Below are 113627 nucleotides of genomic sequence, written 5' to 3' on the forward strand. Positions count from 1 at the left end.
GGCGGCCCTGCAGAGCGGCCTGGTTCAGCCACCGACTCCCGCCGAGGGAGCGGCGCGCGGCGGGACGGCCGGGGCGACGGCCGGGACGACGGCGGGGGAGCCGGCCGACGGGACCCAGAGCAGGACGAACGGGGAGACGAACGGGGAGACGGCCGGGGAGACGCAGGGGGAGACGCGATGACCACCGTCGGCTGGCTCCCGGCCCCGGTCGAGGAACTCTTCGGCCCCCAGGCCACGGCCGAGGAGTCGTACGAGGTCCTCACCGTCGACGTCCCAGCGGCCCAGTGGCTGACCGCGCTGACGACGGCCCGCTCCACCCTGACCTGCACCTACTTCGACTGGCTGAGCGCGGTCGACGAACCGGGCGTCGGCTTCCGCGTCTCGGCCCACGTGGTCGCCCTGTCCCCGGTGCGCCGCCTCCTCGTCCGTACGACGGTCCCGCACGACTCCCCGAGCCTGCCCTCCGCCGTCGGCGTCTACGCCGGCGCGGCCTGGCACGAACGCGAGACCCACGAGATGTTCGGCGTGACCTTCGAGGGCCACCCGTCGCTGCATCACCTCCTCCTCCCGGAGACCTTCGAGGGCCACCCCCTGCGCAAGGACTTCGTCCTGGCCTCCCGCGTGGCCAAGGCCTGGCCCGGCGCAAAGGAACCCGGCGAATCCGACCACGGCGGCCCGAAGCGCCGCCAGATGCTCCCCCCAGGCGTCCCCGACCCGAACGAATGGGGCCCCCTGAAGGGCCAACTCCCCCCGGCCCCGACCCGCCCCGCCCGCACCCCCCGCGCCGGCGCGGCGGGCGCGTCCACCGGAGCAGCGGCGGACCGCCCACCCCGCCGCACCCGCACCGCGGCGGAGGGCTCGGCGAGCCAGACGGCGGCGACGCCCCCGCCCGCCGAGCCGCAGGAGCCCCGCCCTGCGCCCCGCCGCACCCGCACCGCGGCGCAGGGTTCGGCCAGCCAGACCGCCCCGGCACCCGCCGAGTCGGCCGCACCGACGGAAACCCCGACGGCCCCGGTCACACCGGCGCGTCGGGCGCGAAGCGCGAGCGAGGGCTCGGCGACTCAGCGCTCGGCAGCGGCGACCGAACAAACCGACGCCGCAACGGCTGCCCCGAGCGAGGCCCGGACCAGTACGCCGGAGGGTGCGCTGGGGGCTCCGGGTGCGCCGGATGCTGGGAGCGCCGCGCCGGGTGCCCCGGATACCGCAGGCGCCCCCGGTGCTCCGGCGGCCGGTCGTCGTACGCGCAGCGCCTCCGGAGGCTCCGCCTCCCAGCGTGCGCAAGCACCGGCGACCCGTCCCTCCACCGCACCCCGCAGCACCGACGCCCCCTGGCACCACGCCCGCCCCGCCTTCGACGAGCCCGACCCCGAGCCCAGAAGCCGAGCCGAGCGACCCCAGCAGGCCGACCAGCCCGGGGACCACCAGGAACCCGAAGCGCCCGAGCCAGCACCCGGATCTACCCCCGGAACCACGGCTCCGGACGCCCCGCAGGCTCCCGCCACCCCTGAAGAGTCCGCCACCCCCGAAGAGTCCGCCACGCCCGAAGAGCCCGGCACGGCAGAAGAGTCCGCCACCCCCGAAAAGCCCGACACCCCCGAGAACCCCCCAGGAGGCCAGCGGTGAATGACGCTCTCGACGTCGCCCTGCGACTCCTGATCGTCTTCGGTGTCTTCCTCACCTTCCCTCTGATCATCGGTCAGACCGAGCACAAGGTGATGGCCCACATGCAGGGCCGCCTCGGCCCGATGTACGCCGGCGGCTTCCACGGCTGGGCCCAGCTGATCGCCGACGGCGTGAAGTTCGCGCAGAAGGAGGACGTCGTCCCCGCGGGCGCGGACCGCCGTATCTTCCAGCTCGCCCCCGCCGTGGCCCTCCTCCCGTATCTGCTCGTCCTCCTCGCCATCCCTATCGGCCCCAGCGAGGGCGCCGTCGGCCAGCTCCTGGACGCGGGCGTCTTCTTCGTCCTCGCGGTGATGGGCGTCGGCGTGCTCGGCTCCCTCATGGCCGGCTGGGCCTCCGCCAACAAGTTCTCCCTCCTCGGCGGCCTCCGCACCGCCGCCCAGCTCCTCGCCTACGAACTCCCGATGCTCCTCGCCGCCGCCTCCGTGGCGATGGCCGCCGGCACGGTCTCCCTGCCCGGCATCCTGGACGCCTTCGAGTGGTGGTGGCTGCCCTGGCAGATCACCGGCGCGGTCGTCTTCTTCGTCGCCGGCCTCGCCGAACTCCAGCGCCCTCCCTTCGACATGCCCGTCGCCGACTCGGAGATCATCTTCGGCGCCTACACCGAGTACACCGGCCTCCGCTTCGCCCTCTTCCTCCTCGCCGAATACGCCGGAATCGTCGTCCTGTGCGGCCTGACCACCGTCCTCTTCCTGGGCGGCTGGCACGGCCCCTGGGGCGCCGACGGCCTCGGCTGGGTGTGGACCCTGCTGAAGGCGGCCGTCCTCGCCTTCATCGTCATCTGGCTGCGCGTGACCTATCCCCGCCTGCGCGAGGACCAGCTCCAGAAACTCTCCTGGACCCTCCTCGTCCCCCTCTCTCTCGCTCAGATCGCCCTCACCGGCATCGTCAAGGTGGTGATCCAGTAGCCATGGCCGAGCCGCTCCCGCCCACCCGGCCGCGCATCCCCGGCGCCGGCCTCGCCAAGGGCCTGGCCGTCACCCTCCGCACGATGACGCGCAAGCACGTCACCGAGCAGTACCCGGACGCCCAGCCCGACCTCCCGCCCCGCACCCGCGGAGTGATCGGCCTGTTCGAGGAGAACTGCACGGTGTGCATGCTCTGCGCCCGTGAGTGCCCCGACTGGTGCATCTACATCGACTCCCACAAGGAGACGATCCCGGCGGCGACCCCCGGCGGCCGCGAACGCAGCCGTAATGTCCTCGACCGCTTCGCCATCGACTTCTCCCTGTGCATGTACTGCGGTATCTGCATCGAGGTCTGTCCTTTCGACGCGCTGTTCTGGTCCCCGGAGTTCGAGTACGCCGAGACCGACATCCACGACCTCACCCACGAGCGCGACAAGCTGCGCGAGTGGATGTGGACCGTCCCGGCCCCGCCGGCCCTCGACCCCTCCGCCGAGGAGCCGAAGGAGATCGCCGCCGCCCGCAAGACGGCGGAGAAGCTGGCCGCCGCCCAGGCCGAGCCCACCGGCCCCGAGGGAGGAGAGTCGTGACCCTCGCCCAAGCGCCGCACGGCTTCCTCTCCCCGACCGGTGTCGAGATCGCCTTCCTCCTCGTCGGCCTGGTCACCTTCGGCGCCGCCCTCGTCACCGTCACCACCCGGCAGCTGGTGCACGCGGCCCTCTGGCTCGTGGTGACCCTCGGTGGCCTCGCCGTCGAATACCTGCTGCTGACGGCCGAGTTCATCGCCTGGGTGCAGGTCCTCATCTATGTGGGCTCCGTCGTCGTCCTCCTTCTCTTCGGTCTGATGCTCACCAGGGCCCCCATCGGCCGCTCCCCGGACGCCGACTCCGGCAACCGCTGGGCCGCCCTCACGGTCGCCGTCGCCGCCGCGGCCGCCCTGGTCTGGGTGGTCGTCGACGCCTTCCGCACCACCTGGATCGACCTGGACGGCCCGGCCGCCGGCTCCACGAAGGTCACCGGCGCGAGCCTCTTCCAGAACTGGGTCCTCCCCTTCGAGGCCCTCTCCGTCCTCCTCCTCGCGGCCCTGGTCGGGGCGATCGTCCTGTCCCGCAAAGCGAAGGCGGTTTCGAGCTCTCCCCCCATGAACGCCCAGGGTGTCGCCGAGAGTTCCCAACTCGTCACAGAGAGTTCCGGTCAGGGTTCCGAGCAGCGTTCCGGTCACGGCTCCGAGCAGGAAGGCGCCCGCTGATGCACCTCGCCTATCCCGCCGTCCTCGCCGCCCTCCTCTTCTGCACCGGCCTCTACGGTGTCCTCGCCCGACGCAACGCGATCCTGGTCCTGATGTCGGTCGAGCTGATGCTCAACGCCGTCAACCTCAACCTGGTCGCCTTCGACGTCTGGCTCAGCAGGACCGCCGAGGAGACCCTGCACTCCGGGCAGGCCCTGACCCTGTTCACCATCGCCATCGCCGCCGCCGAGATCGGCATCGGCCTGGCGATCGTGCTCGCCGTGTACCGCAACCGCGGCACCTCGGACATCGACAAGCTCCGCGACACCGCCGAGGGCCACGAGACCGACACCCCCGCGACCGAGACGGACGCCGAGAAGGCTGAGGCCACCGCGTGACCACGACCACCCTCGCCGTCCTCGTCCCCCTCCTGCCGTTCCTCGGCGCGGTCGCCGGCCTGCTCCTGGGCCGCACCGTGCCCGGCCTCACCCGCCCCCTCGCCGTCCTGCCGACGCTCGCCGCCCTCGTCCTGGCCGTCGTCGTCGCCGTGCGCCAAGGCGGGGACGCGGCCGTCGGCGCGGCCACCGAACTCACCCCGACCGGCTCGATCCCGATCGAACTGGCCCTGTACATCGACGGATTCGCCGCCCTCGTCGCCGTCCTCGTCGGCCTGGTCGCCACCTGCGTGCAGATCTACTCGACGGGCTATCTGCGCGACGACCCGCGATACCCCTCCTATGCCGCCCTCGTCTCCCTGTTCACCTCCGCGATGCTCCTCGTCGTCTACTCCGGCGACCTGATCGTGCTGCTGGTCGGCTGGGAAGTCATGGGCATCTGCTCCTACTTCCTGGTCGGCCACTACTGGGAGACCCCGGAGGCGCGCGCCGCCTCCATCAAGGCCTTCCTGGTCACCAAGCTCGGCGACGTCCCCTTCCTCATCGGCCTGTTCGCCCTCGCCACCGACGCCGGGTCCTTCCGGATCACCAAGGTGCTCGACACGGTCGCCCACGGCGGACTCGACCACCCGACCCTGATCGCCCTGCTGCTCCTCGCGGGCGTGGCCGGCAAGTCGGCGCAGTTCCCGCTGCACACCTGGCTCCCCGACGCGATGGCCGGCCCCACGCCCGTCTCCGCGCTGATCCACGCCGCGACGATGGTCGCCGCCGGTGTCTACTTCATCGCCCGGCTCCTCCCGGTCTTCGCGTCCTCCGCCGCGGCGCTGGTCGTCCTCGCCGTGATGGCCGCGGTCACGATGACCGGCTCCGGCCTGGCCGCCCTCGCCCAGGACGACATCAAGCGCGTTCTCGCCTACTCGACGATCGGCCAGCTCGGCTACATGACCGGCGCCCTCGCGGTCGGCGACCGCGGCGCCGCCGTCTTCCACCTCCTGTCCCACGGCGCCTTCAAGGCCCTGCTGTTCCTCGCCGCTGGCGCGATCATCCACGCCGCCGGCACCAATTCGCTGGCCGCCATGTCCCGCATGAGCCATCTGCGCGACCGGGTCCCCGACGCCTACTGGACGATGACCGTGGCGCTCCTCGCGCTCGCCGCGATCCCGCCCTTCAGCGGCTTCTTCTCCAAGGAGTCCGTCCTCGGCGCCGCCGAGCACGTCGCCTCCGGCCACACCGAGCACGCCCCCGCCGCCACGGGCTGGATCGTCCTGGTCGCGGGACTCGTCACCGCCCTGCTCACCGCCGCCTACGCGACGCGCCTGTGGCTGCTGGCCTTCCGGGGTCGTGGCGCCGAGGCGCCGGACCACGGCCGCCAGCCGCTGACCATGACCGCCGTGCTGTGGGTGCTCGCCGTGCCGTCCCTCGCGCTCGGTGGGCTCACCTACCGCACGCTGCCCGACTGGTTCGACGACGGCGACCTCGCCCCGACCCTCACCACGTCCGTCCTCGGAACGGGCCTCGCGCTGGTCGGCGGCCTGCTCACCTACGCCGCCTGGCGCCGCCTCACCGCCGTCGCCGCCCGCTTCCCGATGGGCGCGGTCGCCGCGCACCCCGAGGGCGACGCCGCCCTGGTCGAGGCCGAGGCCATCGCCAGTCACGAACCCGTGTACGGCAGCCTCGCCCACGCCCCCGACCCGGCCGACCCCGGACGCCTGCTCCTCGGCCCCCTGCACCGGCACGCGGCCGTCGGCTTCCACCTGGACGCCGTGTACTCGGCGCTGTTCGTCCGCCCGGTCCGGGCCGGCGCCTCGCTCGTGCAGTTCCTCGACCGGGAGGTCGTCGAGACGTACGTACGCGGTGCGGGCGCCCTACCCCGCTGGCTCGGAGCGGCCGTACGCCGCGCCCAGACCGGCAATGTGCAGACCTATGTGAGCGCGCTGCTCGCCGGCACCGTCGTCCTCGCGGTCGCCGCCGTCCTCGTCGCCACGGGAGCGTGAGCAGGCGTGATCGATATCAACGAGTCCGTGATGCAGTTCCTTCTGGCGTTCGTCGTCGTCGGCCCGCTCCTCGGCGCCGCCGCGGCTCTGCTGCCCGCCCCGCCCGGGCTGAAGGGGAAGTCGCCCGAGCAGGCCGTGCTCCGCCACGGCGTGACCGTGACCGGCGTGATCCTCGCCGCCGCGATCGTCCTCGCGCTCGGCTTCGACCACGACCATCCGTCGAGGATGCAGGCGAGCACCGACATCAGCTGGATCCCCGCACTCGACGTGCGCATCCACCTCGGCATCGACGGCATCTCCCTCCCCCTCCTCGTTCTGACCGCGCTCCTGACCTTCCTCAGCGCGCTGTACAGCTACTTCAAGCCGCCCGCCGGCCCGACCCCGAAGGCGTTCGTCGCCCTGCTGCTCGTCCTGGAGTCCGGCACCCTCGCCACCTTCGCCGTCCTCGACCTGCTGCTGTTCTTCCTCGCCTTCGAGACGGTCCTGATCCCGATGTACTTCCTCATCGCCCGCTGGGGCGGTGAGGGCCGGGCCCAGGCCGCCTGGAAGTTCATCCTCTACACGCTGCTCGGCTCCGTGGTCATGCTGCTCGGCCTGCTCCTCATCGGCTTGCGGGCGGGCACGTTCGACATGGTGGCACTCGCCACTGACAACGGCCGGTCGCTGACCACATCCGTGCAGGTCGTCGCCGTTCTGGCGATCGGGATCGGGCTCGCGGTGAAGACGCCGATGTGGCCCCTGCACAGCTGGCTGCCCGACGCCCACACCGCCGCCCCGACGGTCGGCTCCGTCCTGCTGGCCGGTGTCCTGCTGAAGATGGGTACGTACGGGTTCGTCCGGATTCTCCTGCCGATCGCCCCCGACGGGTTCCACACCTTCGCGCCCTACCTCGCCGCCTTCGCCGTCGTCGGGATCATCTACGGATCCCTCGCCTGCCTGGCCCTCGCCAAACAGGGCGCCAAGGGCGACCTCAAGCGACTCATCGCCTACTCGTCCGTCGGCCACATGGGCTTCGTCCTCCTCGGCATCGCGACCACCACCCCGACCGGCGTCAACGGCGCCCTGTTCGCCAACGTCGCCCACGGCCTCATCACCGGCCTGCTCTTCTTCCTGGTCGGCGCCCTGAAGGACCGCACCGGCAGCACCGACCTCGACACCCTCGCCGAGGAGACCGGCGCCGCGCTGTACGGCAAGGCCCCGCGCCTCGGCGGCCTGCTCGCCTTCGCCGCCGTCGCCTCCCTCGGTCTGCCCGGCCTCGCCGGGTTCTGGGGCGAGATGCTGGCCCTGTTCGGCGCGTTCGACCCCGCCGACGACCTCAGCCGCCCCGCGTTCCTCACCTTCACCGCGATCGCCGCGTTCGGCACGCTGCTGACGGCCGCGTACCTGCTCACCGTGGTCCGCCGGGTCTGCATGGGCGCCCTCCCACCGGACGCCCCCCGGCTCACCGACGTACAGACGTACGAATTCGCGGCCTGGTCCCCGCTCGTCGCCCTCACCGTCGTCGGCGGACTGTGGCCGAAGGCCCTCCTCGGGCTCACCGACCCGGCCGTGCAGCAGCTCCTCGCAGGAGGCACCCGATGAGCTCCCTGGCCCAGCCGCTGGCCCAGAACCTGGTCCAGTCCGTGGATTGGCTCGCCGTCGCCCCGCCCACCCTCGCGGCGGTCGTCGGCCTCGCCGTCCTCGTCGCCGACCTGTTCGTGCCCGACGCGAGGAAGGCCGCGCTCGGCTGGTTCTCCGTCGCCGGACTCGCCGCCTCGACCGCCCTTCTGCTGCCCCTCCTCGACGGCGACCGCGCCACCTTCTGCCTCACCGGCGACCCGCACGCGTGCAGCTACACCGCCGACCGCTTCACCCTGGCCATCCAGTTCCTGGTCCTCGGCGGAGCCCTGCTCGCCGCCCTGCTGTCCGTGACGACCCTCAAGGATGCCCGCAAGGAACTCCCCGAAGGGGAGTACTGGTTCCTGCTGCTGTCCTCCGCGGCAGGCGCCGCCCTGCTGCCCGCCTCCCGCGACCTCGCCACCCTCGTCGTCGCCCTGGAGGTCGCCTCCCTGCCCGCCTTCGCGCTCGTCGGCATCCGGCACGGAGACAAGAAGTCCTCCGAAGCGGCCCTGAAGTTCTTCCTGTCGTCCGTCACCGCGACCGCCGTCAGCCTGATGGGCATCAGCTTCGTCTACGCCACCACCGGCACCCTCTACCTCACCCAGGTCGCCGACCGCATCCGGCACGTCGACGGACAGCTCCACACCCTCGCCCAGACGGGCGTCGTCCTCACCCTCGTCGGCTTCGCCTTCAAGACGGCCGCCGTCCCCTTCCACTTCTGGGTCCCCGACACCTACGTCGGAGCCCCCCTCCCGATCGCCGCCTACCTGTCGGTGGTCGGCAAGGCGGTCGGCTTCTCCGGCCTCATCCTCGTCACCGTCGTCGCCTTCCCGTCGTACGCCGACGTCTGGGGCCCCGCCCTCGCCGCCCTGGCCGCCCTCACCATGACCGCCGGCAACGTCGGCGCCCTGCGCCAGCAGGCCACGCGCGCGTACAGCGCCGTACGCCTGCTCGCCTGGTCGTCCGTCGGCCAGGCCGGCTACCTCCTCGTCCCGATCGCCGCGGCCGCCTACTCCGACGACGCCGAGCGCGCCATCGGCTCCACCGTCGCGTACGCGCTCATGTACGCGGCCGTGAACCTCGGCGCCTTCGCGGTCGCCGCCCTGGTCGGCCGTACGACCGAGGCGAACCGCGTCACGGACTACCGCGGCCTGTACGCCACCCGCCCCCTGGCCGCCCTCCTGCTCGCCTTCTTCCTGCTCTGCCTCGCCGGACTGCCGCCGGGCATCATCGGCCTCTTCGCTAAGGTCACCGTCTTCTCCGCGGCCGTCGACGCGGGCCTCGGCTGGCTCGCCGTCGTCATGGCCGTCAACGTGGTGATCGCGCTGTTCTACTACCTCCAGTGGACGGCCCTGCTGTTCCGCGCCCCCGAGGGCGAACCCGCCAGGCACCGCGCCCCCGCACCCCTCACCGCCGCCATCACCCTGACGGCCGTCATCGGCATCGCCCTGTCCGGCGCGCCTCAACTCGTCCTGCACTTCGCCGACACGGCACTCTTCTGAGCCCTGCCCGCTCCTGAGGCCCGGGGGGCGTCACCCGGACGGCCCCCGCACGCCGCCGTACGCACAAGGGAACTAGTGGCTCCCGCCTGGCGTTGGCCATGACGGGAGGGTCCACTGGAGAAGACACCGGCTGGACCGGAGATCAGCAAGCAAAGGGTTCCCCTGCCGCACGACTTGGAGGGCGTACCGTGCACCGCCGGCACAATGGGCTCAGGACCGCAGTGCTCCTCGGAGGACTGTCCGCCCTCATCATCGTCATCGGCAGCTTCTTCGGCCGCACGGGTCTGATCGTCGCCGTCCTCGTCGCCCTCGGCACCAACGCGTACGCGTACTGGAACAGCGACAAGCTCGCCCTGCGCGCGATGCGCGCCCGCCCGGTCAGTGAGTTCGAGGCCCCGGGCCTGTACCGCATGGTCCGCGAACTCTCCACCCAGGCCCGCCAGCCCATGCCCCGCCTGTACATCTCCCCGACGGAGGCGCCCAACGCCTTCGCGACCGGCCGCAACCCGCGCAATGCCGCCGTGTGCTGCACGGAAGGCATCCTGCGCCTCCTCGACGAGCGTGAACTGCGCGGCGTCATCGGCCACGAGCTCAGCCACGTCTACAACCGCGACATCCTCATCTCCTCGGTCGCCGGCGCCCTCGCCTCCGTGATCATGTTCCTGGTCAACTTCGCCTGGCTGATCCCCGTCGGCCGCTCCGACGACGATGACGGCCCCGGCCTGCTCGGCCTGCTCCTGATCATGATCCTCGGCCCCCTCGCGGCCAGCGTCATCCAGCTCGCCATCAGCCGCTCCCGGGAGTACGAGGCCGACGCCTCCGGCGCCCGGCTCACCGGCGACCCCCTGGCCCTGGCGAGCGCCCTGCGCAAGCTCGAAACGGGCACCAAGCAGCTGCCGCTGCCTCCCGAGCCGCGCATCGAGACCGCGAGCCACATGATGATCGCGAACCCGTTCCGCCCGGGCCAGGGGCTCTCCAAGATGTTCTCGACCCACCCGCCCATGGCGGAGCGCATCTCCCGCCTGGAGAAGATGGCAGGTCACCGATGAAGACCATCCTGAACGTCATATGGCTCATCCTCAGCGGCTTCTGGCTGTTCCTGGGGTACGTCCTCGCGGGCCTGCTCCTGTGCATCACGATCATCGGGATCCCGTTCGGCATAGCCGCCTTCAGGATCGGCATCTACGCGCTCTGGCCCTTCGGCTACACGACGGTCGAGCGGCTGGACGCCGGTGCCCCCTCCTGCGTCGGCAATGTGCTGTGGCTGATCCTGGCCGGTTGGTGGCTGGCCCTCGGCCACATCGTCACGGGTATCGCCCTGTGCCTGACACTGATCGGCATCCCGTTCGGCATCGCCAACTTCAAGATGCTCCCGATCTCGCTCTTCCCGCTGGGCAGGGAGATCGTGCGCACCGACCAGCCGTTCGCGACACGCTGATCACTCGTACGGGCCGCGAGATTCTCCACCACTGGCCGGTCGTCCACAGGCCGGCCCGTATGTCAGTGGCCGCCCGCATCATGAACGCATGACCGAGACCGAGGAGTTGCTGGCACGGGTGGCGGACAAGGCCCGCACCACCCGTCCCTGGGGCTGGACTTCCCTCCCCGCGCCCATCGACGCGGACATCCTGCACGGCGCCGAGACCGCGCTGGGCTTCCCCCTGCCGCCGCTGCTCGCCGACCTGTACCTGCGGATAGCGGACGGCGGATTCGGCCCGGAGTACGGCCTGTTGCCCCTGCTCGACAGCCCACCGGCCGGCGAGCCCGCCGCCGTCTCCCAGTACCTCGCCTATCGCGAGGCAGGCCGCGAGGACCCCGACTGGCCCTGGCCCGAGGGCGTCCTGCCGATATCCCACTGGGGCTGCGCGATGTACGCGTGCGTGGACTGCTTCTCACCGCAGGCCACCGTGCTGCTCTTCGAGCCCAACCCGGGGGACGCCGACCACGCCTGGTTCGTCGACACCCCCAGCCTCGCGGAGTGGCTGCGCGCCTGGGTCGACGGCACGGGCTGGTACGACGTCATGGACGAGCAGTTGGAGATGACCCCCTGGGCGGAGTTGCGGGCCCGCACGGGCGGAACGGCGACGACCGGCTGACCGGCCGAGGGCGGAACCGCTCGCCCCGTCGTGACGTCGTCCTCATCACCATCGCACCGGCCCGGCCCGTCCGGAGAGCAAGATCACAGGCCCGGGACAGTGCGGGCACAGCGCGGAAGGGCAGGTTCAGGACATGAGCATCATCAGCTGGATCATTCTGGGACTCCTGGCCGGAGTCATCGCCAAGGTCCTGCTGCCCGGCCGCGACCCGGGCGGCTTCGTCGGGACGACCCTCATCGGCATCGCGGGCGCGTTCATCGGCGGCTGGATATCGGCGCGCTGGCTGGACCACCCGATCAGCAAGCACTTCTACGACGGCGCCACCTGGGCGGCGGCCATCGGCGGCTCGCTCGTACTGCTGATCGTGTACCGGATCCTGTTCGGCAACTCGCGCGACTGAGGCCCGGCGGGCACACGCGGACGCGCGAGAGGGGCGGACACCCTGGGCGCCCACCCCTCCCGGCCATCACCGGCCGTCCCTGACGGAACCGCCAAGCCCGGAACCGGTCCTACCGGTAGTTCACGAACTGCAGCGCGAAGTCGAAGTCCTGGCCCTTCAGGAGGGCGATGACGGCCTGGAGGTCGTCGCGGCTCTTGGAGCTGACGCGCAGCTCGTCGCCCTGGACCTGGGCCTTCACGCCCTTGGGGCCCTCGTCGCGGATGAGCTTCGCGACCTTCTTCGCGTTCTCCTGGGAGATGCCCTCCTTGATCTCCGCGAAGAGCTTGTACTCCTTGCCGGAGAGCTGGGGCTCGCCCGCGTCCAGGGCCTTCAGCGAGATACCGCGCTTGATGAGCTTCGACTGGAAGACGTCGAGGACAGCGTTCACCCGGTCCTCGGAGTTCGCCTCCATGAGGATCTTCTCCCCGGACCACGAGATCGAGGCGCCCACGCCCTTGAAGTCGTAGCGCTGCGAGATCTCCTTGGCGGCCTGGTTGAGGGCGTTGTCGACCTCCTGCCGCTCGACCTTCGAGACGATGTCGAAACTGGAGTCGGCCATGTCCTGTGGCTCCTTGTATCAGGGTGCGTATCGGGTGCGTGTCGGCGTCCGCGGGGGCTGCCGCCGGTCCCGCGAGGGGCCCGGGCCGCATCCGCACAAGCCTAGCCACCTCGCCACCGCCGAGCGGTGATCAATCGAGTGGCGAAGCACCCCTCCGCATCGGGTATCGTTTACGTCGTCGCCACGGAGCACCGCCGAAAAGCGGTTCGAATGGCGTCAATCCCAGGCGGTGTGCCCGAGTGGCCAATGGGAGCGGACTGTAAATCCGTCGGCTTAGCCTACCCAGGTTCGAATCCTGGCGCCGCCACAGGGAAAGAGACCCCTTCGTACTGCGGGAGCGCAGCGCGGAGGGGTCTTTTCGTGTAAGTGTGACAAGCCGTGCGCGCGGGGGGCGCGGGCCGTGCTGAGTGATCCGGATCACTGCTTGGCCGTGCGCTTCACCTCCGCCTCGATCTCGCCCCGCGCCTTGCCCTCCTCCTTCGCGTACTCGGTCACGGCGGCCTGGACGTCCCGGGCGAGGTCGCGCCAGGCCCGCCAGGCCGTCTCGTAGGTGTCCGTCTGGGTCTGCGACCACGGGGAGGCCGTGGGCGCGCCGTAGGTGTCCCGCAGCTCCAGGACCCTCGCATGGGCCTCGTCGGCCGCGCGCTGCTTCTCCACGAGTTCGTCGAAGGTATGTGCCACGTGTATGGATGCTAGGGAGATACCGGTACATCCGCGCGGCGAGCGGGGCGCGTGCCGCCGGGCGGTACCCGCGTGGCCCACCGGGCACACTGAACACATGTCCAGCCGCCGTAGAAACTGCCCCGTGTGCCGTCGCGAGATCGCCGTCGTCGCCGGACGCTACGCCCGGCACGACCCGCCCGGCGCCCGCGAGAGCGGGGACCTCACCTCGTGCCCCGGCTCCCGCCGCACCGCCCAACTGGGCGCCGCCCAGCCCTCCTTGGACGGCTACGTCCTGCCCGACTTCCCTGGTCAGCTCCCGCTGTTCTGAATCCGGCCCCACACCGCCCCACGCTCCGTCAGGTTCAGTTCCCCGCCACGGACTTCACCGCGACCGACACCGGCGTCGAGCCGCCGATCAGCTCCAGGGTCAGGCCCGCTGTCGCGGACGTGTCCAGGAGTTCGGCCAGGACGGCGGCCACGTCGTCGCGGGGGATCGCGCCACGCCCCGTGTGCGCCTCCAGACGGACCAGGCCCTTGCCGGCGTCGTCCGTCAGTGAACCGGGCCGCAGAATCGTCCAGTCGAGTGCGTCCAGGCCCTGCACGTAGGCGTCGGCCTCGCCCTTCGCGCGCAGATAGACGTCGAAGATCTCATTGCCCTCGTGCCTCGGGTCCGCGCCCATCGACGAGACGACCACGAAACGCCGTACACGCGCGCGTACCGCCGCGTCCGCGAACAGCACCGCCGCGCCCTTGTCGACCGTGTCCTTGCGGGTCGCGCCGCTGCCCGGGCCCGCTCCGGCCGCGAACACCGCCGCGTCCGCGCCCTGCAGATGCGCCGCGACCTCCTCGACCGACGCCGACTCCAGGTCCAGCAGCACCGGTTCGGCACCCGCCGCACGCAGGTCGTCGCCCTGCTCGGCCTTGCGGATGATCCCCGCGACCTCGTCCCCGCGCGCGGCGAGCAGCCGCTCCAGCCGCAGCGCGATCTGACCATGACCACCAGCGATGACAATGCGCATGTCTTCGACCGTACGCCCGAACACCCCCACCCGCCGCACAACCCCGAACCGGCCCCGCCGGCCCAGCGGCAACCGCCCCTACGAAACTTCCCCCCGCCCCTGCCGCGGAAGCCCCAACTCCGCTGTCGCCGCCGAATTGCAGTACTCCCGGACCGCGCTCGTGCGGGCCACCACGCGGCCGCGGTGGATCACGATCCTGCTGTAGGCCAGCGACAGCGCGCCCGCCAGCCGGTCGCCCCGCACCGCCAGGAGGTCGGCCGGGAAACCCGCCTCCACGCGGACCTCGGGCAGGCCCAGGACCGCGCGCGCGGAGGCGCTCACCGCGTCGTAGGCGTCCTCGGGGCGCAGGCCGTGGCGGGAGGACAGGAGGTAGGCCGCCTCCAGGGGGTCGCCCCGGCCGACGGGGTTGGACACGTCCCGCAGGGCGCCGCTGCCGGCCGCCACGCGCACGCCGGCCGCGCGCAGGAGCCGCACGGGTGCCGTACCGCGGCCCTCCACGCCCCCGCAGCCGCCCTGCGGCAGGCAGACCACCGTCACGCCGGCCGCGGCGAGCTGGTCGGCGGTGCGGGCGGCGGCGTCGCCGGAGAGGCGGTCCAGGCCGCCGCAGGGGCTGAGGGCGACGCCCGGACGCAGGCCGCCCGCCATCGCCGCGAGCCGGGCCAGGCGGGCCGGGTCGGCGGCGTCGGTGTGCAGGTCGACGGGGCAGCCGTGCTCGGAGGCGACCTCCAGGACGGCCTCGACGTAGCCGGTTGGGTCGGGGTCCAGGTCCGGGCAGCCGCCCACCACCGCGGCGCCCATCTTCAGCGCGTCCCGCAGCATCGCGAGCCCGTCCGCCCCGGCCGCGCCGGTCAGCAGCCGGGGCACCGCCACCGTCGACAGCTCGGCCAGCCCGCGCAGCGAGCGGCGTGCCTGGAGGACGGCGGCCAGCGCGCCCAGCCCCTGGACGTCGCCCACGCGCACGTGTGCCCGCAACGCGGTCGCGCCGTGCCCGAGTTGCAGCAGGGCCGCCTCGGTGGCGCGGCGCTGGACGTCCTGGGGCGCGTACGACACGGGACCGTCGGCGTCGGCGGACAGGGCGGTGTCGGCGTGGGCGTGGGGCTCGGCCGGGGCGGGCAGCAGGAGGTAGCCGCTGAGGTCCACGCGCGTGCCGGACCCGCGGGCCGGACCGGCCGCCAGACTGCCGCTGGTGCCGACCGCCTCGATGCGCCCGCCGCCCAGCCGTACGTCCACCGTGCGGCCGTCGGTGAGCCGGGCCCCGGACAGCAGCAGGGCCGCGGGCTCCGGCTGTCCGGAGGGGCCGGGGGAGGACGGCGAGCGGGGCGGCTGCGGCTGGCTGTCGGGCATCGCGCTCCAGAGAGTCGGCAGGGGCACTCGGCGGGCTCGGGACAAGATCACGCAGAGTGAGTCGAGCCTAGGGCGGCGGTACGGCCCTGTCGGGGAGGAGCGCAATAGTCGTACCGGTGTGGTCCGCCGGGCCGGAGGGGTTCACGGGGGCGTCGGGACGGCCGGGAATCGGGCCCCCGCGGGGGGCTCGGAACGGATTTGGGTGAACGGCCGCGGACCGTGTAATGTCTTCATCGCTCGCCCCAATAGCTCAGTCGGCAGAGCGTCTCCATGGTAAGGAGAAGGTCTACGGTTCGATTCCGTATTGGGGCTCTGGTGTGAGAGGTTCCCGTCGCGAGGCGGGAACGGATCACATCAAAGCGGTGTAGCTCAGTCGGTAGAGCAAGCGGCTCATAATCGCTGTGTCACCGGTTCAAGTCCGGTCACCGCTACACACAGTAGCCGATTGTGGGGTCGGTCCTTCGATCGGCTACTCTTTCTTGCGTTAAATCAATCTATCCGTTCGTCAAGGAGCACTCACGTGGCTGCCACCGACGTCCGCCCGAAGATCACGCTGGCCTGCGTGGAGTGCAAGGAGCGGAACTACATCACCAAGAAGAACCGGCGTAACAACCCGGACCGACTTGAGATGAAGAAGCACTGCCCGCGTTGCAACGCGCACACCGCGCACCGCGAAACGCGATAAATCAGGCTCGTACGCGAGGCCGCTCCCGAGTGATCGGGGGCGGCCTCGCGTCGTATCGGCGAGCAGTACCGGTCAGTAGAGCAACCAGGAGGTTCCGAGCCCATGGCGCTCGACCAGTCCTTCGTGGGGCGGACCTACCCGCCCACCGATCCCTATGAGGTCGGCCGGGAGAAGATCCGCGAGTTCGCGGAGGCCGTGGGGGACACCAACCCGGCGTACACGGACCCGGAGGCCGCCAAGGCGCTCGGACACCCCGACGTCATCGCCCCGCCGACCTTCGTGTTCTCCATCACCTTCAAGGCCGCCGGACAGGTCGTCCAGGACCCGCAGCTCGGGCTGGACTACAGCCGGGTGGTGCACGGCGACCAGAAGTTCTCCTACGTCCGTCCCGTGCGCGCCGGTGACCGGCTGACCGTGACCTCGACCATCGAGGCGGTCAAGTCCATGGCCGGCAACGACATCCTGGACATCCGCGGCGAGGTCCACGACGAGGCGGGCGAGCATGTCGTGACCGCCTGGACGAAGCTGGTCGCCCGCGCGGCCGAGGAGGGCTGACATGACGGCGAAGATCGCCTACGACGACGTCGAGGTCGGCACCGAGCTGCCCGCGCAGACCTTTCCCGTGACGCGCGCCACGCTCGTGCAGTACGCGGGCGCCTCCGGGGACTTCAACCCGATCCACTGGAACGAGAAGTTCGCCAAGGAGGTCGGACTGCCGGACGTCATCGCGCACGGCATGTTCACGATGGCCGAGGCGATCCGGATCGTGACCGACTGGGCCGGCGACCCGGGCGCGGTCGTCGAGTACGGCGTCCGCTTCACCAAGCCGGTCGTCGTGCCGAACGACGACCAGGGCGCCGTCATCGAGGTCAGCGGCAAGGTCGCGGCCAAGCTCGACGACAACACGGTACGGGTGGACCTCACGGCGATGAGCGGCGGTCAGAAGGTCCTCGGGATGTCCCGAGCGGTCGTCCGCCTGGCGTGAGCCCACGCGCGCGTGACACGAGGTAAGGGGCGCTCTCCCATAGGGGGCGCCCCTTACGTTGTGCTCGCCCCGGCAGTGTCGGCCAGGGGGCGTGAGCCCTTGACTTAGTTAGTGATTGAGTACTAACTTTGTCGCATGGCCAGGATGAGTGCGGACGAGCGGCGTGAGAGCGTCATTCGGGCGGCGACGAGTGAGTTCGCCCGGGGCGGGTATCACGGCACCTCCACCGAGGCGATCGCCAAGCGGGTGGGTGTGTCGCAGCCGTATCTCTTCCGGCTCTTCCCGGGCAAGAAGGCGATCTTCCTGGCGGCGTCCCAGCGCTGCGTGGAGGAGACCATCCGCACCTTCGAGGAGGCCGCCGAGGGGCTGGAGGGCGAAGCCGCCCTGCACGCCATGGCGAACGCGTACACGAAGGTCATCGCGGAGCGGCCCGAGCGGCTGATGATGCAGATGCAGATGTACGTCGCGGTGCACGCCGCGGAGGCCGAGGGGGATCACGAGTTCGGTGAGGCGGTGCGGGCCGGGTGGATGCGGCTGTGGGACACCGTGCATGTGCCGCTCGGCGCCGACATCGACGAGACGACCACCTTCATGGCGTACGGCATGCTCATCAACTGCCTGGTGGCCATGGGGTTTCCGCCCGAACACCGGGTGTGGGAAGGGCTCTACCCGTCGGCGCGGGTCGACGGGCGGCTGGAGAAATAGGGATCGGGTGCGCGGAAGGTTCGGCGCATTCGTATGGGCTTGAAAGTTAGTCATCAATAACTAACCAGCGATCTCTCTGGGGGAGAGATGTCACAGCAGACGGAACAGACCGCACAGACGGCACAGGCCGCACAGACGGCGCAGGACTCGCCGAGCACCCGTCGCGGTGGCGCCGGCTGGGCCCTCGTCATCACCAGCGTCGCCGGATTCATGGCGGCCCTCGACAACCTCGTCGTCACCACCGCCCTGCCCTCCATCCGCGAGGACCTCGGCGGGGCGCTGGACGACCTGGAATGGACCGTGAGCGCCTACACGCTCACCTTCGCCGTGCTGCTGATGTTCGGCGCCGCGCTCGGTGACCGCTTCGGGCGCCGCCGGCTCTTCATCGGCGGCACCGCCCTCTTCACCGCCGCCTCCGCCGCCGCGGCCATGGCCCCGGGCATCGGCTCGCTCATCGCCGCCCGCGCGGTCCAGGGCGTCGGCGCGGCCGTCATGATGCCGCTGACGCTCACCCTGCTCACCGCCGCCGTACCGGCCGCCAAGCGCGGGATGGCGTACGGCATCTGGGGCGCCGTCAACGGGCTCGCCGTCGCCTCCGGGCCGCTCATCGGGGGCAGCCTCACCGAACACATCTCCTGGCACTGGATCTTCTGGCTGAACGTTCCGCTGGGCCTCGCCCTGCTGCCGCTCGCGAGGCTGCGGCTCGCCGAGTCCCACGGCGAGGGGGCCGCGCTCGACCTCACCGGCACGGTCCTCGTCAGCGGTGGTCTCTTCGGCGTCGTCTACGGACTGGTGCGCGGGCCCGTCGACGGATGGACCAGCACCCTGGTGCTGACCGGCCTGTTCGCCGGTACCGCGCTCCTCGTCGCCTTCGTGCGCCACGGAATCCAGGCCGAGAACCCCATGCTGCCCATGCGGCTGTTCCGCTCCCGCGCCTTCTCCGGGATCAACGCCGCGAGCCTGCTGATGTTCCTCGGGATGTTCGGGTCGATCTTCCTGCTCAGCCAGTACATGCAGGGCGTGCTCGGCTACTCGCCGACCGAGGCGGGCCTGCGGATGCTGCCCTGGACCGGGATGCCGATGCTCGTCGCGCCCATCGCCGGGATCCTCTCCGACCGGATCGGCGGGCGGCCGGTCGTCGCCACCGGGCTGTTCTTCCAGGCCGCCGGCCTCGGCTACCTGGCCTCCGTGATCACCGCCGACGCCTCCTACGCCGTCCAGCTGCCCGGGCTGATCGTCAACGGCATCGGCATGGCCCTGTTCTTCGCCCCGGCCTCCAACCTGGTCATGTCCAGCGTGCGGCCGCAGGAGCAGGGCATCGCCTCCGGCGCCAACAACGCGCTCCGCGAGGTGGGCGGCGCCCTGGGCATCGCGATCATGGCCTCGATCTTCTCGGCGCAGGGCGGCTACGAGAGCGGCCAGGCGTTCGTGGACGGCCTGCGGCCCGCACTGGTGACCGGCGCCGGGGTCGTCGCCCTGGCGGGCCTCGCGACGCTGGTGATACCGCGGCGCGGGCGGCCCGAACGGATCGGGGAGGCGGTGCCCGGGGCGGCGACCGCCGACGCCGACGCCGACGCGGGCAGCGAGGCCAAGGATGCGGACGGTTCGGACTCCGTGCTGGAAGGCGCCGGACGCTGACCGCGGCACGCGTGCGTACGGCCCCGCCGGTGACAGCGGGGCCGTACGCGTGTGCGTGCAGGGGAGGCTGTACGCACGCGTGTGCCGGGGATGGCGGCACGCACGCGCGTGCCCGGCCGGGATGGCCGCACGCACGCGCGTGCCGGGGGATAGTCGTGACGCGTCTCCCCGGCAGAGCCCCCACGCGTGTGCCACGCGGAACCCTCCACGCGTGTGCCGGGGATGGCGGCACGCACGCGCGTGCCCGGCCGGGATGGCCGCACGCATGCGCGTGCCGGGGGGTAGCCGTCACGCGTCTCCCAGGCAGAGCCCCCCACGCGTGTGCCACGCGGAACCCCCCACGCGTGTGCCACGCGGAACCCCCCACGCGTGTGCCCCGGAGGGCCCCGCATGCGTATGCCAGAGGTGTCAGTGGTGTCTCGTAGTCTTGGGCGCGTGCAGGAACTCCATGACGCGCCCCTCGCCCCGCTGACCACCTTCCGGCTGGGCGGTCCCGCGACCCGGCTGATCACCGCGGCCACCGATGCCGAGGTGATCGACGTCGTCCGCGAGGCCGACGCCACCGGTACACCGCTGCTGATCATCGGCGGCGGGTCGAACCTGGTCATCGGAGACAAGGGCTTCGACGGCACGGCCCTGCGCATCGCCACCACCGGATGCGAGCTGCGCGGCACCACGCTGGAGCTGGCCGCCGGCGAGGTGTGGAGCGACGCCGTCGCCCGCACCGTGGAGGCCGGGCTGGCCGGCATCGAGTGCCTGGCGGGCATCCCGGGCTCGGCCGGCGCGACGCCGATCCAGAACGTGGGGGCGTACGGCCAGGAGGTCTCCGCCACGATCACCGAGGTGATCGCCTACGACCGGCGGGCGCACGAGACGGTCACCCTGACCAACGAGGAGTGCGGGTTCTCGTACCGCCACAGCCGCTTCAAGGCCGAGCCCGAGCGGTATGTCGTGCTGCGAGTCCGCTTCGAGCTGGAGGACGCGGACGGGCTGTCGGCGCCGATCAAGTACGCCGAGACCGCGCGGGCGCTCGGCGTCGAGCAGGGGGAGCGGGTGCCGGTCGGGCACGCGCGCGAGACCGTGCTGGGGTTGCGGGCCGGGAAGGGCATGGTGCTCGACCCCGAGGACCACGACACCTGGTCAGCCGGGTCCTTCTTCACCAACCCGATCCTCACCGACGCCGACTTCGCGGTGTTCCACGCGCGCGTGCGGGAGCGGCTGGGCGACGGCGTCGAGCCGCCCGCCTACCCGGCGGGGGAGGGGCACACCAAGACCTCCGCGGCCTGGCTGATCGACAAGGCCGGCTTCACCAAGGGCTACGGCACGGGTCCCGCCCGCATCTCCACCAAGCACACCCTCGCCCTCACCAACCGCGGCGAGGCCACCACGGAGGACCTGCTGGCCCTGGCCCGCGAGGTCGTCACCGGCGTGCGCGAGACCTTCGGCATCACCCTGGTCAACGAGCCGGTGACGGTCGGCGTGCAGCTCTAGGGACGCTGCCCCTCGTGGTCGGGCTCACGCGGTCCCGTTCCTGATCCAGTCGTCCACCCCCGCCAGCAGCTTCTCCCGTACGTCCACCGGGGCCGCCGACGCGCGGATCGACTGGCGGGCCAGTTCCGCCAGCTCCTCGTCGGTGAAGGCGTGGTGGCGGCGGGCGATGTCGTACTGGGCCGCCAGGCGGGAGCCGAAGAGAAGCGGGTCGTCGGCGCCGAGGGCCATGGGGACGCCCGCGTCGAACAGGGTGCGCAGGGGGACGTCCTCCGGCTTCTCGTAGACGCCCAGCGCCACGTTCGAGGCGGGGCACACCTCGCAGGTCACGCCCCGGTCCGCGAGCCGCTTCAGCAGGCGCGGGTCCTCCGCCGCGCGGACGCCGTGGCCCACCCGGTCGGCGTGCAGGTCGTCCAGGCAGTCGCGCACCGAGGACGGGCCGGTCAGCTCGCCGCCGTGCGGGGCCGACAGCAGGCCGCCCTCGCGGGCGATGTGGAAGGCGCGGTCGAAGTCCCGGGCCATGCCGCGGCGTTCGTCGTTGGAGAGGCCGAAGCCGATCACGCCGTGGTCCGCGTACCGCACCGCCAGCCGGGCCAGTGTGCGGGCCTCCAGCGGGTGTTTCATACGGTTCGCGGCGACCAGCACCCGCATGCCCAGGCCCGTGTCCCGGGACGCCGTCTCCACGGCGTCCAGGATGATCTCCAGCGCCGGGATGAGGCCGCCCAGGCGCGGCGCGTACGACGTCGGGTCGACCTGGATCTCCAGCCAGCCCGAGCCGTCGTTCAGGTCCTCCTGCGCCGCCTCCCGCACCAGGCGCTGGATGTCCTCGGGTTCCCTGAGGCACGAGCGGGCCGCGTCGTACAGCCGCTGGAAGCGGAACCAGCCCCGTTCGTCCGTAGCCCGCAGCCTCGGAGGCTCGCCGCTGGTCAGCGCCTCGGTCAGGGCCTCGGGCAGCCGTACGCCGTATTTGTCGGCCAGTTCCAGGACGGTGGTGGGCCGCATCGACCCGGTGAAGTGCAGGTGGAGATGGGCCTTCGGCAGCTCAGCGACATCACGTACGTGCTCCATTCGCCGATCCTGCCGCACGTGCCCGCCGTCCCGGAAGCGGATTCCCCTTTAGTGGTCTTGCTCGCACGCATGATCCCGCTCGCACACAAAGAAACGGCATCCCGCTCGTACAAAGAAGCGGGGCTCCACCTACTCACGTGAGTAGGTAGAGCCCCGCCACGCGTGCGTGGACGTCAGTCCCGCGCCTCGGCCAGCAGCTTCTGGATCCGCGAGACACCCTCGATCAGGTCCTCGTCCCCGAGGGCGTACGACAGCCGCAGATAGCCCGGGGTGCCGAACGCCTCGCCCGGGACGACCGCGACCTCGGCCTCCTCCAGGATGAGCGCGGCCAGCTCGACCGAGTCCTGCGGGCGCTTGCCGCGGATCTCCTTGCCGATCAGCGCCTTGACCGACGGGTAGGCGTAGAACGCGCCCTCGGGCTCCGGGCAGACGACGCCGTCGATCTCGTTGAGCATGCGCACGATCGTCTTGCGTCGGCGGTCGAACGCCTCACGCATCGTCGCCACGGCCTCCAGGTCGCCGGAGACGGCGGCCAGGGCGGCCACCTGGGCCACGTTGGAGACGTTCGACGTGGCGTGCGACTGGAGGTTCGTCGCGGCCTTGACGACGTCCTTCGGGCCGATGACCCAGCCCACGCGCCAGCCGGTCATCGCGTACGTCTTCGCGACACCGTTGACGACGACGCACTTGTCGCGCAGCTCGGGCAGCAGCGCGGGCAGGGAGACGGCGGCGGCGTCGCCGTACACCAGGTGCTCGTAGATCTCGTCGGTGAGGACCCACAGGCCGTGCTCGACGGCCCAGCGGCCGATCGCCTCGGTCTCGGCCTCGGAGTACACCGCGCCGGTCGGGTTCGAGGGGGAGACGAAGAGGACGACCTTGGTCTTCTCGGTGCGGGCGGCCTCCAGCTGCTCGACGGAGACGCGGTATCCGGTCGTCTCGTCGGCGACGACCTCGACCGGGACACCGCCGGCCAGGCGGATCGACTCCGGGTACGTCGTCCAGTACGGGGCCGGGACGATGACCTCGTCACCCGGGTCGAGGATCGCGGCGAACGCCTCGTAGATGGCCTGCTTGCCGCCGTTGGTGACCAGGATCTGGGAGACGTCGGGCTCCCAGCCGGAGTCGCGCAGCGTCTTCGCGGCGATGGCGGCCTTCAGCTCGGGCAGACCGCCGGCCGGGGTGTAGCGGTGGTACTTCGGGTTCCTGCACGCCTCTACGGCGGCCTCGACGATGTAGTCGGGAGTCGGGAAGTCCGGCTCACCGGCGCCGAAGCCGATCACCGGACGCCCGGCGGCCTTGAGGGCCTTGGCCTTGGCGTCCACGGCGAGGGTGGCGGACTCGGAGATCGCGCCGACTCGGGCGGAGACCCGGCGCTCGGTGGGAGGGGTTGCAGCGCTCATGGCACCCATCGTTTCAGACCGGAAACGTGCCCGGCACGCGGGTTTCACGGACTGAACAACGGCTGAACAAGCGTCCGGATCCGGCTGCCGCGCGGGCGATCTTCCGCCTTCAAAGGCGCTGAGGGCGCTTTCCGTTCGACGCGCAGCCTCGGACCACGTACACTCTCACGTCGTTGGCCTTCACCAGCCGTGCCGCCTTTGATGCACACCGAGCATCCGGGCGGATGCGGTAGGTTGGGGGACACACAAAGGGTCGTAGCTCAATTGGTAGAGCACCGGTCTCCAAAACCGGCGGTTGGGGGTTCAAGTCCCTCCGGCCCTGCTACACACACCTTCGCCAGGATGTGTGCGCATGTACGTACAGAAATGCACTGCCGTGCGGCTCAGACCGGGCGCGGCACGGCCACGACCCGGGATCAGGTGAGGACTAATGGCGGACGCCGTAGGCTCCATCGACACGCCTGACGCCCAGGATGAAGTGCCGGAGAGCAAGAAGAAGGCCCGCAAGGGCGGCAAGCGCGCCAAGAAGGGCCCGCTGAAGCGCCTCGCTCTCTTCTACCGTCAGATCGTCGCGGAACTCCGCAAGGTCGTCTGGCCCACGCGTAACCAGCTGACGACGTACACGACGGTGGTCATCGTCTTCGTCGTGATCATGATCGGTCTGGTAACCGTGATTGACTATGGACTCAGCCACGCCGCCAAGTACGTCTTCGGCTGAGTCGAAAGCGAAGGGCGCCGAGGTATCCGGCGCCCGTTTCGCGTGTTCCACCCCTATGTATCCAGGAAGAAGCAGCCACCGTGTCTGACCAGAACCTGAACGACGCCATCGAGCCCGACGAGACTGTCGAAGACGAGCTCGACATCGTCGAGGGCGCGGACGAGGACCTGGACGAGGTCGAGGCTGCCGATGCCGAGGCGGGCGAGCCCGCCGAGGACGACGCGCTGCACGTCGAGGACGAAGCCGACGAGGACGACGAGTCCGTGGCCGTCGCCGAGGAAGCCGACGCGGCTGACGAGGCCGACGAAGCCGGCGAGGACGAGGAAGACGTCGAGCCCGCCGCTCCCGTCGACCCCGTCGCGGCCCTGCGCGAGGAGCTGCGCACCCTGCCCGGCGAGTGGTACGTCATCCACACCTACGCCGGTTACGAGAACCGCGTGAAGACCAACCTGGAGCAGCGCGCCGTCTCGCTGAACGTCGAGGACTACATCTTCCAGGCCGAGGTGCCGCAGGAAGAGGTCGTCCAGATCAAGAACGGCGACCGCAAGACGATCAAGCAGAACAAGCTCCCGGGCTACGTCCTGGTCCGGATGGACCTGACGAACGAGTCCTGGGGTGTCGTCCGCAACACGCCCGGCGTGACCGGCTTCGTGGGCAACGCCTACGACCCGTACCCGCTGACGCTGGACGAGATCGTCAAGATGCTCGCCCCGGAGGCCGAGGAGAAGGCCGCCCGCGAGGCCGCCGAGGCCGAGGGCAAGCCGGCTCCGCAGCGCAAGGTCGAGGTCCAGGTGCTGGACTTCGAGGTCGGCGACTCGGTCACCGTCACCGACGGCCCGTTCGCCACGCTCCAGGCCACGATCAACGAGATCAACGCCGACTCCAAGAAGGTCAAGGGTCTGGTGGAGATCTTCGGGCGTGAGACCCCGGTCGAGCTGAGCTTCGACCAGATCCAGAAGAACTAGTCCCTTCTGGACGTACCGCTTCCGAACAGGTCGGACCGGCTGCTGAAGCCTGTCTGACCTGCTCGGTTTTTGGCCGCGCATCCATACCCGTTATCGTTGTGCGGTATGCCTGCGTCCGGGTGATTCCCGGATGTGGGCAGGACCCGAATCGAAAGGACCCGGAGAGCTATGCCTCCCAAGAAGAAGAAGGTCACGGGGCTCATCAAGCTCCAGATCCAGGCCGGTGCCGCCAACCCGGCTCCGCCGGTCGGCCCCGCGCTGGGTCAGCACGGCGTGAACATCATGGAGTTCTGCAAGGCGTACAACGCCGCGACCGAGTCGCAGCGTGGCTGGGTGATCCCGGTGGAGATCACGGTCTACGAGGACCGCTCCTTCACCTTCGTCACCAAGACGCCGCCGGCCGCGAAGATGATCCTCAAGGCCGCGGGCATCGAGAAGGGCTCCGGCGAGCCGCACAAGACCAAGGTCGCCAAGATCACCGAGGCGCAGGTCCGCGAGATCGCCACGACCAAGCTCCCCGACCTCAACGCCAACGACCTGGACGCCGCCGCGAAGATCATCGCCGGTACCGCGCGTTCCATGGGCGTCGTCGTCGAGGGCTGAGCCCAACCTCCCCCAGCAGAAGAAGTGGCAGGGCCTGCTCGGCCCGTACCACGACTCCTAAGACACCACAGGAGCAGTAGTGAGCAAGCGCAGCAAGTCTCTCCGCGCTGCGGACGCCAAGATCGACCGGGACAAGCTCTACGCCCCGCTCGAGGCCGTCCGTCTCGCCAAGGAGACCTCCACGACCAAGTTCGACGGCACCGTCGAGGTCGCCTTCCGTCTGGGCGTCGACCCGCGTAAGGCCGACCAGATGGTCCGTGGCACCGTGAACCTGCCGCACGGCACCGGCAAGACTGCCCGGGTCCTGGTCTTCGCGACCGGTGACCGTGCTGCGGCCGCGGAGGCCGCGGGCGCCGACATCGTCGGCTCCGACGAACTGATCGACGAGGTCGCGAAGGGCCGTCTGGACTTCGACGCCGTCGTCGCCACCCCGGACCTCATGGGCAAGGTCGGCCGCCTCGGCCGCGTCCTCGGCCCCCGTGGTCTGATGCCGAACCCGAAGACCGGCACCGTCACCCCCGACGTCGCCAAGGCCGTCACCGACATCAAGGGCGGCAAGATCGAGTTCCGCGTCGACAAGCACTCGAACCTGCACTTCATCATCGGCAAGGTGTCGTTCGACGACGCGAAGCTGGTGGAGAACTACGGCGCCGCGCTGGAGGAGATCCTCCGTCTGAAGCCGTCCGCCGCCAAGGGCCGCTACATCAAGAAGGCCGCCATCTCCACCACGATCGGCCCCGGCATCCAGATCGACCCCAACCGCACCCGCAACCTCCTCGTCGAGGAGGACCCGGCGGCGGTCTGAGACCCCGATCGGTAGACGGGCCGTCCCGCACCCCACGAGGTGCGGGACGGCCCGTTCCCCTTTTCCGGCCCTTCCCGCGTCGGGCCCTTCCGCCGCGCCGGGTGCTCGTTCCCGTTTCTCCGGGTGGGCCGTGGGTTAGCGTGCGTTCAGGGACGGAACGCCGGGGGTGGGACGGATGCGGGGCATACGGGTGCGCTGGACGGTCGTGGCGATCGTGCCGGCGCTGGCGCTGAGCGCCTGCCACTCCGCCCGCACCACCGTGCCCGGACCCACCCGCTCACCCGCCTCCACCGCGTCCGCCGCGTCCCTCGCCGCCCTGCGCGACGCCGAGCGGGCCACCGAGCGGGCCGCCACGGCGGCGGTGCGTTCCACGACCGTCATGGGCACCCAGCTCTCCCTGCGAGCCGAGGGCACCCTGCGCTGGCGCGAGCGGCTCACCGGGGCGCTGACCATCACGTACACCGGCGGGACGACCGCCGAGACGATGCGCGGGCTCGGCGTCACCTCGATGGAGGCGCGCTATCTGCCCGACGCCTACTACGCGCGCATGAGCGACGCCTTCGCGCGCCGCATCGGCGGCCGGCACTGGATCCGCTACGGCTACGACGACCTCGGCACCGTCGGCGGCGGCGACTTCGCCGACCAGGTGCGGGCCGCCACGCCCAGCCGGTCCGTACGGCTGCTGCTGGAGTCCGACGACGTGCGCGGCGTGGGCCGGGAGACGGTCGGTGGACGGCGTACGACGCACTACACGGGCACCGTCGATGTCGCGGAGGTCTCCGACGCGGAGCTGCGGCGGCAGCTGGAGCAGGCCGGGATGACCGGCGGGAGCGTCGACATCTGGGTCGACGACCGGGATCTGCTGGTGAAGAAGGTGGAGCGGGGCCGCACCGCGGCCGGGACCTACACCCAGACCGCGTACTACGACGACTACGGCACGCCCGTCACGGTCGCCGCGCCGCCCGCCGGGGACACCGCCGACGTCACCGAACTGGTGCCGAAGTCGTGACGGAAGCCGGAGGACGCCGCGACAGGCCCGTGGCTAAGCTCGATCGGTAAGCGGTGGGCAGGACTTCACGGGGGGTCGGATGCGGATCAGGGGGAACGGGATCGCCGGTGCGGCCGGGGCCGTGCTGCTGCTGGGCGGTGCCGTGGCGTGTTCGGGCGGCGGCGGGACGCAGGGCGTGGAGCGGTCCGCGACGCAGGTGCTGACGGCGGCCTTCGAGAAGACGACCGACGCCAAGTCGGCCAAGGTGAGCATGACCATGTCGGCGCCGGGCTCCATGGAGGAGGGCGGCGGCAACATGACGATGACCGGGGTCATGGGCTGGGACCCGGGCGTCATGGATATGACCATAAAGGGCTCCGCGTTCACCATGCTCCCGGACGGGCCGGGGTCGGTCCGGATGATCCTTCGCGACAACGTCATGTACATGGAAATGGGCGAGGCGGCCGCCGAGGAGACCGACGGCAAGCGCTGGATGAAGCTGGACTACAAGGCCGTCTCCGCGGCGACCGGCGACAAGGAGCTGGCCAAGGAGATGGGCGGCGGTCTGGGCGAACTCGACCAGGACCCGACGCAGCAGCTGGCCATGCTGCTCGACTCGCCCAACCTGAAGCACCTCGGCAGCGAGACGATCGGCGGGCAGAAGGCCGAGCACTACAAGGGCACGCTCACCGTCGCGGAGATGCTGGGCAGCGACAAGTCACTCGACCTCCTCGACGCCGACGAGCGCAAGGAACTCCTGGACGGCATGAAGAAGTCGGGCATCAAGGGCTACGACACCGAGGTCTGGGTCAACGAGGACGACCTGCCGGTCCGGATGGACGTCGGCATGAAGATCCCCGAGGGCACCGTGCGGACGAGCATGACCTTCTCGGACTACGGCGCGAAGATCGACGTAGCCGTGCCGCCGGCCTCCGAGACCTTCGACGTGCTGAAGATGATGCGAGAGAGCAGCAAGGACGACCTCTGATCCTGGCCGTCCCGGCCGTCCCGGCCGTCCCGGCCACGCTGGCCATTTCGGCGTCCCGGCCGCCCTGGCTGTCCCGGCGCTCCGGGCGTTCCGGCGTCGCGGTCCTTCGGGCGGTCACGGCGGTCCTGGCTGCCTTGGTCGTCCTGGTGGTTCTGGTCATCCCGGCCGCTCCCGGCGTCCTGGCCACCCTGGCCACCCCGGCCACGCCGGCCATTTTGGCGTCCCGGCCGCCCTGGCCGTCCCGGCGCCCCGGCCGTTCCGGCGTTCCGGCGTCGCGGCCCTTCGGGGCGGTCACGGCGGTTCTGGCTGCCTTGGTCGTCCTGGTGGTTCTGGTCATCCCGGCCGCTCCCGGCGTCCTGGCCACCCTGGCCACGCCGGCCATTCCGGCGTCCCGGCCGCCCTGGCCGTCCCGGCGCTCCGGCCGTCCCGGCGCTCCGGCCATTCCGGCGTTCCGGCGTCGCGGTCCTTCGGGCGGTCACGACGGTTCTGGCCGCCTTGGTCGTCCTGGTGGTTCTGGCCATCCCGGCCGCTCCCGGCGCCCCGGCCGTCCCGGCGCCCCGGGGCCCTGGCCGTCCCGGCGCCCCGGGGCCCTGGCCGTCTCGGCGGTCCTGGTCGCCCCGGCCGCTCCCAGTGGCTCAGGGCCCGTAACGGGTCGATTTGCCTGGTGGGGGATCGGTCCTTTACTCTCTTCCAGAAGCCAAAGACCGCTGGTCGTTGCCGTGCGCTCATCATGAGGGTGCGGCGGCCGAAGGATCCGCTGCACAGTGGACGACCCGCGCAGGTGACAGTGGAAGAACTCCCGGGGCACACGCCATCGTGTGTGCGGCCGGTCGAGTCCGCCCCGTGCGCCTGCGCCGGGGCGTTTCGTTTGTCCCAGCCCCTTCCGAGCGGTCGTCATCACCCGGAAGGAGGCCGACGCTCATGGCAAGGCCCGACAAGGCTGCCGCGGTAGCCGAGCTCGCGGAGCAGTTCCGCAGCTCGAACGCCGCCGTGCTGACCGAGTACCGGGGTCTCACCGTGGCGCAGCTCAAGACGCTGCGTCGTTCGCTCGGTGAGAACGCCCAGTACGCCGTGGTGAAGAACACGCTGACCAAGATTGCGGCCAACGAGGCCGGGATCGACACGCTCGACGACCTGTTCAACGGTCCGACGGCGGTCGCCTTCGTCACCGGTGACCCGGTGGAGTCGGCGAAGGGTCTTCGTGACTTCGCCAAGGACAACCCGAACCTCGTCATCAAGGGCGGTGTCCTTGACGGCAAGGCGCTGTCCGCCGACGAGATCAAGAAGCTTGCGGACCTCGAGTCCCGCGAGGTTCTGCTCGCCAAGCTGGCGGGCGCCCTGAAGGGCAAGCAGACGCAGGCTGCACAGCTCTTCCAGGCGCTTCCGTCGAAGCTCGTCCGCACCGTGGACGCGCTTCGCGCCAAGCAGGACGAGCAGGGCGGTGCCGAGTAACTCGGCTCGCATCATGACCGCCGCCTGAGGCAGCCCGCCTGAAGCGGTGGTCGTAGCGGGCCGAACGTACGCCCGCCATACATGTACATCCGGCACCAGCCGATTTAGTGGAAGGAAAGCCATCGTGGCTCTCACCCAGGACGAACTGCTCGCCGAGTTCGAGGGCATGACCCTCATCCAGCTCTCCGAGTTCGTGAAGGCGTTCGAGGAGAAGTTCGACGTCACCGCCGCCGCCGCGACCGTCGTCGCCGGCCCGGCCGGCCCGGCCGCCCCGGCCGAGCAGGCTGAGGAGAAGGACGAGTTCGACGTCATCCTCACGGGCGCCGGCGACAAGAAGATCCAGGTCATCAAGGTCGTGCGCGAGCTCACCTCCCTGGGCCTCAAGGAGGCCAAGGACCTGGTCGACGGCACCCCGAAGCCGGTCCTCGAGAAGGTCAACAAGGAGGCCGCTGACAAGGCCGCCGAGGCCCTCAAGGGCGCCGGTGCCTCCGTCGAGGTCAAGTAACACCTCGCTGCGCTGAAACAGGCCCCCCTGGGGCTGTAACGCGTGAGCTGTGAAGAGCGATCATCCATCCGGGTGGTCGCTCTTCGGCGTTCCCGGAGGCGCGGCCGCGATTGCCCCGGCCCCAGTTCGCTGGGGGTATGGTGATCTTCGTCGTGTCTCCGGATGCCCCTGGTCGGGGCCGGGGGGCCTTGACGAACCGCACGCAGCGCGCAATTCTCAGGACGCGTCGCCAGAACGGTCCGAATCCGAGGCATGGATCGGCGACGAAGAGGGCAGTATCAACGTGCGTTGAAGGCAGGCATGACGCAGACGTTGAGGGCGATGAGGGTCTCAGAAAGCGGAGACTGGACATCAGTGTGCCAAGTGGCTACACTGACCCTTTGCGCTGCCTGTTAGCTGTCCCCTGCCCGTCACCAGGGGTCTGCCCTCGCCACAGCATCGACGATCGGGACTCCCTGACCTGGCCGAACAGCCAAAATGGGAAGCCTGTCTCTGTGCGCCGGTGAGGGGCCGGGGAGCGCGTAGTGAGTCCGAGCCCTCGGAAGGACCCCCTCTTGGCCGCCTCGCGCACTGCCTCGACCGCGAATACGAACAACGGCGCCAGCACCGCCCCGCTGCGCATCTCCTTTGCAAAGATCAAGGAGCCTCTCGAGGTTCCCAACCTGCTCGCGCTGCAGACCGAGAGCTTCGACTGGCTGCTCGGCAACACCGCTTGGCAGAGTCGGGTCGAGGAGGCTCTGGAGTCCGGTCAGGACGTCCCCACCAAGTCCGGTCTGGAGGAGATCTTCGAGGAGATCTCCCCGATCGAGGACTTCTCCGGGTCGATGTCGCTGACCTTCCGCGACCACCGTTTCGAGCCGCCGAAGAACTCGATCGACGAGTGCAAGGAGCGCGACTTCACGTACGCCGCCCCGCTCTTCGTGACGGCTGAGTTCACCAACAACGAGACCGGCGAGATCAAGTCCCAGACCGTCTTCATGGGCGACTTCCCGCTCATGACGAACAAGGGCACCTTCGTCATCAACGGCACCGAGCGTGTCGTGGTGTCGCAGCTGGTCCGTTCGCCGGGTGTCTACTTCGACTCCACCATCGACAAGACGTCCGACAAGGACATCTTCTCCGCCAAGATCATCCCGTCCCGGGGTGCCTGGCTGGAGATGGAGATCGACAAGCGCGACATGGTCGGTGTCCGCATCGACCGCAAGCGCAAGCAGTCCGTCACCGTCCTGCTCAAGGCGCTCGGCTGGACCACCGAGCAGATCCTCGAGGAGTTCGGCGAGTACGAGTCCATGCGCGCCACCCTGGAGAAGGACCACACCCAGGGCCAGGACGACGCGCTGCTCGACATCTACCGCAAGCTGCGTCCGGGCGAGCCCCCCACGCGTGAGGCCGCGCAGACGCTGCTGGAGAACCTCTACTTCAACCCCAAGCGCTACGACCTCGCGAAGGTCGGCCGCTACAAGGTCAACAAGAAGCTGGGTGCGGACGCTCCGCTCGACGCGGGCATCCTGACCGTCGAGGACATCCTCTCGACGATCAAGTACCTGGTGAAGCTGCACGCGGGCGAGACCGAGACGGTCGGCGACAGCGGTCAGACCATCGTGGTCGAGACCGACGACATCGACCACTTCGGCAACCGCCGCCTGCGCAGCGTCGGCGAGCTCATCCAGAACCAGGTCCGTACGGGTCTGGCGCGTATGGAGCGTGTCGTCCGCGAGCGGATGACGACCCAGGACGTCGAGGCGATCACGCCGCAGACCCTGATCAACATCCGGCCGGTCGTCGCCTCCATCAAGGAGTTCTTCGGCACCAGCCAGCTGTCGCAGTTCATGGACCAGAACAACCCGCTGTCGGGTCTCACCCACAAGCGCCGTCTGTCGGCTCTTGGCCCGGGTGGTCTCTCCCGTGAGCGGGCCGGCTTCGAGGTCCGTGACGTGCACCCCTCGCACTACGGCCGTATGTGCCCGATCGAGACGCCCGAAGGCCCGAACATCGGTCTGATCGGCTCGCTCGCCTCCTACGGTCGCGTCAACGCGTTCGGTTTCGTCGAGACGCCGTACCGCAAGGTCGACGAGAACGGCTTCGTCACCGAAGAGGTCCACTACCTCACCGCCGACGAGGAGGACCGCTTCGTCATCGCGCAGGCCAACGCCACGCTGACGGACGACCTTCGCTTCGAGGAGGCCCGCGTCCTGGTCCGCCGCCGTGGCGGCGAGGTCGACTACGTCGCCCCCGAGGACGTGGACTACATGGACGTCTCGCCGCGCCAGATGGTGTCGGTCGCGACCGCCATGATCCCCTTCCTCGAGCACGACGACGCCAACCGTGCCCTCATGGGCGCGAACATGATGCGTCAGGCCGTTCCGCTGATTAAGTCGGAGGCCCCGCTCGTCGGTACCGGCATGGAGTACCGCTCCGCCGTCGACGCCGGCGACGTCGTCAAGGCCGAGAAGGCCGGTGTGGTCCAGGAGGTCTCCGCGGACTACATCACCACGGCCAACGACGACGGCACGTACATCACGTACCGCCTGCACAAGTTCGCCCGGTCCAACCAGGGCACCTCGGTCAACCAGAAGGTCGTCGTCAACGAGGGCGACCGGATCATCGAGGGCCAGGTCCTCGCCGACGGCCCGGCCACCGAGAACGGTGAGATGGCCCTCGGCAAGAACCTGCTCGTGGCGTTCATGCCGTGGGAGGGTCACAACTACGAGGACGCGATCATCCTGTCGCAGCGCCTCGTGCAGGACGACGTCCTCTCCTCGATCCACATCGAGGAGCACGAGGTCGACGCCCGTGACACCAAGCTCGGCCCCGAGGAGATCACGCGGGACATCCCGAACGTCTCCGAGGAGGTCCTCGCCGACCTCGACGAGCGCGGCATCATCCGTATCGGTGCCGAGGTCATCGCCGGTGACATCCTCGTCGGCAAGGTCACCCCGAAGGGTGAGACCGAGCTGACGCCCGAGGAGCGCCTGCTGCGCGCGATCTTCGGTGAGAAGGCCCGTGAGGTCCGTGACACCTCGCTGAAGGTGCCGCACGGCGAGACCGGCAAGGTCATCGGCGTGCGCGTCTTCGACCGCGAGGAGGGCGACGAGCTTCCCCCCGGTGTGAACCAGCTGGTGCGCGTGTACGTGGCGCAGAAGCGCAAGATCACCGATGGTGACAAGCTCGCCGGCCGTCACGGCAACAAGGGCGTCATCTCGAAGATCCTGCCGATCGAGGACATGCCGTTCCTGGAGGACGGCACCCCGGTCGACATCATCCTCAACCCGCTGGGTGTGCCGTCCCGAATGAACCCGGGACAGGTCCTGGAGATCCACCTCGGCTGGCTCGCCAGCCGCGGCTGGGACGTCTCCGGCCTCGCGGACGAGTGGGCGCAGCGCCTCCAGGCCATCGGTGCCGACCAGGTCGCCCCGGGCACCAACGTCGCCACCCCGGTCTTCGACGGTGCGCGCGAGGACGAGCTCGCGGGTCTGCTCCAGCACACCATCCCGAACCGCGACGGCGAGCGCATGGTGCTCCCGTCCGGCAAGGCGCGGCTGTTCGACGGCCGTAGCGGTGAGCCGTTCCCGGACCCGATCTCCGTCGGCTACATGTACATCCTGAAGCTGCACCACCTGGTCGACGACAAGCTGCACGCCCGCTCGACCGGCCCGTACTCGATGATCACCCAGCAGCCGCTGGGTGGTAAGGCGCAGTTCGGTGGCCAGCGCTTCGGTGAGATGGAGGTGTGGGCGCTGGAGGCGTACGGCGCCGCCTACGCCCTCCAGGAGCTGCTGACCATCAAGTCCGACGACGTCACGGGCCGCGTGAAGGTCTACGAGGCCATCGTCAAGGGCGAGAACATCCCGGAGCCCGGCATCCCCGAGTCCTTCAAGGTGCTCATCAAGGAGATGCAGTCGCTCTGCCTGAACGTGGAGGTGCTGTCCAGCGACGGTATGTCCATCGAGATGCGTGACACCGACGAGGACGTCTTCCGCGCTGCGGAGGAGCTCGGCATCGACCTGTCCCGGCGCGAGCCGAGCAGCGTCGAAGAGGTCTGACGGGAGTTCGGGGGCCTTCAGCCAGAAGGCCCCCGGCCCCGGGACCCCCGTTTCAGACCCCAAGACTTACAACCCTGAGAGGGATTGACGCATAGTGCTCGACGTCAACTTCTTCGACGAGCTCCGGATCGGTCTGGCCACCGCTGACGACATCCGTCAGTGGAGCCACGGCGAGGTCAAGAAGCCCGAGACCATCAACTACCGCACGCTCAAGCCCGAAAAGGACGGACTCTTCTGCGAGAAGATCTTCGGTCCGACCCGGGACTGGGAGTGCTACTGCGGCAAGTACAAGCGCGTCCGCTTCAAGGGCATCATCTGTGAGCGCTGCGGCGTCGAGGTCACGCGCGCCAAGGTGCGCCGTGAGCGGATGGGCCACATCGAGCTGGCCGCTCCCGTCACGCACATCTGGTACTTCAAGGGCGTTCCGTCGCGGCTGGGCTACCTGCTCGACCTCGCCCCGAAGGACCTGGAGAAGGTCATCTACTTCGCGGCGTACATGATCACGTACGTCGACGAGGAGCGCCGCACCCGCGACCTGCCCTCCCTGGAGGCGCACGTCTCCGTGGAGCGTCAGCAGATCGAGAACCGCCGGGACGCCGACCTGGAGGCCCGCGCCAAGAAGCTCGAGTCCGACCTGGCCGAGCTGGAGGCCGAGGGCGCCAAGGCCGATGTGCGCCGCAAGGTGCGCGAGGGTGCCGAGCGTGAGATGAAGCAGCTGCGCGACCGTGCGCAGCGCGAGATCGACCGCCTCGACGAGGTGTGGACCCGCTTCAAGAACCTCAAGGTCCAGGACCTGGAGGGCGACGAGCTCCTCTACCGCGAGCTGCGTGACCGCTTCGGCACGTACTTCGACGGTTCGATGGGTGCCGCGGCGCTGCAGAAGCGCCTGGAGTCCTTCGACCTCGACGAGGAGGCGGAGAAGCTCCGCGAGATCATCCGCACCGGCAAGGGCCAGAAGAAGACCCGTGCCCTCAAGCGGCTCAAGGTCGTCTCCGCGTTCCTGCAGACCAGCAACAGCCCCAAGGGCATGGTGCTGGACTGCGTCCCGGTCATCCCGCCGGACCTTCGCCCGATGGTGCAGCTGGACGGTGGCCGCTTCGCGACCTCCGACCTGAACGACCTGTACCGCCGTGTGATCAACCGCAACAACCGTCTGAAGCGGCTTCTCGACCTCGGGGCGCCCGAGATCATCGTGAACAACGAGAAGCGCATGCTTCAGGAGGCCGTCGACGCCCTGTTCGACAACGGCCGTCGTGGTCGCCCGGTGACCGGTCCCGGTAACCGCCCGCTGAAGTCCCTCAGCGACATGCTGAAGGGTAAGCAGGGTCGTTTCCGTCAGAACCTGCTCGGTAAGCGTGTGGACTACTCCGCGCGTTCCGTGATCGTCGTCGGTCCGCAGCTGAAGCTGCACCAGTGCGGTCTGCCGAAGGCGATGGCGCTGGAGCTCTTCAAGCCGTTCGTGATGAAGCGGCTCGTGGACCTCAACCACGCGCAGAACATCAAGAGCGCCAAGCGCATGGTGGAGCGCGGCCGCACCGTCGTGTACGACGTCCTCGAAGAGGTCATCGCCGAGCACCCGGTGCTGCTGAACCGTGCTCCCACCCTGCACCGCCTCGGCATCCAGGCCTTCGAGCCGCAGCTGGTCGAGGGCAAGGCCATCCAGATCCACCCGCTCGTCTGCACCGCGTTCAACGCGGACTTCGACGGTGACCAGATGGCCGTGCACCTGCCGCTGTCCGCGGAGGCGCAGGCCGAGGCCCGCATCCTGATGCTGTCCTCGAACAACATCCTCAAGCCGGCCGACGGCCGTCCGGTGACGATGCCGACCCAGGACATGGTCCTCGGTCTGTTCTTCCTCACCACCGACGGCGAGGGCCGGGGCGTCAAGGGCGAGGACCGCTCCTTCGCGTCCGTCGCCGAGGCGATCATGGCGTTCGACGCGGGCGAGCTCTCGCTCCAGGCGCCGGTCGACATCCGCTTCCCGGTGGGCACCATCCCGCCGCGCGGCTGGACCCCGCCGGCCGTCGAGGAGGGCGAGCCGGAGTACCAGACCGGTGACAGCTTCCGTCTGAAGACCACGCTCGGCCGTGCGCTCTTCAACGAGCTGCTGCCCGAGGACTACCCGTTCGTCGACTACGAGGTCGGCAAGAAGCAGCTCTCCGAGATCGTCAACGACCTCGCCGAGCGCTACCCGAAGGTCATCGTGGCGGCGACGCTCGACAACCTGAAGGCGTCCGGCTTCTACTGGGCCACCCGTTCCGGCGTGACCGTCGCCATCTCCGACGTCGTCGTTCCCGAGGCGAAGAAGGAGATCGTCAAGGGCTACGAGGCGCAGGACGAGAAGGTCCAGAAGCAGTACGAGCGCGGTCTGATCACCAAGGACGAGCGCACGCAGGAGCTCATCGCGATCTGGACCAAGGCGACCAACGAGGTCGCCGAGGCGATGAACGACAACTTCCCGAAGACCAACCCGATCTTCATGATGGTGAACTCGGGTGCACGAGGCAACATGATGCAGATGCGTCAGATCGCCGGTATGCGTGGTCTGGTGTCGAACGCGAAGAACGAGACGATCCCGCGTCCGATCAAGGCGTCGTTCCGTGAGGGTCTGTCCGTGCTGGAGTACTTCATCTCCACGCACGGTGCCCGTAAGGGTCTGGCGGACACCGCTCTGCGTACCGCCGACTCGGGTTACCTGACCCGTCGTCTGGTGGACGTCTCGCAGGACGTCATCATCCGCGAGGAGGACTGCGGCACCGAGCGCGGCCTCAAGCTGGCGATCGCCGAGCGGGGCGCCGACGGCGTCCTGCGCAAGGCGGACAACGCCGAGACCAGCGTGTACGCGCGCTGCCTCGCCGAGGACATCGTCGTCGACGGCAAGGTGCTCGCCCCGGCGGGCGTCGACCTCGGTGACGTCCTCATCGACCAGCTGGTCGCCGCCGGCGTCGAGGAGGTCAAGACCCGCTCGGTCCTGACCTGCGAGTCCGCCGTCGGTACCTGCGCGATGTGCTACGGCCGTTCGCTGGCCACCGGCAAGCTGGTCGACATCGGTGAGGCGGTCGGCATCATCGCCGCCCAGTCCATCGGTGAGCCCGGTACCCAGCTGACGATGCGTACCTTCCACACCGGTGGTGTGGCCGGTGACGACATCACCCAGGGTCTGCCGCGTGTCGTCGAGCTCTTCGAGGCCCGTACCCCGAAGGGTGTCGCCCCGATCTCCGAGGCCTCCGGCCGCGTGCGGATCGAGGAGACCGAGAAGACCAAGAAGATCGTCATCACGCCGGACGACGGCAGCGACGAGACGGCGTACCCGATCTCCAAGCGCGCCCGACTCCTGGTCAGCGAGGGCGAGCACGTCGAGGTGGGCCAGAAGCTCACCGTGGGTGCCACCAACCCGCACGACGTGCTGCGCATCCTGGGTCAGCGTGCCGTCCAGGTCCACCTGGTCGGCGAGGTCCAGAAGGTGTACAACTCGCAGGGCGTGTCGATCCACGACAAGCACATCGAGATCATCATCCGGCAGATGCTCCGCCGCGTGACGATCATCGAGTCCGGCGACGCCGAGCTGCTGCCCGGCGAGCTGGTCGAGCGCTCGAAGTTCGAGACCGAGAACCGTCGTGTGGTCCAGGAGGGCGGTCACCCGGCCTCCGGTCGTCCGCAGCTGATGGGTATCACGAAGGCGTCGCTGGCGACGGAGTCGTGGCTGTCCGCGGCCTCCTTCCAGGAGACGACCCGAGTCCTGACGGACGCGGCGATCAACGCCAAGTCCGACAGCCTCATCGGTCTGAAGGAGAACGTCATCATCGGTAAGCTCATCCCGGCCGGTACGGGTCTGTCCCGCTATCGCAACATCCGGGTCGAGCCGACCGAGGAGGCCAAGGCCGCGATGTACTCGGCCGTCGGCTACGACGACATCGACTACTCGCCGTTCGGCACCGGCTCCGGCCAGGCCGTCCCGCTGGAGGACTACGACTACGGTCCGTACAACCAGTAAGCGAGCATGAGCCGAAGGGCGGTCACCCCGTTGCGTACGGGGTGACCGCCCTTCGGCGTGTCATGGCTGAACAGAGGGCGTGCGCGCACGCAACTAAGTCGAAGGGGTCTGCGTCTCCGCCTCGCTCGGCAGGAACTGCGCCACCACCCGTACGAACATGTCCCGCCGGTCGGCCGGTACGCCCAGCAGGTCCGCGACCTCCTCCAGCGTGGGCCGGCGTGGCGGGGAGGCCGGGTACGGGTGCGGGTCGGCCAGTTCCTCCGCCGTGAGACGGCCGGAGCGGATCAGCATGTCCCGGACCGGCACCCCGAGCACGCGGGCGAGCCGGCGGGTGGTCTCCAGGTCGGGCATGCTCCGGCGCTGCAGCAGACGGGTGACGGCGGCGCGGTGCACGCCCGCCTCGTCCGCGATCCGCGACTTTCCGCCGCCGCGGGGGCTGTCGATGTCGTAGCCGCGGTCGCGCATCAGGTCTTCGACCCACGCCGCGAACGCGTCCAGATCCTGGCGGGTCATCTGTGGGCTCGCTTCCCTCGAAGGGGGCAAGGACTGGGCAGGGAGGGGACGAGCTTAGCTTGCTTGCGAGCGCGCACGCACGAACCCGGTGACTCCCACGGGGCGGGCCGTGGCACGGAGTTGACGGCTGGTCGGCGGTTTGGCGGGGGAACCGTCGGCGTCCGGTGCGCGTTGGTGAATGATGGAGGCAGTCAGCCGTCCGGGGGAGGTGTGTCCGTGTCGTATCCGTCGCCATGGCAGCCGTGGCAGGGGCAGAGCAACCCGTCCATGCTCGCCTCCCACGCCGATCGCGAGCGCGCCGTAGACGTGCTCAGAGCGGGTTTCAGCGAGGGGCGCCTTCAGCAGCCCGAGTTCGAGCGCCGGGTCGCCCGGGCGTACGAGGCGCGCACCGTCGCCGAACTCTCCCTGCTCGTCGCCGACCTCCCGCAGGGCCCGATGACCGCCCCGCCGGCCGTCCCCCAGCCGTACGGCCCGCCGGTGCCCCGCACCTTCCTGCCCGCCCCGTTCCCGGTCCCGCAGACCAACGGCAAGGCGGTCGGCGCGATGGTCTGCGGCGTCCTCACCACGATGACCTTCGGTCTCACGGGCATCCCCGCGGTGATCCTCGGCCACACGGCCCGCGCCGAGATCCGCCGCACCGGCGAGGGCGGCGACGGCTTCGCCCTGGCCGGCGTCATCCTGGGCTGGCTGTCGGTGGCCGGCTGGGCGCTCTTCCTCACCCTTCTGATGGTGGCGGGAGCCTCCGGAAACTGAGAGTCCCCTGCGGGCCGGGCCCCTACGGAATCCCCAGCTCGAAGATCACATAGTGCGCGTACCACCCCGACGCCACCGCCGTGCTCGTGAAGAACACCGCCAGGCTCGGCCACTTCAGCCGGCTCATGGCCGCCGCCGGCGCCAGCAGCAGCGGGAAGGCCGGCAGCAGATAGCGCGCCGTGTTGCCGAACATCTGCTGGGTGCCCAGCACCGTGACGACGCTCGCCAGCGTGTAGGCGACCAGCACCAGCGGCGGCTTCTTGCGCAGCATCAGGGCGATCAGGAAGGGCAGCGCGATCACCAGCTGCACCGCGAGCAGGTCGGGCGTGGAGAAGGCGAACAGATAGTCGTTGCGCCCGACGGCGATGTTCTTCAGGACGTCGAAGGTGTACTTCCCGAAGTCGAAGTAGTGCGCCCAGCCCTCCCGCTGGAGCGTGAAGTACGCGGTCAGGTTCCCCATGCTCAGCCCGACCCACGTGACGTAGGTGAGCAGGCCCAGCGGGGCCGCGATCATCGCGTAGACCGGCCCGGCGACGCCCTGTTCGCGTCGGCTGTCCCGGCGCAGGACCGTGACCAGGGCCGCGAGTCCCACCGCGCCGATGAGCGCCGCGGACGTCGGGCGGTTCAGGCCGGCCAGGAAGGCCAGCAGCCCGGCCGCCACCCACCGCCGCCTCATCACGCAGTAGCAGGCCCAGGCCGCGATCGCGACGAACAGCGACTCCGAGTAGACCGCCCACTCGACGCCCGCGCCGGGCGCCACCGCCCAGAGCCCGGCGGCGATCGTGCCGGCCCGCGCCCCCGCGAGGGCGGACACCACGGCGTAGATGCCGGCCGCCGCCACGAACGAGGCGAGCACCGAGACCAGGATCCCGGAGCCGAACAGACCCAGGCCGGTGACCTCGGACACGCCACGGATCAGGCCGGGATACAGCGGGAAGAAGGCGACCGAGTTCTGCTTGACCGTGAACAGCCCGCCCGGCGCGAGGTGCTCCAGCGGCTTGGGGTCGTACCCTTTCCCGGCGACCTGGAGATACCACCAGCCGTCCCAGGTCGACAGGACGTCCCACCAGTGGGCGCCGCCGCCGAAGCGCGGTTCCTTCTTCCGGTAGTCGCCGGCGTACTCCAGCAGGATGGCGAAAATGGTGAGGCCGACGAGCTTCGTGACGCCGTACAGGGCGAGCGGGGGAACATACGGACGGGCGGCGGGCGGCAGCGTGAGCCGGCGGCCCGGGCGCCGTCCGGCCCGCTCGTCGGGCAGGGGCGCGGAGTCCGCCGGCGTGTCCTTGGAAGCCGTGCTCATGCCGGCGGTACCCCCTCGGGCGGACGCCGGGGCCCGGAGGTCGTCCCGGTCGTCCCGCTGTCCGGATGGTCGTGAAGTGTCAGTCATAAGATCGCATCAGAGTCGCATGTGTGCGGCCAAAGAGTCGCATGCGCGCGATGAAGGGGGGAGGGTCGGGTGACCCGAGAACCCGCCGGGACGACCGTCCTGTCCGTCGTCATACCGATGTACAACGAGGAAGAGGCCCTGCCCGCCCTCGTCGGCCGGCTGCGTCCGGTCCTCGACGGCCTCGGCGTGTCGTACGAGCTCGTCGCCGTCGACGACGGCAGCGGGGACCGCACCGCCGAACTGCTCGCCGCCTTCCGGCTCGGCTGGCCGGAACTGCGGATCATCGGGCTGCGCCGCAACTCGGGCCACCAGGCCGCGCTCACCGCCGGCCTCGACCGGGCGGTGGGGGAGTACGTCGTCAGTCTCGACGCCGACCTCCAGGATCCGCCCGAGAAGATCCCCGACATGCTGACGCTGGCCCGGGCCGAGGGGCTCGACATCGTCTACGGCATCCGGGCGGACCGGGCGAGCGACAGCGGCTTCAAGCGGTGGACGGCCGGGCTGTACTACCGGCTCGTGCGCCGCCTCGCCGGGCCGTCGGTGCCGGCCCACGCCGGGGACTTCCGGCTGCTGAGCCGGGCCGCGGTGGACGCGCTCAAGGCGCTGCCGGACCAGCAGCGGGTGTACCGGCTGCTGGTGCCCTGGCTGGGCTTCCCGAGCGGGCGGGTGACGTACGAACGGGAGGCGCGCACGGCGGGCCGCAGCAAATATCCCCTGGGCCGCATGATCCGCCTCGCGGTGGACTCCATCACGAGCTTCTCGGCGGCCCCGCTGCGGCTGGCGACCTGGCTGGGCGGTTTCGCCTTCGTGGTGTGCCTGGTGCTGATGGGGTACACGCTGGGGGCGTACGCCTTCGACCGGACGGTTCCGGGATGGACGTCGCTGTTCATCGGGGTGCTGTTCATCGGGGCGGTGCAGCTCATCTGTGTCGGGCTGCTGGGGGAGTACGTGGCCCGGATCTACACGGCGGTGCAGAACCGGCCGTCGTACTACGTGGGCCACGACTCGGCCCAGGATTCCCGAGTGGCGGAAGAGCGCCCCACGTGGTAACGGGCCGCCCCTCGTCGCTTTTGTTTTGACCGAAGTCAGTGGGCTGGGTACGCTCAGACCTTGTGCCTGGGGTGTGCCCTGGCCCTCGTGCGTGCCATCACACCGCACCGGGGCCGAGACCGGCCACCGCGATCCGCGCTTCTTCCTGCCTCCCGGCGGGAGTGCGCCGGATACGACACACCCGACCGCGTGGGTCGGCGAAGTTCCAGGTTAGCTTCACCATTCGGCACACAGAAACCGGAGAAGTAGTGCCTACGATCCAGCAGCTGGTCCGCAAGGGCCGGCAGGACAAGGTCGAGAAGAACAAGACGCCCGCACTCGAGGGTTCCCCTCAGCGTCGCGGCGTCTGCACGCGTGTGTTCACGACCACCCCGAAGAAGCCGAACTCGGCCCTGCGTAAGGTCGCGCGTGTGCGTCTGACCAGCGGGATCGAGGTCACCGCTTACATTCCGGGTGAGGGACACAACCTGCAGGAGCACTCCATCGTGCTCGTGCGCGGCGGCCGTGTGAAGGACCTGCCGGGTGTTCGCTACAAGATCATCCGTGGCTCCCTCGACACCCAGGGTGTCAAGAACCGCAAGCAGGCCCGCAGCCGTTACGGCGCCAAGAAGGAGAAGTAAGAATGCCTCGTAAGGGCCCCGCCCCGAAGCGCCCGGTCATCATCGACCCGGTCTACGGTTCTCCTCTGGTGACCTCCCTGATCAACAAGGTGCTGCTGAACGGCAAGCGCTCGACTGCCGAGCGGATCGTTTACGGCGCCATGGAGGGCCTGCGCGACAAGACCGGCAACGACCCGGTCATCACGCTCAAGCGCGCTCTCGAGAACATCAAGCCGACCATCGAGGTCAAGTCCCGCCGTGTCGGTGGCGCCACCTACCAGGTCCCGGTCGAGGTCAAGCCCGGCCGTGCCAACACCCTGGCGCTGCGCTGGCTCGTCGGTTACTCCCGCGCCCGTCGCGAGAAGACCATGACCGAGCGTCTGCTGAACGAGCTCCTCGACGCGTCCAACGGCCTGGGTGCCGCTGTGAAGAAGCGCGAGGACACGCACAAGATGGCCGAGTCCAACAAGGCCTTCGCGCACTACCGCTGGTAGTCGCAGTCCACATCGAGACCGAGAGAAGACTGAAGCCTTATGGCTACCACTTCGCTTGACCTGGCCAAGGTGCGCAACATCGGCATCATGGCCCACATCGACGCGGGCAAGACGACCACCACCGAGCGGATCCTGTTCTACACCGGCGTCTCGTACAAGATCGGTGAGGTCCACGACGGCGCTGCCACCATGGACTGGATGGAGCAGGAGCAGGAGCGTGGCATCACGATCACCTCTGCTGCCACCACCTGCCACTGGCCGCTGGAAGACGTCGACCACACCATCAACATCATCGACACCCCGGGGCACGTCGACTTCACCGTCGAGGTGGAGCGCTCCCTGCGTGTGCTCGACGGTGCCGTGACGGTGTTCGACGGCGTCGCCGGCGTCGAGCCCCAGTCCGAGACGGTGTGGCGTCAGGCCGACCGCTACGGCGTCCCGCGGATCTGCTTCGTCAACAAGCTGGACCGCACGGGTGCCGAGTTCCACCGCTGTGTCGACATGATCGTCGACCGGCTGGGCGCCGAGCCGATCGTCATGCAGCTCCCGATCGGTGCCGAGGCCGACTTCCAGGGTGTCGTGGACCTCGTCCGCATGAAGGCCCTGGTCTGGTCCGCCGAGGCCACCAAGGGTGAGATGTACGACATCGTCGACATCCCGGCCACGCACACCGAGGCCGCCGAGGAGTGGCGCGGCAAGCTGGTCGAGACCGTCGCCGAGAACGACGAAGAGATCATGGAGCTGTTCCTGGAGGGCGAGGAGCCCACCGAGGAGCAGCTGTACGCCGCGATCCGTCGTATCACCATCGCGTCCGGCAAGGGCGGCGGCAAGACCGTCACCCCCGTGTTCTGCGGTACCGCGTTCAAGAACAAGGGCGTTCAGCCCCTGCTCGACGCGGTCGTGCGCTACCTGCCGTCCCCGGTCGACATCGAGGCCATCGAGGGCCACGACGTCAAGGACCCCGAGGTCGTCATCAAGCGCAAGCCGTCGGACGACGAGCCGCTGTCGGCGCTGGCGTTCAAGATCATGAGCGACCCGCACCTCGGCAAGCTCACCTTCGTGCGCGTCTACTCCGGCCGTCTGGAGTCCGGCTCCGCCGTGCTCAACTCGGTCAAGGGCCGCAAGGAGCGCATCGGCAAGATCTACCGCATGCACGCCAACAAGCGTGAGGAGATCGAGTCGGTGGGCGCCGGCGACATCGTCGCCGTCATGGGCCTGAAGCAGACCACCACCGGTGAGACGCTGTCCGACGAGAAGAGCCCGGTCATCCTGGAGTCCATGGACTTCCCGGCCCCGGTCATCCAGGTCGCCATCGAGCCCAAGTCGAAGGGCGACCAGGAGAAGCTCGGCGTCGCGATCCAGCGCCTGGCCGAGGAGGACCCCTCCTTCCAGGTCCACTCCGACGAGGAGACCGGCCAGACCATCATCGGTGGTATGGGCGAGCTGCACCTCGAGGTGCTGGTCGACCGTATGCGCCGTGAGTTCAAGGTCGAGGCCAACGTCGGTAAGCCGCAGGTCGCGTACCGCGAGACGATCCGTCAGGCCGTCGAGAAGGTCGAGTACACCCACAAGAAGCAGACGGGTGGTACCGGCCAGTTCGCTCGCGTCATCATCGCGATCGAGCCGATCGAGTCCGGCGACACGTCGTACGAGTTCGTCAACAAGGTCACCGGTGGCCGCGTGCCGAAGGAGTACATCCCCTCGGTCGACGCCGGTGCGCAGGAGGCCATGCAGTTCGGCATCCTCGCCGGTTACGAGATGACCGGTGTCCGCGTGACGCTGCTCGACGGTGCCTACCACGAGGTCGACTCCTCCGAGCTCGCCTTCAAGATCGCCGGTTCGCAGGCGTTCAAGGAGGCCGCGCGGAAGGCCAAGCCCGTGCTCCTTGAGCCGATGATGGCCGTCGAGGTCACCACGCCCGAGGACTACATGGGTGAGGTCATCGGCGACATCAACTCCCGCCGTGGCCAGATTCAGGCCATGGAGGAGCGGGCTGGTGCCCGCGTCGTGAAGGGCCTCGTGCCCCTGTCGGAGATGTTCGGCTACGTCGGCGACCTCCGCAGCAAGACGTCGGGTCGCGCAAGCTACTCGATGCAGTTCGACTCCTACGCCGAGGTTCCGCGGAACGTCGCCGAGGAGATCATCGCGAAGGCCAAGGGCGAGTAACGCACCGCGTTTCCACGCTTTAGGCTTGACTCCGGAGTCCGGAGGGGCATTCACCCGCGTTTGCGGGGGAATGCCCCCGGGCCCGGGCTTTCCAGCAAAGATCACCTGGCGCCGATGAAGCAAGGCGTTCAGAACCACTCCACAGGAGGACCCCGTGGCGAAGGCGAAGTTCGAGCGGACTAAGCCCCACGTCAACATCGGCACCATCGGTCACATCGACCACGGTAAGACGACCCTCACGGCCGCCATTACCAAGGTGCTGCACGACAAGTACCCGGACCTGAACGAGGCCTCGGCCTTCGACCAGATCGACAAGGCTCCTGAGGAGCGCCAGCGCGGTATCACCATCTCCATCGCGCACGTCGAGTACCAGACCGAGGCGCGTCACTACGCCCACGTCGACTGCCCGGGTCACGCGGACTACATCAAGAACATGATCACCGGTGCCGCGCAGATGGACGGCGCCATCCTCGTGGTCGCCGCCACCGACGGCCCGATGCCGCAGACCAAGGAGCACGTGCTCCTGGCCCGCCAGGTCGGCGTTCCGTACATCGTCGTCGCCCTGAACAAGGCCGACATGGTGGACGACGAGGAGATCCTGGAGCTCGTCGAGCTCGAGGTGCGTGAGCTCCTCTCCGAGTACGAGTTCCCGGGCGACGACGTCCCGGTCGTCAAGGTCTCGGCGCTCAAGGCGCTCGAGGGCGACGCCGAGTGGGGCAAGTCCGTCCTGGACCTGATGGACGCCGTCGACTCCGCCATCCCGGAGCCGGAGCGCGACGTCGACAAGCCGTTCCTGATGCCGATCGAGGACGTCTTCACGATCACCGGTCGTGGCACCGTCGTCACCGGTCGTATCGAGCGTGGTGTCCTCAAGGTCAACGAGACCGTCGACATCATCGGCATCAAGACCGAGAAGACCACCACCACGGTCACCGGCATCGAGATGTTCCGCAAGCTGCTCGACGAGGGCCAGGCCGGTGAGAACGTCGGTCTGCTCCTCCGTGGCATCAAGCGCGAGGACGTCGAGCGCGGCCAGGTCATCATCAAGCCCGGTTCGGTCACGCCGCACACCGAGTTCGAGGCCCAGGCCTACATCCTGTCCAAGGACGAGGGTGGCCGCCACACGCCGTTCTTCAACAACTACCGTCCGCAGTTCTACTTCCGTACGACGGACGTGACCGGCGTGGTGACCCTCCCCGAGGGCACCGAGATGGTCATGCCGGGTGACAACACCGAGATGAAGGTGGAGCTCATCCAGCCCGTCGCCATGGAAGAGGGCCTGAAGTTCGCCATCCGTGAGGGTGGCCGCACGGTGGGCGCCGGCCAGGTCATCAAGATCACCAAGTAAGTTCCGCTTACTTGAGGGTCGGCCCGACCAGGGCCTGCTGACCTAGAGAAGGCCCGTACGACTCCGGTCGTACGGGCCTTTTCGCATGCCCAGGGGCACCGCTGGTGGGGCGGCCCCGGCACCACCCCTGTCGTGACCCACCGGCCCGGCACCCCTCCCGGCCGGCGCGGCGCACGCGCCGTCCCCTCGCCTCTTCGGGTGACATGACGGTGGGTGCGTTCGGGGGCCGGTGCCGCTTGAGGTCGGCGTGGACGACGTCCGGAGGGGCGGCTGGGGCCCGGCGTCGCGTGCTGGAGGGCGCCTGGGGCCTGTAGGGCCGTCTTGGGGAGCGGGCGGGCCCGATGAGTGGTCCCGGGGCCGGACAGGGCTTCTCGTGGCCTCTGTCGGCGTCGAAGGCGTCGCAGGCGTCACCGATGTCGTAGACCAAGAACATCAGCGCTCGCGCCGGTGCGGACCGGGTGCGTCAGCGTGTGTCCACGGGACGCGGACCAGCGCAAGTGGCCCAATACCCTCCGGAGTCGTATGGTGACGGTTTTCGTCGGGGGCGTCCGGGGAGCGACGGTTCCCGAAGCAGGCCGTGCTGTGAGGAAGGGCTGATGGAACTCACCGGATATCCGAGCGACTTCGTCGTGGACGGGTCGCTGCCCAGTGCCATGGTCCGGTTCGTCGGACGGGCGCGCCGCCGCTGGCCCGGCCTGTTCCTGGACGGGGCGTTCCTCACGGAGGACGCCTGGCAGGTGTGGCAGCTGCCCGCACCGGCCGACGACGGTTCGCCGGGCGTAGTGACCTTCTCCGCGGGCCAGGAGATGGAGAACTTCTGGGAGGAGAACGGCTACGCGCTGGACGCCTCCGGGCAGGGGCCGTACGCCGTCCTGTACAGACCGGCCCAGCAGTCGCCGCAGCAGCCCGCATACCTGGTCAGCGTGGTCACGCCCGGGCATCCGGACACGGATCCGTTCTCCGTCAACGTGGTGCGGGACTTCCTGGAGTCCTTCGAGGCATCCCGGCCCGGGGCGATCCGCCACGCGTGACGCCGGCGCGGCCCCGGGGGCGACACTGGGCGCGACATCGGGTGCGACCGCCACCCGCTGTTTGACGTGCGTCACTCCCGGGGTATTCTCTCCGGCTCGATTGGCGGAGGTGCTGCCCCGTATGGCAGACTAGCGGGGTTGCTCGGTCGAGTGTTGATGCTGCGCGCCTCCCGCCGGGAGGACCGGAAGCGAGTCCCACAGTACTCGTCGCCCTAACTGCCGTAAGGCAGCGCTGGGGCGGACGTACGGGAATCTTCCGGGAAGTGTCAGTGCGGCGCCGACCAGGCACCCGGTGGTACCCCTCCCCAGTGCACGGGATGTTCGGACAAGGGACATCTGTGTCGGCGGGAGTGCGACACGCCCGACCGCGTGGGTCGGAGCGAAGTCAGGGAACACCAGGTTCCAGAGCGTTAGAGAGACAGGACTACTGAGTAGCCATGGCGGGACAGAAGATCCGCATCCGGCTCAAGGCCTACGACCACGAGGTCATCGACTCCTCGGCGAAGAAGATCGTCGAGACGGTGACCCGCACTGGTGCGTCGGTCGCGGGCCCGGTGCCGCTGCCCACTGAGAAGAACGTGTACTGCGTCATCAAGTCGCCGCACAAGTACAAGGACTCGCGCGAGCACTTCGAGATGCGCACGCACAAGCGCCTGATCGACATTCTCGACCCCACCCCCAAGACCGTTGACTCTCTGATGCGACTCGACCTCCCGGCCGGTGTCGACATCGAGATCAAGCTCTGAGGGTCGGTGAGCTGAGAATGGCTAAGCAGATCAAGGGCATCCTGGGCGAGAAGCTCGGCATGACGCAGGTGTGGGACGAGAACAACCGTGTTGTTCCGGTCACCGTCGTCAAGGCCGGCCCCAACGTCGTGACCCAGGTTCGTACCAACGACGTCGACGGCTACGAGTCGGTCCAGATCGCCTTCGGCGAGATCGACCCGCGCAAGGTGAACAAGCCCCTCAAGGGCCACTTCGCCAAGGCCGACGTCACCCCCCGTCGCCACCTCGTCGAGATCCGCACCGCGGACGCCTCCGAGTACACGCTGGGCCAGGAGATCACCGCTGAGGTGTTCGAGGCCGGCGTGAAGGTCGACGTGACCGGCAAGAGCAAGGGCAAGGGCTTCGCCGGTGTCATGAAGCGCCACAACTTCCGTGGCCTCGGCGCCGGGCACGGCACCCAGCGCAAGCACCGCTCGCCGGGCTCGATCGGCGGCTGCGCCACCCCGGGTCGTGTGTTCAAGGGCCTCCGCATGGCGGGTCGTATGGGCAACGAGCGGGTCACCACCCAGAACCTGACCGTCCACGCCGTTGACGCGGAGAAGGGTCTGCTGCTCATCAAGGGCGCGGTTCCCGGTCCGAACGGCGGCCTCGTCCTGGTCCGCACCGCGGCCAAGGGGGCCTGAGGTAACCGATGAGCACTGTTGACATCCTTTCGCCTGCCGGCGAGAAGACCGGTAGCGTCGAACTCCCCGCGGAGATCTTCGGCGTGGAGAAGGTCAGCATCCCGCTGATCCACCAGGTCGTCGTTGCGCAGAACGCGGCTGCCCGTCAGGGCACGCACAAGACCAAGACCCGTGGCGAAGTCCGTGGTGGTGGCAAGAAGCCTTACCGCCAGAAGGGCACCGGCCGCGCCCGTCAGGGCTCGACCCGCGCGCCGCAGTTCGCCGGTGGTGGCGTCGTGCACGGTCCCGTGCCGCGTGACTACTCGCAGCGGACCCCGAAGAAGATGAAGGCTGCCGCCCTGCGCCACGCCCTCACCGACCGGGCCCGCAACAACCGCATCCACGTCGTCACCGGCGTGATCGAGGGCGAGACCCCCTCCACGAAGGCCGCGAAGAGCCTGTTCGGCAAGATCTCGGAGCGCAAGAACCTGCTCCTGGTCGTCGAGCGCGCCGACGAGGCCGCGTGGCTGTCCGCCCGCAACCTGCCCCAGGTGCACATCCTGGAGCCGGGCCAGCTGAACACGTACGACGTGATCGTCTCGGACGACGTGGTCTTCACCCAGGCCGCTCTCGAGTCCTTCGTCGCCGGCCCGAAGGCCAACGACACCGAAGGGAGCGAGGCCTGATGGCTATCCGTCACCCCGCTATCGCCTCGAAGGCCGCCAAGGCCGCAAAGGCCGCGCGCGTCGCCAAGGCTCGCCGCCACGCCGCCGAGGGCAAGAACACCGTCGTCACCCCGGCCAGCAAGGCGTACACGGACCCCCGTGACGTGCTGCTGAAGCCGGTCGTGTCGGAGAAGAGCTACGCGCTTCTCGACGAGAACAAGTACACGTTCATCGTCGACCCGAACGCCAACAAGACCCAGATCAAGCAGGCCGTCCAGGCGGTCTTCTCGGTCAAGGTCACCGGGGTCAACACGATCAACCGCCAGGGCAAGCGCAAGCGGACCCGCACCGGCTTCGGCCAGCGCGCGGCGACCAAGCGCGCGATCGTGACCCTCGCCGAGGGCGACCGTATCGACATCTTCGGCGGTCCGACCGCGTAAGCGGGTCGGATCGTCCGATATCGGACGAGGACTGAGAAATGGGAATCCGCAAGTACAAGCCGACTACGCCGGGCCGTCGTGGCTCCAGCGTCGCCGACTTCGTCGAGGTCACGCGGTCCACGCCGGAGAAGTCGCTGGTCCGCCCGCTGCACAGCAAGGGCGGCCGTAACAACGCCGGTCGTGTGACCGTTCGCCACCAGGGTGGCGGACACAAGCGCGCCTACCGTCTGATCGACTTCCGTCGTCACGACAAGGACGGCGTGCCGGCGAAGGTCGCGCACATCGAGTACGACCCCAACCGCACCGCGCGCATCGCGCTGCTCCACTACGCGGACGGCGAGAAGCGCTACATCCTGGCGCCGAAGGGTCTGAACCAGGGCGACCGGATCGAGAACGGCCCCACGGCCGACATCAAGCCCGGCAACAACCTGGCGCTGCGCAACATCCCCGTCGGTACGACGATCCACTCCGTGGAGCTTCGTCCGGGCGGTGGCGCCAAGTTCGCCCGCTCCGCCGGTGCCTCCGTGCAGCTGCTCGCGAAGGAGGGCACGATGGCCCACCTTCGTATGCCGTCCGGTGAGATCCGCCTGGTCGACCAGCGCTGCCGCGCCACGGTCGGCGAGGTCGGCAACGCCGAGCAGAGCAACATCAACTGGGGCAAGGCCGGCCGCAAGCGCTGGCTGGGCGTCCGCCCGACCGTTCGCGGTGTGGCGATGAACCCGGTTGACCACCCCCACGGTGGTGGTGAGGGCAAGACCTCCGGTGGTCGCCACCCGGTCAGCCCCTGGGGTCAGAAGGAGGGTCGTACTCGTTCGCCGAAGAAGGCTTCGAACAAGTACATCGTCCGCCGCCGCAAGACGAACAAGAAGCGCTAGGAGCGGGTTTAGATGCCGCGCAGTCTCAAGAAGGGGCCCTTCGTCGACGACCACCTGATCAAGAAGGTGGACGCCCAGAACGAAGCCGGCACCAAGAACGTCATCAAGACCTGGTCCCGTCGCTCGATGATCGTCCCCAGCATGCTGGGCCACACGATCGCGGTGCACAACGGCAAGACCCACATCCCGGTGTTCGTCACCGAGTCGATGGTCGGTCACAAGCTCGGCGAGTTCTCGCCGACGCGCACCTTCCGGGGTCACGTCAAGGAAGACCGGAAGTCGAAGCGCCGCTAGTAGCGGATCGCATTCAGACACGTAAGTAACTCTGAAGGGACAACCATGGAAGCCAGGGCCCAGGCGCGGTACATCCGCGTCACGCCCATGAAGGCCCGCCGTGTGGTGGACCTCATCCGTGGCATGGACGCCACGGAGGCCCAGGCTGTTCTGCGATTCGCTCCGCAGGCAGCCTCCGTGCCCGTCGGCAAGGTGCTCGACAGCGCCATCGCCAACGCCGCGCACAACTACGACCACACGGACGCCTCCTCGCTGTTCATCAGCGAGGCGTACGTCGACGAGGGCCCGACCCTGAAGCGGTTCCGACCGCGCGCCCAGGGCCGTGCCTACCGGATCCGCAAGCGGACCAGCCACATCACCGTGGTCGTCGCCAGCAAGGAAGGAACCCGGTAATGGGCCAGAAGGTAAACCCGCACGGGTTCCGGCTCGGTGTCACGACCGACTTCAAGTCGCGTTGGTACGCCGACAAGCTGTACAAGGACTACGTCAAGGAAGACGTCGCCATCCGTCGGATGATGACGTCCGGCATGGAGCGCGCCGGTATCTCGAAGGTTGAGATCGAGCGCACCCGTGACCGCGTGCGGGTGGACATCCACACCGCTCGTCCGGGCATCGTCATCGGCCGCCGTGGCGCCGAGGCCGACCGCATCCGCGGCGACCTCGAGAAGCTCACGGGCAAGCAGGTCCAGCTGAACATCCTCGAGGTCAAGAACCCCGAGACGGACGCTCAGCTGGTCGCTCAGGCCGTCGCCGAGCAGCTCTCCTCCCGCGTCTCCTTCCGTCGCGCCATGCGTAAGAGCATGCAGTCGGCGATGAAGGCCGGCGCCAAGGGCATCAAGATCCAGTGCGGTGGCCGCCTCGGCGGCGCCGAGATGTCCCGCTCGGAGTTCTACCGCGAGGGCCGCGTGCCCCTGCACACGCTCCGCGCGAACGTGGACTACGGCTTCTTCGAGGCCAAGACGACCTTCGGCCGTATCGGTGTGAAGGTCTGGATCTACAAGGGCGACGTCAAGAACATCGCCGAGGTCCGCGCCGAGAACGCCGCTGCCCGTGCGGGTAACCGCCCGGCCCGCGGTGGCGCCGACCGCCCGGCCCGTGGTGGCCGTGGTGGCGAGCGGCGCGGTCGCAAGCCGCAGCAGCAGGCTCCCGCCGCCGAGGCCCCCCAGGCCGAGGCCGCTGCTCCGGCTGCTGAGAGCACCGGAACGGAGGCCTGACCGACATGCTGATCCCCCGTAGGGTCAAGCACCGCAAGCAGCACCACCCGAAGCGCCGTGGTCAGGCCAAGGGCGGTACGACGGTCGCGTTCGGCGAGTACGGCATTCAGGCCCTCACGCCGGCGTACGTGACCAACCGCCAGATCGAGGCGGCCCGTATCGCGATGACCCGCCACATCAAGCGTGGTGGCAAGGTCTGGATCAACATCTACCCGGACCGTCCGCTCACGAAGAAGCCGGCCGAGACCCGCATGGGTTCCGGTAAGGGTTCGCCGGAGTGGTGGATCGCGAACGTGCACCCGGGCCGGGTCATGTTCGAGCTGTCCTACCCGAACGAGAAGATTGCGCGTGAGGCCCTCACTCGTGCGGCTCACAAGCTGCCGATGAAGTGCCGCATCGTCAAGCGCGAGGCAGGTGAAGCGTGATGTCGGTCGGTACCAAGGCGTCCGAGCTGCGCGAGCTGGGCAACGAGGAGCTGCTGAACAAGCTCCGCGAGGCCAAGGAAGAGCTGTTCAACCTCCGCTTCCAGGCGGCGACGGGTCAGCTCGAGAACCACGGCCGTCTGAAGGCGGTCCGCAAGGACATCGCGCGGATCTACACCCTGATGCGCGAGCGTGAGCTGGGCATCGAAACGGTGGAGAACGCCTGATGAGCGAGAAGAACGTGACTGAGAACGCAGAGGCGCGCGGCTTCCGCAAGACCCGTGAGGGTCTCGTCGTCAGCGACAAGATGGACAAGACCGTCGTCGTCGCCGTCGAGGACCGCGTCAAGCACGCGCTGTACGGCAAGGTCATCCGCCGTACGAACAAGCTCAAGGCGCACGACGAGCAGAACGTCGCCGGTGTCGGTGACCGCGTCCTCCTCATGGAGACCCGGCCGCTGTCCGCGACGAAGCGCTGGCGCGTCGTCGAGATCCTCGAGAAGGCCAAGTAATTCCTGCGGGGTAACCCGCAGGACAGTTCCGCCAGGCTCGGCAGGGGCTTCACCTCGTAACGAGGCGGCCCCTGCCGGGAACCGGCAGACAAACAGGAGATAGACGTGATCCAGCAGGAGTCGCGACTGCGTGTCGCCGACAACACTGGTGCGAAGGAGATCCTTTGCATCCGTGTGCTCGGTGGCTCCGGTCGCCGCTACGCGGGCATCGGTGACGTCATCGTCGCCACCGTCAAGGACGCGATCCCCGGTGGCAACGTGAAGAAGGGTGACGTCGTCAAGGCGGTCATCGTTCGCACCGTCAAGGAGCGCCGCCGTCCGGACGGCTCGTACATCCGCTTCGACGAGAACGCCGCCGTCATTCTGAAGAACGACGGCGACCCTCGCGGCACCCGCATCTTCGGCCCGGTCGGCCGTGAGCTGCGCGAGAAGAAGTTCATGAAGATCATCTCGCTCGCGCCGGAGGTGCTGTAAGCATGAAGATCAAGAAGGGCGACCTGGTCCAGGTCATCACCGGTAAGGACAAGGGCAAGCAGGGCAAGGTCATTGCCGCTTTCCCGCGCGAGGAGCGTGTCCTGGTCGAGGGTGTCAACCGGGTCAAGAAGCACACCAAGGCCGGTCCCACCGCCAGCGGTTCGCAGGCCGGCGGCATCGTCACGACCGAGGCGCCGATCCACGTCTCCAACGTCCAGCTGGTCGTTGAGAAGGACGGCAACAAGGTTGTCACGCGTGTCGGTTACCGCTTCGACGAAGAGGGCAACAAGATCCGCGTTGCCAAGCGGACGGGTGAGGACATCTGATGGCTACCACCACCACTCCGCGTCTCAAGACGAAGTACCGCGAGGAGATCGCGGGCAAGCTGCGTGACGAGTTCCAGTACGAGAACGTCATGCAGGTTCCCGGCCTCGTCAAGATCGTGGTCAACATGGGTGTCGGCGACGCCGCCCGTGACTCGAAGCTGATCGAGGGCGCGATCCGCGACCTGACCCAGATCACCGGTCAGAAGCCGGCCGTCACCAAGGCCCGCAAGTCCATCGCGCAGTTCAAGCTGCGTGAGGGCCAGCCGATCGGTGCTCACGTCACGCTCCGTGGCGACCGCATGTGGGAGTTCCTGGACCGCACCCTGTCGCTCGCGCTGCCGCGCATCCGCGACTTCCGCGGCCTGTCCCCCAAGCAGTTCGACGGCCGTGGCAACTACACCTTCGGTCTCACGGAGCAGGTCATGTTCCACGAGATCGACCAGGACAAGATCGACCGCACCCGGGGTATGGACATCACCGTGGTGACCACGGCGACCAACGACGCTGAGGGCCGTGCGCTCCTTCGTCACCTCGGCTTCCCCTTCAAGGAGGCGTGAGCGAGATGGCGAAGAAGGCTCTGATCGCTAAGGCTGCTCGCAAGCCCAAGTTCGGTGTGCGTGGCTACACCCGCTGCCAGCGCTGCGGCCGTCCGCACTCCGTGTACCGCAAGTTCGGCCTGTGCCGCGTGTGCCTTCGTGAGATGGCTCACCGTGGCGAGCTGCCGGGCGTGACCAAGAGCTCCTGGTAGTCCCCGCTTTTTAGGGATTCCAGAGGCTCTCGGTAAGCACTGGGCGTGTCAGGCGCCCTCCCTTCCATGGCTTAGGCTTGGAGGGTTGGGCGCCTGACGGTCGCCCGTACGACTTACTACGCCGTAGGTCCACCGCGCCGCACCCGTCCCGTCTCGGATCGGGGAGAGGGATGGCGCACCAGGAAACCCCGGCGAGAGAGGCCGAAGGCCAATTCATGACCATGACTGATCCGATCGCAGACATGCTGACGCGTCTGCGGAACGCGAACTCGGCGTACCACGACTCTGTGACGATGCCGGCGTCCAAGATCAAGTCTCACATCGCGGAGATCCTCCAGCAGGAGGGCTTCATCACGGGCTGGAAGGTCGAGGACGCCGAGGTCGGCAAGAACCTCGTCCTGGAGCTGAAGTTCGGCCCCAACCGTGAGCGCTCCATCGCGGGCATCAAGCGCATCTCCAAGCCCGGTCTCCGGGTGTACGCGAAGTCCACCAACCTGCCGAAGGTGCTCGGCGGCCTGGGCGTGGCGATCATCTCCACGTCGCACGGGCTCCTCACCGACAAGCAGGCCGGCAAGAAGGGCGTGGGTGGGGAAGTCCTCGCCTACGTCTGGTAGCAGAAGGGAACGGAGGAAACAGCTATGTCGCGCATCGGCAAGCTCCCCATCGCGGTTCCCGCCGGCGTGGACGTCACCATCGACGGCCGCACGGTCAAGGTCAAGGGCCCCAAGGGCGAGCTGACCCACACCGTTGCTGCTCCGATCGACATCGCCAAGGGCGAGGACGGCACTCTTGAGGTGACCCGCCCCAACGACGAGCGTCAGAGCAAGGCCCTGCACGGCCTGTCCCGCACGCTGGTGGCGAACATGATCACCGGCGTGACCCAGGGTTACGTGAAGAAGCTCGAGATCAGCGGTGTCGGTTACCGCGTGACCGCCAAGGGCTCGAACCTCGAGTTCGCGCTCGGTTACAGCCACCCGATCACCGTCGAGGCCCCCGAGGGCATCTCCTTCAAGGTGGAGACCCCGACCCGCTTCCAGGTCGAGGGCATCGACAAGCAGAAGGTCGGCGAGGTTGCGGCCAACATCCGCAAGCTGCGCAAGCCCGACCCGTACAAGGCCAAGGGCGTCAAGTACGAGGGCGAAGTCATCCGCCGCAAGGTCGGAAAGGCGGGTAAGTAAGCCATGGCATACGGGCAGAAGATCCTGAAGGGCGACGCCTACAAGCGCGCCGCGATCAAGCGCCGTCACATCCGGATCCGCAAGCGGATCGCCGGTACGGCGGAGCGTCCCCGTCTGGTCGTGACCCGCTCCAACCGCCACATCGTGGCGCAGGTGATCGACGACCTGAAGGGCCACACCCTGGCTTCGGCGTCCACGCTGGACACGTCGATCCGCGGTGGCGAGGGCGACAAGTCCGCGCAGGCCAAGCAGGTCGGCGCCCTGGTCGCCGAGCGTGCCAAGGCCGCCGGTGTCGAGGCCGTCGTGTTCGACCGTGGTGGCAACCAGTACGCCGGGCGCATCGCCGCCCTGGCGGACGCCGCCCGCGAGGCCGGGCTCAAGTTCTGAGCCGCTTGTAGCTAGCGGAAAGAGAGAGGTAATCCAATGGCTGGACCCCAGCGCCGCGGTGGCGGTGCCGGTGGCGGCGAGCGGCGGGACCGGAAGGGCCGTGACGGCGGCGCAGCTGCCGCCGAGAAGACCGCGTACGTTGAGCGCGTCGTCGCGATCAACCGCGTCGCCAAGGTTGTGAAGGGTGGTCGTCGCTTCAGCTTCACCGCGCTGGTCGTGGTGGGCGACGGTGACGGCACCGTGGGTGTCGGTTACGGCAAGGCCAAGGAGGTGCCGGCCGCCATCGCCAAGGGCGTTGAGGAGGCCAAGAAGCACTTCTTCAAGGTCCCCCGTATCCAGGGCACCATCCCGCACCCGATCCAGGGTGAGAAGGCTGCCGGCGTCGTGCTGCTCAAGCCCGCGTCCCCCGGTACCGGTGTTATCGCCGGTGGTCCGGTGCGCGCCGTGCTCGAGTGCGCCGGTATCCACGACGTGCTGTCGAAGTCGCTCGGCTCCGACAACGCGATCAACATCGTGCACGCGACCGTGGAGGCCCTGAAGGGCCTGCAGCGTCCCGAGGAGATCGCGGCTCGCCGTGGTCTGCCCCTCGAGGACGTCGCTCCCGCGGCTCTGCTTCGTGCGCGTGCCGGGGCGGGTGCGTAATCGTGGCGCAGCTCAAGATCACGCAGACGAAGTCCTACATCGGCAGCAAGCAGAACCACCGTGACACCCTGCGTTCCCTGGGCCTCAAGCGCCTGGGTGACGTGGTCGTCAAGGAGGACCGCCCCGAGTTCCGCGGCATGGTGCACACCGTCCGCCACCTCGTGACGGTCGAGGAGGTCGACTGATCATGGCGGAGCAGAACCCGCTGAAGATCCACAACCTCCGTCCGGCCCCCGGCGCCAAGACCGCCAAGACCCGTGTTGGTCGTGGTGAGGCGTCGAAGGGTAAGACGGCCGGTCGTGGTACGAAGGGTACGAAGGCCCGTTACCAGGTTCCGGAGCGCTTCGAGGGTGGCCAGATGCCGCTCCACATGCGCCTTCCGAAGCTGAAGGGCTTCAAGAACCCGTTCAAGACCGAGTTCCAGGTCGTGAACCTCGACAAGCTGGCCGCGCTCTACCCCGAGGGTGGCGAGGTCACCGTCGAGGGTCTGGTGGCCAAGGGTGCCGTTCGCAAGAACAGCCTCGTCAAGGTCCTCGGCCAGGGCGAGATCTCCGTGGCGCTGCAGGTGACGGTCGACGCCGTCTCCGGCTCCGCCAAGGAGAAGATCACCGCCGCCGGCGGTACGGTCACCGAGCTCGTCTGAGTCACTCGGACGTGTCGTTGACATGAGCGATCCCGACCGGGGATGCCCTACAAATGGGGCATCCCCGGTTGGTCGTTCCTAGGGGGGCAGTGTCGCCGGTAAGGTGGCCTGCACTGTTCTTTTTCTGTATCCGTCGAACCTCAAGACCGTCACCCTTGACGCGCATGCGCGGGGGTCGCAGGAGGCACCGTGCTCACCGCGTTCGCCCGGGCGTTCAGGACGCCCGACCTGCGCAAGAAGCTGCTCTTCACGCTCGGCATCATCGTGGTCTACCGGGTCGGTACCCACATCCCGATCCCGGGCGTCGACTACAAGTCCGTCCAGCAGTGCGTGGACGAGGCGTCCGGCAACCAGGGCCTCTTCGGTCTGGTCAATATGTTCAGCGGCGGTGCGCTGCTCCAGATCACGATTTTCGCGCTGGGCATCATGCCGTACATCACGGCGAGCATCATCCTCCAGCTGCTGACCGTGGTCATTCCGCGCCTGGAAGCCCTCAAGAAGGAGGGCCAGGCCGGTACCGCGAAGATCACGCAGTACACCCGTTATCTCACGGTGGCGCTCGCCATCCTGCAGGGCACCGGCCTGGTGGCCACCGCGCGCAGCGGCGCCCTCTTCTCCGGGTGCACGGTCGCGTCGAACATCGTGGACGACCGGTCCATCTTCACGACCATCACCATGGTCATCACCATGACCGCGGGTACGGCCGTCGTCATGTGGCTCGGTGAGCTGATCACCGACCGCGGCATCGGCAACGGCATGTCGATCCTGATGTTCATCTCGATCGCCGCGACCTTCCCGTCCGCGCTGTGGGCCATCAAGAAGCAGGGCGACCTGGCCGACGGCTGGATCGAGTTCGGCACGGTCATCGCGGTCGGCCTCGTCATGGTCGGTCTGGTCGTCTTCGTCGAGCAGGCCCAGCGCCGCATCCCCGTGCAGTACGCCAAGCGCATGATCGGCCGCCGTTCCTACGGCGGTACGTCGACGTACATCCCGCTCAAGGTGAACCAGGCCGGTGTGATCCCGGTCATCTTCGCCTCGTCGCTGCTCTACATCCCGGCGCTGATCGCGCAGTTCTCCAACAGTGACTCCGGTTGGAAGCGCTGGGTCCAGGCCAACCTGGTCAAGGGTGACCACCCGATCTACATCAGCCTCTACTTCTTGCTGATCGTTTTCTTCGCGTTCTTCTATGTGGCGATCTCCTTCAACCCCGAGGAAGTCGCCGACAACATGAAGAAGTATGGTGGCTTCATCCCGGGCATCCGGGCTGGCCGACCGACCGCTGAGTACCTCTCGTACGTGCTCAACCGGATCACCTGGCCGGGTTCGCTGTACTTGGGTCTGATTGCTCTCGTGCCGACGATGGCGTTGGTTGGTTTCGGGGCGAACCAGAACTTCCCCTTCGGCGGGACCAGCATCCTGATCATCGTGGGTGTGGGTCTTGAGACGGTGAAGCAGATCGAGAGCCAGCTCCAGCAGCGCAATTACGAAGGGTTCCTCCGCTGATGCGAATCGTCCTCGTCGGGCCGCCGGGTGCCGGAAAGGGCACGCAGGCCACGCGCCTTGCCGAGAAGCTGCGCGTACCGCACATCTCCACCGGTGACCTGTTCCGCGCCAACATCAGCCAGCAGACGGAGCTCGGGAAGCTCGCGAAGTCCTACATGGACGCCGGCAACCTCGTCCCCGACGAGGTGACCATCGCGATGGCCAAGGACCGCATGGAGCAGCCCGACGCGGAGAACGGGTTCCTCCTGGACGGCTTCCCGCGGAACGTCTCGCAGGCCGAGGCGCTGGACGAGCTGCTCAAGACCGAGGGCATCAAGCTGGACGCGGTGCTGGACCTGGAGGCCCCCGAGGAGGAGGTCGTCAAGCGGATCGCCGGCCGGCGCATCTGCCGCAACGACTCGTCCCACGTCTTCCACGTCTCGTACAAGAAGCCGGCGAAGGACGGCGTCTGCGATGTGTGCGGCGGCGAGCTGTACCAGCGCGACGACGACTCCGAGGAGACCGTCCGCACGCGGCTGGAGGTCTACCACACGCAGACCGAGCCGATCATCGACTACTACAAGGCCCAGGGCCTGGTGGTGACCATCGACTCCATGGGCCCCGTGGACGAGGTCACCGGCCGGGCGCTGGCCGCGCTCAAGCGCGACGACCAGTAGCCGCTGTTCCCGGTACGGCCGTGGCGTCCCCCAGGACTCCACGGCCGTACTGTTGTGTACGTAACCCACCGACCTGAGTGACGGAGAGCGCAGGCCCCCCATGGTGCAGATCAAGAGCCCCGAGCAGATCGCGAAAATGCGTGCGGCGGGGCTGGTCGTCGCCGCCATCCACGCCGCCACACGAGAGGCGGCCGTGCCGGGGGCGAGCACCAAGGACCTCGACGAGGTCGCCCGGAAGGTGCTCGCCGAGCACGGGGCGAAGTCGAACTTCCTCGGGTACGGCGGCTTCCCCGCGACGATCTGCACCTCGGTGAACGACGTGGTGGTGCACGGCATCCCGTCCGAGGACGTCGTCCTGAAGGACGGCGACATCATCTCCATCGACTGCGGCGCGATCGTCGACGGCTGGCACGGCGACGCCGCGTACACGGCCTTCGTCGGCTCCGGTCACTCCCCGGAGCTGATCGAACTCTCCCGGGTGACCGAGGAGTCGATGTGGGCGGGCATCGCGGCGATGCGGCTGGGCAACCGGCTGGTCGACATCTCCCGTGCCATCGAGACGTACATCCGCCGCCAGCCGAAGCCCGGCGGCGGCCGCTACGGCATCATCGAGGACTACGGCGGCCACGGCATCGGCACCGAGATGCACATGGACCCGCACCTGCTGAACTACGTCGAGAAGCGGCGCGGCAAGGGCCCCAAGCTGGTCCCCGGCTTCTGCCTGGCCATCGAGCCGATGGTCTCCCTGGGCACCCCGAAGACGGAGGTGCTCTCGGACGACTGGACGGTCATCACCACGGACGGCACCTGGTCGTCGCACTGGGAACACTCTGTCGCCCTGACCGCGGACGGCCCCCTGGTCCTCACGGCCCCGGATGGTGGCAAGGCCAAGCTGGCCGAGTACGGCGTCGTCGCTGCGCCCGATCCGCTGGCGTAACGATCTCCCGGGCGGGGCAGACTGCCTCGATTCGTCTTTCCGGGTGCGCTGACGTAGACTGACTCGTCGGCTCTTGTGCACCCGCATGCCTGCATGCTTACAAACGGTGCACAGCTGAGTCGATCAAGGTAGTCGATTCGAAGGGCGAAGCGTGGCCAAGAAGCAAGGTGCCATCGAGATCGAGGGCACTGTCGTCGAGTCTCTGCCGAACGCCATGTTCAAGGTCGAGCTCCAGAACGGCCACCAGGTCCTGGCACACATCAGCGGCAAGATGCGCATGCACTACATCCGCATCCTCCCTGACGACCGGGTCGTGGTGGAGCTGTCTCCGTACGACCTGACGCGTGGCCGGATCGTCTACCGGTACAAGTAGATCTTGCCCAGGCCCCGAGCGCTCTCCCGCGCCCGGGGTGGCCGGCAACTGACCCGGAGAACCTCACATCCCATGAAGGTCAAGCCGAGCGTCAAGAAGATCTGCGACAAGTGCAGGGTGATCCGCCGTCACGGCCGGGTCATGATCATCTGCGAGAACCCGCGCCACAAGCAGCGCCAGGGCTGATCGCACACGGATCACACCCTCTGCATCGACATCGCAGAGACTTCGCGCGACGCGAGCTGAATATGTTCATACGCAGAGCCCAGGCGGGGATTTTCTTTTGCCTGACACCCCCGGTTCGGAGGCCGGGGACCCAGTTCGTACCTGGTACGGCGGCTGGGAGCTGGTTCTGCGGAAGACCTCCGAAGATCACCAGGAGCCATTGAATGGCACGCGTTTCCGGTGTTGACATCCCGCGCGACAAGCGCGTGGAGGTCGCCCTCACCTACGTGTTCGGCATCGGCCGGACCCTTTCGCAGCAGACGCTGGCTGCTACCGGCGTTGACCCGAACACCCGCGTTCGCGACCTCTCCGAGGAGCAGCTCGTCGCGATCCGCGAGTACGTGGACAACAACATCAAGACCGAGGGTGACCTCCGTCGCGAGATCCAGGCCGACATCCGCCGCAAGGTCGAGATCGGCTGCTACCAGGGTCTGCGTCACCGCCGTGGCCTGCCCGTCCGCGGTCAGCGCACCAGCACCAACGCCCGCACCCGCAAGGGCCCGCGTCGCGCCATCGCCGGCAAGAAGAAGCCGGGCAAGAAGTAGTCCACAGCGGACTTCGCCGTCCAGCGGTCTTCGCTGTAGGACCGACCACCTCCCGTAGGAGTACAGATGCCCCCCAAGGGTCGTCAGGGCGCTGCCAAGAAGGTGCGCCGCAAGGAAAAGAAGAACGTCGCGCACGGCCAGGCGCACATCAAGAGCACGTTCAACAACACGATCGTGTCCATCACGGACCCGAGCGGCAACGTGATCTCGTGGGCCTCCGCCGGCCACGTCGGCTTCAAGGGCTCCCGCAAGTCCACGCCGTTCGCCGCGCAGATGGCCGCCGAGTCGGCTGCCCGCCGCGCCCAGGAGCACGGCATGCGCAAGGTCGACGTGTTCGTCAAGGGCCCGGGTGCCGGTCGTGAGACCGCGATCCGTTCCCTCCAGGCCACGGGCCTCGAGGTCGGCTCCATCCAGGACGTCACCCCGACCCCGCACAACGGCTGCCGTCCGCCGAAGCGTCGTCGCGTCTGACGCACAGGCCCACGGCGGCTCGGCTTCCGGCTGGGGGTGTGGGGGTTATCCCCCACATGTCGCAGTACGGCTGCCGTCCGCCGAAGCGTCGTCGCGTCTGACGCGCGGTCGTCTTGAGGATTCGGGCGGTACGGCCCCGTAAAAGGGCCGTATCGCCCGTACCCTTGCAGTACCCGCACTTTTCACCGGGTGCGGTTTCCGTCGGGCGTCAAATAGCGGGCGTCCACGAAAGAAGGATCTGATCCACACATGCTGATCGCTCAGCGTCCCTCGTTGACCGAAGAGGTCGTCGACGAGTTCCGCTCCCGGTTCGTGATCGAGCCGCTGGAGCCGGGCTTCGGCTACACCCTCGGCAACTCCCTCCGCCGCACCCTCCTGTCGTCGATCCCCGGCGCTGCTGTCACCAGCATCCGCATCGACGGCGTCCTGCACGAGTTCACCACCGTGCCGGGCGTCAAGGAGGACGTCACCGACCTGATCCTCAACATCAAGCAGCTGGTCGTGTCGTCCGAGCACGACGAGCCCGTGGTGATGTACCTGCGCAAGCAGGGTCCGGGTCTGGTCACCGCCGCCGACATCGCGCCCCCGGCCGGTGTCGAGGTGCACAACCCCGACCTCGTCCTCGCCACGCTCAACGGCAAGGGCAAGCTGGAGATGGAGCTCACGGTCGAGCGTGGCCGCGGTTACGTCTCCGCCGTGCAGAACAAGCAGGTGGGCCAGGAGATCGGCCGTATCCCGGTCGACTCCATCTACAGCCCCGTGCTGAAGGTCACGTACAAGGTCGAGGCCACGCGTGTCGAGCAGCGGACCGACTTCGACAAGCTGATCGTCGACGTCGAGACGAAGCAGGCCATGCGGCCGCGTGACGCCATGGCGTCCGCCGGTAAGACCCTGGTCGAGCTGTTCGGTCTCGCCCGCGAGCTGAACATCGACGCCGAGGGCATCGACATGGGCCCGTCCCCCACGGACGCCGCCCTGGCCGCCGACCTCGCGCTGCCGATCGAGGAGCTGGAGCTCACGGTCCGCTCCTACAACTGCCTCAAGCGTGAGGGCATCCACTCCGTGGGTGAGCTCGTCGCTCGCTCCGAGGCCGACCTCCTGGACATCCGCAACTTCGGTGCGAAGTCCATCGACGAGGTCAAGGCGAAGCTGGCCGGCATGGGCCTGGCCCTGAAGGACAGCCCGCCCGGATTCGACCCCACGGCCGCCGCGGACGCCTTCGGCGCGGACGACGACGCGGACGCGGGTTTCGTGGAGACCGAGCAGTACTGATCAGTACTTGATCGGTCGATGCCGGTGAGCATCCGCTCATCGGGTTCCTGACCCCGGTACCTGACACGGCCGGGGCAGACACACAGGAGAAAGAAATGCCGAAGCCCACCAAGGGTGCCCGTCTGGGCGGCAGTGCCGCGCACGAGAAGCTGCTCCTCGCGAACCTCGCGAAGTCGCTCTTCGAGCACGGCCGTATCACCACCACCGAGGCGAAGGCCCGCCGTCTGCGGCCGTACGCCGAGCGTCTGATCACCAAGGCGAAGAAGGGCGACCTTCACAACCGCCGTCAGGTGCTCCAGGTCATCACGGACAAGGGCGTCGTCCACACGCTCTTCACCGAGATCGGCCCGCGGTACGAGAACCGTCCGGGTGGCTACACCCGTATCACCAAGATCGGTAACCGCCGTGGCGACAACGCGCCCATGGCTGTCATCGAGCTGGTCGAGGCGCTGACGGTCGCGCAGCAGGCGACCGGTGAGGCCGAGGCCGCGACGAAGCGCGCCGCCAAGGACGCCGAGGTCGCCGAGACCAAGGTCGAGGAGACCGAGGAGGCGTAAGGCCTTCCACAGTGGGCCCGCTCCTTTTCAGGAGCGGGCTCGCTTTTTTGTACCTGAGAGGATCCCCCCGTGAGCGATGAAGCAGCAGCCGGTTACGTACGCGTCCGTCTCGACCTGTCCTATGACGGCACCGCCTTCCACGGCTGGGCCAAGCAGGCCGGGGGCAAGCGGACCGTGCAGGGGGAGATCGAGGACGCGCTGCGGACCGTGACCCGGTCGCGGGAGACCTATGAGCTGACCGTGGCGGGGCGGACCGACGCCGGGGTGCACGCGCGCGGGCAGGTGGCCCATGTCGATCTGCCGGAGGCGGTCTGGCGTGAGCACCACGAGAAGCTGCTGAAGCGGCTCGCCGGCCGCCTGCCGAGGGATGTGCGGGTGTGGGCCCTGCGGGAGGCTCCCAGCGGCTTCAACGCCCGGTTCTCGGCGATCTGGCGGCGGTACGCCTACCGGGTCACCGACAATCCCGGGGGAGTGGACCCGCTGCTGCGGGGCCATGTGCTGTGGCACGACTGGCCGCTCGACGTCGACGCCATGAACGAGGCCGCGCGGGCGCTGCTCGGGGAGCACGACTTCGCCGCGTACTGCAAGAAGCGGGAGGGTGCGACGACCATCCGGACCCTGCAGGAGCTGAGCCTCGTCAAGGGGGACGACGGGATCATCACGGCGACGGTGCGGGCGGACGCGTTCTGCCACAACATGGTGCGCTCGCTGATCGGGGCGCTGCTGTTCGTGGGGGACGGGCACCGGCCCGCCGACTGGCCCGGGAAGGTGCTGGCCGCGGGCGTCAGGGACTCCGCCGTGCATGTCGTACGGCCGCACGGGCTCACCCTGGAGGAGGTCGGCTACCCGGCCGACGAGCTGCTCGCCGCCCGGAGCAGGGAGGCCCGCAACAAGCGGACGCTCCCCGTCTCCGGATGCTGCTGATCAGCCGTTGGCGGCCGCCGACGCCTGGGTCTCGCCGCGGCGGCGGAGCTGCTGGAACGTGAACTCGGCGAGATCGTCGCCGGTGGTGAAGACCTTGGTGTCCTTGGTCGTCACGTCCTTGGCGTTGGTGAAGCCGGTGAGTGTGAAGTAGGCGTAGCGGCCGTAGGAGTTCGTCGTCGAGCGGCAGATCGCCGCGTTGCAGAACGCGGGGACGCCCTTGCCGGGCAGTGCCTTGACGATGCTCTTCTTGTCGGACGCGGCCTTGGCCTTCAGGGCCTGCGCCTCGGTGTCGAAGACGGCCACGCCGACCGTCACCGCGACGCCGTCCTTGACGTATGTGACGCGCATCAGACGGGTGCAGCCGCCCGCGGCGAGGGCCTTGGGCAGGGTGCCCTGGGCGCCGGTCGCGCAGCTGGTGCTGTCGGCGGTCGCGGCCTTCTTGTAGACGTTGTTGCCCATGGTCAGCTGGGTGCCCGGGAACATGAGGTCCGGGCTGTTGGGCGCCGTGTCCTTGGCCTTGCTGGAGACGAACTCCTTCGGGTCCAGCGGCGGCGGCGCGCTGGTCGGCGCGAAGGAGACGGTGCCGGAGGCGCTCGGCAGCTCGCCGCCGGCGGGCAGCGAGGACGTCGGCCGGTTGGCCTTGCCGTCGTCGTTCGCCGAGACGACGCCCATGGCGACGGCGGCCCCGACGCCGACCACGGCGAGCGCGCCGCCGACGATGAAGAGCAGCTTGCGTCGCTTGTTGCGGGTCTCGGACGCCTCGGCGAGCGCCGCCCAGTCCGGGGTCTGGTCGGACCCGGCGCTCCACGGCTCCTGCTGCGAGTGCGGTTTCCAGGGATCCCACTGGGACTGAGATCCGCCCTGCCCAAAGCTCATGGGGCGCATCTTAGACGGGGGGCGGGGGGTGCTGGAGCGCGTCGGTCGGCATGCCTTGTTTGTCCGTCGCGATGTGGGGGAAGGACCTCGTTTTGACCCGTCCGGGGCTGCGCTAGTACGCTTGCGGTTTGTTATGCGTATCGGCTGGGTCGTTCTCACGCGAGTAGCCCTTACGTAGGTTCCCTGGAGCAGTTACCAGTGGGCGGCATACGGGCAGCGTTCCCGGCATATTTGTCGTCCCCAGCTGCACGATCGCTTCAGTGATGCCATGTGTCAGCACCCATCCCTGAAGAAGAAGGCTGCGAAGTGCGTACGTACAGCCCTAAGCCCGGCGATGTCACTCGCCAGTGGCACGTCATTGACGCTCAGGACGTCGTCCTGGGTCGTCTCGCCACCACCGCTGCGTCCCTCCTGCGGGGCAAGCACAAGCCGATCTACGCCCCTCACGTCGACACCGGTGACTTCGTCATCATCATCAACGCCGACAAGGTGCACCTGTCCGGCAACAAGCGGACCCAGAAGATGGCGTACCGCCACTCCGGTTACCCGGGTGGTCTGCGTTCCGTCCGCTACGACGACCTTCTCGCGAACAACCCCGAGAAGGCCGTGGAGAAGGCCGTCAAGGGCATGCTCCCCAAGAACTCCCTGGGCCGTCAGATGCTCTCGAAGCTGAAGGTCTACTCGGGCGACCAGCACCCGCACGCTGCCCAGCAGCCGGTGCCGTTCGAGATCACCCAGGTCGCGCAGTAAGTCCGGCCACCCCCTAAGACTGAACAGAATCTGAGGAGCATCGTGGCCGAGACCACTGCCGAGCAGCCGCTCGAAGAGCTTGACATCGACAGCTACACCACCGAGTCCGAGGTTCCGGTGGAGGGTGAGTACACCTCCGAGTCCCTCGCCTCGCGTTTCGGTGAGCCCCAGCCGGCCGCCGGCCTGGGCCGCCGCAAGAACGCCATCGCCCGCGTCCGGATCGTCCCGGGCACCGGCAAGTGGAAGATCAACGGTCGCACCCTTGAGGACTACTTCCCCAACAAGGTGCACCAGCAGGAAGTCAACGAGCCCTTCAAGGTCCTGGAGCTCGAGGGTCGTTACGACGTCATCGCCCGCATCGCCGGTGGCGGTGTCTCCGGCCAGGCCGGTGCGCTCCGTCTCGGTGTCGCCCGCGCGCTGAACGAGGCCGACGTCGACAACAACCGCGGCCCGCTGAAGAAGGCCGGCTTCCTGCGCCGCGACGACCGTGCGGTCGAGCGCAAGAAGGCCGGTCTGAAGAAGGCCCGCAAGGCCCCGCAGTACAGCAAGCGTTAAGCTTCGCTGCCTGCTCGTACGTGTTCCGGACCCGGTGGGTCCGTTCGTACTCCGAACGCCCCGGCGGCACGCCACTGTGCCGTCGGGGCGTTCGTTTATCGCACCCTTCGGGCGTATAACGACACAAGGCGCTCAAAGGCTTGTGTGATCGGATGTTCAGGCATGCAATGCCTGCGAGTGACACTTCCTCAGGAGGACACGTGGGACGACTCTTCGGGACGGACGGCGTACGCGGCGTCGCCAACGCGGATCTGACGGCCGAGATGGCGCTCGGCCTGTCCGTCGCGGCGGCACACGTGCTGGCCGAGGCGGGCACCTTCGCGGGCCACCGGCCGACCGCGGTGGTCGGACGGGATCCGCGCGCGTCCGGGGAGTTCCTGGAGGCGGCGGTCGTCGCCGGCCTCGCGAGCGCCGGTGTCGACGTGCTGCGGGTCGGTGTGCTGCCGACGCCGGCCGTCGCCTACCTGACGGGCGTCCTGGGGGCCGACCTCGGTGTCATGCTCTCCGCCAGCCACAACGCCATGCCCGACAACGGGATCAAGTTCTTCGCCCGCGGCGGCCACAAGCTCGCCGACGAGCTGGAGGACCGGATCGAGGGCGTGTACGACGCGCACCGGCACGGTGAGCCGTGGGAGCGGCCGACCGGCGCGGGCGTGGGCCGGGTGCGGTCGTACGACGAGGGGTTCGACCGGTATGTCGCCCATCTGATCGGCGTCCTGCCGAACCGGCTCGACGGGCTGAAGATCGTCCTCGACGAGGCGCACGGGGCCGCGGCCCGCGTCTCCCCGGAGGCGTTCTCGCGGGCCGGCGCCGAGGTCATCACGATCGGGGCCGAGCCGGACGGGCTCAACATCAACGACGGGTGCGGATCGACGCACCTGGGTCAGCTGAAGGCGGCCGTCGTCGAGCACGGCGCGGACTTCGGTATCGCGCACGACGGTGACGCGGACCGGTGCCTCGCCGTGGACCACACCGGTGAGGAGGTCGACGGCGACCAGATCCTCGCGGTGCTCGCGCTCGCGATGCGGGAGCGGGGGGCGCTGCGGGCGGACACCGTTGTCGCCACCGTCATGTCCAACCTCGGGTTCAAGCTGGCGCTGGAGCGGGAGGGGCTGACGCTCGTCCAGACCGCGGTGGGGGACCGGTATGTGCTGGAGGAGATGAAGCAGCACGGCTTCGCCCTCGGCGGCGAGCAGTCCGGGCACGTGATCATCCTCGATCACGCGACCACCGGTGACGGGACGCTGACCGGGCTCATGCTCGCCGCGCGGGTCGCGCAGAGCGGGAAGTCCCTGCGCGAGCTGGCCGGGGTGATGGAGCGGCTGCCCCAGGTGCTGATCAATGTGCCGGACGTGGACAAGTCGCGGGTCTCCACCTCCGCCGAGCTGGCCGCGGCGGTCACCGAGGCGGAGCGGGAGCTGGGGGCGACCGGGCGGGTCCTGCTGCGGCCTTCCGGGACCGAGCCGCTGGTGCGGGTGATGGTCGAGGCGGCGGACATCGACCAGGCTCGCTCCGTGGCGGGTCGGCTTGCCGACGCTGTGAAGTCGGCGCTGGGTTAAGCCGGGTAGTAGGGGGGAACTGCGCTGGGCGGGCCGCGGGTTCGTGGTGGCTCGTCGCGCAGTTCCCCGCGCCCCTAGGCGCGTCGGCGTTGCCGGCGCCTCTAGGGGCGCTGTCGTTGCCGGGTCCAGAAGTACTGCTGGGTGAGCAGTGTCAGGACTCCTGCCAAGACGATGCCCAGGAGGTTCAGCAGGAGTTGTTCCGTTGAGCCCCAGGTCTGCTTCATGTCGCCGTAGCTGAGGGCCACCGCCGCGTTCGCCGCTGCCGGGACCGTGGTGACGGAGATCGCGACGCCCACCAGTGCGCCCGATTTCGCCGACGTCAGGGAGAGGACTCCCGCCGCTCCCGCCAGGACCGCCACGATGAAGCTGAAGGCGTCCGGGGCGTAGACGAAGCCCGTCTGGGGGCGGGCGGCGTTCAGTTTCTCCCTGGTGAACAGGTCCAGGGCGTCCATGAAGAGGCTGAAGACGACCGTCGCGGCCATGGCGACGGCGAAGCCCAGCAGCAGGGCGATCAGGGAGCGCAGCGCCAGCCGGGGGGCCCGGCGGACGATCGCCGTGGACAGGCCCGCGAGGGGGCCGAACTCGGGGCCGACCGCCATCGCGCCCACGATCAGGATCGCGTTGTCCAGCACCACACCGCAGGCCGCGATCATCGTCGCCAGCGTGATGAAGGCGACGTAGGTCACCGAGAGCGTCGACTCCTCGTGGGTCGCGTCGGTGAGGTGCTCCCACAGGACCGCGTCCGCGCCCTCGCCGGGGGCCTCCGCCTCGGCCTTGTCCGCCCGCAGGGACAGGGAGAGGTCGATGTTCTCCACGGCGATGGAGCCGGTGCGGTCCAGGCCGAGTTCCTGGAGGCCGGTCAGGAGGCCGTCGCTGGCCTCGCGGGCCACGTCGCACAGCACGACGTCGCCGGCCGGGTTGCGGGCGGCGCCCGGCAGCACCACCAGGTGCGTGGTGCCGACCGTTCTCTCGATCAGGCGGACCGCGTCGTCGGTCCGGTCCGCCGGCGTGATCAGGCGCAGATGCAGCATGGCGCCTTTTTAACAGGCCGTCTTTTCAACGGGCCGTTTTTTTCAACGGTCATGGCATCACAGCTTGCGCAGGCGCAGGCGCTGCACCTTGTGGTCCGGGCCCTTGCGCAGTACGAGGGTGGCCCGGCCCCGGGTGGGGGCGATGTTCTCCACCAGGTTGGGCTTGTTGATGGTGCGCCACTGGGACCGGGCGTAGTCGAGGGCTTCGTCCTCCGAGACCTGGGTCCACTTGCGGAAGTACGAGGACGGGTCCTGGAAGGCCGTCTGGCGCAGCTTCTTGAAGCGGTTGAGGTACCAGGTCTCCACGTCGTCGGCGGCCGCGTCGACGTACACGCTGAAGTCGAAGTAGTCGGCGAGGCCGACGCGGGTGCGGCCGTCCTTGCCGGGCAGGGCGGGCTGGAGGACGTTCAGGCCCTCGACGATCAGGATGTCGGGGCGGCGGACCACGAGCTTCTCGCCCGGGACGATGTCGTAGATCAGGTGGGAGTAGACGGGCGCGGTGACCTCGTCCTTGCCGGCCTTGATGTCGGCGACGAAGCGGGTGAGGGCGCGGCGGTCGTACGACTCGGGGAAGCCCTTCCTCGACATCAGGCCGCGGGCCTGGAGCTCCTTGGTGGGCAGGAGGAAGCCGTCCGTGGTGACCCGTTCCACGCGCGGGTGCTCCGGCCAGCGGGACAGGAGCGCCTGGAGGAGGCGGGCGACCGTCGACTTTCCGCAGGCCACCGAGCCGGCGATGCCTATGACGAAGGGGGTGCCGGACTGGGAGCCCTGTTCGCCGAGGAAGGTGTTCAGCGCCCCTCTGAGCCCGTCCGTGGCGCCGACGTAGAGGTTGAGGAGGCGGGAGAGCGGGAGGTAGATGTCCCGCACCTCGTCGAGGTCGATGACGTCGCCGAGGCCGCGCAGCCGTTCGACCTCCTCGGCGGTCAGCGGCAGCGGCGTCTTGTCGCGCAGGGCGCTCCACTCGGCACGGGTGAGGTCGACGTAGGGAGTCGCCTCCGGCTTGTGCCGGTGGGCGCTCCGGGGCATCGAGGAGACCGGTGAGATCACATTCCATTGTTAACGGAGTTTGAACGGGACGGTGGGTGGGGTGCATCACGCCGTCGGGCGAGGCGGGCGGCCGGCGTCCCGAAGTGGCGTGATGATTTCCGGAATCGGGCACGCGGAGGGGGGTTCGCGGGGTCGATCGACCGTAGGCTGCCGGGCATGTGCGGAATCGTGGGATACGTGGGGCCGCAGTCGGCCCTCGATGTCGTCATGGCGGGACTGAAGCGGCTGGAATACCGGGGCTACGACTCCGGCGGGGTCGCCGTGCTCGCCGATGGAGGGCTCGCCGCCGCCAAGAAGGCGGGCAAGCTCGTCAATCTGGAGAAGGAGCTCCAGGACCGGCCGCTGCCCGCCGGCACCACCGGTATCGGGCACACCCGGTGGGCCACCCACGGCGGCCCCACGGATGCCAACGCGCATCCGCACCTCGACAACGCCGGACGCGTCGCCGTCGTCCACAACGGGATCATCGAGAACTTCGCCGTGCTGCGGGCCGAGCTGGCGGAGCGGGGGCACGAGCTGGCCTCCGAGACGGACACCGAGGTCGTGGCGCATCTGCTGGCGGAGGAGTTCTCCGCGACGGCGGACCTGGCGGAGGCGATGCGGCTGGTGTGCCGGCGGCTGGAGGGCGCGTTCACGCTGGTGGCCGTGCACGCCGACGAGCCCGATGTGGTGGTCGGCGCCCGGCGGAACTCGCCGCTCGTCGTCGGAGTGGGGGAGGGGGAGGCCTTCCTCGCCTCCGACGTCGCCGCCTTCATCGCGCACACCCGGGACGCCGTCGAACTGGGCCAGGACCAGGTCGTCGAGCTGCGCCGGGACGGGGTGACGGTGACCGGCTTCGACGGGCGTCCGGCGGACGTGCGCGCCTACCACGTCGACTGGGACGCCTCCGCCGCGGAGAAGGGCGGCTACGACTACTTCATGCTCAAGGAGATCGCCGAGCAGCCGAAGGCGGTCGCCGACACGTTGCTCGGGCGGATCGACGCGTCCGGCTCGCTCACCCTCGACGAGGTGCGGATCCCGGCCGGTGCGCTGCGCGAGGTCGACAAGGTCGTCATCGTCGCGTGCGGTACGGCCTTCCACGCGGGGCTGATCGCCAAGTACGCCATCGAGCACTGGACGCGGATCCCGTGCGAGGTGGAGCTGGCGAGCGAGTTCCGCTACCGGGACCCGATCCTCGACGCGCGCTCGCTGGTCATCGCGATCTCCCAGTCCGGCGAGACGATGGACACGCTGATGGCCGTGCGGCACGCCCGGGAGCAGGGGTCGAGGGTGCTGGCGATCTGCAACACCAACGGGTCGACCATCCCGCGCGAGTCCGACGCGGTGCTGTACACGCACGCCGGGCCGGAGGTCGCCGTCGCGTCGACGAAGGCGTTCCTGACGCAGCTGGTGGCCTGTTACCTGGTGGCGTTGTATCTGGGGCAGGTGCGGGGCACCAAGTGGGGGGACGAGATCGGCGCCGTCGTCCGGGACCTCGCGCACATCTCCGGGGAGGTCGAGCGGGTGCTGGAGACCATGGAGCCGGTACGGGAGCTGGCGCGGTCCCTCGCCCACAAGAACACGGTCCTCTTCCTCGGCCGGCACGTGGGGTATCCGGTGGCGCTCGAAGGCGCGCTGAAGCTCAAGGAGCTGGCGTACATGCACGCCGAGGGCTTCGCCGCCGGTGAGCTGAAGCACGGCCCGATCGCGCTGATCGAGGAGGACCTGCCGGTGGTGGTCGTGGTCCCCTCGCCGCGCGGCCGGTCGGTGCTGCACGACAAGATCGTGTCCAACATCCAGGAGATCCGGGCGCGGGGGGCGCGGACGATCGTGATCGCGGAGGAGGGCGACGAGGCGGTCGTGCCGTACGCGGACCACCTGATCCGCATCCCGGCGACCCCGACCCTGCTGCAACCGCTGGTATCGACGGTCCCCCTCCAGGTCTTCGCCTGCGAACTGGCGACGGCCCGGGGGAACGAGGTGGACCAGCCTCGGAACCTGGCGAAGTCGGTGACGGTGGAGTGAGCGACGAGGGGGCCGGGTCTCCGGTCCCCTCGCCCGTATCCCGGTCCCCTCACTCATGGCTACCGCACGGGTGCGGAACGTCGGGTTCGGGGGGATGGTGGGGGAATGGACCGATACCCTGTCATTGATCCCGAGCGGCTGCGGGCCGCCGCCTCGCCCGATGGGCTCGGGGGGTACCTCGCCGGGCTGCCCCGGGCGGAGATGCACCACGGGGAGGGGCCCGCCAGGTCCGTCCGCAGGACGGAGTACAAGGGGCACCTCATCGAGGTCGTCACCAGCTACGAGGTCACCGTCGACGGGGAGCCGCTCGACGCCCACCTCGGTGTGGACGACGACGGCACCCTCTTCTGCCACGGTCTGCCCAACTACCAGTTCGCCTCGGCGCTCGACACCATCCGCGCGCTGATCGCCAACTATCCCGCGCGGTTCCGGCACTCCGGGCACCATGATCCCCACCACGGCCACGGGCACGACCATGGGCACCAGCACGAAGGGGGTGCCTGATGGCCGTCGAACGCAGGAGTGTCGTCGCCGACGAGGCCTCGCGGCTCGCCTACGTCCGCGGTGTCAAGTCGCTGAAGCAGGAGGCCAGTCAGTACACCACCGACGCCTTCGGCATCCCGGGCGACCCCGCGCCCGTCAGCACGTACGACCTGTTCGTCGTCTGGCACGGGCTCACCATGATGAGCCCCATCCCGCCCGGCGGAAACCCGCTGGTGCGCAACGCCGCCCACCGCGGGCCGATCTTCCTGCCCTGGCACCGGGTGATGCTCGCGATCCTGGAGATCAACCTGCAACGGGTGCTCGGCGACGAGCAGTTCGCGCTGCCGTACTGGGACTGGGCCGCCGACGGCGACCTCGGCTCGCCGCTCAACGCGGAGATCTGGGGCGAGAACTGCCTGGGCGGACAGGGCACCCCCGTCACCGACGGGCCCTTCGCCTACGACCCGGCCGACCCCGGCACCTTCACGGTCCGGATCGACAGCGACATCAACGGGATGCTCGTCCAGACCCGCCGGGGACTGAACCGGGAGTTCGCCCGGTCCGCCGAGGACCAGGGCTGGCCCACCCTGCCGACCAGCGCGGACGTCAAGGCCGCCCTCGCCTTCACCCCGGCCGGGAACACGCCCGAGGAGCGGTACGACAAGGTGCCCTTCGCCGGCTCGTCCGACGGCTTCCGCAACCGGCTCGAAGGCTTCCGCCCGCCCGGACGGCCCTGGACGCACAACCAGGTCCACCTGTGGGTCGGCGGCGACATGACCCCCGGCACCTCGCCCAACGACCCCGTCTTCTTCCTCCACCACTGCAACGTGGACCGGATCTGGGAGGGCTGGATGAACCGCTACGGCCGGCTGTACGCCCCGGACATGTCCTTCCCCGCGTCCGTCTACGAGGGCGAGCGGATCGACGACCCCATCATCTCCCCGCTGGGCCTCGGCGCGACCCCCGGGACGGTCCTCGACATCTCCGGGATCTACACGTACGACGCCCTGTCGTAGGTCCGGGAATTGCCCACAGACGCAGGTGAATTACTCATCTAGGTGCGGGCTGCCCGACCGGCTAGCCTCGAAAAGGTCCCCTCACAGAGATCTCTATTCGGCGGGGACTGGACGGGGACGGGAATGCCGGTTGATGGCGTCACCATGGAACTCGTGGACGTGGAGATCTACGACCTCGAAACGGACCTCTGTCTCCTCGTCACCCCGAACGGCGGCCAGTTCTACATCTCCGCCCCCGGGCCCGAGTTCCGCGCCTGGGCGGCCCGCTGCGACGGCACCAGAACCCGCTCCGAACTGCTCGCCGGCATGGCCCCCGAGTACGCCGAGGTCGTCGACGTCCTGTGCCACGACGGCTGTCTGCGCCCGGCGACCGCCACGGACGACGCCGAACGGGCGGCGCGGCTGGCCCGTACGACCGTCCTCGTCACCGGCTCACCCGCCCTCACCGCCCCCCTCACCCACGCCCTGAGCGCGACCGGCTACGCCCACGTCGGACCGGCCCCCGACGACCTCTCCGGTGTCGACGCCGCCCGCACCGTGCTCGTCGCCGCCTTCGCCCACCCCGCCTACGCCGAACTCACCCGCGTAGACGCGCTGTGCGCCCGGCTCGGCCTGCGCTGGCTGCCCCTGCGCCGCGAACGCGGCCGGGCGATCCTCGGCCCGGCGATCGTCCCCGGCAGCACGGCGGACTTCGCCGACGTACGGGACCGCCGGCTGTCCGCGGCCCACGACCCCCGGATCATCGAGGCGATGACGGCCGCCCCGGAGACGGTCAGCCCGCGGCTGCGCCCCGGTGACGCCCGCTGGATCGCCGCACAGCTCGCCACCCATCTGGAGCGCTGGGTCGCGGGCGAGGCCGCCGTGGACGAGCTGGAGCTGGACCCGCGCACCCTCGGCCAGGTCCGCCGCACCGTGCTGCCGATGCCGACCCGGCCCCGCCCCGTCGCCCGCGGCGACGCCGAGGCCGACCTGCTGGTCGACGACCAGGTCGGCGTGGTCACCGGCGTCCAGGAACTGGCCCCGCTGCCCGGCATGCCCGCCCGGCTGCGGGTCTGCGCGGCCGACATCGCCGACATGCGGCGCGTCGCGGACTGGCCCAACGACCGGCAGGCGTTCGGCACCTCCTGGTCCGGCTTCGACGCCGCCCGCCGCGACGCCCTCGGCGAGGCGGTCGAACGCTACTGCGGCAGCCGGCTGCCCCAGGACCGGCTGCGCCACGGCAGCCACGCCCAGCTCCGCCGCGCCGGGGTGCCCGCCCTCGACCCGCGCCGGCTGCATCTGTACTCGGAACGGCAGTACCGCACCGACGGCTTCCCCTTCGCGCCGCTGACCGCCGACGCGGAGTGCTCCTGGATCGAGGGCCGCTCCTGGACGACCGGCGAACCCGTCTGGGTGCCCGCCTTCCTCGTCGCCCACGGGGAGCACGACCCCATCGCCTACTCCGACCCGCTGACCGCCGGCGTGGCCAGCGGGGTGAGCGAGGAGGAGGCGGTCATGTCGGGCCTCGAGAAGGTCATCGAGCGCGACACCACCATGCTGTGGTGGGCCAACGCCGTCCGGCTGCCCCGGCTGCCGCTGACCGCCCGGCTGCGCACCCTCATCGCCGACAGCCTCGACACCTACGACATCACGGTGATCCATCTCGACAACGAGTTCGGCGTCCCGGTCGTCGCGGCGGCCGTGCTCGACCGCGTCGACCGCCGGCTGACCATCGGCTTCGCCGCCCGGCCCGATCCGCACGAGGCGGCGGAGAAGGCGCTCGCCGAAGGGTTCACCCTGCACCGCCCGGACTTCGCCGACGTCCGCGACCCGCTGTGCCAGCAGCAGATCGACGTCGACCCGCAGGCGGCGGAGCGCGGCGCGCCCTGGGGCCACGACCTGCCCCTGCGCCCGTGGGAGGAACTCCCCGCGCTCGGCGAGCGGCGCCTGGCCGCGTACCGGGAACGGGTCGAGGCCCGCGGCTTCGAGGTGATCGGCGTCGACATGACGACGTGCGACATCGAGGCGGCCGGGTTCAGCGCCGCGCACACGATCGTGCCCGGTCTCGTGCCGCACTTCTCCGCCGGGCTGCCGATGTGGGGCGACGGCAGGATCGGCCGCGCCGCCGTCGAACTCGGCTGGCGGACGCGCCCGCCGGCCGAGGACGAACTCGACGTCTTCCCCCTCCCGCACGCGTGAGACCGCCCGGGCTGCCGCTCAAAGCGCCGCCCGGCGCGCCGCTCAGAGTGCCGAGATCTCGCTCAGCAGGTCGTCCAGGCCCAGGGAGCCCTGGGACAGCGCCGCCATGTGCCAGGACTTGAGGTCGAAGTCCGCGCCGTGCCGGGCGCGGGCCGCCTCCCGGCCCCGGAGCCAGACGCGCTCGCCGAGCTTGTAGCCGATGGCCTGCCCCGCCATGCCCTGATAGCGGATCACCTCGCTCTCCACGTAGTCGGCGGGGCGGCTGCTGTGGGCGGCGAGGAACCGCTGGGCCAGCGCGGGCGTCCACCGCTCACCCGGGTGGAACGGGGAGTCCGCGGGGATCTCCAGCTCCAGGTGCATCCCGATGTCGATGATGACGCGGATCGCGCGGAGCATCTGCGCGTCCAGATAGCCCAGCCGGCGTTCGGCGGTGGTCAGGAAGCCCAGCTCGTCCATGAGGCGTTCGGCGTACAGGGCCCAGCCCTCGGCGTTGGCGCTGACCATGCCCACGGTGGTCTGGTAGCGGGAGAGGGTGTCGGCGACATGCGCCCACTGCGCCAGCTGGAGGTGATGGCCGGGCACCCCCTCGTGGTACCAGGTGGAGACCAGGTCGTAGACCGGGAAGCGGGTCTCGCCCATGGTCGGCAGCCAGGTCCGGCCGGGCCGGGAGAAGTCCAGCGACGGTTCGGTGTAGTACGGGGCGGCGGCGCTGCCCGGCGGAGCGATACGGGACTCCACCCGGCGTACCCGCTCGGCCAGTTCGAAGTGGGTGCCGTCCAGCGCGTCGATGGCCTCGTCCATCAGCGACTGGAGCCAGCGCCGGGTCTCCTCGACGCCCTCGACGGCCTCGCCGTGCTTGTCGCACCAGGCCAGCGCCTCCCATGGCGTCCCGGCGCCCGGCAGCACCTTCCCGGCCTCGGCGTTCATCTCGGCCAGCAGCCGGTGGAACTCGGCCCAGCCGTACGCGTACGCCTCGTCCAGGTCGAGGTCGGTGCCGTTGTAGTAGCGCGCGAGGCGGGCGTAGCGCTCCCGGCCGACGACGTCCGGGGCGCCCTCGACGGCCGGGGCGTAGGTGTCGCGCAGCCAGTCGCGCAGTTCCACCAGGGCGCCGGTGGCCTGCGCGGCGGCCTCGGTGAGCTCGGCGCGCAGCCGTTCGGGGCCCGGGGCGGTGAACTCCAGGAACCAGCCGCGGTCCGTGCCGATCCATTCCGCCAACTGGCCGATGACGGTGGTGACCTGGCGCGGTCCGGCGGGCAGGTCCCGCCTCAGGCCGAGGTCCAGGGCGGCCCGGTAGCCGCGCAGCGCGTCCGGTACGGCGCGCAGCCGGCGGGCGATCGCCGCCCAGTCCTCGTCGGTGTCGGCGGGAGCGACCGTGAAGACGGTGCGGACGGCGTGCAGGGGGGAGCTGAGGTTGCTCACCGCGCGCAGCCCCTCGCCGGCCTCGTGCACGGCGAGTTCGGCGGTGAGGCGCTCGCGCAGCAGGCGGGCGCAGCGCCGCTCGGCGACGGCGTCGCCGCCCGGTGCGGCCTCGGCCTCGGCGAGCCGCTCCAGCGTCGTACGGGCGAGGCGGGCCCTGGCCTCCTGGCCCGCCGGCGAGAAGTCGGGGAGCCGGTCGGAGCTGTCGGCGACGCCGAGGAACGTCCCGGTGATCGGGTCCAGCTCGATGAGGGCGTCGACGTACGCGTCGGCGACCTGGCGGGGCAGCGAGCCGCCCCCGGACGGAGTCGTGTTGGCCATGCGGGCCATCCTCGTACGGATGAACGCGCCGGTCACCGTGAATCCATCATCAAAACGGCGGACGGGCCTGTCGGGTGGCGCGGTCGTAAGGTGCTCGGCATGACCATCATCGGGGTTGGTATCGACGTGGCCGAGATCGAGCGGTTCGCGGCGTCGCTGGAGCGGACGCCGGGGATGGCTCAACGGCTGTTCGTCGAGAGCGAGTTGCTCTTGCCGAGCGGGGATCGGCGGGGGGTCGCCTCACTGGCGGCGCGGTTCGCGGCGAAGGAGGCGCTGGCGAAGGCGTTGGGGGCGCCGCCGGGGTTGTTGTGGACCGACGCGGAGGTCTTCGTCGAGGACAGTGGGCAGCCCCGGTTGCGGGTGAAGGGGACGGTGGCCGCGCGGGCCGCCGCTCTGGGGGTACAGGCCTGGCATGTGTCGCTCAGTCACGACGCGGGGATCGCTTCGGCCGTGGTGGTCGCGGAGGGATAGCGGGTGCGGTGCGGGTGCGTTGGGGGTGCGTGGGGGTTGATCGCACGGCTCCCCGCGCCCCTGCCCGACTGGTGTGAGACTGAGTCCCATGCGTACTGCCTATTCAGTGGCGAGTGTTCGGCGGGCCGAAGCGCAGCTCATGAAGCTGCTCCCCGAAGGGGCGCTCATGCAGCGGGCCGCCGCCGGGCTCGCCGCCGCCTGTGCCGAGGTGCTGGGGCGGGTGTACGGGCGGCGGGTCGTGCTGCTCGTCGGGAGCGGGGACAACGGGGGCGACGCCCTCTACGCGGGCGCCCGGCTCGCCCGGCGGGGCGCCGGGGTCGTCGCCGTGCTGCTGTCGCCCGAGCGGACGCACGCCGGCGGGCTCGCCGCGCTGCGGCGCGCCGGTGGGGCGAGCGTCGGCGCCGACGCGGGGGCGGACCTCGTCCGGCGGGCCGATCTCGTGGTGGACGGGATCGTCGGGATCGGCGGGAAGGGCGGACTGCGGCCGGACGCGGCGGCGCTGGCCGCCGTCGCCGCGGACGCGCCGGGCGCCGTCGTCGCCGTCGACCTGCCCAGCGGTGTCGAGGCCGACAGCGGGGAGGTGCGCGGCGCGGCCGTACGGGCCGATCTGACCGTCACCTTCGGGACGTACAAGCCGGGGCTGCTGATCGATCCCGCGCGGGAGTACGCCGGGTCGGTGCGGCTCGTCGACATCGGGCTGTCGTTGCCCGAGGAGGCCGAGCTGGAGGCGTTGCGGCACGCCGATGTGGCGCGGCTGCTGCCGGTTCCGGCGGCGGAGAGCGACAAATACCGGCGGGGGGTCGTGGGGATCGCGGCGGGGTCGGCCCGCTATCCCGGGGCCGCCGTGCTGGCCGTGGCCGGGGCGCTGCGGGGCGGGGCGGGAGCCGTGCGGTACGTGGGGCCGGCGGCGGACGCGGTGATCGCCCGGTTCCCCGAGACGCTCGTGTCCGACCGGGGGCCCAAGCGGGCCGGGCGGGTGCAGGCGTGGGTGGTGGGGCCGGGGGCCGGCGACGACGCGGCGACGGTGGCCGAGGTGCTCGCCGAGGACGTACCCGTCCTGCTGGACGCGGACGGGCTGCGGCTCGCGGACCGGGCGGCCGTGCGGGGGCGTACGGCCGCGACGCTGATGACGCCGCACGCGGGAGAGGCGGCCGCGCTGCTCGGGGTGTCGCGCGAGCGGGTCGAGGCGGGGCGGCTGGCCGCGGTGCGGGAACTGGCGGCCGCCTATGGGGCGACGGTGCTGCTGAAGGGCTCCACGACGCTGGTGGCGGGGCCGGACGGGGGGCCGGTGCGGGTGAACACCACGGGGACGCCGTGGCTGGCGACCGCCGGAAGCGGGGACGTCCTGTCGGGCCTGGCGGGCTCGCTGCTGGCGGCGGGCCTGAGCGCCCGGGACGCGGGCAGCGCGGCCGCCCACCTGCACGGCCTGGCGGGCGGCCTCGCGGCCCGGGGAGCCCCGATCGGAGCCCACGACGTGGCAGAAACCGTGCCGGCCGCTTGGCGGGAGGTATGCCGGTGAGGTGAGGGGGACGGCGGGCTCGGGGGAGTGGCGGGTCGTCGTGAGCGGGAGCGTGGCGTGCGTGGCGTGTCGCGTGAGGTGAGGGGGCGGCGCGCCCGGGGGAGCGGTGGGTCGTCGTGGGTGGGTGCGGGTCGTGCGCGGCTTGTCGCGTGAGCGGGGCGACGCGTCCAGGGAGCGGCGGGTCGTGGGCGGGTGCGGGCGTGCGGGGCGTCTCGCGCCCGCGCGGCGGGGCCGTACATCGAGCGGGGCGTCTCGCGCCTGCGCGGCGGGGGCCCGCATGGAGCCCGCGCGGCGGGACCCCACGTCGTGCGGGGCGTGGCGTGCCCGCGCGGCGGGGGCCCGCATGGAGCCCGTGTGGCGGGGCTCCACATCGTGCGGGGCCTGGCGCGCCCGCGCGTAAGGGCCGTGCATCGTGCATGGCGTGTCGCGCCCCCGTGGCCGGGCCGTGGGTCGAGTGCGGTCACATGCCGCCGTGCCCCTTTCAGGGGTGCCGGGGTGGGGCTCTGAGAGACTGGGCGCGATGAGTGACACTGCACGACTGGCGCGGAGCGGCTCGCGGCCCCGCGCCGAGATCGATCTGGGCGCCCTGCGCGCCAATGTGCGGGCCCTGCGCGCCAAGGCGCCCGGCGCCGCCTTCATGGCCGTGGTCAAGGCCGACGGATACGGCCACGGCGCGCTTCCGTGCGCCCGCGCGGCCGTGGCGGCCGGCGCGACCTGGATCGGTACCGCCACGCCCGAGGAGGCCCTCGCCGTGCGGGCGGACGGCGGGCTGCCCGCCGACGTGCGGATCATGTGCTGGCTCTGGACGCCGGGCGGTCCGTGGCGGGAGGCGATCGAGGCGGACCTCGACATCGCCGTCAGCGGTATGTGGGCGCTTCAGGAGGTCGTACGGGCGGCGGGCGACGCCGGCGCGCCCGCGCGCGTCCAGCTCAAGGCGGACACCGGCCTCGGCCGCAACGGCTGCCAGCCCGGCGACTGGGCGGAGCTGGTCGCACAGGCGCGGCGCGCCGAACAGCGGGGGCTGCTGCGGGTCACCGGCGTGTGGTCCCACTTCGCCTGCGCCGACGAGCCCGGGCATCCCTCCATCGCCGCCCAGCTCTCCCGCTTCCGCGAGATGCTCGCGCAGGCCGAAGAGGCGGGCCTGCGGCCCGAGGTGCGGCACATCGCCAACTCGCCGGCCACGCTCACGCTGCCGGAGACCCACTTCGACCTGGTCCGGCCCGGCATCGCCATGTACGGTCTGTCGCCCGCCCCGGAGATCGGCGGCAGCGCCGAACTGGGCCTGCGGCCGGTGATGACGCTGGCCGCCCCCCTCGCGCTCGTCAAGCACGTGCCGGGCGGACACGGCGTCGGTTACGGGCATCTGTACACGACTCCGGGCGAGACCACATTGGGCCTGGTCCCGCTGGGGTATGCCGATGGTGTGCCCCGGCACGCGTCCGGGGCCGGTCCCGTGCTCGTCGGGGGCAAGTGGCGGACCGTCGCCGGGCGGATCGCCATGGACCAGTTCGTGGTGGATCTGGGCGGGGACGAGCCCGCTCCCGGGGACGAGGCCGTGCTCTTCGGCCCAGGGGACCGGGGTGAGCCCACCGCCGAGGACTGGGCGGTGGCGGCGGGCACGATCGGGTACGAGATCGTCACACGCATCGGCGCACGGGTTCCGCGCGTCTATGTGAACGAGGACCGGGACGGGTAACGCGCAGGCGCGGACGGTGAAGAGGAGCGGTACGTGACCGAGAGCAGTGCGGAGGCCGTGGCCCAGGCCGCTTCGGCGGCCGTCGCCGCCGCCTCCGCCACGGGGGCGGCCGGGAACTGGCGCCGGGCGACCGGGATCGCGGGCGCCGCGATAGGCGTGATCGCGGCGGGCGCGGCGGCCGGTGTGGCCATCGAGCGGATGACCGTCGGACGCGGCATGCGCCGCAAGGCGCGGCTCGCGCTGGATTCCGCCGGGCCGTTCGGCGCGCTGCGCGGCACGCCGGGCAAGGCGTACGCCGACGACGGCACCGAGCTGTACTACGAGGTCGACGACGTCGAGCCGGAGGCCGGGCTCAGCGGCCGCCGGCGACGGCTGTTCGGCCGCAAGGCCCCGGCCCCGGTCACCGTCGTCTTCAGCCACGGCTACTGCCTCAGCCAGGACTCCTGGCACTTCCAGCGCGCGGCGCTGCGCGGTGTCGTACGGGCGGTGTACTGGGACCAGCGCAGCCACGGCCGGTCCGCGCGCGGGGCGGCGCAGACGCGTGACGGGGTGCCGGTCACCATCGACCAGCTGGGGCGGGATCTGAAGGCCGTGCTCGACGCGGCCGTGCCGGAGGGGCCGGTCGTGCTCGTCGGGCACTCCATGGGCGGCATGACGGTGATGGCGCTGGCCGCGCAGTTTCCCGAGCTGATCCGCGACCGGGTCGTCGCCACCGCCTTCGTCGGTACCTCGTCCGGCCGGCTCGGCGAGGTCAGCTTCGGGCTGCCGGTCGCCGGGGTGAACGCGGTGCGGCGGGTGCTGCCGGGAGTGCTGAAGGCGCTCGGGCAGCAGGCGGCGCTGGTCGAGAAGGGGCGGCGGGCGACCGCCGATCTCTTCGCCGGGGTCATCAAGCGGTACTCGTTCTCGTCCCGGGACGTGGATCCGGCGGTGGCCCGGTTCGCCGAGCGGATGATCGAGGGGACGCCGATCGACGTCGTCGCCGAGTTCTATCCGGCGTTCACCGAGCACGACAAGACGGAGGCGCTGGCGTCCTTCGCGGACATGCCGGTGCTGGTGCTCGCCGGGGTCGGCGACCTCGTCACGCCGAGCGAGCACAGCGAGGCGATCGCGGATCTGCTGCCGGACGCCGAGCTGGTGCTGGTGCCGGACGCGGGGCATCTCGTGATGCTGGAACACCCGGAAGTGGTCACCGACCGCCTCGCCGACCTCCTCACCCGCGCGGGTGCCGTGCCGGCAGGGGCTACCGTGGGTGGCTATGGAAGCAGCAGTACCGCTCAACCCGGTTGAGATCACCGTCACCTCCCCCGAGCAGATGCGGGAGCTGGGCCGCAGGCTGGCCAAGCTGCTGCGGGCGGGGGACCTCGTGATGCTCAGCGGGGAGCTCGGCGCGGGCAAGACGACGCTCACCCGGGGGCTCGGCGAGGGGCTCGGGGTGCGGGGTGCGGTGACCTCGCCGACGTTCGTGATCGCCCGGGTCCATCCGTCGCTGGTGGACGGCCCGCCGCTCGTCCATGTGGACGCCTATCGGCTGGCCGGCGGTCTGGACGAGATGGAGGACCTCGATCTGGACGTCTCGCTGCCCGACTCGGTGATCGTCGTGGAGTGGGGAGAGGGGAAGGTCGAGGAGCTGACCGACGACCGGCTGATGGTCGTCATCCACCGGGCGGTGGGGGACACGACCGACGAGGTACGGCACGTGACGCTCACCGGGCTCGGGGAGCGCTGGGCGCCGGTGGAACTGGGCGCGCTGACGGCCTGAGCCGGGTCCGTGAAGGTTCCGACAGGGTGTCGGCAAAATGTTGCGCGGGGGCGGAGGGGCGTGATCCCATGGTATCCGGTTGGTAGTTAGGTCTACCTAACTGTGCCCGCCCCCGACCGTCAGGAGGCGCCCCATGCCCGCTCCCGAGCCCGTTCCGGCCCCCTCAGGACTGTCCATGCGCGACCTGTTGGCCTCCTGCAAGGCAGCGGAAACGATTTCCCGCCCACCCCACACCCCCGACGCGCACCAAGCCCCGAAAACCCAGCTGCACAAGAAAGCAGCCTGAGGCAGAAGCGCCCCGAAAGGGGCGCGGGGAACGGCGCGAAAAGCGACCACGAACCCGCACCCGCCAACGACGAGCACCCGCCACCCCCGTAGGCGAACAAACCAACCTCAGCGAACCACGACAACCCGCCGCCCAATCGTGGCGAAGTCCCACAGCGCGGCCCCGTCCACCCGAGCGGAGCGAATCGCCCCGGTGCGCACAGAGGGCCCCGGCGCCTCCGTGGCGCCGTCCTTCGCCGCGCTGAATCCGATCGCCAGCCCGTCCACACTGGTGAAGCGGACGACGTGCTCGACGGGCGTACCGTCCGTGCCGGTGACGGACAGCGCCCGCGAGCTGACGCCGTAGGTACCCGGCGCCGGGTCGATGCTGCCGGGCGTCACCCGGAACGTACGCACCACCTCGCCCCGGTCGTCGACCAGCCACACCCGGTCGTGGTCCACGGAGTACACGACCCGCTCGCCGGTCCCGGAGGATTCGGGCAGTGCGGTGGGGTCCCCGGTGCCCCGCGGCGCCCCGGCCGCGCTCGGTCCGGTGGACGCGCCCTCGGCGGCCCCGGCCGGGTGCGCGGGCGCGTTCGCCGACGCCTGCCAGCCCAGGAACCCGACCGCCGCCAGTGCCGCCGCGGTGAGCCCGGCCACCCATCCCGAGCTGCTGCTTGCCACCTGCGCCCACCCTCTATCGCGTCGTACGTCCGTTTTGCGCCGACGGTAGCAGTCGGGCGAGGGCCCACCGGCCCGGGCGTGCGGCGCGCGTCGGCGCCGTAGGCTGTTCGCGTGCTCTTGCTCGCTCTGGATACCGCCACCCCCGCCGTCACCGTCGCGCTGCACGACGGCTCCGACGTCATCGCCTCGTCGAGTCAGGTGGACGCGCGCCGGCACGGTGAGCTGCTGCTGCCGGCCGTGGACCGTGTGCTCGCCGAGGCGGGGCTGAGGCTCGACGCCGTCACCGGGATCGTCGTCGGCACCGGCCCCGGCCCGTACACCGGACTGCGCGTCGGGCTGATGACCGCCGACACGTTCGGGCTCGCGCTCGGCGTGCCCGTGCACGGACTGTGCACGCTCGACGGCCTCGCCTACGCCTCCGACCTGGAGGGCCCCTTCGTCGTGGCGACCGACGCCCGGCGCAAGGAGGTCTACTGGGCGACGTACGCCGACGCCCGCACCCGGCTCACCGGGCCCGCCGTGGACCGGCCCGCCGACATCGCCGACCGGGTCGCCGGACTGCCCGCCGTCGGCGCGGGCGCGCTGCTCTACCCCGACACCTTCCCGGCCGTGCACGAGCCGGAGCACGTGTCCGCCGCCGCGCTGGCCCGGCTCGCCGCCGAGAAGCTCGCCGCCGGTGAGGAACTGCCCGAGCCCCGGCCGCTGTATCTGCGCCGGCCGGACGCCCAGGTCCCCAAGAACTACAAGGTGGTCACCCCCAAGTGACCGACACCGCGACCCCCGCCCGGCTGCGCGAGATGCGCTGGTGGGACATCGACTCCGTCCTGGAGCTGGAGAAGAACCTCTTCCCCGAGGACGCCTGGTCCCGGGGCATGTTCTGGTCCGAGCTGGCCCACGCCCGGGGCGCCGAGGCGACCCGCCGCTACCTCGTGGCCGAGTCGGCCGCCGGCGACGGCCGTGTCGTCGGCTACGCGGGCCTGGCCTCCTCCGGCGAGCTGGCGGACGTCCAGACCATCGCCGTGGCCCGCGACCACCAGGGCACCGGCCTCGGCGCCCGGCTGCTCACCGAGCTGCTGCGCGCGGCCACCGCCTTCGAGTGCACCGAGGTCATGCTGGAGTGCCGGGTCGACAACCTGCGCGCCCAGAAGCTGTACGAGCGCTTCGGCTTCGAGCCGATCGGCTTCCGGCGCGGCTACTACCAGCCCGGCAATGTGGACGCCCTGGTCATGCGACTGACCGACCCCGAGAAATCCGTACAAGGACACGAGAGCAATGGCTGACAACCGGGATGAGCCCCTCGTCCTCGGCATCGAGACCTCCTGCGACGAGACCGGCGTCGGCATCGTCCGGGGCACCACCCTGCTGGCGGACGCCGTCGCGTCCAGCGTCGACGAGCACGCCCGCTTCGGCGGGGTCGTGCCGGAGGTGGCGTCCCGGGCGCACCTGGAGGCGATGGTGCCGACCATCGACCGGGCGCTGAAGGAAGCGGGAGTGAGCGCCCGCGACCTGGACGGCATCGCGGTGACCGCCGGTCCGGGGCTCGCGGGCGCGCTGCTGGTCGGCGTCTCGGCGGCGAAGGCGTACGCGTACGCCCTGGGCAAGCCGCTGTACGGGGTGAACCACCTGGCCTCCCACATCTGTGTGGACCAGCTGGAGCACGGGCCGCTGCCGGAGCCGACGATGGCGCTGCTGGTGAGCGGCGGCCACTCGTCGCTGCTGCTGTCGACGGACATCACGTCGGACGTCCGGCCGATGGGCGCGACGATCGACGACGCGGCGGGGGAGGCCTTCGACAAGATCGCCCGGGTGCTGAACCTGGGCTTCCCCGGCGGTCCGGTCATCGACCGGTACGCGCGCGAGGGCGACCCGAACGCCATCGCCTTCCCGCGCGGTCTCACCGGCCCGCGCGACCCGGCGTACGACTTCTCCTTCTCCGGGCTGAAGACGGCGGTCGCCCGCTGGATCGAGGCCCGGCGGGCGGCGGGGGAGGAGGTGCCGGTGCGTGATGTGGCGGCGTCCTTCCAGGAGGCCGTGGTGGACGTGCTCACCCGCAAGGCCGTACGGGCCTGCAAGGACGAGGGCGTGGACCATCTGATGATCGGCGGCGGTGTCGCGGCGAATTCGCGGCTGCGGGCGCTGGCCCAGGAGCGGTGCGAGGCCGCCGGGATCCGGCTGCGGGTGCCCCGGCCGAAGCTGTGCACCGACAACGGGGCGATGGTGGCCGCGCTCGGCGCGGAGATGGTGGCGCGCGACCGGGCGGCGTCCAGCTGGGACCTGTCGGCGGACTCCTCCCTGCCGGTGACGGACCCGCACGTCCCGGGCCACGACCACGACCATGTGCACGAGGTCAGCAAGGAGAACCTGTACTCGTGACCGTGGCGCTGATGTGGGAGGCGCGGGCGGCGGAGGGGCGCGGCGAGGAACTCCTGGCGTGGGCCCGCGCCCAGAAGCTGCCGGGGCGGCCGCCGCTGCGCCGCGAGACCTTTCGCGCCCCGCAGGACCGCGTCCTGGTCATCACGTGGTGGGACGCGGCCTACGACGCGGAGTTGCCGGAGCTGCCGGAGCCGGACGGGGAGCTGGTGACCCGGGCGGTGCACCGGTGGCGGTTCGAGTCGGTCGGCTGATCACCGTCCGACGACCGTCCGACGCGGACGTGAGGCCCGGCCGTCCCCTAGCGGCCGGGCCTCACGCGTCTCACTCCGCCGCCGACAGCTCCGTCTCGCAGTGCAGGCGTCGTTGCGTGCCCAACAGCCGTACGGAGCCGGTCAGTCGGAAGCGGGCGCGGTGGCGGATGTCGGCGCTCGACGCGCCCAGCCGCAGCTCCAGTTCGCCGGGTTCGACGATCCGGTCGCCCGTGCGGTCGGTGAACGCCGACAGGTCCGCGTGGAAGCGGAAGGACACCCGGCGTGCCTCGCCCGGGGCCAGCTCCAGCCGCTGATAGGCGATCAGCCGGACGTCCGGGCGGGTGACCGAGGCCACCGGGTCGTGGAGGTACAGCTGGACCACCTCGGCGCCCGCGCGCCCGCCCGTGTTGCGCACGGTGACCGAGACGTCGTAGGAGCCGTCCGTCGGGATCTCCGGCGTGTCGGCGGCCCGGAAGTCCTCCCAGGCGAACGTCGTGTACGAGCGGCCGTGTCCGAAGGGGTACAGCGGGGTCGGGTCCAGGTTGCTGACCTCGCCGGCCAGGCCCAGCGGGGGCTGGAGGTACGTCCACGGCTGGCCGCCCGGCACGCGGGGCACGCTCACCGGCAGGCGGCCCGACGGGGTGACGCGGCCCGACAGCACCCCCGCCACCGCCGGGCCGCCCTCCTCCCCCGGGAAGAACGCCTGGACGACCGCGCCCAGGCGCCCGTGCCAGCGGCCCAGCGCGTACGGCCGGCCGGTCAGCAGGACCAGCACGACCGGCACCCCCGTGGCCACCAGCGCGTCCAGCAACTCCCCCTGCACCCCGGGCAGTCCGAGGTCGGCCACATCGCAGCCCTCGCCCGAGGTGCCCCGCCCGAACAGGCCCGCGCGGTCGCCGAGGACCGCCACGCACACATCCGCCTCCGAGGCCCGGGCGATCGCCTCCTCGAAGCCCGCCCGGTCCGGGTCCGAGACCCCGCACCCTTCCGTGAACGTCACCTTCGCGTCCGGGAGTTCGGCCCGCAGGGCCTCCAGCACCGTGGGGATCTCGATCCCCAGGTCCACCTCGGGGTGATGGGTGAGGACATGGGACGGGAAGGAGTAGCAGCCGAGCATGGCGAGGGCGTCCGCCGCGCGGGGACCGACCACGGCGATCCGGGCGTCGGGGGCGAGCGGGAGCAGCCCGTCGGGGTTGTCCAGCAGCACCACCGACTTCTCCGCCAGGCGGCGGGCCACCGCGCGGTTGCGCGGGGAGTCCAGGTCGATCCCGGTGTTCTCGGCGGGCTCCCAGTCCTCGTCCAGCAGGCCCAGTTCGCACTTCTGGAGCAGCACCCGGCGGGCCGCCAGATCGATCAGCGCCTCCGGGATCGCGCCCTCGCGGACGGCCGTCAGCAGGGGCTCGCCGTAGCACTTCAGGGTGGGCAGCTCGACGTCGATGCCGGCCTCCAGCGCCAGCCGCGCGGCCTCGGCGTCGGTGCCCGCCACCCGGTGCAGGGTCTGCAGGAAGCCGATGCCGAAGTAGTCGGCCACCACCGTGCCGGTGAAGCCCCACTCCCCGCGCAGCAGCGCGGTCAGCAGCTCCGGGTCCGCCGAGGCCGGGACGCCGTCCCGTTCCGTGTAGGCCGCCATCACCGACCGGGCGCCGCCCTCGCGCAGGGCCATCTCGAAGGGCGGCAGGGTGACGTCCGCGAACTCCCGGGTGCCCGCGCGGACGGGGGCGAGATTGCGGGCGCCCGCCGAGGAGGCGTACCCGGCGAAGTGCTTGAGCGTGGCGACGATGCCGGCGGACTCCAGGCCGCGCACATAGGCGGCGCCGACCGTTCCGACGAGGTACGGGTCCTCGCCGATCGTCTCCTCCACCCGGCCCCAGCGCGGATCCCGTACGACGTCCAGGACGGGCGCGAGGCCCTGGTGGACGCCGACCGAGCGCAGGTCGTCGCCGATGCGGCGGGCCATCTCCTCGACGAGCGGCGGGTCGAAGGACGCGCCCCAGGCCAGCGGGACGGGGTAGGCGGTGGCCCGCCAGGCGGTGAACCCGGCGAGGCACTCCTCGTGGGCGACCGCCGGGATGCCGAAGCGGCTCGCCCCGGTGATCTGCCGCTGGGCCCGGGCCAGCGCGCGGGCGCCGAGCGCGGGGTCCACGGGGGCGGTGCCGAAGATGCGGGTCAGCTGGCCGAGCCCCTGGCCGATCAGCTCGTTCCAGTCGTAGTCGACGTTCATGTCGTGCTGGTGCGGGGCGACGCCGTCGCCGTCCGTCTCGGCGCCCACCCAGACCCCGTACAGCTGGGCGGTCTTCTCCTCCAGGGTCATCCGGGAGAGCAGGTCGTCGACGCGGGCGGCGGCGGGCTGGGTGCGGTCTCGCCAGGGGGCGGTGGTCATGAAACTCCTGTCAGGGGTCGGAGAGCCACCAGATGGACGGGTGAGCCGGGTAGAACTCTACGAATGTTTCGAGCTGTATTCCGAATGTTCCGGGAACCTATGGCGGGACGAGGGCTTCGTCAAGAGGTCGCGCGGCGATACGATCGCCGCCATGACACCCTCGGAGCCCGCAGAAACGCGGACGGAAGCGCGGCCGACGCAGACCGCCACCCTCGCGGAGATCGCCCGCGAGGCCGGCGTCTCGGCGCCGACTGTTTCGAAGGTCCTCAACGGCCGGGCCGATGTCGCCCCCGCGACCCGCACCCGGGTCGAGGAGCTGCTGCGCGCTCACGGCTACCGGCGCCGGCGCGCGGAGGCGACCCGGTCGCCGCTGATCGACCTGGTCTTCCACGAGCTGGAGAGCGCGTGGGCGATGGAGGTCATCCGGGGCGTGGAGAACGTCGCGCGGGACGCCGGGCTGAGCGTCGTGCTGAGCGAGAGCGCCGGGCGGCTCACCCCCGGGCGGACCTGGGCCGACCAGGTCGCCGCCCGCCGCCCGCACGGCGTGGTCCTGGTGCTGTCGGGCCTCGACGAGTCCCAGCGGGCGCTGCTGACCAGCCGCTCCATCCCGTTCGTGGTGATGGACCCGGCCGGCGACCCCGGCGCCGATGTGCCGTCCATCGGGGCGACCAACTGGCAGGGCGGTCTCGCCGCCACCCGGCATCTGGTGGAGCTGGGGCACCGGCGGATCGGCGCGATCAGCGGTCCGCCGCAGATGATGTGCAGCCGGGCCCGTATCGACGGCTACCGGGCCGCGCTGGAGACCGCCGGACTGCCGGTCGACCAGGACCTGATCAAGACCGGCGACTTCCACCACGAGACCGGCTACCGGCTCGGGCGGGAGCTGCTGGCCCGCCCCGACCGGCCCACCGCCGTCTTCGCGGGCAACGACCTCCAGGCCCTCGGGCTCTACGAGGCCGCCCGCGAGCTGGGTCTGCGCATCCCGGAGGACGTGAGCGTGGTCGGCTTCGACGATCTCCCGGTGGCCCGCTGGGTGGGCCCGCCGCTGACGTCCGTACGGCAGCCGCTGACCGAGATGGCCGAGGCGGCGGCCCGGCTGGTGCTGGAGCTCGGGCGGTCCGAGGAGCAGCCGGCCGCGACCCGGGTGGAGCTGGCGACCAGCCTCGTGGTGCGCACGAGCACGGGAGCGCCGCCCGTGGCCGGAAGTTGACGTATTGACGGGTGGGGCGGGGCCCCGGACACTCCTCCGAAGTCAATCGGATGTACGGCCGAAACTTTCGGAGGCACCCGCCCATGCACCCGCCCCTGAGAACCTCCCGAACATCGTTCCGTGCACGTCTCACCGCTCTGCTCGCCGGAGTGGTCACCGTCGGCGCCCTGCTCGCCGCCGGAACCACCACCGCCCACGCCGCCGACACCCCGCTGCGCGACCTCGCCGCCGCCAAGGGCAAGGTCATCGGCACGGCGGTCACCGGCTCCAAGCTCACCGGCACCTACGGCGACCTCGCCGGCGCCCAGTTCAGCTCGCTGACCCCCGGAAACGCCATGAAGTGGGGCTCCGTCGAGCCGACGCAGGGCGGCTTCGACTGGTCCGAGGCCGACCAGATCGTCGCCTTCGCCGAGGCCCACAACCAGCAGGTGCGCGGCCACACCCTGGTCTGGCACAACCAGAACCCGAACTGGCTGACCAACGGCAGCTGGACCCCGGCCCAGCTCGGCACCCTGCTCCAGAACCACATCACCACCGAGGTCGGCCGCTACAAGGGCAGGATCGCCGCCTGGGACGTCGTCAACGAGGCCTTCAACGAGGACGGCACCTACCGGCCGACCCTCTGGTACAACGGCCTCGGCGCTGACTACATCGCCAACGCCTTCACCTGGGCGCGGGCCGCCGACCCGGCCGCCAAGCTGTACATCAACGACTACAACGTCGAGGGCGTCAACGCGAAGTCGACCGCCCTGTACAACCTGGTCAAGTCGCTCAAGGAGCGCGGGGTCCCGATCGACGGCGTGGGGCTCCAGGCCCATCTGATCCTCGGCCAGGTGCCGTCGTCGCTGCAGCAGAACATCCAGCGCTTCGCCGACCTCGGCGTGGACGTGGCGATCACCGAGCTCGACGTGCGGATGGCGCTGCCGTCCGACAGCGCGAAGCTGGCGCAGCAGGCCGCCGACTACAAGGCGGTCACCGCCGCGTGCGTGGCCGTGAGCCGCTGTGTGAACCTCACCGTGTGGGGCTTCGCCGACTCCGACTCCTGGGTCGAGTCCACCTTCCCCGGATACGGCGCGGCCACGCCGTACGACGCCAACTACGCGCCCAAGCCGGCCTATTACGCGATCGCGCAGGCGCTCGGCGGCGGTACGACCACCCCGCCGCCCACCGGCGCCTGCACGGCGACCTACAGCGTGCCGAGCCAGTGGAACACCGGGTTCACAGGCCAGGTGCGGATCGCCTGCTCCGGTGCCGCGCTGTCCTCCTGGAAGGTGACCTGGACGTACGGGGCGGGGCAGCAGATCACCCAGGCGTGGAACGCCGGCTGCACCCAGTCCGGTGCGGCGGTGACCTGCGTGAACGCCTCGTACAACGGAACGGTCCCGGACGGCGGTTCGGTGACCTTCGGCTTCAACGGGACCTGGAGCGGCAGCAATCCGGTGCCGGTGGTGACGCTGGGCTGAACACCGGCCGGACAACCGAGGGCGCAGTCCTAACAGTTCCCTCATAATTCGGACGTACGTTCTTCCCCGTGACGCGAGACGAGCAGCACGGCGACGCGGGAAGACCAAGGGGCCGGCGGTCGAGAGCGCTGAAGACCGCCGGCCTCACCCTGGCGAGTGTCCTGGTCCTGGCGGCGGGGACCGCCGGCTGGGCCTACTGGCACCTCGACGGCAACATCAAGAGCGTCGACATCGACAGCGCGCTGGGCGACAACCGGCCGCTGAAGGCCGTCGCGATCCCGTCCACGTCGGCCTCCGCCTCCCCCCTGCCCACCGAGGCCGTCAACATCCTCGTCCTGGGCTCCGACTCCCGCGACGGCGCGGCGAACCAGGCGCTCGGCGGCGGGGACAGCGGCGGCGCCCGCTCCGACACCGCGATGGTCGTGCACATCGACGCGGGGCGCACCGGCGCCACCGTCGTCAGCATCCCCCGCGACACCCTCGTCACCCGGCCGTCCTGCCCGCTCCCGTCGGGCGGCTCCACGGCGGTGGCGCACGGCGCGATGTTCAACAGCGCCTACGCGGTGGGCGGGCCGGTGTGCACGGTCAAGACCGTCGAGTCGATCACCGGCGTCCGGATGGACCACTACATCGAGGTCGACTTCGCGGGCTTCGCGCGGCTGGTCGACGCGCTCGGCGGGGTCACCGTCACCACGGACCGGGCCATCGACGACAAGGACAGCCATCTGCACCTCGCCGCCGGGACCCATCACCTCGACGGCACGACCGCCCTCGCGTTCGCCCGCACCCGCCACGGCATAGGCGACGGCAGCGACCTCGGGCGCATAGGACTCCAGCAGAGGCTGGTCAAGGCGCTCCTGGCGCAGATCTCCTCGACGGACCTGCTGACCGCTCCCACCAAGCTCTACGGCATCGCCGACGCGCTCACCGGCAGCCTGACGACGGACACGGGCCTCGACTCGCTGGGCGAGCTGATGGAACTCGGCCGGAGCCTCAAGGGGCTGACGGCCGGGAAGCTGACGACCGTGATGATGCCGGTGGCGCAGGCGCCCTCCGACCACAACCGGGTGGTGGCCGACGAACCCGAGGCGAGCGAGCTGTGGGCGAGGCTGAGGCGGTAGGCCCTAGTCCGGGAGCAGCCCGCTCACCATGGCCCTGAGGTGCTTGGCGGTGTCGTAACGGTCGATCATCCGCTGCCAGTCGGGTGCCACCGCCGTCACACGGGGCAGCTCGGTGGCGTCCTCCTCGGTGAGGAAGCCGGGGAAGAACGGCGGGTGGTCCGCGCGGCGGATCTCGGCGCGGCGGTAGGCCAGGGCGCCGTAGACGTAGAACCAGATGGTGCGGTACGTGTGCACCGCCTCCTCGGCCGTCAGACCGCAGGCCATGGCCGAGTTGATGATCTCCTCGGGTACCCACAGGGCGCCCTTGTCGGTGAGGTCGCCGAGGCCCAGCACGTCCAGGAGCCAGGGCAGTTCGCTGATCGTCGTGTACATGTACAGGGCGGTCGCGATCACGCGCTCGCGGGGGTCCTCGGGGAGCTCGGGGCGCCGCAGGGTGTGCGCGAAGCCGTCGAGCGTGAGCAGGAGCAGCTCGTCCTTGTCGCGGACGTGGTGGTAGATCGCCATCGGAGTGGCGCCGACCTCCTTGGCGACCCGGCGCATCGAGAGCGCCTCGATCCCCTCCTCCTGGAGGATCCGCCGCGCCACAGCCACGATCTGCTCCCGCTGGATGACGCGGGGGCGGCCGACGGACCGTTTCTGCTGCTCGCTGCGTGTCACTTGGTCATTTCTACCGTGCCCCGGACGAGCGCCAACGGGCGCCCCGGAAAAAAATCTTCGGAGAACTTCGGCACGCGTGTCGATCCGGGCGTCCGCCGATCGACGCAAGGGTGAGAGGCGGGGACGGACCCCGCCCGCAGACCGAGGAGTCACCATGCCGCGTTACCTGTCGCTCGTACGGATCGACGAGCAGTCCATGCCCGCCGAGGGCCCCAGCCCCGAGCTGATGCAGCGGATGGGCGAGCTGATCGAGGAGATCACCAAGGCGGGCGTCATGCTCGCCACCGACGGGCTCACCCCCTCCGCGCAGGGCAAGCAGGTCCACTGGGAGGGCGGCCGGATCTCCGTCACCGACGGCCCCTTCACCGAGTCCAAGGAGGTCGTCGGCGGCTACGCGATCATGCAGTGCAAGGACATGGCGGAGGCCGTCGAGTGGACCAAGCGCTTCCTGCGGGTCCACGAGGAGCACTGGACGGTCACCTGCGAGGTGCGGGAGATCGCCGAGGGCTGACCGCCGCTTGGCGCCCGGCGATGAGAGGTGTTCGATGGTGGGCTGTGGAACAGCAGCCCACCGCCGAACCGCGCGGCACCGTCGAGGCCGGCGTCGACAGCGCCGTGGAGACCCTCTTCCGTCTGGAGTTCCCCCGCGTCGTCGCCGCCGTCACGCGGATCGTGCGGGATGTCGGCATAGCGGAGGAGCTGGCGCAGGACGCCCTCGTCGCCGCGATGGAGCAGTGGCCGCGCGACGGTGTCCCGGAGAATCCGGGCGCCTGGCTCACGACCGCCGCCAGGCGCCGCGCCGTGGACCTGGTCCGGCGCCGCGAGAACTACGCCCGCAAGCTCGCCGAGATCGGCCGCCGGCTCCCCGAGTCGGAGCCCTTCGAGGAGCCGTCCGACCCGGACGACATCGAGGACGACCTGCTCCGCCTGGTCTTCACCGCCTGCCACCCCGTGCTGTCCCCGGAGGCGCGCACCGCGCTCACCCTGCGGCTGCTCGGCGGCCTCACCACGGCGGAGATCGCCCGCGCCTACCTGGTCCCCGAGCCGACGGTCGCCCAGCGGATCGTCCGCGCCAAGCGCACCCTCGCGGCGCGCGATGTCGCCTTCGAGGTCCCCTACGGCCCCGACCGCGAGGCCCGCCTCGGCTCGGTCCTGGACGTCATCTACCTGATCTTCAACGAGGGGTACGCGGCGACGGCGGGCGACGACCTGCTGCGGCCGGCGCTGTGCGAGGACGCGCTGCGGCTGGCGCGCCGGCTCCAGGGTCTGATGCCCAAGGAGCCCGAGGTGCACGCCCTCGCGTCCCTGCTGGAGTTCCAGGCGTCCCGCACCGCCGCCCGCACCGGCCCCGACGGCACGCCCGTCCTCCTCAAGGACCAGAACCGCCGTCGCTGGAACCGGCTGCTCATCGCGCGGGGCGTGGACGCGCTGGCCCGCGCCGAGGCCACGAGCACGGGCGGGGCGCGCGGCCCGTACCTCCTCCAGGCTGCCATCGCCGCCTGCCACGCGCACGCGTACACGTACGAGGAGACCGACTGGACCGCCATCGCCACGCTGTACGGGCTCCTGGCGGCCCGGACGCCGTCGCCCGTGGTCGAGCTGAACCGCGCGGTGGCCGTGTCGATGGTGGAGGGTCCCGGGCGCGCCCTGGAGATCGTGGACGGCGTGGCCGCCGAACCGGCCCTGCGGGACTACCACCTGGTGCCGAGCGTGCGGGGCGATCTGCTGCTCAGACTCGGGCGGAACGCCGAGGCGCGGGCGGAGTTCGAACGGGCGGCGGAGCTGACGGGCAACGCGCCGGAGCGACAGCTGCTACGGGCCCGGGCGGCGGAGTGCGGGTCGGAGCGCGAGCCACGGTGAGAACGGTGTCCAACTGGCTGAATGGGGACACCTGTTCGTCGTAATTCTGTTCACTTCTGTGTTCCTTGGGGCACTAGAGTGAGCCGATCCGCTGTGCGACGGCTGTGCGGTCGGTGGGGGGGACCCCGGTGGGGACGACGCCGACCCGGCCCGCGCGCGGCTCCGACGACATCATGTGATCCCCGGGGGTCGACAACTTGAGACTCTTCACGCGCCGCCACGCCGCGGCGCTCGCCACCACGGCGGTCCTCGCCACCGTGGGCACCCTCGCCACCGCACCCGGCGCCGCCGCCGACGACGCCGGCCCCTGGCCCGGCACCGAGGGCCGGATCCTCAACGACGGCGGACTGACGATCGACCCGGCCACGGGCCAGGCCGCCACCATCCCCAACGTGGGGAGCTACGCGACCTGGGCACCCGACGGCAGCCGCGTGCTCAGCGTGTCGGGCCAGATCTACAGCGCCCTGCCCGACGGCACCAAGCGGTTCGCCCTGCCCTGGGCGACGGGCCTGCGCACCAGCGCCCCCTACGAGGACCTGACGCTCTGGCCCCGGGGCCGTTACGTCGTCTTCGCCAGCGGCGGTCAGCTCGTCTACGGCCCGACCGACGGCTCGTGGGCGCCCGAACCGCTGCTGCCCGCGAGCCTGGAGCCGGCCAGTGTCTGCGACTCCGAGCCGAGCGTGAACCCCGACGGGCTGGTCGCCCTGGAGCGCCGGGTCGGCGGCTGCGACGCGGCCGCCGGGGTGTACGTCTACGACGGCGCCGCGCGGACGGTCAAGCAGGTCCTGCCCGACGCCGAGCAGCCCGCCTGGTCGCCCGACGGCACCAAGCTGGCGTTCGTCCGCAAGGACGCCGACGGCAATCCGCAGATCTTCACGGCGCGGGCCGACGGCACCGACGTCAAGCAGCTCACCACCGGCCCGCGCCGGTACGACAACCCGTCCTGGTCGCCCACCGGCAAGCGCATCGCCTTCGACGCCCACACCTCGCCGAACAGCGACGACGTGCACACCGTCGAGTACGTCGACACCACGACCGGCGTGCTGACCCCGGTCACGGACGCGACGCGGAGCACCTCGGTCGGCCACCCCAACTGGCAGCCGCTGCGCAACAACGGCACGGGGCGGATCTGGGGCGCCAACCAGTACCTCACCAACACCGCCTCCTCCCGCTGGACCTGGAACACCATCGGGTCGAGCGTGCCCGGCCTGCTGGACGCCAAGTCCGCGGTGCTGGTCAACCAGGACGACCCGGCGTACGCCGTCACCGCGCCCGCCCTGGCCGGCCGGAAGGAGGGGCCGGTCCTGATGACCCAGAAGACCGGCCTGTCCTCGGCGACGAAGAACGAGCTGAAGCGCACGCTGAGGCCGGGCAAGCCCGTGTACCTGGTCGGCGGCACCGCCGTCCTCGACAACACGGTCTTCAACCAGGTGAAGGCGCTCGGCTACGTCCCCGTCCGACTGTCCGGCGCGGACCGTTACGCGGTCTCGGTCTCGGTGGCGAAGACCATCAGCTCCGCCCCGAAGTACGTCTTCCTGGCCGGCGGCACCGAGTACCGCGCGGCCCTGTCGGCGGCGGCCGCGGCCGGCTCCGACGGCGCCGCCAGCGCGGGCGGTGTCGTCCTCACCAACGGCACCAAGCTCACCGCGTCCGTGCAGGCGTACCTCAACAGCCTCGACCCCAACAAGACCATGATCATCACGGTGGGTGCGGCGGCGAAGTACGCGCTCACCCACACGGGTTACCCGCGCTGGCCGTCGACGTACTCGTACTACCCGATCTCGGGCACCACGGACGGGTCGATCTCGGTGGCCATCGCCAACTTCTGGTGGGGCGCGCCGAACCAGGCCGCCCTCGCCTACTCCGGCGCGTGGCGTGACGGCGTGTCGGCCGCCGGGGCGTTCAACGTCTTCGGGCCCCTGCTGTGGACCACCAGTGCGAGCGTGGTCCAGCCCGAGGTCAGGGACTACCTCCGGCGCGAATCCGCGAGCCTCAACTTCCTCGCGGCCTTCGGCCCGAACGCCTCGATCTCCCCGGCGGAGCTGAGCGCGGCCGGTACGGCGATCAGCGCGGGCAGCGCCTACGTCTCCTACCGGCCGTACTACAACGGCGTGATCCCGACGACCGCGCAGACGAGCACGTTCGCGCTGCGCGCCGGCGGCGACGCCGACAGCGGGACGGGCGCCCTGCCGCCGCGCTCCGGCCCGGTCGCCGCCGAGCGGAACCTGGCCCCGCTCAGGACGGTCCAGCACCAGTAACGGCAGCCTCTCGCACCCCCCTTCGGCGTTCTGTCGGAGGGGGGTGCTAGCTTTCCCCCGACCATACAAATTTCATAAGATTTTCATGATGCGGGGGAACTGAATCATGAGGACGCGTGCGCGTATGCGCGGCGTCGGGGGAACCATCGCGCTCGCGATGAGTTCCGCGCTGGCGGTCGGGCTGCTGCCCGGAACCGCGGCGGCGTCTCAACCCGAGACGAGACCGAACGCACCCAAGGCACAGGCCGGTTCGGCGCCAACGCCCTTGACCGAGGCGGAAGCGCGGGCCGAGGCCCGAAGGACCGGAAAGAACGTGGAGGTCGCCGCGCTGCGCGGCGAGAGCCGCGATGTCTTCGTCACCCCGGAGGGGGATCTGGAGGCGCGGGAGTACCTGCGTCCCGTCCGGACCCGGATCGCCGGGGAATGGAAGCCGGTGGACACCGACCTCGCCAGGACCGGTGAGGGCACGGTCGCCCCGAAGGCCACCACCGTCGAACTGGAGTTCTCCGGCGGCGGAGAGGGCACCCCGCTGGTCCGGATGACCAGGGCCGGGCGCGAACTGGCGCTCACCTGGCCGGGCCGGCTGCCCGTACCCGAACTGAGCGGGGACACGGCGACGTACCGCGATGTCCTGCCGGACGTCGATCTGCGGATGGGCGCCCAGGAGGACGGCTTCACCCAGCTGCTCGTGGTCAACACCGCCGAGGCGGCGGCCAATCCGGAGCTGGCGAAGCTGCGGCTGAAGCTGGCCGCGGACGGCATGGACGTCCGTCAGGCGGGCGGCGGCGGACTGGCCGCGGTCGACAAGGGCGCCGGAAACCCGGTGTTCGAGGCGCCGAAGCCGCTGATGTGGGACTCCAGCGACGAGAAGCCCTCCGCGAAGGCGCCCCAGTCCCAGAAGACCGCGCAGTCCCAGAAGGCGGGTGCTCTCGCCGCCGCTCCGGCCGGGCCCGCCCCGGTCGGCGCCGGTGACGCGGCGCCCGGTCCCGGCGAGTCCGCCAAGGTGGCCCCGGTCGGCGTCGAACTCCCGGCGAGCGGCCGTGAGCTGGTCCTGACCCCGGACCCGGCGGTGCTGAAGGGCAAGGGCACCCAGTACCCGGTGTTCATCGACCCGCAGTGGTACTCGCCGCGCGCCGCCGCCTGGACGATGGCCTCGGAGTACTGGGCGTCGGCCCCGCAGTGGAAGTTCAACGGCAAGTCGGACGCCGGCCTCGGCTACTGCGGCTGGGACTACTGCGCCCCCTTCGACACCAAGCGGCTCTTCTACCGCGTGCCCACCTCGACCTTCGCGGGCCGGACGATCCTGTCGGCGGAGTTCGTGGTCCGCAACACCTGGTCGGCGTCGTGCTCGGCGCGCGAGGTGCAGCTGTGGCGAACGAAGGACATCTCCTCGTCGACGACGTGGAACTCGCAGAACGCCTCCGGCTTCTGGATCAAGAAGCTGACGACCGAGTCGTTCGCGCACGGCTTCTCCGGCTGCGCCGCGAAGGACGCCGAGTTCGACGTGAAGTCGGCGGTCCAGGAGGCCGCGAACGGCAAGTGGTCGACCATGACCTTCGGGCTGCGGGCCTCCAGCGAGAGCGACCGGTACGGCTGGAAGCGCTTCTCGGACAAGGGCTTCCTGCGGGTGAAGTACAACCGCCCGCCGGGCCAGGTGAAGATGTCGCAGCTGGCCATGGAGTACGGCGGCACCTGCAAGCGCCCCGACGGCGCGGCCCGCGTGCGCACCCTGGGCAAGATCTACGCCAACGGGATCACCGACCCCGACTCCGACAACATCGCCGTCGAGTTCCAGGCGGCGTGGGACACCGGTGACGGCAAGGGCAGCGTGGCCCGCTGGAAGCCGGCCCGGACCGGATACAAGAAGTCCGGCTCGAACTTCGCCCTCACACTGCCGACGTCCATCCCGAAGAACAAGCAGGTCAACTGGTACGTGCGGTCGTACGACGGGGCGCAGTACTCGCCGTGGTCGTACGCCGGTGACCCGACCGGCTGCTACTTCGTGTACGACACGAGCGTGCCCCGGGCCCCCGGGATCGCCTCCGGCCACTACCCGGCCTCGGACCCCGACGACCCGGACGACCCCTGGTACGACGGCGTGGGCCAGTACGGCACGTTCTCCGTCGACTCGCCGGAGACGGACGTCGTCCGCTACCGCTACGGGTTCAACACCGACCCGTCCGGCTCGCACCAGATCACCACGAGCGGCGGCGCGGCCAAGTCCGTGGAACTGCTGCCGGCCAAGCCGGGCCTGAACTTCGTCACCGCCCAGGCGTTCGACCAGGCCGGCAACGGCTCGGAGATCCGCACCTACCAGTTCCGGGTGAAGGCCGGCCAGCCCGAGCGGGCTGTGTGGCAGCTCGACGAGGCCGCCGGCGCCGACCGCGCCGCCGGGGTCACCCCGCCGCGGACCGTGCAGCTGCACGGCGGCGCCACGCTCGGCGCCGAGGGCAAGAAGGGCACCGCCCTGCATCTGGACGGCACGTCCGGATACGCCGCGTCCGACCTCACCGTCGTGGACACCTCGGAGAGCTTCTCCGTCGCGGCCTGGGCGCGGCTCGACAAGATGCCCGGCACCGCGGCGATCATCGCCGCCCAGCCGGGCAACCACTCGCCGGGCTTCGAGCTGTACTACTCCCAGTCCTACGACCGCTGGGTGTTCAACCAGTACACCTCCGACACGGCCGGGGCCTCCATCGCCCGCGCCATGGCCACCGCGCCCGGTGACGCCAAGGCGGGGGAGTGGACCCACCTGGTGGGCGTGTACGACGGCAAGGCCAAGCAGCTGCGGCTGTACGTCAACGGCAAACTCGCCGGCTCCACCGCGTACACCACCGCCTGGGAGGCCCGCCGAGGGCTCCAGCTGGGCGCCGGCAACTACAACGGCACCCCCAGCTCCTTCTTCCCCGGCACCATCGACGATCTGCGGATCTTCGACCGGGCCGTCAGCGCCGCCGAGGCCGCCCAGCTCCAGCAGGGCCAGGAGCTCACCAGCGGCCGCCCGGCCCGCGCCGTCCTGCCGCTGGACGAGGAGGCGGCCGCCACGGAGACCACCGGTCACGCGGCCGACCAGCCCCTCACCCTGCACGGCGGCGCGACCGCCGGCGCACCCGGCGTCGCCGGCGCCGCGCTCACCCTGAACGGCACCGACGGCTACGCCGCCACGGACGGCCCGGTGCTCAACACCGCCCGCTCGTACACCGTTTCGGCCTGGGCGAAGCTCCCCGAGGCGGGCACCACCGGCAACCGCACGGTGCTCAGCCAGAGCGGCACCTACTACAGCCCGTTCTATCTGTCGTACGAGTCGGCGGAGAAGACCTGGACCCTGCGCACCTCGCAGGCGGACGTCCAGGCGGGCAACATCACCGAGCAGCGCGTGGTCGCCAAGCAGCCCGCGCGGCTCGGCGAGTGGGCCCACCTGGTGGCCGTCCACGACGCCACCGCCCAGCAGATCCGGCTCTACGTCAACGGGCAGCTCCAGGGCACCGACACGGCGCCCAAGACCTGGGAGGCCCAGGGCGGCGTGCAGGTCGGCCGCACCATCTGGACCGGCAAGTACGGCGACTACTTCCCCGGCAGCATCGACGAGGTGCGCCTCTTCGACCGGCCGGTCGCCGACGACGAGGTCCGCCAGATGTTCCAGCAGCGGCCCCTGGTCAAGAGCCGGTGGAACTTCGAGGAGACCACCGGCACCGGCACGGTCACCTCGCCGAACGCCGTGACCGGCGGCAGCGCGCTCACCCTGAACGGCGGGGCGAAGAAGGCGGACTCCGCGTTCATCGGCGACGGCAGCCTGGAGCTCGACGGCGTCGGCGACTACGCCGCCACCAGCGCCCTCCCGGTCGACACGGCCGCCAGCTACACCGTCACCGCGTGGGCCAAGGCGGCGGCACTGCCGCAGAGCGGGGTCTCCCTGCTGAGCGCCGAGGGCACCACGCAGAGCGCCTTCGACGTCCGCTTCGTACCGGACACCGCGCACCCGGACGGCCTCGGCCGCTGGGAGCTGACGGTGCGGGACAAGGACGGCACGGACGCCACGGCCGTACGCGTCGCCAACACCGAGTTCTTCGACGCGCGCGAGTGGAACCACCTGGCGGTCGTCTACGACGGCTTCGCCAAGCAGGCCCGCCTGTACGTCAACGGCACGCTCCAGCTGGTCTCCTGCGGCGACGCCGACGGCGACGGCGAGAACGACGGCAACTGCGACGCGCCGGAGTCCTGGGCGGACAACGCGCTGGCCTTCAAGGCGACCAAGTCCCTCCAGGTCGGCCGCGCCAAGACCGACGGGACCTGGGGCGCGTACTTCCCCGGGCAGGTCGACGACGTCTGGACCTTCCAGGGCGCCCTGAGCGACGCCCAGGTCGAGAAGCTCGCCAGCACCTGGTTCGACCTGCCGACCGAGGTGCCGGGCGGCACTGCCTGAGCCCGTAGCTCACCTCTCTCCTTCTCTTACGGCCCGCCCCCGCGGGGGCGGGCCGACACCCCTTACGAGGACTTCACTCACCCATGTCCAGAACATCCCGATCGCGACTGCGTACAGCGGTCCGACGAAGGGTGGCGCTGACCCTGTCCGCCGTCATGGTGGGCACGGTGTTGCAGACAGCCGCCGCAGCAGCACTCCCGGGTGCCGGGCACGAACTGCCCGGTCTCCCCTCGGCCGAGAAGCCCGTCAAGGGCGAGGACATCCGCACGGGCGAGCCCCGCGCCGCCGCCAAGGGTCCGAGGACACCCCAGCGCAAGCCGAGGGCCGCCTGGCCCGCGGAGGGCGCGGCCCTGGTCGATGTGACGGCCCCCGCCTCGGGGAAGCGGTCCCTCAAGAGCACCACCACCCCGGCACAGCCCGTCTCCGCCCGCGTCCTCGGCCACTCCGCCGCGCAGCGCGCCGGCGTCGACGGCGTGCTCTTCACCCTGCAGGCAGGAGCCGGCAAGCCCGGCACGGTCGACGCGAAGCTCGACTACTCCTCCTTCGCCGAGGCGTTCGGCGGCGGCTTCGGCTCCCGGCTCACGCTGGTCGAACTGCCCGCGTGCGCCCTGGACAAGAAGCCCGCGGCGAAGTGCCGTACCGCGAAGCCGGTCGAGACGGTCAACGACACCGAGCACCGCACCCTGACCGCGCCGAAGCTGGCCCTGCGCCCCTCCGGCCGGACGCTCCTCGCGGCCGTCGCCGCCGCCGGGGAGACCGCCGGCAAGGGCGACTACAGCGCCACCCAGCTGTCGCCGTCCGCGACCTGGGACACCAACCTCAACACCGGTGACTTCACCTGGTCGTACGACATCCCGGTGCCCGAGGTCCCCGGCGGCCTCGCCCCGGACCTCGGCCTGTCCTACAACTCGGGGCGGATCGACGGGCAGACCGGCACCACCAACAACCAGTCCTCGTGGGTCGGCGACGGCTTCGACCTGTGGTCCGGCTTCATCGAGCGCCGCTACAAGCCCTGCTACGACGACGGCGTCAAGAACGCCGACGGCAACAAGCCGGGCGACCTGTGCTGGGGCTACGACAACGCGTTCATCACCTTCAACGGCAAGGGCGGCGAACTCGTCCCCGCCGGTGACGACGTGTTCAAGTTCAAGCAGGACGACGGCAGCCGCATCGAGCGCCTGCGCTCCACCGACCGGGGCAACGGCGACAACGACGGCGAGTACTGGCGCCTGACCGACCCCAACGGCACGCGCTACTACTTCGGCTACAACCGGCTGCCCGGCTGGGCCGACGGCAAGGAGACCACCGACTCCACCTGGACGGTCCCGGTCTTCGGCGACGACTCCGGCGAGCCGTGCCACAAGTCGGCCTTCGCGGACTCCTGGTGCCAGCAGGCCTGGCGCTGGAACCTCGACTACGTCGAGGACCCGCACGGCAACGCCGTGGCCTACTACTACGACCAGGAGAAGAACTCCTACGGCCGCAACCTCAAGGCCAAGGACGACACCCGCTATGTGCGCGGCGGTTCCCTGGACCGCATCGAGTACGGCCTGAAGTCCAACGCGGTCTACGGCACCAAGCCGCTCGCCCAGGTCGACTTCACCACCTCCGAGCGCTGTCTGCCGGACTCCAAGACCACCTGCGCGGACATCGGCAAGGACGCCTTCTACTGGTACGACACGCCGTGGGACCTCAACTGCGACGAGGGCAAGGAATGTGACAAGGGACGCTTCTCCCCGGTGTTCTTCACCCGGAAGCGGCTGACCGGCGTCACCACCGAGATCCTCAAGGGCGACACCCTCACCAAGGTCGACTCCTGGGCGCTGGGCCACCGCTGGGGCCAGGCCGACATCGACTACCAGCTGCTGCTGGACTCCATCCAGCACACCGGCCACACGGCCACCCCGGCGATCACCCTGCCGAAGACGAGCTTCACCTACACCCAGCTCGCCAACCGCCTGGACAAGATCGGCGACGGCTACGCCCCGTTCATCAAGGCGCGGCTGTCCACCGTCACCGACGAGTACGGCGGCCAGGTCGACGTCAACTACTCGGCTCCCGCGTGCAGTTGGGACGATCTGCCGACCCCGGAGAAGAACACCACCCGCTGCTACCCGCAGTTCATCGGCGGCAGCACGGACGACGCGCCGGAGCGGCAGTGGTTCAACAAGTACGTCGTCACCTCCACGACCACGACCGACCGCACCGGCGGCGCCCCCGACGGGGTGACCAGCTACGAGTACCTGGGCGGCGCGGCCTGGCACTACGACGATGACGACGGCCTGACCCGGCAGAAGCACCGGACGTGGTCGCAGTGGCGCGGCTACGGCCAGGTCCGGGTGAAGTCCGGCGGCCAGGGCGGCGGCTCGGCGCTCAAGACCCAGCAGGACACCTACTTCCTGCGCGGCATGGACGGCGACCGCGAGTCCGCCTCCGGTGGCACGAAGAACGTCTCCGTGTCCCTCGGCAGCGGCGAGGGCGACCCGATCACCGACCACGAGTCGGCGGCCGGCTTCGCCTACAAGACCGTCACCTACTCGGGTGTCGACGGAAAGGCCCTGACGAAGACCGTCAGCCGGCCCTGGCACCACGAGACCGCCAAGAAGGTCCGCGACTGGGGCACCGTCACCGCCGATCTCACCGGCACCGCGCGCACCCAGAGCTGGACGTCCCTGGACGGCGGCGCCGGCACCTCCTGGGCCTCGTCGGCGACGGAGACCGCGCACGACACCGTGGCCGGGCGGGCCATCCAGGTCGACGAGCTCGGCGACACCAGCACGCCCGACGACGACCGCTGCACCCGCACCACCTACGCCCCGGGCGGCCTGCTCAACCTCGTCGCGCGGGTGGAGACCGTCACCGGCAACTGCTCCCGCACCCCGGACCGCGCGAAGGACGTCATCTCCGACGTCCGCACCGCCTACGACGGCGGGGAGTACGGCGACACCCCGACCAAGGGCGACGCCACCGCCTCCGCGACGCTCAAGAGCCACGACGGCACCAAGGCCGTCTACGTGGAGTCCAAGGCGACCTTCGACTCCTACGGCCGGCGTCTGACCACCACCGATCTGACCGCCGACGTGTCGGTCACCGGCACCGGCAAGCCCGTGCGCACCGCCCGCAAGGACGGCCGTACGACGACCACCGGTTACACGCCCACCGCCGGCATCCCCACCAAGATCACCGAGACCAGCCCGCCCGCCACCCCGGGTGTCGCCGCGACGGCACAGACCACGGTGACGGAGTTCGAGGCGCTGCGCGGCCGCCCGGCCGCCCAGGTCGACCCCAACGGCAAGCGCTCCGAGTTCACGTATGACGCCCTCGGCAGGTCGAGCAAGATCTGGCTCGCCGACCGGCGCACCAGCCAGACCCCGAACTACGAGTTCACGTACTTCGTCGACGAGGGCAAGCCGGTCGCCATCCGCACCCAGACCCTCGACAACAACGGCGGCCAGCGCGCCTCGTACGACCTGTACGACGGTTTCCTGCGGGAGCGTCAGACCCAGGAGCCGGGCCCGGCCGGCGGCCGTCTCCTCACGGACGTCTTCTACGACGAGCGCGGTCTGACCGCGAAGACGTTCGCGCCCTACTACAACGACGAGGCCGCCCCGAACCGCGCCCTGTTCAAGCCGGCCGACGCGCTCACCGTCGAGACCCAGACCCGGCACACCTACGACGGGCTCGGCCGCGAGACCGAGACCCGCAACATCGCCGGCAACGGCGACGGCGGCGCCGTTCTCTCCATCACCCGGAAGATCTACGGCGGCGACCGCACCACGGTGATCCCGCCGGAGGGCGGCACCGCCACCACCGCGATCGCCGACGCCCGCGGCCTGGTCACCGAGCTGCGCCAGCACCACGCCCGCAGCCCCGAGGCCGCGTACGACAGCACCAAGTACACGTACACCTCGCGCGGCCAGCTGGAGACGGTCACCGACCCGGCCGGCAACACCTGGCGCTACGGCTACGACCTGCTCGGCCACGAGACCAGCGTGACGGACCCCGACCGGGGCAAGACCGTCAAGCACTACGACGACCGCGGTCTGCTCACCGACACCCTGGACGCCCGCGGCACCGCCCTGTTCCACGTCTACGACGGCCTCGACCGCCAGACCGAGCTGCGCGAGGGCTCCGCGACGGGCACGCTGCGCGCCCAGTGGACGTACGACACCGTCAGCGGCGCCAAGGGCCTGCTCGCCGAGTCCACCCGCTACGTCGACGGAGCGGCGTACACCTCCAAGGTCACCCAGTACGACCGCCTGTACCGTCCGATGAAGACGGCCGTGGTCGTCCCCGAGCGTGAGGGCGCCCTCGCGGGCACCTACGAGACCGGCACGTCCTACCTGCCCTCGGGGCTGGTCAAGGGCGTGAGCTGGTCGGCGGCCGGCTCGCTGCCGGGCGGCGGCGCCTCGTACTCGTACGAGCCGGACACGCTGCGGCCCATCTCCCTGCTGGGCGACGGGTTCAAGGCGGACACCAGCTACTCCAAGACCGGCAAGCCGCTCCAGTACCTGATGTCCGGCACGGCCGCCGGCGCCAAGCAGGTCCAGGTCACCAACACCTACGAGTGGGGCACCCAGCGCCTGGAGACCTCACGCGTGGACCGGCAGGACGCGCCCGGCGTCGACCGGTACGACACGTACCACTACGACCAGGCGGGCAACATCCTGTCCGTCTCGGACACCTCCCGCTCCGGCACCGACACCCAGTGCTTCGGCTACGACCACCTCCAGCGCCTGACCGAGGCATGGACGCAGGGCGACAAGACCTGCGCCGCCGCCCCGGCCGGCGGGGTGCTGGGCGGCCCGGCCCCGTACTGGCAGTCCTTCACCTACGACAAGGCGGGCAACCGTCTCACCGACACCCTGCACGACCTCACCGGGGACAGCACCAAGGACACCCGGCGCGACTACGCGTACCCGCCGGCGGGCGGCGCCCATCCGCACGGCCTGAAGTCCGTCACCACCAAGAAGCCCGACGGCACGAGCAGCACCGTCGACTACGGCTACGACAAGACCGGCAACACCGAGACCCGCGGCGGCCAGGTCCTGGACTGGGACGCCGAAGGCCACCTGGCCAAGGTCACCGAGGCCGGAAAGGCCACCGAGTACGTCTACGACGCCGACGGCCGGCGCCTGATCGGACGCACCGGCTCGGCCACCACGCTGTACCTCGGCCACACCGAGGTCACCCTGACCAAGGGCGCGGCGAAGTCGAAGGCCACCCGCTACACCTCGCTCGGCGGCGGCAACCAGGCCGTCACCGCCGACGACGGCACGGTCACCTTCACCCTCGCCGACCACCAGGGCACCGGCGAACTCGCGGTCGGCGCGGCCGATCTGCGACTGACCCAGCGGCGCACGCTGCCCTTCGGCGGCCCGCGCGGCACGGCACCGGCCGGCTGGCCCGGCACCAAGGGCTTCGTCGGCGGCACCGACGACACGTCCGACACCGGCCTGACCCACCTCGGCGCCCGCGAGTACGACCCGGTCACGGGCCGCTTCCTCAGCGTCGACCCGGTGATGGACCTCACGGACCCGCAGCAGCTCAACGGGTACGCGTACGCCGAGAACTCGCCGGTCACCTTCAGCGACCCGAGCGGTCAGTGGAAGTGGCTGGACGACCTCGTCGACAAGGGCAAGCAGGTCGCCCACGGCGCCTGGAACGGCACCGTCGACGGCTACTACGACCTGGCGGAGGGCTTCTACTCCTTCAGCGACACCATGGGCTGGACCCAGGGTGACGCCCAGCGCATCAGGAACGACCGCGCGGGCAAGGGCCTCGTCAGCGTCTACAACACCGTGCGCGGTCCGGAGCACAGCGGCGCCTGGTACAAGATCTCGTACTGGATCGCCAAGTTCCTCGTCCCGTTCATGCCGGGCGCGGGCGGCGTCGGCGCGGAGGCCAAGGCGGTCTCCAAGAGCGGCTCGGCCGCGAAGGCCGTCAGATCGGTGCTCGGCAAGCTGTTCTCCGGTGCCGCGAAGAAGGCGGAACAGCCGAAGGTGGCGCCGCGGGTCGTTCCGGTCCCGCGCGTCAGCACGCGTGGCGTCGGCGGCAAGAGCGCGCCCGCTCTGGAGGTCCAGAAGGCCCCGGCCGGCTGGACCCACGCCGACCGGATGCAGGACGCCTCGTCCCAGGTCGTCGACTTCGCTCTCAAGCACGCCTCGAAGAAGAAGTCGAACAAGACCTACGTCGGTGGCTACAACATCGAGACCGGCGACATCGCCCTCGCCCAGTCGGGCGGCTGCAAGCCCGGTCCCAGCTACTGTGCCGAGGGCAACGTCGTGAACGCGCTGGGCGGTGACCCGACGAAGGTGCGCTTCACCATCGCGTACACCGTGAAGTTCGACACGGGCACGAAGGTGCCCGAGATGAAGCCGGTGTGCCGACAGTGCCAGGTGGACTATGTGTCACCGTTCCAGTTCGAATCGGGTGCCGTTCCCGAAGAGGGCGGCATCTGGTGGCACCAGTTCTTCTAAGGGGATGAGATCCGTGAACATCATGGAGTTGGAGATCGGTCTGTACGACTGGACCGCGCTCCCGTGCCGTGGCTGCGCGTCCGCGGAGCACGTTCCCGGGGAACTGCTGCGGATGGCCCGCGCGCAGACGCGGGAGGAGGCCAAGCCGCGGAACATCGAGTTCCATGTGCTGCAGGAGGGCTGGGCGACGCCTACGGTCGTCCCCGTCGCCCGGGTACTGATGGCCGGTCTGGCGGATCGGAACATCCCGCCGGCCGCCCGGAACCAGTTCCTGGACCTCCTCTGGTCGTTCGTCATCGTGGACGACGACGACCTCGCCGAGGCGTGCAAGGACGCGGTACGGGCCGGACTCTGGTCGCTGTACGAGGAGATCCTGTCCGGCGCGTCCCAGGGCAGCGCCCTCCTCGCGTACTGGCTCGTGAAGGAGGTCGAGACGGATCCGGCCCGGGTGGAGCGGCTCCTGGCGGAAGCCAGGCACCTCCTGCCGGAGGACCTCTACGAGGACGACTGACGGCCTGATCGGCGTCAGACGGTGGCGGGCGTTCCGACCAGCATGGTCGGGGCGCCCGCCACTCGTGTGAGGAACACCGTCGCCGCGTGCGGCCCCTGCGGCTTGACCTTCTTGCGCAGCTCCTCCGGCTCCACCGCCGAGCCCCGCTTCTTCACGGTCAGCACCCCGACCTCCCGCTCCCGCAGCAGTGCCTTCAACTTCTTCACATTGAAGGGGAGTTGGTCGGTGATCTCGTACGGCGTGGCGTACGGCGTCGGCCGCAGGGCGTCGGCGGTGATGTACGCGATGGTCTCGTCGAGCAGTCCGCCGTCCAGCTGTTCGGCGACGTCGGCGACCAAGTGGGCCCGGATGACGGCGCCGTCGGGCTCGTAGAGGTAGCGGCCGAGGGGGCGGACGGGCGGGTTCGGCAGGCCCGCGCCGAGGAGGGTGCGGGGGCCGGGCAGCAGCGTGGCCCGTACGGCGCCCGGCTCGGTGCCGAACCACAGCACCGCCTCCTTCACATCCCCGCCGTCGGAGATCCACTCGGCCTCCGCCTCGGCGGGGATCACCTCGTGCGGGATACCCGGGGCGATCTTCAGTGCGGCGCGCGGCGCCTTCCGGGCGGTGTCGACCGCCCAGGACAGGGGCGGTGAGTACGCCTCCGGATCGAAGACGCGGCCCCGGCCGCCCCGCCGGGCGGGGTCCACGAAGACGGCGTCGTAACCGGCCGTGTCGACCTCCGTGACATCGGCCTCCCGTACGTCGATGAGGTCCGCGAGGCCGAGCGCCTCGGCGTTGGCCCGCGCGGTCGCCGCGGTCACCGGGTCGCGGTCCACGGCGAGGACGCGGATGCCGGCCCGGGCGAGGGCGATGGCGTCGCCGCCGATCCCGCAGCACAGGTCGGCGACCGAGGCCACACCGAGGGACCTCAGCCGCTCGGCGCGGTACGTGGCGACACTCGCCCGGGTCGACTGCTCGACCCCGTTCGGCGTGAAGAACATCCGCTCGGCGTCCCCGGCACCGAACTTCGCCACCGCCCGCTGCCGCAGCCGCGCCTGCCCGAGGGCCGCGGAGACGAGTCCGGCGGGATGGTCACGGCGCAGCCGGGTGGCGACGGCCAGCTCGTCGGCGGGGCTGGTGCCCCGCACCTCGTCGAGCAGGACACGGCCCTCATCGGTCAACAGGGAATCGAGGTCGTTCACGGGGCCATTGTCAGCCAGCCGCCGCTGCTACGGGACGCCGACCGGGGTTGGGCCCGGGTGTTGGTGGGTGTGGGGGGGGCGGTTGCCGGGGCTCGGCCCGGCGGGCGCCGGGGGCGGGCTGGGCGTCCGTCGTTGTGTGGGTCGCTGCCGGGTGGGCCCGACGCCGGTCGCCATGTGGGGCGGTTCCGGCGCCGGGCGGTGTGTGGGCCAGTCGGGGGATGGTGTGGGGGGTGTCGCGGTGTCGGGGCGGTGTGCGGGGGCGCGGCTGCGAGGATCCGGCGCCATGGGAGCAGTCGTACGAAAAGCCAATTATCGGGCCGCGTCCCGACGGGCCGCCGTGCGCGGCGGGGTCGCCGTCCTCGCCGCCGCCGCCCTGGCCTCCGGGTGCGGCCGGGGCGACGCGGGCGCGCGGCCCGCCGGAGGCCAGCAGGTCGAGCGGAACGCCCAGGACCGCGCGGCCGGCGCCCTGAAGGCGGCCGCCGAGCGGCTGCGGGCCGCGCAGGCCGCCCGGGTGGCCACGGCCCGGCACTGGGGGCTCAAGAGGGTCCCGCTGCTCGCCCCCGCGCCCCCCGCGAGGAAACCGCACATCACCACCCGCGAGGGCTTCGAGGTCGACGACCACGAGGAACTGGGCCTGCCGCCCGTCTTCACGACCGTCCCCACCAAGAACAAGGTCGTCTTCCTCACCATCGACGACGGCGCCGAGAAGGACCCGGCGTTCCTGCGGATGATGAGCGAGCTGAAGGTGCCGTACATCGCCTTCCTGTCCGACTACCTGATCAAGGACGACTACGGCTACTTCAAGAAGATGCAGGACAGCGGGACCGTCCTGAACAACCACACCCTCCACCACCCCTATCTGCCGGCGCTGTCCTACGCCCGCCAGAAGCGCGAGATCTGCGGCATGCAGGACGTGCTGCGCGAGCACTTCGGCAAGCGCCCGCTGCTCTTCCGCCCGCCCTACGGCAACTACGACCAGGACACGCTGCGGGCCGCCAAGGCGTGCGGGGTGAGGTACGCCCCCTTGTGGGACGAGGAGGTCTTCGTCGACCACTGGGAGTACCGCGAGGGGGACCGCGACCTCCACCCCGGCGACATCGTCCTCACCCACTTCCGGGGACGGGGCGACTGGAAGGGCACGATGCCCGACATGGTCCGCCGCTTCCTCGACAAGGTCACGGCGAAGGGGTACGCGGTCGCGCGGCTGGAGGACTACCTGTGAGGTGGCGGGGGCTGGTCGCCATCCTGCTGCTGGCCGCCGCGTTGACCGGCTGCGCCCAGCCGATGGCCCCGATCGAACGACTCGGCAAGAAGGCCGCCCAGCGAGTACATGGCGCGCCCGCACATGGCGCGCCCGCACATGGCGCCCCCGCACACGGCGCCCGCGAACATGGGGCCCCCGCACACACCGTCCCCCCACAAGGCCTCCCCGCACACGCCCCCCAGGACCGCCCCCCGTACCGCCTCCCCCCGGTGGTCGACCACGTCCGCACCACCGACCGGGTCGTCTTCCTCACCTACGACGACGGCGCCGACCGCGACCCGCGTTTCGTCGACCTGGTCCGCGAACACCGGCTCCCCGTCAGCATGTTCCTGACCGACAGCGTGGCCGGCCCCGGCTACCCCCACTTCGCCCGCCTGCGCGCGGCCGGCGCCTCCCTGCAGAACCACACCCTCGACCACGCGGCCCTGCGCGGGCTGCCGTACGCCGGCCAGCGCACCGAGATCTGCGGCCAGCAGCAGAAGCTCAGCTCCCGCTTCGGCACCCGCCCCCGCCTCTTCCGCCCGCCCTACGGCACGTACGACACGACGACCCTGCGCGCGGCCGCCGACTGCGGCATCCGGGCGGTGGTGCTGTGGCGCGCCGCGATGGGCCCCACCGATCTGACCTTCACCCGGGGCACCCACCGCCTCCTGCCCGGCGACGTCATCGCCGTCGACCCCGACGAGCTGACCGGCCCCGGACCGCGCGAGCGCACGGCACGGCTGCTGCGGACGGTCCGGGAGCAGGGGCTGAGGGTGGGCCGCCTGGAGGACTACCTGTAGACCGGGAATCCGGCCGACGCGCCGCCGGCATTAGCAGTCCGCTTGACCGAGTGCTAATCACGGTCATAGTCTCGGCTCTGGCACTCCCCAGTGGAGAGTGCCAACAACGCGACGGGCAGGTCCGGCACCCGCGACGACGGATCCACCTGGTCGCCACCTCAGACAGTTAACCCCGTGAGATCTCCGAAGGGGGAGGTCGGATCGTGACGACCGCCAGCTCCAAGGTTGCCATCAAGCCGCTTGAGGACCGCATCGTGGTCCAGCCGCTCGACGCCGAGCAGACCACGGCCTCCGGCCTGGTCATTCCGGACACCGCGAAGGA

112 protein-coding genes and 4 tRNA genes (2 of these 116 only partly in view) are annotated in these 113627 nt (G+C 70.2%); 100 read left to right on the plus strand and 16 right to left on the minus strand.

Annotated elements, in window-relative coordinates; all coding sequences use genetic code 11:
* The 13 genes from ACZ5NW_RS23135 to ACZ5NW_RS23195 form a co-directional block, all read left to right on the plus strand.
* Positions 1–181, plus strand: the end of a protein-coding gene (locus tag ACZ5NW_RS23135) for an NADH-quinone oxidoreductase subunit B (RefSeq protein ID WP_468745791.1). The gene continues 554 nt to the left of window position 1, outside the view; the window shows 181 of its 735 coding nt (coding positions 555–735); its start codon lies beyond the left edge, outside the window; its stop codon occupies positions 179–181.
* Positions 178–1623: an NADH-quinone oxidoreductase subunit C gene (locus tag ACZ5NW_RS23140; RefSeq protein ID WP_468745792.1), complete on the plus strand. Its 1446-nt coding sequence runs from the start codon at positions 178–180 to the stop codon at positions 1621–1623. The genes ACZ5NW_RS23135 and ACZ5NW_RS23140 overlap by 4 nt, the downstream gene beginning before the upstream one ends.
* Positions 1620–2588 carry a complex I subunit 1/NuoH family protein gene (locus ACZ5NW_RS23145; RefSeq protein ID WP_468745793.1) on the plus strand — a complete coding sequence of 323 codons (969 nt, stop codon included), beginning with the start codon at positions 1620–1622 and terminating at the stop codon, positions 2586–2588. The genes ACZ5NW_RS23140 and ACZ5NW_RS23145 overlap by 4 nt, the downstream gene beginning before the upstream one ends.
* 2 nt (positions 2589–2590) lie before the next feature.
* Positions 2591–3175, plus strand: a complete 585-nt coding sequence (locus ACZ5NW_RS23150; protein WP_468745794.1) for a NuoI/complex I 23 kDa subunit family protein — start codon at positions 2591–2593, stop codon at positions 3173–3175.
* Positions 3172–3834: an NADH-quinone oxidoreductase subunit J family protein gene (locus tag ACZ5NW_RS23155; RefSeq protein WP_468745795.1), complete on the plus strand. Its 663-nt coding sequence runs from the start codon at positions 3172–3174 to the stop codon at positions 3832–3834. Before ACZ5NW_RS23150 ends, ACZ5NW_RS23155 begins: the two co-directional genes overlap by 4 nt.
* The gene (gene nuoK, locus ACZ5NW_RS23160) at positions 3834–4211 is read left to right on the plus strand and encodes an NADH-quinone oxidoreductase subunit NuoK (protein WP_468745796.1); all 378 of its coding nucleotides are present in this window, start codon (positions 3834–3836) and stop codon (positions 4209–4211) included. The genes ACZ5NW_RS23155 and nuoK overlap by 1 nt, the downstream gene beginning before the upstream one ends.
* On the plus strand, positions 4208–6202 hold the full coding sequence (locus ACZ5NW_RS23165) for an NADH-quinone oxidoreductase subunit 5 family protein (RefSeq protein WP_468745797.1): 1995 nt from the start codon (positions 4208–4210) through the stop codon (positions 6200–6202). Before nuoK ends, ACZ5NW_RS23165 begins: the two co-directional genes overlap by 4 nt.
* 6 nt (positions 6203–6208) lie before the next feature.
* Positions 6209–7783 carry a complex I subunit 4 family protein gene (locus ACZ5NW_RS23170; protein WP_468745798.1) on the plus strand — a complete coding sequence of 525 codons (1575 nt, stop codon included), beginning with the start codon at positions 6209–6211 and terminating at the stop codon, positions 7781–7783.
* Positions 7780–9303: an NADH-quinone oxidoreductase subunit N gene (locus ACZ5NW_RS23175; RefSeq protein ID WP_468745799.1), complete on the plus strand. Its 1524-nt coding sequence runs from the start codon at positions 7780–7782 to the stop codon at positions 9301–9303. The genes ACZ5NW_RS23170 and ACZ5NW_RS23175 overlap by 4 nt, the downstream gene beginning before the upstream one ends.
* Before the next feature lie 188 nt (positions 9304–9491).
* Positions 9492–10352, plus strand: a complete 861-nt coding sequence (htpX, locus tag ACZ5NW_RS23180; protein WP_468745800.1) for a zinc metalloprotease HtpX — start codon at positions 9492–9494, stop codon at positions 10350–10352.
* Entirely contained in the window at positions 10349–10741 is a 393-nt protein-coding gene (locus tag ACZ5NW_RS23185; protein WP_468745801.1) for a YccF domain-containing protein, read from the plus strand. The genes htpX and ACZ5NW_RS23185 overlap by 4 nt, the downstream gene beginning before the upstream one ends.
* Positions 10742–10829: 88 nt before the next feature.
* Entirely contained in the window at positions 10830–11399 is a 570-nt protein-coding gene (locus tag ACZ5NW_RS23190) for an SMI1/KNR4 family protein (protein ID WP_468745802.1), read from the plus strand.
* Between the two features lie 133 nt (positions 11400–11532).
* Entirely contained in the window at positions 11533–11799 is a 267-nt protein-coding gene (locus tag ACZ5NW_RS23195) for a GlsB/YeaQ/YmgE family stress response membrane protein (RefSeq protein ID WP_468745803.1), read from the plus strand.
* A 109-nt stretch (positions 11800–11908) separates the two neighbouring features.
* Here the strand turns inward: ACZ5NW_RS23195 and ACZ5NW_RS23200 are convergent, their stop codons facing one another.
* Entirely contained in the window at positions 11909–12397 is a 489-nt protein-coding gene (locus ACZ5NW_RS23200; RefSeq protein ID WP_390658087.1) for a YajQ family cyclic di-GMP-binding protein, read from the minus strand.
* Between the two features lie 225 nt (positions 12398–12622).
* Here ACZ5NW_RS23200 and ACZ5NW_RS23205 point away from each other — a divergent pair.
* Positions 12623–12704 (plus strand) — tRNA-Tyr (locus tag ACZ5NW_RS23205).
* A 110-nt stretch (positions 12705–12814) separates the two neighbouring features.
* Here the strand turns inward: ACZ5NW_RS23205 and ACZ5NW_RS23210 are convergent.
* Positions 12815–13078, minus strand: a complete 264-nt coding sequence (locus tag ACZ5NW_RS23210; RefSeq protein WP_468745804.1) for a hypothetical protein — start codon at positions 13076–13078, stop codon at positions 12815–12817.
* Positions 13079–13175: 97 nt separating this feature from the next.
* Here ACZ5NW_RS23210 and ACZ5NW_RS23215 point away from each other — a divergent pair, with 97 nt between their 5' ends.
* Positions 13176–13388, plus strand: a complete 213-nt coding sequence (locus ACZ5NW_RS23215) for a hypothetical protein (protein WP_468745805.1) — start codon at positions 13176–13178, stop codon at positions 13386–13388.
* Between the two features lie 34 nt (positions 13389–13422).
* Here ACZ5NW_RS23215 and ACZ5NW_RS23220 read toward each other — a convergent pair whose 3' ends face one another.
* Complete coding sequence (locus ACZ5NW_RS23220; RefSeq protein WP_468745806.1) at positions 13423–14079, minus strand: NAD(P)H-binding protein; 657 nt, start codon at positions 14077–14079, stop codon at positions 13423–13425.
* A gap of 78 nt (positions 14080–14157) precedes the next feature.
* Entirely contained in the window at positions 14158–15423 is a 1266-nt protein-coding gene (locus ACZ5NW_RS23225; protein ID WP_468745807.1) for an amidohydrolase family protein, read from the minus strand.
* 239 nt (positions 15424–15662) lie between these two features.
* Here ACZ5NW_RS23225 and ACZ5NW_RS23230 point away from each other — a divergent pair.
* The 8 genes from ACZ5NW_RS23230 (at position 15663) to ACZ5NW_RS23265 (ending at position 20927) form a co-directional block, all read left to right on the plus strand.
* Positions 15663–15735, plus strand: a tRNA-Thr gene (locus ACZ5NW_RS23230).
* A 46-nt stretch (positions 15736–15781) separates the two neighbouring features.
* Positions 15782–15854 (plus strand) — tRNA-Met (locus ACZ5NW_RS23235).
* 89 nt (positions 15855–15943) lie between these two features.
* A complete protein-coding gene (gene rpmG, locus ACZ5NW_RS23240; RefSeq protein ID WP_003948671.1) occupies positions 15944–16108 on the plus strand; it encodes a 50S ribosomal protein L33 in 165 nt (54 codons plus the stop codon).
* Between the two features lie 102 nt (positions 16109–16210).
* Entirely contained in the window at positions 16211–16663 is a 453-nt protein-coding gene (locus tag ACZ5NW_RS23245; RefSeq protein ID WP_468745808.1) for an FAS1-like dehydratase domain-containing protein, read from the plus strand.
* A gap of 1 nt (position 16664) precedes the next feature.
* A complete protein-coding gene (locus tag ACZ5NW_RS23250; protein ID WP_468745809.1) occupies positions 16665–17093 on the plus strand; it encodes a MaoC family dehydratase in 429 nt (142 codons plus the stop codon).
* 135 nt (positions 17094–17228) lie between these two features.
* Complete coding sequence (locus tag ACZ5NW_RS23255) at positions 17229–17798, plus strand: TetR/AcrR family transcriptional regulator (RefSeq protein WP_468745810.1); 570 nt, start codon at positions 17229–17231, stop codon at positions 17796–17798.
* 210 nt (positions 17799–18008) lie between these two features.
* The gene (locus ACZ5NW_RS23260; protein ID WP_468746163.1) at positions 18009–19436 is read left to right on the plus strand and encodes an MFS transporter; all 1428 of its coding nucleotides are present in this window, start codon (positions 18009–18011) and stop codon (positions 19434–19436) included.
* Positions 19437–19871: 435 nt separating this feature from the next.
* The gene (locus ACZ5NW_RS23265) at positions 19872–20927 is read left to right on the plus strand and encodes a UDP-N-acetylmuramate dehydrogenase (protein ID WP_468745811.1); all 1056 of its coding nucleotides are present in this window, start codon (positions 19872–19874) and stop codon (positions 20925–20927) included.
* A 24-nt stretch (positions 20928–20951) separates the two neighbouring features.
* On the opposite strand, the gene ACZ5NW_RS23270 is transcribed toward ACZ5NW_RS23265, so the two are convergent.
* Positions 20952–21992, minus strand: coding sequence for an adenosine deaminase (locus ACZ5NW_RS23270; RefSeq protein WP_468745812.1), 1041 nt, complete (start codon positions 21990–21992; stop codon positions 20952–20954).
* Positions 21993–22165: 173 nt separating this feature from the next.
* Complete coding sequence (locus tag ACZ5NW_RS23275) at positions 22166–23392, minus strand: pyridoxal phosphate-dependent aminotransferase (RefSeq protein ID WP_468745813.1); 1227 nt, start codon at positions 23390–23392, stop codon at positions 22166–22168.
* 249 nt (positions 23393–23641) lie between these two features.
* Between ACZ5NW_RS23275 and ACZ5NW_RS23280 the strand changes: the two genes are divergently transcribed.
* The 11 genes from ACZ5NW_RS23280 to ACZ5NW_RS23330 all read left to right on the plus strand — a co-directional run bounded on the left by ACZ5NW_RS23280 (position 23642) and on the right by ACZ5NW_RS23330 (position 38453).
* Positions 23642–23714, plus strand: a tRNA-Trp gene (locus tag ACZ5NW_RS23280).
* Positions 23715–23822: 108 nt separating this feature from the next.
* Entirely contained in the window at positions 23823–24110 is a 288-nt protein-coding gene (gene secE, locus ACZ5NW_RS23285) for a preprotein translocase subunit SecE (protein ID WP_468745814.1), read from the plus strand.
* Positions 24111–24190: 80 nt separating this feature from the next.
* Positions 24191–25075 carry a transcription termination/antitermination protein NusG gene (nusG, locus tag ACZ5NW_RS23290; RefSeq protein WP_468745815.1) on the plus strand — a complete coding sequence of 295 codons (885 nt, stop codon included), beginning with the start codon at positions 24191–24193 and terminating at the stop codon, positions 25073–25075.
* Positions 25076–25243: 168 nt separating this feature from the next.
* The gene (gene rplK, locus ACZ5NW_RS23295) at positions 25244–25678 is read left to right on the plus strand and encodes a 50S ribosomal protein L11 (RefSeq protein WP_353689732.1); all 435 of its coding nucleotides are present in this window, start codon (positions 25244–25246) and stop codon (positions 25676–25678) included.
* A gap of 79 nt (positions 25679–25757) precedes the next feature.
* The gene (gene rplA, locus ACZ5NW_RS23300; RefSeq protein ID WP_468745816.1) at positions 25758–26483 is read left to right on the plus strand and encodes a 50S ribosomal protein L1; all 726 of its coding nucleotides are present in this window, start codon (positions 25758–25760) and stop codon (positions 26481–26483) included.
* A 175-nt stretch (positions 26484–26658) separates the two neighbouring features.
* Positions 26659–27492 (plus strand): SCO4651 family lipoprotein, encoded by an 834-nt coding sequence (locus tag ACZ5NW_RS23305; RefSeq protein ID WP_468745817.1) that lies wholly within the window; start codon positions 26659–26661, stop codon positions 27490–27492.
* A gap of 79 nt (positions 27493–27571) precedes the next feature.
* On the plus strand, positions 27572–28459 hold the full coding sequence (locus ACZ5NW_RS23310) for an SCO4651 family lipoprotein (protein WP_468745818.1): 888 nt from the start codon (positions 27572–27574) through the stop codon (positions 28457–28459).
* A gap of 921 nt (positions 28460–29380) precedes the next feature.
* Entirely contained in the window at positions 29381–29911 is a 531-nt protein-coding gene (gene rplJ, locus ACZ5NW_RS23315; RefSeq protein ID WP_468745819.1) for a 50S ribosomal protein L10, read from the plus strand.
* Positions 29912–30032: 121 nt separating this feature from the next.
* Positions 30033–30416, plus strand: coding sequence for a 50S ribosomal protein L7/L12 (gene rplL / locus ACZ5NW_RS23320; RefSeq protein ID WP_468746164.1), 384 nt, complete (start codon positions 30033–30035; stop codon positions 30414–30416).
* Positions 30417–30970: 554 nt separating this feature from the next.
* The gene (gene rpoB, locus ACZ5NW_RS23325) at positions 30971–34459 is read left to right on the plus strand and encodes a DNA-directed RNA polymerase subunit beta (protein ID WP_468745820.1); all 3489 of its coding nucleotides are present in this window, start codon (positions 30971–30973) and stop codon (positions 34457–34459) included.
* 94 nt (positions 34460–34553) lie between these two features.
* The gene (locus ACZ5NW_RS23330) at positions 34554–38453 is read left to right on the plus strand and encodes a DNA-directed RNA polymerase subunit beta' (RefSeq protein WP_468745821.1); all 3900 of its coding nucleotides are present in this window, start codon (positions 34554–34556) and stop codon (positions 38451–38453) included.
* A gap of 93 nt (positions 38454–38546) precedes the next feature.
* Here ACZ5NW_RS23330 and ACZ5NW_RS23335 read toward each other — a convergent pair whose 3' ends face one another.
* On the minus strand, positions 38547–38966 hold the full coding sequence (locus ACZ5NW_RS23335; RefSeq protein WP_468745822.1) for a helix-turn-helix domain-containing protein: 420 nt from the start codon (positions 38964–38966) through the stop codon (positions 38547–38549).
* A 267-nt stretch (positions 38967–39233) separates the two neighbouring features.
* Here ACZ5NW_RS23335 and ACZ5NW_RS23340 point away from each other — a divergent pair, with 267 nt between their 5' ends.
* Entirely contained in the window at positions 39234–39719 is a 486-nt protein-coding gene (locus tag ACZ5NW_RS23340; RefSeq protein WP_468746165.1) for a DUF1707 and DUF4190 domain-containing protein, read from the plus strand.
* Positions 39720–39741: 22 nt separating this feature from the next.
* On the opposite strand, the gene ACZ5NW_RS23345 is transcribed toward ACZ5NW_RS23340, so the two are convergent.
* Positions 39742–41019 (minus strand): hypothetical protein, encoded by a 1278-nt coding sequence (locus tag ACZ5NW_RS23345; RefSeq protein WP_468745823.1) that lies wholly within the window; start codon positions 41017–41019, stop codon positions 39742–39744.
* A 156-nt stretch (positions 41020–41175) separates the two neighbouring features.
* On the opposite strand from ACZ5NW_RS23345, the gene ACZ5NW_RS23350 reads away from it, so the two are divergent.
* The 37 genes from ACZ5NW_RS23350 (at position 41176) to truA (ending at position 65463) form a co-directional block, all read left to right on the plus strand.
* Positions 41176–42156: a glycosyltransferase family 2 protein gene (locus tag ACZ5NW_RS23350; RefSeq protein ID WP_468745824.1), complete on the plus strand. Its 981-nt coding sequence runs from the start codon at positions 41176–41178 to the stop codon at positions 42154–42156.
* A gap of 248 nt (positions 42157–42404) precedes the next feature.
* Positions 42405–42776, plus strand: a complete 372-nt coding sequence (gene rpsL, locus ACZ5NW_RS23355) for a 30S ribosomal protein S12 (RefSeq protein WP_003948652.1) — start codon at positions 42405–42407, stop codon at positions 42774–42776.
* A gap of 2 nt (positions 42777–42778) precedes the next feature.
* Positions 42779–43249 carry a 30S ribosomal protein S7 gene (gene rpsG, locus ACZ5NW_RS23360; RefSeq protein ID WP_168371942.1) on the plus strand — a complete coding sequence of 157 codons (471 nt, stop codon included), beginning with the start codon at positions 42779–42781 and terminating at the stop codon, positions 43247–43249.
* A gap of 39 nt (positions 43250–43288) precedes the next feature.
* On the plus strand, positions 43289–45415 hold the full coding sequence (gene fusA, locus ACZ5NW_RS23365) for an elongation factor G (protein WP_468745825.1): 2127 nt from the start codon (positions 43289–43291) through the stop codon (positions 45413–45415).
* A gap of 154 nt (positions 45416–45569) precedes the next feature.
* Positions 45570–46763, plus strand: coding sequence for an elongation factor Tu (tuf, locus tag ACZ5NW_RS23370; protein ID WP_468745826.1), 1194 nt, complete (start codon positions 45570–45572; stop codon positions 46761–46763).
* Positions 46764–47359: 596 nt separating this feature from the next.
* On the plus strand, positions 47360–47794 hold the full coding sequence (locus ACZ5NW_RS23375) for a hypothetical protein (RefSeq protein WP_468745827.1): 435 nt from the start codon (positions 47360–47362) through the stop codon (positions 47792–47794).
* A 437-nt stretch (positions 47795–48231) separates the two neighbouring features.
* Entirely contained in the window at positions 48232–48540 is a 309-nt protein-coding gene (gene rpsJ / locus ACZ5NW_RS23380) for a 30S ribosomal protein S10 (RefSeq protein WP_003948644.1), read from the plus strand.
* Between the two features lie 17 nt (positions 48541–48557).
* A complete protein-coding gene (gene rplC, locus ACZ5NW_RS23385; RefSeq protein WP_014674369.1) occupies positions 48558–49202 on the plus strand; it encodes a 50S ribosomal protein L3 in 645 nt (214 codons plus the stop codon).
* A gap of 8 nt (positions 49203–49210) precedes the next feature.
* Positions 49211–49867: a 50S ribosomal protein L4 gene (rplD, locus tag ACZ5NW_RS23390; protein WP_468745828.1), complete on the plus strand. Its 657-nt coding sequence runs from the start codon at positions 49211–49213 to the stop codon at positions 49865–49867.
* Positions 49867–50286: a 50S ribosomal protein L23 gene (gene rplW, locus ACZ5NW_RS23395; RefSeq protein WP_468745829.1), complete on the plus strand. Its 420-nt coding sequence runs from the start codon at positions 49867–49869 to the stop codon at positions 50284–50286. The genes rplD and rplW overlap by 1 nt, the downstream gene beginning before the upstream one ends.
* Before the next feature lie 38 nt (positions 50287–50324).
* Positions 50325–51161: a 50S ribosomal protein L2 gene (gene rplB / locus ACZ5NW_RS23400; protein WP_468745830.1), complete on the plus strand. Its 837-nt coding sequence runs from the start codon at positions 50325–50327 to the stop codon at positions 51159–51161.
* Between the two features lie 12 nt (positions 51162–51173).
* The gene (gene rpsS / locus ACZ5NW_RS23405; protein WP_365467793.1) at positions 51174–51455 is read left to right on the plus strand and encodes a 30S ribosomal protein S19; all 282 of its coding nucleotides are present in this window, start codon (positions 51174–51176) and stop codon (positions 51453–51455) included.
* A 45-nt stretch (positions 51456–51500) separates the two neighbouring features.
* Complete coding sequence (rplV, locus tag ACZ5NW_RS23410; protein WP_003998827.1) at positions 51501–51848, plus strand: 50S ribosomal protein L22; 348 nt, start codon at positions 51501–51503, stop codon at positions 51846–51848.
* Positions 51848–52669: a 30S ribosomal protein S3 gene (gene rpsC / locus ACZ5NW_RS23415; RefSeq protein ID WP_079308658.1), complete on the plus strand. Its 822-nt coding sequence runs from the start codon at positions 51848–51850 to the stop codon at positions 52667–52669. Before rplV ends, rpsC begins: the two co-directional genes overlap by 1 nt.
* A gap of 5 nt (positions 52670–52674) precedes the next feature.
* Positions 52675–53094: a 50S ribosomal protein L16 gene (rplP, locus tag ACZ5NW_RS23420; RefSeq protein WP_004927269.1), complete on the plus strand. Its 420-nt coding sequence runs from the start codon at positions 52675–52677 to the stop codon at positions 53092–53094.
* Positions 53094–53318, plus strand: coding sequence for a 50S ribosomal protein L29 (rpmC, locus tag ACZ5NW_RS23425; protein ID WP_073792872.1), 225 nt, complete (start codon positions 53094–53096; stop codon positions 53316–53318). Before rplP ends, rpmC begins: the two co-directional genes overlap by 1 nt.
* Positions 53318–53602: a 30S ribosomal protein S17 gene (gene rpsQ, locus ACZ5NW_RS23430; protein ID WP_468745831.1), complete on the plus strand. Its 285-nt coding sequence runs from the start codon at positions 53318–53320 to the stop codon at positions 53600–53602. Before rpmC ends, rpsQ begins: the two co-directional genes overlap by 1 nt.
* A gap of 105 nt (positions 53603–53707) precedes the next feature.
* Positions 53708–54076: a 50S ribosomal protein L14 gene (gene rplN, locus ACZ5NW_RS23435; protein ID WP_003998823.1), complete on the plus strand. Its 369-nt coding sequence runs from the start codon at positions 53708–53710 to the stop codon at positions 54074–54076.
* A 2-nt stretch (positions 54077–54078) separates the two neighbouring features.
* Positions 54079–54402, plus strand: a complete 324-nt coding sequence (rplX, locus tag ACZ5NW_RS23440; RefSeq protein ID WP_468745832.1) for a 50S ribosomal protein L24 — start codon at positions 54079–54081, stop codon at positions 54400–54402.
* On the plus strand, positions 54402–54959 hold the full coding sequence (rplE, locus tag ACZ5NW_RS23445) for a 50S ribosomal protein L5 (RefSeq protein WP_468745833.1): 558 nt from the start codon (positions 54402–54404) through the stop codon (positions 54957–54959). The genes rplX and rplE overlap by 1 nt, the downstream gene beginning before the upstream one ends.
* 5 nt (positions 54960–54964) lie before the next feature.
* Positions 54965–55150 carry a type Z 30S ribosomal protein S14 gene (locus tag ACZ5NW_RS23450; RefSeq protein WP_003948630.1) on the plus strand — a complete coding sequence of 62 codons (186 nt, stop codon included), beginning with the start codon at positions 54965–54967 and terminating at the stop codon, positions 55148–55150.
* 215 nt (positions 55151–55365) lie between these two features.
* Positions 55366–55764, plus strand: coding sequence for a 30S ribosomal protein S8 (rpsH, locus tag ACZ5NW_RS23455; RefSeq protein ID WP_007384075.1), 399 nt, complete (start codon positions 55366–55368; stop codon positions 55762–55764).
* Between the two features lie 24 nt (positions 55765–55788).
* Complete coding sequence (gene rplF, locus ACZ5NW_RS23460) at positions 55789–56328, plus strand: 50S ribosomal protein L6 (RefSeq protein WP_468745834.1); 540 nt, start codon at positions 55789–55791, stop codon at positions 56326–56328.
* A gap of 3 nt (positions 56329–56331) precedes the next feature.
* The gene (rplR, locus tag ACZ5NW_RS23465) at positions 56332–56715 is read left to right on the plus strand and encodes a 50S ribosomal protein L18 (protein ID WP_030174556.1); all 384 of its coding nucleotides are present in this window, start codon (positions 56332–56334) and stop codon (positions 56713–56715) included.
* A gap of 36 nt (positions 56716–56751) precedes the next feature.
* Positions 56752–57357, plus strand: coding sequence for a 30S ribosomal protein S5 (rpsE, locus tag ACZ5NW_RS23470; protein WP_009190144.1), 606 nt, complete (start codon positions 56752–56754; stop codon positions 57355–57357).
* Between the two features lie 2 nt (positions 57358–57359).
* Positions 57360–57542 carry a 50S ribosomal protein L30 gene (gene rpmD, locus ACZ5NW_RS23475; RefSeq protein ID WP_009190145.1) on the plus strand — a complete coding sequence of 61 codons (183 nt, stop codon included), beginning with the start codon at positions 57360–57362 and terminating at the stop codon, positions 57540–57542.
* Between the two features lie 2 nt (positions 57543–57544).
* Positions 57545–58000 carry a 50S ribosomal protein L15 gene (gene rplO / locus ACZ5NW_RS23480; RefSeq protein ID WP_023547373.1) on the plus strand — a complete coding sequence of 152 codons (456 nt, stop codon included), beginning with the start codon at positions 57545–57547 and terminating at the stop codon, positions 57998–58000.
* Between the two features lie 189 nt (positions 58001–58189).
* Positions 58190–59503: a preprotein translocase subunit SecY gene (gene secY / locus ACZ5NW_RS23485; protein ID WP_468745835.1), complete on the plus strand. Its 1314-nt coding sequence runs from the start codon at positions 58190–58192 to the stop codon at positions 59501–59503.
* On the plus strand, positions 59503–60159 hold the full coding sequence (locus ACZ5NW_RS23490) for an adenylate kinase (RefSeq protein WP_468745836.1): 657 nt from the start codon (positions 59503–59505) through the stop codon (positions 60157–60159). Before secY ends, ACZ5NW_RS23490 begins: the two co-directional genes overlap by 1 nt.
* Before the next feature lie 100 nt (positions 60160–60259).
* Positions 60260–61096 carry a type I methionyl aminopeptidase gene (map, locus tag ACZ5NW_RS23495; protein WP_468745837.1) on the plus strand — a complete coding sequence of 279 codons (837 nt, stop codon included), beginning with the start codon at positions 60260–60262 and terminating at the stop codon, positions 61094–61096.
* Between the two features lie 151 nt (positions 61097–61247).
* Complete coding sequence (infA, locus tag ACZ5NW_RS23500) at positions 61248–61469, plus strand: translation initiation factor IF-1 (protein WP_003948620.1); 222 nt, start codon at positions 61248–61250, stop codon at positions 61467–61469.
* Between the two features lie 72 nt (positions 61470–61541).
* Positions 61542–61655 (plus strand): 50S ribosomal protein L36, encoded by a 114-nt coding sequence (gene rpmJ / locus ACZ5NW_RS23505; RefSeq protein WP_004984509.1) that lies wholly within the window; start codon positions 61542–61544, stop codon positions 61653–61655.
* A gap of 203 nt (positions 61656–61858) precedes the next feature.
* Positions 61859–62239 (plus strand): 30S ribosomal protein S13, encoded by a 381-nt coding sequence (gene rpsM / locus ACZ5NW_RS23510; RefSeq protein ID WP_468745838.1) that lies wholly within the window; start codon positions 61859–61861, stop codon positions 62237–62239.
* Between the two features lie 66 nt (positions 62240–62305).
* Entirely contained in the window at positions 62306–62710 is a 405-nt protein-coding gene (gene rpsK, locus ACZ5NW_RS23515) for a 30S ribosomal protein S11 (protein ID WP_055718826.1), read from the plus strand.
* Positions 62711–62959: 249 nt separating this feature from the next.
* Positions 62960–63982, plus strand: a complete 1023-nt coding sequence (locus ACZ5NW_RS23520) for a DNA-directed RNA polymerase subunit alpha (protein WP_003966937.1) — start codon at positions 62960–62962, stop codon at positions 63980–63982.
* 95 nt (positions 63983–64077) lie between these two features.
* On the plus strand, positions 64078–64539 hold the full coding sequence (gene rplQ / locus ACZ5NW_RS23525) for a 50S ribosomal protein L17 (RefSeq protein ID WP_468745839.1): 462 nt from the start codon (positions 64078–64080) through the stop codon (positions 64537–64539).
* 69 nt (positions 64540–64608) lie between these two features.
* Complete coding sequence (gene truA / locus ACZ5NW_RS23530; RefSeq protein ID WP_468745840.1) at positions 64609–65463, plus strand: tRNA pseudouridine(38-40) synthase TruA; 855 nt, start codon at positions 64609–64611, stop codon at positions 65461–65463.
* Here truA and ACZ5NW_RS23535 read toward each other — a convergent pair whose 3' ends face one another.
* On the minus strand, positions 65464–66339 hold the full coding sequence (locus ACZ5NW_RS23535) for a hypothetical protein (RefSeq protein ID WP_468745841.1): 876 nt from the start codon (positions 66337–66339) through the stop codon (positions 65464–65466). It abuts the gene before it with no gap.
* 306 nt (positions 66340–66645) lie between these two features.
* On the opposite strand from ACZ5NW_RS23535, the gene rplM reads away from it, so the two are divergent.
* The 3 genes from rplM (at position 66646) to glmM (ending at position 69203) form a co-directional block, all read left to right on the plus strand.
* Positions 66646–67089, plus strand: coding sequence for a 50S ribosomal protein L13 (rplM, locus tag ACZ5NW_RS23540; protein ID WP_468745842.1), 444 nt, complete (start codon positions 66646–66648; stop codon positions 67087–67089).
* Between the two features lie 42 nt (positions 67090–67131).
* A complete protein-coding gene (rpsI, locus tag ACZ5NW_RS23545; RefSeq protein WP_003998795.1) occupies positions 67132–67644 on the plus strand; it encodes a 30S ribosomal protein S9 in 513 nt (170 codons plus the stop codon).
* Positions 67645–67844: 200 nt separating this feature from the next.
* Positions 67845–69203 carry a phosphoglucosamine mutase gene (glmM, locus tag ACZ5NW_RS23550; protein ID WP_468745843.1) on the plus strand — a complete coding sequence of 453 codons (1359 nt, stop codon included), beginning with the start codon at positions 67845–67847 and terminating at the stop codon, positions 69201–69203.
* A gap of 101 nt (positions 69204–69304) precedes the next feature.
* Here the strand turns inward: glmM and ACZ5NW_RS23555 are convergent, their stop codons facing one another.
* Both ACZ5NW_RS23555 and coaA read right to left on the minus strand, forming a co-directional pair.
* Positions 69305–70234 carry a DUF389 domain-containing protein gene (locus ACZ5NW_RS23555; RefSeq protein ID WP_468745844.1) on the minus strand — a complete coding sequence of 310 codons (930 nt, stop codon included), beginning with the start codon at positions 70232–70234 and terminating at the stop codon, positions 69305–69307.
* Between the two features lie 57 nt (positions 70235–70291).
* Positions 70292–71260 carry a type I pantothenate kinase gene (coaA, locus tag ACZ5NW_RS23560; protein WP_468746166.1) on the minus strand — a complete coding sequence of 323 codons (969 nt, stop codon included), beginning with the start codon at positions 71258–71260 and terminating at the stop codon, positions 70292–70294.
* Positions 71261–71437: 177 nt separating this feature from the next.
* On the opposite strand from coaA, the gene glmS reads away from it, so the two are divergent.
* The 4 genes from glmS (at position 71438) to ACZ5NW_RS23580 (ending at position 76962) form a co-directional block, all read left to right on the plus strand.
* Positions 71438–73285 carry a glutamine--fructose-6-phosphate transaminase (isomerizing) gene (gene glmS, locus ACZ5NW_RS23565; protein ID WP_468745845.1) on the plus strand — a complete coding sequence of 616 codons (1848 nt, stop codon included), beginning with the start codon at positions 71438–71440 and terminating at the stop codon, positions 73283–73285.
* A gap of 105 nt (positions 73286–73390) precedes the next feature.
* Entirely contained in the window at positions 73391–73789 is a 399-nt protein-coding gene (locus ACZ5NW_RS23570; protein ID WP_468745846.1) for a hypothetical protein, read from the plus strand.
* A complete protein-coding gene (locus tag ACZ5NW_RS23575; RefSeq protein ID WP_468745847.1) occupies positions 73789–74784 on the plus strand; it encodes a tyrosinase family protein in 996 nt (331 codons plus the stop codon). The genes ACZ5NW_RS23570 and ACZ5NW_RS23575 overlap by 1 nt, the downstream gene beginning before the upstream one ends.
* 123 nt (positions 74785–74907) lie before the next feature.
* Positions 74908–76962: a YcaO-like family protein gene (locus ACZ5NW_RS23580; RefSeq protein ID WP_468745848.1), complete on the plus strand. Its 2055-nt coding sequence runs from the start codon at positions 74908–74910 to the stop codon at positions 76960–76962.
* Positions 76963–77004: 42 nt separating this feature from the next.
* Here the strand turns inward: ACZ5NW_RS23580 and ACZ5NW_RS23585 are convergent, their stop codons facing one another.
* Positions 77005–78699, minus strand: coding sequence for a DUF885 domain-containing protein (locus ACZ5NW_RS23585; RefSeq protein ID WP_468745849.1), 1695 nt, complete (start codon positions 78697–78699; stop codon positions 77005–77007).
* Between the two features lie 99 nt (positions 78700–78798).
* Here ACZ5NW_RS23585 and ACZ5NW_RS23590 point away from each other — a divergent pair, with 99 nt between their 5' ends.
* The 5 genes from ACZ5NW_RS23590 (at position 78799) to tsaE (ending at position 84144) form a co-directional block, all read left to right on the plus strand.
* The gene (locus tag ACZ5NW_RS23590; protein WP_468745850.1) at positions 78799–79170 is read left to right on the plus strand and encodes a holo-ACP synthase; all 372 of its coding nucleotides are present in this window, start codon (positions 78799–78801) and stop codon (positions 79168–79170) included.
* A gap of 88 nt (positions 79171–79258) precedes the next feature.
* On the plus strand, positions 79259–80689 hold the full coding sequence (locus tag ACZ5NW_RS23595; protein ID WP_468745851.1) for an NAD(P)H-hydrate dehydratase: 1431 nt from the start codon (positions 79259–79261) through the stop codon (positions 80687–80689).
* A 520-nt stretch (positions 80690–81209) separates the two neighbouring features.
* Positions 81210–82385: an alanine racemase gene (gene alr / locus ACZ5NW_RS23600; RefSeq protein WP_468745852.1), complete on the plus strand. Its 1176-nt coding sequence runs from the start codon at positions 81210–81212 to the stop codon at positions 82383–82385.
* 33 nt (positions 82386–82418) lie between these two features.
* Positions 82419–83672 carry an alpha/beta fold hydrolase gene (locus ACZ5NW_RS23605; RefSeq protein ID WP_468745853.1) on the plus strand — a complete coding sequence of 418 codons (1254 nt, stop codon included), beginning with the start codon at positions 82419–82421 and terminating at the stop codon, positions 83670–83672.
* Entirely contained in the window at positions 83641–84144 is a 504-nt protein-coding gene (gene tsaE, locus ACZ5NW_RS23610) for a tRNA (adenosine(37)-N6)-threonylcarbamoyltransferase complex ATPase subunit type 1 TsaE (RefSeq protein WP_468745854.1), read from the plus strand. The genes ACZ5NW_RS23605 and tsaE overlap by 32 nt, the downstream gene beginning before the upstream one ends.
* Before the next feature lie 393 nt (positions 84145–84537).
* Here the strand turns inward: tsaE and ACZ5NW_RS23615 are convergent, their stop codons facing one another.
* Positions 84538–85092: a hypothetical protein gene (locus ACZ5NW_RS23615; RefSeq protein WP_468745855.1), complete on the minus strand. Its 555-nt coding sequence runs from the start codon at positions 85090–85092 to the stop codon at positions 84538–84540.
* A gap of 111 nt (positions 85093–85203) precedes the next feature.
* On the opposite strand from ACZ5NW_RS23615, the gene tsaB reads away from it, so the two are divergent.
* From tsaB to ACZ5NW_RS23635, 4 genes are read left to right on the plus strand one after another with little or no spacing between them, the layout of a single operon-like run.
* Entirely contained in the window at positions 85204–85857 is a 654-nt protein-coding gene (gene tsaB / locus ACZ5NW_RS23620; protein WP_468745856.1) for a tRNA (adenosine(37)-N6)-threonylcarbamoyltransferase complex dimerization subunit type 1 TsaB, read from the plus strand.
* Between the two features lie 32 nt (positions 85858–85889).
* The gene (gene rimI / locus ACZ5NW_RS23625) at positions 85890–86372 is read left to right on the plus strand and encodes a ribosomal protein S18-alanine N-acetyltransferase (RefSeq protein ID WP_468746167.1); all 483 of its coding nucleotides are present in this window, start codon (positions 85890–85892) and stop codon (positions 86370–86372) included.
* Complete coding sequence (gene tsaD / locus ACZ5NW_RS23630; RefSeq protein WP_468745857.1) at positions 86365–87465, plus strand: tRNA (adenosine(37)-N6)-threonylcarbamoyltransferase complex transferase subunit TsaD; 1101 nt, start codon at positions 86365–86367, stop codon at positions 87463–87465. Before rimI ends, tsaD begins: the two co-directional genes overlap by 8 nt.
* Positions 87462–87716, plus strand: coding sequence for a hypothetical protein (locus tag ACZ5NW_RS23635; RefSeq protein WP_468745858.1), 255 nt, complete (start codon positions 87462–87464; stop codon positions 87714–87716). The genes tsaD and ACZ5NW_RS23635 overlap by 4 nt, the downstream gene beginning before the upstream one ends.
* A 70-nt stretch (positions 87717–87786) precedes the next feature.
* On the opposite strand, the gene ACZ5NW_RS23640 is transcribed toward ACZ5NW_RS23635, so the two are convergent.
* Positions 87787–90096: a beta-xylosidase/alpha-l-arabinosidase gene (locus ACZ5NW_RS23640; protein ID WP_468745859.1), complete on the minus strand. Its 2310-nt coding sequence runs from the start codon at positions 90094–90096 to the stop codon at positions 87787–87789.
* A gap of 151 nt (positions 90097–90247) precedes the next feature.
* Here ACZ5NW_RS23640 and ACZ5NW_RS23645 point away from each other — a divergent pair, with 151 nt between their 5' ends.
* From ACZ5NW_RS23645 to ACZ5NW_RS23655, 3 genes are all read left to right on the plus strand, one after another.
* On the plus strand, positions 90248–91306 hold the full coding sequence (locus ACZ5NW_RS23645; protein WP_468745860.1) for a LacI family DNA-binding transcriptional regulator: 1059 nt from the start codon (positions 90248–90250) through the stop codon (positions 91304–91306).
* A gap of 83 nt (positions 91307–91389) precedes the next feature.
* A complete protein-coding gene (locus ACZ5NW_RS23650) occupies positions 91390–92769 on the plus strand; it encodes a glycoside hydrolase family 10 protein (RefSeq protein ID WP_468745861.1) in 1380 nt (459 codons plus the stop codon).
* Between the two features lie 68 nt (positions 92770–92837).
* The gene (locus ACZ5NW_RS23655; protein WP_468745862.1) at positions 92838–93890 is read left to right on the plus strand and encodes an LCP family protein; all 1053 of its coding nucleotides are present in this window, start codon (positions 92838–92840) and stop codon (positions 93888–93890) included.
* A gap of 3 nt (positions 93891–93893) precedes the next feature.
* Here the strand turns inward: ACZ5NW_RS23655 and ACZ5NW_RS23660 are convergent, their stop codons facing one another.
* Positions 93894–94547: a TetR/AcrR family transcriptional regulator gene (locus ACZ5NW_RS23660; protein ID WP_468745863.1), complete on the minus strand. Its 654-nt coding sequence runs from the start codon at positions 94545–94547 to the stop codon at positions 93894–93896.
* Between the two features lie 154 nt (positions 94548–94701).
* Here ACZ5NW_RS23660 and ACZ5NW_RS23665 point away from each other — a divergent pair, with 154 nt between their 5' ends.
* The 6 genes from ACZ5NW_RS23665 to ACZ5NW_RS23690 all read left to right on the plus strand — a co-directional run bounded on the left by ACZ5NW_RS23665 (position 94702) and on the right by ACZ5NW_RS23690 (position 110078).
* Positions 94702–95058: a YciI family protein gene (locus ACZ5NW_RS23665; protein WP_468745864.1), complete on the plus strand. Its 357-nt coding sequence runs from the start codon at positions 94702–94704 to the stop codon at positions 95056–95058.
* Positions 95059–95102: 44 nt separating this feature from the next.
* Entirely contained in the window at positions 95103–96407 is a 1305-nt protein-coding gene (locus tag ACZ5NW_RS23670; RefSeq protein WP_468745865.1) for an RNA polymerase sigma factor, read from the plus strand.
* Between the two features lie 197 nt (positions 96408–96604).
* A complete protein-coding gene (locus ACZ5NW_RS23675; protein ID WP_468745866.1) occupies positions 96605–98665 on the plus strand; it encodes a cell wall-binding repeat-containing protein in 2061 nt (686 codons plus the stop codon).
* A 106-nt stretch (positions 98666–98771) separates the two neighbouring features.
* The gene (locus ACZ5NW_RS23680) at positions 98772–103088 is read left to right on the plus strand and encodes a LamG-like jellyroll fold domain-containing protein (RefSeq protein ID WP_468745867.1); all 4317 of its coding nucleotides are present in this window, start codon (positions 98772–98774) and stop codon (positions 103086–103088) included.
* A 155-nt stretch (positions 103089–103243) separates the two neighbouring features.
* Complete coding sequence (locus ACZ5NW_RS23685; RefSeq protein WP_468746168.1) at positions 103244–109567, plus strand: RHS repeat-associated core domain-containing protein; 6324 nt, start codon at positions 103244–103246, stop codon at positions 109565–109567.
* 4 nt (positions 109568–109571) lie between these two features.
* Complete coding sequence (locus ACZ5NW_RS23690; protein ID WP_468745868.1) at positions 109572–110078, plus strand: hypothetical protein; 507 nt, start codon at positions 109572–109574, stop codon at positions 110076–110078.
* Positions 110079–110092: 14 nt separating this feature from the next.
* Here the strand turns inward: ACZ5NW_RS23690 and ACZ5NW_RS23695 are convergent, their stop codons facing one another.
* Positions 110093–111259, minus strand: a complete 1167-nt coding sequence (locus tag ACZ5NW_RS23695) for a class I SAM-dependent methyltransferase (protein WP_468745869.1) — start codon at positions 111257–111259, stop codon at positions 110093–110095.
* A 283-nt stretch (positions 111260–111542) separates the two neighbouring features.
* Between ACZ5NW_RS23695 and ACZ5NW_RS23700 the strand changes: the two genes are divergently transcribed.
* The 3 genes from ACZ5NW_RS23700 to groES form a co-directional block, all read left to right on the plus strand.
* A complete protein-coding gene (locus ACZ5NW_RS23700; protein WP_468745870.1) occupies positions 111543–112481 on the plus strand; it encodes a polysaccharide deacetylase family protein in 939 nt (312 codons plus the stop codon).
* Positions 112482–112543: 62 nt separating this feature from the next.
* The gene (locus ACZ5NW_RS23705) at positions 112544–113305 is read left to right on the plus strand and encodes a polysaccharide deacetylase family protein (RefSeq protein WP_468746169.1); all 762 of its coding nucleotides are present in this window, start codon (positions 112544–112546) and stop codon (positions 113303–113305) included.
* A 203-nt stretch (positions 113306–113508) separates the two neighbouring features.
* On the plus strand, positions 113509–113627 hold the beginning of the coding sequence (gene groES, locus ACZ5NW_RS23710; RefSeq protein ID WP_018543953.1) for a co-chaperone GroES. Its footprint extends 190 nt past the window's final position; only the first 119 of its 309 coding nucleotides appear in the window; it begins with the start codon at positions 113509–113511; the stop codon falls past the right edge of the window.

This window comes from Streptomyces sp. NPDC032126 (genome assembly GCF_055580085.1).

Bases quoted from the DNA above. Each gene is read 5' to 3' on its own strand.
- ACZ5NW_RS23140 (WP_468745792.1), top strand. From the start codon at position 178: ATGACCACCGTCGGCTGGCTCCCGGCCCCGGTCGAGGAACTCTTCGGC.
- ACZ5NW_RS23150 (WP_468745794.1), top strand. From the start codon at position 2,591: ATGGCCGAGCCGCTCCCGCCCACCCGGCCGCGCATCCCCGGCGCCGGC.
- nuoK (WP_468745796.1), top strand. From the start codon at position 3,834: ATGCACCTCGCCTATCCCGCCGTCCTCGCCGCCCTCCTCTTCTGCACC.
- ACZ5NW_RS23175 (WP_468745799.1), top strand. From the start codon at position 7,780: ATGAGCTCCCTGGCCCAGCCGCTGGCCCAGAACCTGGTCCAGTCCGTG.
- ACZ5NW_RS23185 (WP_468745801.1), top strand. From the start codon at position 10,349: ATGAAGACCATCCTGAACGTCATATGGCTCATCCTCAGCGGCTTCTGG.
- ACZ5NW_RS23190 (WP_468745802.1), top strand. From the start codon at position 10,830: ATGACCGAGACCGAGGAGTTGCTGGCACGGGTGGCGGACAAGGCCCGC.
- ACZ5NW_RS23195 (WP_468745803.1), top strand. From the start codon at position 11,533: ATGAGCATCATCAGCTGGATCATTCTGGGACTCCTGGCCGGAGTCATC.
- ACZ5NW_RS23200 (WP_390658087.1), bottom strand. From the start codon at position 12,397: ATGGCCGACTCCAGTTTCGACATCGTCTCGAAGGTCGAGCGGCAGGAG.
- ACZ5NW_RS23215 (WP_468745805.1), top strand. From the start codon at position 13,176: ATGTCCAGCCGCCGTAGAAACTGCCCCGTGTGCCGTCGCGAGATCGCC.
- ACZ5NW_RS23220 (WP_468745806.1), bottom strand. From the start codon at position 14,079: ATGCGCATTGTCATCGCTGGTGGTCATGGTCAGATCGCGCTGCGGCTG.
- ACZ5NW_RS23225 (WP_468745807.1), bottom strand. From the start codon at position 15,423: ATGCCCGACAGCCAGCCGCAGCCGCCCCGCTCGCCGTCCTCCCCCGGC.
- ACZ5NW_RS23245 (WP_468745808.1), top strand. From the start codon at position 16,211: ATGGCGCTCGACCAGTCCTTCGTGGGGCGGACCTACCCGCCCACCGAT.
- ACZ5NW_RS23250 (WP_468745809.1), top strand. From the start codon at position 16,665: ATGACGGCGAAGATCGCCTACGACGACGTCGAGGTCGGCACCGAGCTG.
- ACZ5NW_RS23255 (WP_468745810.1), top strand. From the start codon at position 17,229: ATGGCCAGGATGAGTGCGGACGAGCGGCGTGAGAGCGTCATTCGGGCG.
- ACZ5NW_RS23260 (WP_468746163.1), top strand. From the start codon at position 18,009: ATGGCGGCCCTCGACAACCTCGTCGTCACCACCGCCCTGCCCTCCATC.
- ACZ5NW_RS23270 (WP_468745812.1), bottom strand. From the start codon at position 21,992: ATGGAGCACGTACGTGATGTCGCTGAGCTGCCGAAGGCCCATCTCCAC.
- ACZ5NW_RS23275 (WP_468745813.1), bottom strand. From the start codon at position 23,392: ATGAGCGCTGCAACCCCTCCCACCGAGCGCCGGGTCTCCGCCCGAGTC.
- secE (WP_468745814.1), top strand. From the start codon at position 23,823: ATGGCGGACGCCGTAGGCTCCATCGACACGCCTGACGCCCAGGATGAA.
- rplK (WP_353689732.1), top strand. From the start codon at position 25,244: ATGCCTCCCAAGAAGAAGAAGGTCACGGGGCTCATCAAGCTCCAGATC.
- ACZ5NW_RS23305 (WP_468745817.1), top strand. From the start codon at position 26,659: ATGCGGGGCATACGGGTGCGCTGGACGGTCGTGGCGATCGTGCCGGCG.
- ACZ5NW_RS23310 (WP_468745818.1), top strand. From the start codon at position 27,572: ATGCGGATCAGGGGGAACGGGATCGCCGGTGCGGCCGGGGCCGTGCTG.
- rplJ (WP_468745819.1), top strand. From the start codon at position 29,381: ATGGCAAGGCCCGACAAGGCTGCCGCGGTAGCCGAGCTCGCGGAGCAG.
- ACZ5NW_RS23335 (WP_468745822.1), bottom strand. From the start codon at position 38,966: ATGACCCGCCAGGATCTGGACGCGTTCGCGGCGTGGGTCGAAGACCTG.
- ACZ5NW_RS23340 (WP_468746165.1), top strand. From the start codon at position 39,234: ATGCTCGCCTCCCACGCCGATCGCGAGCGCGCCGTAGACGTGCTCAGA.
- ACZ5NW_RS23345 (WP_468745823.1), bottom strand. From the start codon at position 41,019: ATGAGCACGGCTTCCAAGGACACGCCGGCGGACTCCGCGCCCCTGCCC.
- rpsG (WP_168371942.1), top strand. From the start codon at position 42,779: ATGCCTCGTAAGGGCCCCGCCCCGAAGCGCCCGGTCATCATCGACCCG.
- fusA (WP_468745825.1), top strand. From the start codon at position 43,289: ATGGCTACCACTTCGCTTGACCTGGCCAAGGTGCGCAACATCGGCATC.
- ACZ5NW_RS23375 (WP_468745827.1), top strand. From the start codon at position 47,360: ATGGAACTCACCGGATATCCGAGCGACTTCGTCGTGGACGGGTCGCTG.
- rpsJ (WP_003948644.1), top strand. From the start codon at position 48,232: ATGGCGGGACAGAAGATCCGCATCCGGCTCAAGGCCTACGACCACGAG.
- rplC (WP_014674369.1), top strand. From the start codon at position 48,558: ATGGCTAAGCAGATCAAGGGCATCCTGGGCGAGAAGCTCGGCATGACG.
- rplD (WP_468745828.1), top strand. From the start codon at position 49,211: ATGAGCACTGTTGACATCCTTTCGCCTGCCGGCGAGAAGACCGGTAGC.
- rplW (WP_468745829.1), top strand. From the start codon at position 49,867: ATGGCTATCCGTCACCCCGCTATCGCCTCGAAGGCCGCCAAGGCCGCA.
- rplB (WP_468745830.1), top strand. From the start codon at position 50,325: ATGGGAATCCGCAAGTACAAGCCGACTACGCCGGGCCGTCGTGGCTCC.
- rpsS (WP_365467793.1), top strand. From the start codon at position 51,174: ATGCCGCGCAGTCTCAAGAAGGGGCCCTTCGTCGACGACCACCTGATC.
- rplV (WP_003998827.1), top strand. From the start codon at position 51,501: ATGGAAGCCAGGGCCCAGGCGCGGTACATCCGCGTCACGCCCATGAAG.
- rpsC (WP_079308658.1), top strand. From the start codon at position 51,848: ATGGGCCAGAAGGTAAACCCGCACGGGTTCCGGCTCGGTGTCACGACC.
- rplP (WP_004927269.1), top strand. From the start codon at position 52,675: ATGCTGATCCCCCGTAGGGTCAAGCACCGCAAGCAGCACCACCCGAAG.
- rpmC (WP_073792872.1), top strand. From the start codon at position 53,094: ATGTCGGTCGGTACCAAGGCGTCCGAGCTGCGCGAGCTGGGCAACGAG.
- rpsQ (WP_468745831.1), top strand. From the start codon at position 53,318: ATGAGCGAGAAGAACGTGACTGAGAACGCAGAGGCGCGCGGCTTCCGC.
- rplX (WP_468745832.1), top strand. From the start codon at position 54,079: ATGAAGATCAAGAAGGGCGACCTGGTCCAGGTCATCACCGGTAAGGAC.
- rplE (WP_468745833.1), top strand. From the start codon at position 54,402: ATGGCTACCACCACCACTCCGCGTCTCAAGACGAAGTACCGCGAGGAG.
- ACZ5NW_RS23450 (WP_003948630.1), top strand. From the start codon at position 54,965: ATGGCGAAGAAGGCTCTGATCGCTAAGGCTGCTCGCAAGCCCAAGTTC.
- rpsH (WP_007384075.1), top strand. From the start codon at position 55,366: ATGACCATGACTGATCCGATCGCAGACATGCTGACGCGTCTGCGGAAC.
- rplF (WP_468745834.1), top strand. From the start codon at position 55,789: ATGTCGCGCATCGGCAAGCTCCCCATCGCGGTTCCCGCCGGCGTGGAC.
- rplR (WP_030174556.1), top strand. From the start codon at position 56,332: ATGGCATACGGGCAGAAGATCCTGAAGGGCGACGCCTACAAGCGCGCC.
- rpsE (WP_009190144.1), top strand. From the start codon at position 56,752: ATGGCTGGACCCCAGCGCCGCGGTGGCGGTGCCGGTGGCGGCGAGCGG.
- rplO (WP_023547373.1), top strand. From the start codon at position 57,545: ATGGCGGAGCAGAACCCGCTGAAGATCCACAACCTCCGTCCGGCCCCC.
- ACZ5NW_RS23490 (WP_468745836.1), top strand. From the start codon at position 59,503: ATGCGAATCGTCCTCGTCGGGCCGCCGGGTGCCGGAAAGGGCACGCAG.
- map (WP_468745837.1), top strand. From the start codon at position 60,260: ATGGTGCAGATCAAGAGCCCCGAGCAGATCGCGAAAATGCGTGCGGCG.
- rpmJ (WP_004984509.1), top strand. From the start codon at position 61,542: ATGAAGGTCAAGCCGAGCGTCAAGAAGATCTGCGACAAGTGCAGGGTG.
- rpsM (WP_468745838.1), top strand. From the start codon at position 61,859: ATGGCACGCGTTTCCGGTGTTGACATCCCGCGCGACAAGCGCGTGGAG.
- rpsK (WP_055718826.1), top strand. From the start codon at position 62,306: ATGCCCCCCAAGGGTCGTCAGGGCGCTGCCAAGAAGGTGCGCCGCAAG.
- ACZ5NW_RS23520 (WP_003966937.1), top strand. From the start codon at position 62,960: ATGCTGATCGCTCAGCGTCCCTCGTTGACCGAAGAGGTCGTCGACGAG.
- rplQ (WP_468745839.1), top strand. From the start codon at position 64,078: ATGCCGAAGCCCACCAAGGGTGCCCGTCTGGGCGGCAGTGCCGCGCAC.
- ACZ5NW_RS23535 (WP_468745841.1), bottom strand. From the start codon at position 66,339: ATGAGCTTTGGGCAGGGCGGATCTCAGTCCCAGTGGGATCCCTGGAAA.
- ACZ5NW_RS23555 (WP_468745844.1), bottom strand. From the start codon at position 70,234: ATGCTGCATCTGCGCCTGATCACGCCGGCGGACCGGACCGACGACGCG.
- coaA (WP_468746166.1), bottom strand. From the start codon at position 71,260: ATGCCCCGGAGCGCCCACCGGCACAAGCCGGAGGCGACTCCCTACGTC.
- glmS (WP_468745845.1), top strand. From the start codon at position 71,438: ATGTGCGGAATCGTGGGATACGTGGGGCCGCAGTCGGCCCTCGATGTC.
- ACZ5NW_RS23570 (WP_468745846.1), top strand. From the start codon at position 73,391: ATGGACCGATACCCTGTCATTGATCCCGAGCGGCTGCGGGCCGCCGCC.
- ACZ5NW_RS23575 (WP_468745847.1), top strand. From the start codon at position 73,789: ATGGCCGTCGAACGCAGGAGTGTCGTCGCCGACGAGGCCTCGCGGCTC.
- ACZ5NW_RS23580 (WP_468745848.1), top strand. From the start codon at position 74,908: ATGCCGGTTGATGGCGTCACCATGGAACTCGTGGACGTGGAGATCTAC.
- ACZ5NW_RS23585 (WP_468745849.1), bottom strand. From the start codon at position 78,699: ATGGCCAACACGACTCCGTCCGGGGGCGGCTCGCTGCCCCGCCAGGTC.
- ACZ5NW_RS23590 (WP_468745850.1), top strand. From the start codon at position 78,799: ATGACCATCATCGGGGTTGGTATCGACGTGGCCGAGATCGAGCGGTTC.
- ACZ5NW_RS23595 (WP_468745851.1), top strand. From the start codon at position 79,259: ATGCGTACTGCCTATTCAGTGGCGAGTGTTCGGCGGGCCGAAGCGCAG.
- alr (WP_468745852.1), top strand. From the start codon at position 81,210: ATGAGTGACACTGCACGACTGGCGCGGAGCGGCTCGCGGCCCCGCGCC.
- tsaE (WP_468745854.1), top strand. From the start codon at position 83,641: ATGGAAGCAGCAGTACCGCTCAACCCGGTTGAGATCACCGTCACCTCC.
- rimI (WP_468746167.1), top strand. From the start codon at position 85,890: ATGCGCTGGTGGGACATCGACTCCGTCCTGGAGCTGGAGAAGAACCTC.
- tsaD (WP_468745857.1), top strand. From the start codon at position 86,365: ATGGCTGACAACCGGGATGAGCCCCTCGTCCTCGGCATCGAGACCTCC.
- ACZ5NW_RS23640 (WP_468745859.1), bottom strand. From the start codon at position 90,096: ATGACCACCGCCCCCTGGCGAGACCGCACCCAGCCCGCCGCCGCCCGC.
- ACZ5NW_RS23645 (WP_468745860.1), top strand. From the start codon at position 90,248: ATGACACCCTCGGAGCCCGCAGAAACGCGGACGGAAGCGCGGCCGACG.
- ACZ5NW_RS23650 (WP_468745861.1), top strand. From the start codon at position 91,390: ATGCACCCGCCCCTGAGAACCTCCCGAACATCGTTCCGTGCACGTCTC.
- ACZ5NW_RS23665 (WP_468745864.1), top strand. From the start codon at position 94,702: ATGCCGCGTTACCTGTCGCTCGTACGGATCGACGAGCAGTCCATGCCC.
- ACZ5NW_RS23680 (WP_468745867.1), top strand. From the start codon at position 98,772: ATGAGGACGCGTGCGCGTATGCGCGGCGTCGGGGGAACCATCGCGCTC.
- ACZ5NW_RS23685 (WP_468746168.1), top strand. From the start codon at position 103,244: ATGGTGGGCACGGTGTTGCAGACAGCCGCCGCAGCAGCACTCCCGGGT.
- ACZ5NW_RS23690 (WP_468745868.1), top strand. From the start codon at position 109,572: ATGAGATCCGTGAACATCATGGAGTTGGAGATCGGTCTGTACGACTGG.
- ACZ5NW_RS23700 (WP_468745870.1), top strand. From the start codon at position 111,543: ATGGGAGCAGTCGTACGAAAAGCCAATTATCGGGCCGCGTCCCGACGG.
- ACZ5NW_RS23705 (WP_468746169.1), top strand. From the start codon at position 112,544: ATGGCCCCGATCGAACGACTCGGCAAGAAGGCCGCCCAGCGAGTACAT.